101 protein-coding genes, 8 tRNA genes, 1 other RNA gene and 6 pseudogenes (2 of these 116 running past the window's edge) are annotated in these 115,343 nt (G+C 71.4%); 53 read left to right on the plus strand and 63 right to left on the minus strand.

Annotated elements, in window-relative coordinates; translation table 11 throughout:
- The 7 genes from pheA to O7595_RS16990 form a co-directional block, all read right to left on the minus strand.
- On the minus strand, positions 1–642 hold the 5' portion of the coding sequence (pheA, locus tag O7595_RS16960; protein WP_269729513.1) for a prephenate dehydratase. The gene continues 300 nt to the left of window position 1, outside the view; only the first 642 of its 942 coding nucleotides appear in the window; the start codon lies at positions 640–642; its stop codon lies off the left edge, out of view.
- 40 nt (positions 643–682) lie between these two features.
- Entirely contained in the window at positions 683–1,933 is a 1,251-nt protein-coding gene (gene efeB, locus O7595_RS16965; protein WP_269729514.1) for an iron uptake transporter deferrochelatase/peroxidase subunit, read from the minus strand.
- A 33-nt stretch (positions 1,934–1,966) separates the two neighbouring features.
- Positions 1,967–4,015 carry a copper resistance CopC/CopD family protein gene (locus O7595_RS16970; protein ID WP_269729515.1) on the minus strand — a complete coding sequence of 683 codons (2,049 nt, stop codon included), beginning with the start codon at positions 4,013–4,015 and terminating at the stop codon, positions 1,967–1,969.
- A 46-nt stretch (positions 4,016–4,061) separates the two neighbouring features.
- Positions 4,062–4,511, minus strand: coding sequence for a copper chaperone PCu(A)C (locus tag O7595_RS16975; protein WP_269729516.1), 450 nt, complete (start codon positions 4,509–4,511; stop codon positions 4,062–4,064).
- The gene (locus tag O7595_RS16980) at positions 4,508–5,164 is read right to left on the minus strand and encodes an SCO family protein (protein WP_269729517.1); all 657 of its coding nucleotides are present in this window, start codon (positions 5,162–5,164) and stop codon (positions 4,508–4,510) included. Before O7595_RS16980 ends, O7595_RS16975 begins: the two co-directional genes overlap by 4 nt.
- A 36-nt stretch (positions 5,165–5,200) precedes the next feature.
- The gene (locus O7595_RS16985; protein ID WP_269729518.1) at positions 5,201–5,941 is read right to left on the minus strand and encodes a YcnI family copper-binding membrane protein; all 741 of its coding nucleotides are present in this window, start codon (positions 5,939–5,941) and stop codon (positions 5,201–5,203) included.
- Between the two features lie 120 nt (positions 5,942–6,061).
- Positions 6,062–6,907 (minus strand): hypothetical protein, encoded by an 846-nt coding sequence (locus O7595_RS16990; RefSeq protein ID WP_269729519.1) that lies wholly within the window; start codon positions 6,905–6,907, stop codon positions 6,062–6,064.
- Between the two features lie 214 nt (positions 6,908–7,121).
- Between O7595_RS16990 and O7595_RS16995 the strand changes: the two genes are divergently transcribed.
- Positions 7,122–7,565 (plus strand): ATP-binding protein, encoded by a 444-nt coding sequence (locus O7595_RS16995; protein ID WP_093655487.1) that lies wholly within the window; start codon positions 7,122–7,124, stop codon positions 7,563–7,565.
- Positions 7,566–7,639: 74 nt separating this feature from the next.
- On the opposite strand, the gene O7595_RS17000 is transcribed toward O7595_RS16995, so the two are convergent.
- Positions 7,640–9,130 (minus strand): aminopeptidase P family protein, encoded by a 1,491-nt coding sequence (locus tag O7595_RS17000; protein WP_269729520.1) that lies wholly within the window; start codon positions 9,128–9,130, stop codon positions 7,640–7,642.
- A 104-nt stretch (positions 9,131–9,234) separates the two neighbouring features.
- Positions 9,235–10,746, minus strand: a complete 1,512-nt coding sequence (locus O7595_RS17005; RefSeq protein WP_269729521.1) for a PP2C family protein-serine/threonine phosphatase — start codon at positions 10,744–10,746, stop codon at positions 9,235–9,237.
- A 452-nt stretch (positions 10,747–11,198) separates the two neighbouring features.
- Here O7595_RS17005 and O7595_RS17010 point away from each other — a divergent pair, with 452 nt between their 5' ends.
- Positions 11,199–11,909, plus strand: a complete 711-nt coding sequence (locus O7595_RS17010) for a bifunctional DNA primase/polymerase (protein ID WP_269729522.1) — start codon at positions 11,199–11,201, stop codon at positions 11,907–11,909.
- A 155-nt stretch (positions 11,910–12,064) separates the two neighbouring features.
- Positions 12,065–12,619 (plus strand): hypothetical protein, encoded by a 555-nt coding sequence (locus tag O7595_RS17015; protein WP_269729523.1) that lies wholly within the window; start codon positions 12,065–12,067, stop codon positions 12,617–12,619.
- Positions 12,620–12,900: 281 nt separating this feature from the next.
- Here O7595_RS17015 and O7595_RS17020 read toward each other — a convergent pair whose 3' ends face one another.
- From O7595_RS17020 to O7595_RS17030, 3 genes are all read right to left on the minus strand, one after another.
- Positions 12,901–13,872 carry a DUF5926 family protein gene (locus O7595_RS17020; protein ID WP_269729524.1) on the minus strand — a complete coding sequence of 324 codons (972 nt, stop codon included), beginning with the start codon at positions 13,870–13,872 and terminating at the stop codon, positions 12,901–12,903.
- Between the two features lie 252 nt (positions 13,873–14,124).
- Positions 14,125–14,727 carry an ATP-binding protein gene (locus tag O7595_RS17025; protein ID WP_269729525.1) on the minus strand — a complete coding sequence of 201 codons (603 nt, stop codon included), beginning with the start codon at positions 14,725–14,727 and terminating at the stop codon, positions 14,125–14,127.
- Between the two features lie 95 nt (positions 14,728–14,822).
- Positions 14,823–15,614 carry a glycerophosphodiester phosphodiesterase gene (locus O7595_RS17030; RefSeq protein WP_269729526.1) on the minus strand — a complete coding sequence of 264 codons (792 nt, stop codon included), beginning with the start codon at positions 15,612–15,614 and terminating at the stop codon, positions 14,823–14,825.
- Between the two features lie 312 nt (positions 15,615–15,926).
- On the opposite strand from O7595_RS17030, the gene O7595_RS17035 reads away from it, so the two are divergent.
- Positions 15,927–17,339, plus strand: a complete 1,413-nt coding sequence (locus tag O7595_RS17035) for a S1C family serine protease (protein WP_269729527.1) — start codon at positions 15,927–15,929, stop codon at positions 17,337–17,339.
- A gap of 130 nt (positions 17,340–17,469) precedes the next feature.
- Here the strand turns inward: O7595_RS17035 and O7595_RS17040 are convergent, their stop codons facing one another.
- Positions 17,470–18,603, minus strand: a complete 1,134-nt coding sequence (locus O7595_RS17040; RefSeq protein ID WP_269729528.1) for a glutathione-independent formaldehyde dehydrogenase — start codon at positions 18,601–18,603, stop codon at positions 17,470–17,472.
- A gap of 203 nt (positions 18,604–18,806) precedes the next feature.
- On the opposite strand from O7595_RS17040, the gene O7595_RS17045 reads away from it, so the two are divergent.
- Entirely contained in the window at positions 18,807–18,998 is a 192-nt protein-coding gene (locus O7595_RS17045) for a hypothetical protein (RefSeq protein WP_026165024.1), read from the plus strand.
- A 479-nt stretch (positions 18,999–19,477) separates the two neighbouring features.
- On the opposite strand, the gene O7595_RS17050 is transcribed toward O7595_RS17045, so the two are convergent.
- From O7595_RS17050 to O7595_RS17060, 3 genes are all read right to left on the minus strand, one after another.
- Positions 19,478–19,873, minus strand: coding sequence for a hypothetical protein (locus tag O7595_RS17050; RefSeq protein WP_269729529.1), 396 nt, complete (start codon positions 19,871–19,873; stop codon positions 19,478–19,480).
- A 128-nt stretch (positions 19,874–20,001) separates the two neighbouring features.
- Positions 20,002–20,655 carry a hypothetical protein gene (locus O7595_RS17055; protein ID WP_269729530.1) on the minus strand — a complete coding sequence of 218 codons (654 nt, stop codon included), beginning with the start codon at positions 20,653–20,655 and terminating at the stop codon, positions 20,002–20,004.
- Positions 20,656–21,014: 359 nt separating this feature from the next.
- Positions 21,015–21,194: a hypothetical protein gene (locus O7595_RS17060; protein ID WP_332328186.1), complete on the minus strand. Its 180-nt coding sequence runs from the start codon at positions 21,192–21,194 to the stop codon at positions 21,015–21,017.
- A gap of 15 nt (positions 21,195–21,209) precedes the next feature.
- Between O7595_RS17060 and O7595_RS17065 the strand changes: the two genes are divergently transcribed.
- Entirely contained in the window at positions 21,210–21,701 is a 492-nt protein-coding gene (locus tag O7595_RS17065; RefSeq protein ID WP_269729531.1) for a hypothetical protein, read from the plus strand.
- A gap of 153 nt (positions 21,702–21,854) precedes the next feature.
- Positions 21,855–21,944 (plus strand) — tRNA-Ser (locus O7595_RS17070).
- A gap of 543 nt (positions 21,945–22,487) precedes the next feature.
- On the opposite strand, the gene O7595_RS17075 is transcribed toward O7595_RS17070, so the two are convergent.
- From O7595_RS17075 to O7595_RS17085, 3 genes are read right to left on the minus strand one after another with little or no spacing between them, the layout of a single operon-like run.
- Positions 22,488–23,408, minus strand: coding sequence for an IS3 family transposase (locus O7595_RS17075; RefSeq protein ID WP_269729532.1), 921 nt, complete (start codon positions 23,406–23,408; stop codon positions 22,488–22,490).
- Positions 23,396–23,683, minus strand: a complete 288-nt coding sequence (locus tag O7595_RS17080) for a transposase (RefSeq protein ID WP_269726684.1) — start codon at positions 23,681–23,683, stop codon at positions 23,396–23,398. Before O7595_RS17080 ends, O7595_RS17075 begins: the two co-directional genes overlap by 13 nt.
- A gap of 35 nt (positions 23,684–23,718) precedes the next feature.
- Entirely contained in the window at positions 23,719–23,970 is a 252-nt protein-coding gene (locus tag O7595_RS17085; RefSeq protein ID WP_332328187.1) for a hypothetical protein, read from the minus strand.
- A 488-nt stretch (positions 23,971–24,458) separates the two neighbouring features.
- Here O7595_RS17085 and O7595_RS17090 point away from each other — a divergent pair, with 488 nt between their 5' ends.
- The 3 genes from O7595_RS17090 to O7595_RS17100 all read left to right on the plus strand — a co-directional run bounded on the left by O7595_RS17090 (position 24,459) and on the right by O7595_RS17100 (position 26,849).
- Positions 24,459–25,715 (plus strand): helix-turn-helix domain-containing protein, encoded by a 1,257-nt coding sequence (locus tag O7595_RS17090; protein ID WP_269729534.1) that lies wholly within the window; start codon positions 24,459–24,461, stop codon positions 25,713–25,715.
- A gap of 14 nt (positions 25,716–25,729) precedes the next feature.
- Entirely contained in the window at positions 25,730–26,095 is a 366-nt protein-coding gene (locus O7595_RS17095) for a hypothetical protein (RefSeq protein WP_269729535.1), read from the plus strand.
- Positions 26,096–26,519: 424 nt separating this feature from the next.
- Complete coding sequence (locus O7595_RS17100; RefSeq protein ID WP_269729536.1) at positions 26,520–26,849, plus strand: hypothetical protein; 330 nt, start codon at positions 26,520–26,522, stop codon at positions 26,847–26,849.
- Positions 26,850–26,987: 138 nt separating this feature from the next.
- On the opposite strand, the gene O7595_RS17105 is transcribed toward O7595_RS17100, so the two are convergent.
- From O7595_RS17105 to O7595_RS17120, 4 genes are all read right to left on the minus strand, one after another.
- Positions 26,988–27,350, minus strand: a complete 363-nt coding sequence (locus tag O7595_RS17105; RefSeq protein ID WP_269729537.1) for a hypothetical protein — start codon at positions 27,348–27,350, stop codon at positions 26,988–26,990.
- 490 nt (positions 27,351–27,840) lie between these two features.
- Positions 27,841–28,428 (minus strand): hypothetical protein, encoded by a 588-nt coding sequence (locus O7595_RS17110; protein WP_269729538.1) that lies wholly within the window; start codon positions 28,426–28,428, stop codon positions 27,841–27,843.
- Between the two features lie 40 nt (positions 28,429–28,468).
- Positions 28,469–28,828, minus strand: a complete 360-nt coding sequence (locus O7595_RS17115) for a cupin domain-containing protein (RefSeq protein ID WP_269729539.1) — start codon at positions 28,826–28,828, stop codon at positions 28,469–28,471.
- Positions 28,829–29,204: 376 nt separating this feature from the next.
- Positions 29,205–30,137: a LysR family transcriptional regulator gene (locus O7595_RS17120; RefSeq protein ID WP_269729540.1), complete on the minus strand. Its 933-nt coding sequence runs from the start codon at positions 30,135–30,137 to the stop codon at positions 29,205–29,207.
- A gap of 186 nt (positions 30,138–30,323) precedes the next feature.
- Here O7595_RS17120 and O7595_RS17125 point away from each other — a divergent pair.
- The 3 genes and pseudogenes from O7595_RS17125 to O7595_RS17135 form a co-directional block, all read left to right on the plus strand.
- Positions 30,324–30,872: pseudogene (locus O7595_RS17125) on the plus strand (DUF6817 domain-containing protein); the annotation flags it as partial.
- On the plus strand, positions 30,852–31,769 hold the full coding sequence (locus O7595_RS17130; protein ID WP_269732521.1) for a ketopantoate reductase family protein: 918 nt from the start codon (positions 30,852–30,854) through the stop codon (positions 31,767–31,769). The pseudogene O7595_RS17125 and the gene O7595_RS17130, both read left to right, overlap by 21 nt.
- 275 nt (positions 31,770–32,044) lie before the next feature.
- Positions 32,045–32,857, plus strand: coding sequence for a DUF427 domain-containing protein (locus O7595_RS17135; protein WP_269729541.1), 813 nt, complete (start codon positions 32,045–32,047; stop codon positions 32,855–32,857).
- A gap of 76 nt (positions 32,858–32,933) precedes the next feature.
- Here the strand turns inward: O7595_RS17135 and O7595_RS17140 are convergent, their stop codons facing one another.
- Together O7595_RS17140 and O7595_RS17145 are read right to left on the minus strand one after the other, a co-directional pair.
- Entirely contained in the window at positions 32,934–34,268 is a 1,335-nt protein-coding gene (locus O7595_RS17140) for a hypothetical protein (protein ID WP_269729542.1), read from the minus strand.
- Between the two features lie 326 nt (positions 34,269–34,594).
- Positions 34,595–35,464 (minus strand): bifunctional DNA primase/polymerase, encoded by an 870-nt coding sequence (locus tag O7595_RS17145; RefSeq protein ID WP_269729543.1) that lies wholly within the window; start codon positions 35,462–35,464, stop codon positions 34,595–34,597.
- A gap of 340 nt (positions 35,465–35,804) precedes the next feature.
- Here O7595_RS17145 and O7595_RS17150 point away from each other — a divergent pair, with 340 nt between their 5' ends.
- From O7595_RS17150 to O7595_RS17185, 8 genes are all read left to right on the plus strand, one after another.
- The gene (locus tag O7595_RS17150) at positions 35,805–36,116 is read left to right on the plus strand and encodes a hypothetical protein (protein ID WP_269729545.1); all 312 of its coding nucleotides are present in this window, start codon (positions 35,805–35,807) and stop codon (positions 36,114–36,116) included.
- Positions 36,117–36,373: 257 nt separating this feature from the next.
- The gene (locus O7595_RS17155; RefSeq protein ID WP_269729546.1) at positions 36,374–37,537 is read left to right on the plus strand and encodes an acyl-CoA dehydrogenase family protein; all 1,164 of its coding nucleotides are present in this window, start codon (positions 36,374–36,376) and stop codon (positions 37,535–37,537) included.
- Complete coding sequence (locus O7595_RS17160; RefSeq protein WP_269729547.1) at positions 37,534–38,484, plus strand: bifunctional MaoC family dehydratase N-terminal/OB-fold nucleic acid binding domain-containing protein; 951 nt, start codon at positions 37,534–37,536, stop codon at positions 38,482–38,484. The genes O7595_RS17155 and O7595_RS17160 overlap by 4 nt, the downstream gene beginning before the upstream one ends.
- A gap of 1 nt (position 38,485) precedes the next feature.
- The gene (locus O7595_RS17165; RefSeq protein ID WP_269729548.1) at positions 38,486–39,601 is read left to right on the plus strand and encodes an acyl-CoA dehydrogenase family protein; all 1,116 of its coding nucleotides are present in this window, start codon (positions 38,486–38,488) and stop codon (positions 39,599–39,601) included.
- On the plus strand, positions 39,598–40,023 hold the full coding sequence (locus O7595_RS17170; RefSeq protein WP_269729549.1) for a MaoC family dehydratase: 426 nt from the start codon (positions 39,598–39,600) through the stop codon (positions 40,021–40,023). Before O7595_RS17165 ends, O7595_RS17170 begins: the two co-directional genes overlap by 4 nt.
- Positions 40,020–41,186, plus strand: a complete 1,167-nt coding sequence (locus O7595_RS17175) for a lipid-transfer protein (protein WP_269729550.1) — start codon at positions 40,020–40,022, stop codon at positions 41,184–41,186. Before O7595_RS17170 ends, O7595_RS17175 begins: the two co-directional genes overlap by 4 nt.
- Before the next feature lie 148 nt (positions 41,187–41,334).
- Complete coding sequence (locus O7595_RS17180; RefSeq protein ID WP_269729551.1) at positions 41,335–41,880, plus strand: SigE family RNA polymerase sigma factor; 546 nt, start codon at positions 41,335–41,337, stop codon at positions 41,878–41,880.
- Between the two features lie 90 nt (positions 41,881–41,970).
- On the plus strand, positions 41,971–43,623 hold the full coding sequence (locus tag O7595_RS17185) for a long-chain fatty acid--CoA ligase (RefSeq protein ID WP_269732522.1): 1,653 nt from the start codon (positions 41,971–41,973) through the stop codon (positions 43,621–43,623).
- Positions 43,624–44,204: 581 nt separating this feature from the next.
- On the opposite strand, the gene O7595_RS17190 is transcribed toward O7595_RS17185, so the two are convergent.
- On the minus strand, positions 44,205–48,497 hold the full coding sequence (locus O7595_RS17190; RefSeq protein WP_269729552.1) for a PAS domain-containing protein: 4,293 nt from the start codon (positions 48,495–48,497) through the stop codon (positions 44,205–44,207).
- Between the two features lie 326 nt (positions 48,498–48,823).
- Positions 48,824–49,348, minus strand: coding sequence for an SSI family serine proteinase inhibitor (locus O7595_RS17195; protein WP_269729553.1), 525 nt, complete (start codon positions 49,346–49,348; stop codon positions 48,824–48,826).
- A 234-nt stretch (positions 49,349–49,582) separates the two neighbouring features.
- Between O7595_RS17195 and O7595_RS17200 the strand changes: the two genes are divergently transcribed.
- Both O7595_RS17200 and O7595_RS17205 read left to right on the plus strand, forming a co-directional pair.
- A tRNA-Ser gene (locus tag O7595_RS17200) sits at positions 49,583–49,673 on the plus strand.
- A 369-nt stretch (positions 49,674–50,042) separates the two neighbouring features.
- Positions 50,043–50,115: transfer RNA gene (locus O7595_RS17205), tRNA-Arg, on the plus strand.
- Positions 50,116–50,206: 91 nt separating this feature from the next.
- Here O7595_RS17205 and O7595_RS17210 read toward each other — a convergent pair.
- Positions 50,207–50,486, minus strand: a pseudogene (locus tag O7595_RS17210) (site-specific integrase); the annotation flags it as partial.
- A 5-nt stretch (positions 50,487–50,491) separates the two neighbouring features.
- On the opposite strand from O7595_RS17210, the pseudogene O7595_RS17215 reads away from it, so the two are divergent.
- Positions 50,492–51,007: pseudogene (locus O7595_RS17215) on the plus strand (IS110 family transposase); the annotation flags it as partial.
- A gap of 39 nt (positions 51,008–51,046) precedes the next feature.
- Here O7595_RS17215 and O7595_RS17220 read toward each other — a convergent pair.
- Entirely contained in the window at positions 51,047–51,553 is a 507-nt protein-coding gene (locus O7595_RS17220) for a hypothetical protein (protein WP_269729554.1), read from the minus strand.
- Between the two features lie 231 nt (positions 51,554–51,784).
- Here O7595_RS17220 and O7595_RS17225 point away from each other — a divergent pair, with 231 nt between their 5' ends.
- The 6 genes from O7595_RS17225 (at position 51,785) to O7595_RS17250 (ending at position 59,426) form a co-directional block, all read left to right on the plus strand.
- Complete coding sequence (locus O7595_RS17225; RefSeq protein WP_443071642.1) at positions 51,785–52,081, plus strand: hypothetical protein; 297 nt, start codon at positions 51,785–51,787, stop codon at positions 52,079–52,081.
- Between the two features lie 280 nt (positions 52,082–52,361).
- The gene (locus tag O7595_RS17230) at positions 52,362–53,357 is read left to right on the plus strand and encodes an amidohydrolase family protein (RefSeq protein WP_269729555.1); all 996 of its coding nucleotides are present in this window, start codon (positions 52,362–52,364) and stop codon (positions 53,355–53,357) included.
- Positions 53,358–53,633: 276 nt separating this feature from the next.
- Complete coding sequence (locus O7595_RS17235) at positions 53,634–54,374, plus strand: response regulator transcription factor (protein WP_269729556.1); 741 nt, start codon at positions 53,634–53,636, stop codon at positions 54,372–54,374.
- Positions 54,375–54,380: 6 nt separating this feature from the next.
- Positions 54,381–55,910, plus strand: coding sequence for a sensor histidine kinase (locus O7595_RS17240; protein ID WP_269729557.1), 1,530 nt, complete (start codon positions 54,381–54,383; stop codon positions 55,908–55,910).
- Positions 55,911–55,935: 25 nt separating this feature from the next.
- The gene (locus O7595_RS17245) at positions 55,936–57,297 is read left to right on the plus strand and encodes a bifunctional glycosyltransferase family 2/GtrA family protein (RefSeq protein ID WP_269729558.1); all 1,362 of its coding nucleotides are present in this window, start codon (positions 55,936–55,938) and stop codon (positions 57,295–57,297) included.
- Positions 57,294–59,426 carry an ArnT family glycosyltransferase gene (locus tag O7595_RS17250; RefSeq protein ID WP_269729559.1) on the plus strand — a complete coding sequence of 711 codons (2,133 nt, stop codon included), beginning with the start codon at positions 57,294–57,296 and terminating at the stop codon, positions 59,424–59,426. Before O7595_RS17245 ends, O7595_RS17250 begins: the two co-directional genes overlap by 4 nt.
- 370 nt (positions 59,427–59,796) lie before the next feature.
- Here O7595_RS17250 and O7595_RS17255 read toward each other — a convergent pair.
- Positions 59,797–62,197, minus strand: a pseudogene (locus tag O7595_RS17255) (MFS transporter).
- A 34-nt stretch (positions 62,198–62,231) separates the two neighbouring features.
- On the minus strand, positions 62,232–62,681 hold the full coding sequence (locus O7595_RS17260; RefSeq protein WP_269729560.1) for a MarR family winged helix-turn-helix transcriptional regulator: 450 nt from the start codon (positions 62,679–62,681) through the stop codon (positions 62,232–62,234).
- A 224-nt stretch (positions 62,682–62,905) separates the two neighbouring features.
- On the opposite strand from O7595_RS17260, the gene O7595_RS17265 reads away from it, so the two are divergent.
- On the plus strand, positions 62,906–63,121 hold the full coding sequence (locus O7595_RS17265) for a hypothetical protein (protein WP_269729561.1): 216 nt from the start codon (positions 62,906–62,908) through the stop codon (positions 63,119–63,121).
- A 35-nt stretch (positions 63,122–63,156) separates the two neighbouring features.
- Here the strand turns inward: O7595_RS17265 and O7595_RS17270 are convergent, their stop codons facing one another.
- The 8 genes from O7595_RS17270 to O7595_RS17305 all read right to left on the minus strand — a co-directional run bounded on the left by O7595_RS17270 (position 63,157) and on the right by O7595_RS17305 (position 68,456).
- Entirely contained in the window at positions 63,157–63,396 is a 240-nt protein-coding gene (locus tag O7595_RS17270) for a hypothetical protein (RefSeq protein ID WP_269729562.1), read from the minus strand.
- Between the two features lie 624 nt (positions 63,397–64,020).
- Positions 64,021–64,923, minus strand: a complete 903-nt coding sequence (locus O7595_RS17275) for an RNA polymerase sigma factor SigF (protein ID WP_269729563.1) — start codon at positions 64,921–64,923, stop codon at positions 64,021–64,023.
- 234 nt (positions 64,924–65,157) lie between these two features.
- Complete coding sequence (locus tag O7595_RS17280; RefSeq protein WP_269729564.1) at positions 65,158–65,985, minus strand: RNA polymerase sigma factor SigF; 828 nt, start codon at positions 65,983–65,985, stop codon at positions 65,158–65,160.
- A gap of 312 nt (positions 65,986–66,297) precedes the next feature.
- Complete coding sequence (locus O7595_RS17285) at positions 66,298–66,462, minus strand: hypothetical protein (RefSeq protein WP_269729565.1); 165 nt, start codon at positions 66,460–66,462, stop codon at positions 66,298–66,300.
- 447 nt (positions 66,463–66,909) lie between these two features.
- Positions 66,910–66,994: transfer RNA gene (locus O7595_RS17290), tRNA-Ser, on the minus strand.
- Positions 66,995–67,042: 48 nt separating this feature from the next.
- On the minus strand, positions 67,043–67,516 hold the full coding sequence (tadA, locus tag O7595_RS17295) for a tRNA adenosine(34) deaminase TadA (protein ID WP_269729566.1): 474 nt from the start codon (positions 67,514–67,516) through the stop codon (positions 67,043–67,045).
- 35 nt (positions 67,517–67,551) lie between these two features.
- Complete coding sequence (locus tag O7595_RS17300; RefSeq protein WP_269729567.1) at positions 67,552–68,067, minus strand: tRNA adenosine deaminase-associated protein; 516 nt, start codon at positions 68,065–68,067, stop codon at positions 67,552–67,554.
- Positions 68,068–68,249: 182 nt separating this feature from the next.
- On the minus strand, positions 68,250–68,456 hold the full coding sequence (locus O7595_RS17305; RefSeq protein WP_269729568.1) for a hypothetical protein: 207 nt from the start codon (positions 68,454–68,456) through the stop codon (positions 68,250–68,252).
- Between the two features lie 87 nt (positions 68,457–68,543).
- Here O7595_RS17305 and upp point away from each other — a divergent pair, with 87 nt between their 5' ends.
- Positions 68,544–69,179: a uracil phosphoribosyltransferase gene (upp, locus tag O7595_RS17310; RefSeq protein WP_138054321.1), complete on the plus strand. Its 636-nt coding sequence runs from the start codon at positions 68,544–68,546 to the stop codon at positions 69,177–69,179.
- Between the two features lie 108 nt (positions 69,180–69,287).
- Here the strand turns inward: upp and O7595_RS17315 are convergent, their stop codons facing one another.
- From O7595_RS17315 to O7595_RS17345, 7 genes are all read right to left on the minus strand, one after another.
- Positions 69,288–69,911: a LytR C-terminal domain-containing protein gene (locus O7595_RS17315; RefSeq protein ID WP_269729569.1), complete on the minus strand. Its 624-nt coding sequence runs from the start codon at positions 69,909–69,911 to the stop codon at positions 69,288–69,290.
- Between the two features lie 154 nt (positions 69,912–70,065).
- The gene (locus tag O7595_RS17320; RefSeq protein WP_003999914.1) at positions 70,066–70,362 is read right to left on the minus strand and encodes a type II toxin-antitoxin system VapB family antitoxin; all 297 of its coding nucleotides are present in this window, start codon (positions 70,360–70,362) and stop codon (positions 70,066–70,068) included.
- A 599-nt stretch (positions 70,363–70,961) separates the two neighbouring features.
- Positions 70,962–72,503 carry a M28 family metallopeptidase gene (locus O7595_RS17325; RefSeq protein WP_269732523.1) on the minus strand — a complete coding sequence of 514 codons (1,542 nt, stop codon included), beginning with the start codon at positions 72,501–72,503 and terminating at the stop codon, positions 70,962–70,964.
- 160 nt (positions 72,504–72,663) lie between these two features.
- The gene (locus tag O7595_RS17330) at positions 72,664–73,245 is read right to left on the minus strand and encodes an HhH-GPD-type base excision DNA repair protein (RefSeq protein WP_269729570.1); all 582 of its coding nucleotides are present in this window, start codon (positions 73,243–73,245) and stop codon (positions 72,664–72,666) included.
- 95 nt (positions 73,246–73,340) lie between these two features.
- A complete protein-coding gene (locus O7595_RS17335) occupies positions 73,341–73,466 on the minus strand; it encodes a hypothetical protein (RefSeq protein WP_443071643.1) in 126 nt (41 codons plus the stop codon).
- An 82-nt stretch (positions 73,467–73,548) separates the two neighbouring features.
- A complete protein-coding gene (locus O7595_RS17340; RefSeq protein ID WP_269729571.1) occupies positions 73,549–74,832 on the minus strand; it encodes a YncE family protein in 1,284 nt (427 codons plus the stop codon).
- Between the two features lie 225 nt (positions 74,833–75,057).
- Positions 75,058–75,858, minus strand: coding sequence for a CAP domain-containing protein (locus O7595_RS17345; RefSeq protein WP_269729572.1), 801 nt, complete (start codon positions 75,856–75,858; stop codon positions 75,058–75,060).
- Positions 75,859–76,485: 627 nt separating this feature from the next.
- Between O7595_RS17345 and O7595_RS17350 the strand changes: the two genes are divergently transcribed.
- From O7595_RS17350 to O7595_RS17380, 5 genes are all read left to right on the plus strand, one after another.
- Entirely contained in the window at positions 76,486–76,914 is a 429-nt protein-coding gene (locus O7595_RS17350) for a hypothetical protein (protein WP_269729573.1), read from the plus strand.
- Positions 76,911–77,159: a helix-turn-helix transcriptional regulator gene (locus O7595_RS17355; protein WP_269732524.1), complete on the plus strand. Its 249-nt coding sequence runs from the start codon at positions 76,911–76,913 to the stop codon at positions 77,157–77,159. Before O7595_RS17350 ends, O7595_RS17355 begins: the two co-directional genes overlap by 4 nt.
- Before the next feature lie 213 nt (positions 77,160–77,372).
- Positions 77,373–77,672, plus strand: coding sequence for a zinc-binding dehydrogenase (locus O7595_RS17370; protein ID WP_443071644.1), 300 nt, complete (start codon positions 77,373–77,375; stop codon positions 77,670–77,672).
- Positions 77,673–78,278: 606 nt separating this feature from the next.
- The gene (locus tag O7595_RS17375; RefSeq protein WP_269729575.1) at positions 78,279–79,703 is read left to right on the plus strand and encodes a DUF6777 domain-containing protein; all 1,425 of its coding nucleotides are present in this window, start codon (positions 78,279–78,281) and stop codon (positions 79,701–79,703) included.
- A 262-nt stretch (positions 79,704–79,965) separates the two neighbouring features.
- Positions 79,966–80,679: a DUF899 domain-containing protein gene (locus O7595_RS17380; protein WP_269729576.1), complete on the plus strand. Its 714-nt coding sequence runs from the start codon at positions 79,966–79,968 to the stop codon at positions 80,677–80,679.
- A 9-nt stretch (positions 80,680–80,688) separates the two neighbouring features.
- On the opposite strand, the pseudogene O7595_RS17385 reads toward O7595_RS17380, so the two are convergent.
- The 5 genes and pseudogenes from O7595_RS17385 to O7595_RS33885 all read right to left on the minus strand — a co-directional run.
- Positions 80,689–81,298, minus strand: a pseudogene (locus tag O7595_RS17385) (AAA family ATPase); the annotation flags it as partial.
- A 142-nt stretch (positions 81,299–81,440) separates the two neighbouring features.
- Positions 81,441–82,862, minus strand: a complete 1,422-nt coding sequence (locus O7595_RS17390) for an ATP-binding protein (protein WP_269729577.1) — start codon at positions 82,860–82,862, stop codon at positions 81,441–81,443.
- Positions 82,863–82,923: 61 nt separating this feature from the next.
- Positions 82,924–85,359 (minus strand): helicase C-terminal domain-containing protein, encoded by a 2,436-nt coding sequence (locus O7595_RS17395; RefSeq protein WP_269729578.1) that lies wholly within the window; start codon positions 85,357–85,359, stop codon positions 82,924–82,926.
- A gap of 916 nt (positions 85,360–86,275) precedes the next feature.
- Positions 86,276–86,401, minus strand: a pseudogene (locus O7595_RS33880) (phosphorothioated DNA-binding restriction endonuclease); the annotation flags it as partial.
- A 259-nt stretch (positions 86,402–86,660) separates the two neighbouring features.
- Complete coding sequence (locus O7595_RS33885) at positions 86,661–87,113, minus strand: helix-turn-helix domain-containing protein (protein WP_443071645.1); 453 nt, start codon at positions 87,111–87,113, stop codon at positions 86,661–86,663.
- Positions 87,114–87,248: 135 nt separating this feature from the next.
- On the opposite strand from O7595_RS33885, the gene O7595_RS17400 reads away from it, so the two are divergent.
- On the plus strand, positions 87,249–88,502 hold the full coding sequence (locus O7595_RS17400) for a hypothetical protein (protein ID WP_269729579.1): 1,254 nt from the start codon (positions 87,249–87,251) through the stop codon (positions 88,500–88,502).
- 174 nt (positions 88,503–88,676) lie between these two features.
- Complete coding sequence (locus O7595_RS17405) at positions 88,677–89,726, plus strand: hypothetical protein (protein WP_269729580.1); 1,050 nt, start codon at positions 88,677–88,679, stop codon at positions 89,724–89,726.
- Positions 89,727–90,186: 460 nt separating this feature from the next.
- Here O7595_RS17405 and O7595_RS17415 read toward each other — a convergent pair.
- Positions 90,187–90,274 (minus strand) — tRNA-Ser (locus O7595_RS17415).
- Between the two features lie 73 nt (positions 90,275–90,347).
- On the opposite strand from O7595_RS17415, the gene ffs reads away from it, so the two are divergent.
- From ffs to O7595_RS17445, 6 genes are all read left to right on the plus strand, one after another.
- Positions 90,348–90,442: signal recognition particle sRNA small type (gene ffs / locus O7595_RS17420), an RNA gene on the plus strand.
- A gap of 157 nt (positions 90,443–90,599) precedes the next feature.
- Positions 90,600–92,858, plus strand: coding sequence for a DNA polymerase III subunit gamma and tau (locus O7595_RS17425; RefSeq protein WP_269729581.1), 2,259 nt, complete (start codon positions 90,600–90,602; stop codon positions 92,856–92,858).
- Between the two features lie 61 nt (positions 92,859–92,919).
- Entirely contained in the window at positions 92,920–94,173 is a 1,254-nt protein-coding gene (gene purD / locus O7595_RS17430; protein WP_269729582.1) for a phosphoribosylamine--glycine ligase, read from the plus strand.
- 568 nt (positions 94,174–94,741) lie between these two features.
- Positions 94,742–96,469, plus strand: coding sequence for a hypothetical protein (locus O7595_RS17435; RefSeq protein ID WP_269729583.1), 1,728 nt, complete (start codon positions 94,742–94,744; stop codon positions 96,467–96,469).
- A 166-nt stretch (positions 96,470–96,635) separates the two neighbouring features.
- Positions 96,636–98,120, plus strand: coding sequence for a N,N-dimethylformamidase beta subunit family domain-containing protein (locus O7595_RS17440; RefSeq protein WP_269729584.1), 1,485 nt, complete (start codon positions 96,636–96,638; stop codon positions 98,118–98,120).
- Positions 98,121–98,271: 151 nt separating this feature from the next.
- Complete coding sequence (locus O7595_RS17445) at positions 98,272–99,171, plus strand: phosphoribosylaminoimidazolesuccinocarboxamide synthase (protein ID WP_269729585.1); 900 nt, start codon at positions 98,272–98,274, stop codon at positions 99,169–99,171.
- A gap of 41 nt (positions 99,172–99,212) precedes the next feature.
- On the opposite strand, the gene O7595_RS17450 is transcribed toward O7595_RS17445, so the two are convergent.
- From O7595_RS17450 to O7595_RS17485, 8 genes are all read right to left on the minus strand, one after another.
- Positions 99,213–99,288: transfer RNA gene (locus O7595_RS17450), tRNA-Gly, on the minus strand.
- A gap of 22 nt (positions 99,289–99,310) precedes the next feature.
- Positions 99,311–99,928, minus strand: a complete 618-nt coding sequence (locus O7595_RS17455) for a response regulator transcription factor (RefSeq protein ID WP_269729586.1) — start codon at positions 99,926–99,928, stop codon at positions 99,311–99,313.
- Between the two features lie 49 nt (positions 99,929–99,977).
- Entirely contained in the window at positions 99,978–101,372 is a 1,395-nt protein-coding gene (locus tag O7595_RS17460; RefSeq protein ID WP_269729587.1) for a sensor histidine kinase, read from the minus strand.
- Between the two features lie 18 nt (positions 101,373–101,390).
- The gene (locus O7595_RS17465; RefSeq protein WP_269732525.1) at positions 101,391–102,134 is read right to left on the minus strand and encodes an ABC transporter permease; all 744 of its coding nucleotides are present in this window, start codon (positions 102,132–102,134) and stop codon (positions 101,391–101,393) included.
- Between the two features lie 131 nt (positions 102,135–102,265).
- Entirely contained in the window at positions 102,266–103,198 is a 933-nt protein-coding gene (locus O7595_RS17470; protein ID WP_269729588.1) for an ABC transporter ATP-binding protein, read from the minus strand.
- Between the two features lie 157 nt (positions 103,199–103,355).
- A tRNA-Gly gene (locus O7595_RS17475) sits at positions 103,356–103,428 on the minus strand.
- Positions 103,429–103,506: 78 nt separating this feature from the next.
- A tRNA-Gly gene (locus O7595_RS17480) sits at positions 103,507–103,578 on the minus strand.
- A gap of 136 nt (positions 103,579–103,714) precedes the next feature.
- Entirely contained in the window at positions 103,715–104,044 is a 330-nt protein-coding gene (locus tag O7595_RS17485) for a histone-like nucleoid-structuring protein Lsr2 (RefSeq protein ID WP_269729589.1), read from the minus strand.
- A 299-nt stretch (positions 104,045–104,343) separates the two neighbouring features.
- Here O7595_RS17485 and purS point away from each other — a divergent pair, with 299 nt between their 5' ends.
- The 3 genes from purS (at position 104,344) to purL (ending at position 107,690) form a co-directional block, all read left to right on the plus strand.
- Positions 104,344–104,589 (plus strand): phosphoribosylformylglycinamidine synthase subunit PurS, encoded by a 246-nt coding sequence (purS, locus tag O7595_RS17490; protein WP_017946142.1) that lies wholly within the window; start codon positions 104,344–104,346, stop codon positions 104,587–104,589.
- Positions 104,586–105,266 (plus strand): phosphoribosylformylglycinamidine synthase subunit PurQ, encoded by a 681-nt coding sequence (gene purQ / locus O7595_RS17495; protein WP_269729590.1) that lies wholly within the window; start codon positions 104,586–104,588, stop codon positions 105,264–105,266. The genes purS and purQ overlap by 4 nt, the downstream gene beginning before the upstream one ends.
- 174 nt (positions 105,267–105,440) lie before the next feature.
- Positions 105,441–107,690 carry a phosphoribosylformylglycinamidine synthase subunit PurL gene (gene purL / locus O7595_RS17500; protein ID WP_269729591.1) on the plus strand — a complete coding sequence of 750 codons (2,250 nt, stop codon included), beginning with the start codon at positions 105,441–105,443 and terminating at the stop codon, positions 107,688–107,690.
- A gap of 286 nt (positions 107,691–107,976) precedes the next feature.
- On the opposite strand, the gene O7595_RS17510 is transcribed toward purL, so the two are convergent.
- Positions 107,977–108,381, minus strand: coding sequence for a nuclear transport factor 2 family protein (locus O7595_RS17510; RefSeq protein ID WP_269729592.1), 405 nt, complete (start codon positions 108,379–108,381; stop codon positions 107,977–107,979).
- Between the two features lie 121 nt (positions 108,382–108,502).
- Here O7595_RS17510 and O7595_RS17515 point away from each other — a divergent pair, with 121 nt between their 5' ends.
- From O7595_RS17515 to purM, 4 genes are all read left to right on the plus strand, one after another.
- Positions 108,503–109,297 carry a maleylpyruvate isomerase family mycothiol-dependent enzyme gene (locus tag O7595_RS17515; protein ID WP_269729593.1) on the plus strand — a complete coding sequence of 265 codons (795 nt, stop codon included), beginning with the start codon at positions 108,503–108,505 and terminating at the stop codon, positions 109,295–109,297.
- A gap of 44 nt (positions 109,298–109,341) precedes the next feature.
- The gene (locus tag O7595_RS17520) at positions 109,342–110,184 is read left to right on the plus strand and encodes an META domain-containing protein (protein ID WP_269729594.1); all 843 of its coding nucleotides are present in this window, start codon (positions 109,342–109,344) and stop codon (positions 110,182–110,184) included.
- Positions 110,185–110,426: 242 nt separating this feature from the next.
- Complete coding sequence (gene purF / locus O7595_RS17525) at positions 110,427–111,944, plus strand: amidophosphoribosyltransferase (protein ID WP_269729595.1); 1,518 nt, start codon at positions 110,427–110,429, stop codon at positions 111,942–111,944.
- 36 nt (positions 111,945–111,980) lie between these two features.
- Positions 111,981–113,045: a phosphoribosylformylglycinamidine cyclo-ligase gene (purM, locus tag O7595_RS17530; protein ID WP_269729596.1), complete on the plus strand. Its 1,065-nt coding sequence runs from the start codon at positions 111,981–111,983 to the stop codon at positions 113,043–113,045.
- A gap of 63 nt (positions 113,046–113,108) precedes the next feature.
- On the opposite strand, the gene O7595_RS17535 is transcribed toward purM, so the two are convergent.
- Positions 113,109–113,357 (minus strand): DUF3073 domain-containing protein, encoded by a 249-nt coding sequence (locus tag O7595_RS17535; RefSeq protein ID WP_138054382.1) that lies wholly within the window; start codon positions 113,355–113,357, stop codon positions 113,109–113,111.
- A 280-nt stretch (positions 113,358–113,637) separates the two neighbouring features.
- Positions 113,638–114,729: a Leu/Phe/Val dehydrogenase gene (locus O7595_RS17540; protein ID WP_269729597.1), complete on the minus strand. Its 1,092-nt coding sequence runs from the start codon at positions 114,727–114,729 to the stop codon at positions 113,638–113,640.
- 155 nt (positions 114,730–114,884) lie between these two features.
- Here O7595_RS17540 and O7595_RS17545 point away from each other — a divergent pair, with 155 nt between their 5' ends.
- On the plus strand, positions 114,885–115,343 hold the 5' portion of the coding sequence (locus tag O7595_RS17545) for a hypothetical protein (RefSeq protein ID WP_269729598.1). Its footprint extends 387 nt past the window's final position; only the first 459 of its 846 coding nucleotides appear in the window; it begins with the start codon at positions 114,885–114,887; the stop codon falls past the right edge of the window.

Here is a 115,343-nt window from a genome sequence, read left to right on the forward strand (position 1 = left end):
GAGGAGCTCCAGCAGAGCTCCCGGATGGTCGTCCCGCTGCCAGATGACCACCGACGTCTTGTCCGCGCCGGTCGGGGCCGCGGGCCGCGCCGGACGGCCCACCAGGACGAAGCGCGTCTCCGCGTTCTGCGCGTCGTGGATCTCGGTGACCAGAGCCTCGAGCCCGTAGGTCGCCGCCGCGAACTCACCCGCGAAGGCCGCGTCGAAGCGGCCCTCCTGCACCAGCCGTGCACCGTCCGCGTTCGACGCCGCCGACTCCCACACCGCGTCCGGGAGGTGGGCCCGCAGCCAGTTCCGCACCTGCGGCTGGGCGACCGGGTGGCCGGTCACCGTCTTCACGTCCGACAGCTTCGTCCCCGGCCGCACCAGCAGCGCGAAGGAGATCGGCAGCAGCACCTCGCGGTAGATCATCAGCGGCTCGCCGGAGGCCAGCTCGTCGACGGTCGCCGTGACGCCGCCCTCCACCGAGTTCTCGATCGGCACCAGCGCGGCAGCGGCCTCACCGTTGCGCACGGCGTCCAGGGCGGCCGGCACGGACACCATCGGGACGAGTTCGCGGGTGGCGGCCTCCGGGAGGGTGCGCAGGGCGGCCTCGGTGAAGGTGCCCTCGGGGCCGAGGTACGTGTAGCGCGTGGCGGACATACCCGTCACCCTAGTGCGCCCGGCCCCCCTGCGGCTCGCCTCACGACTCCAGCAGCCGGCTGCCGACGTACCCGCCCTCGTCCGCGCCGCCCGGGACGGCGAAGAGGCCGCTCGCCTCGTGCCGGACGAAGGGGGACAGCGCGTCGCCGCGGTCCAGCTTCCGCTGGACCGGCACGAAGCCCCGCAGGGGGTCGGCCTGCCAGCAGACGAAGAGCAGACCCGCGTCGGGAGAGCCGTCCGCCGCCATGCCGTCGTGGTACGAGAACGGCCGGCGCAGCATCGCCGCGCCCGCGTTCTGCTCCGGGGCGGAGATCCGGGCGTGGGCGTCGGCCGGGATGACCAGGGAACCGTCCGGCCCGGTCCGGTCGAGATCGAGCTCGGTCGTCTCGCCGCCGCCGGTCAGAGGGGCGCCGTCGGACTTGCGGCGGCCGATCACCAGCTCCTGGTCCTTCAGGTTCAGCTTCTCCCAGTCGTCGAGCAGCATCCGGATGCGGCGTACGACGGCGTACGAGCCGCCCGCCATCCAGGCCGGCTGATCCGGCGAGCCCGACCCGGACCCGGGCGCCGGGACGAACACACGGCGGTCGAAGTCGGGATCGGACGGCTTGGGGTTGCGGGTGCCGTCGATCTGGCCCATGAGGTTGCGGCTGGTCATCGGCCGGGACGTGATCCCCGGCGAACGGTTGAAGCCGTTCATCTGCCAGCGAGTCCGCGCGGCCCCGCCCGCCGACTTCTGGACGGCGCGCAGCGCGTGGAAGGCGACCAGCGCGTCGTTGGCGCCGATCTGCACCCAGAGGTCGCCCTCCGAACGGCGCGGATCCAGCCGGTCGCCGGAGAACGCCGGCAGCGGGTCGAGCTGGACGGGCCGTTGTGCGGCCAGCCCCGTGCGGTCGAAGAAGGTCCGGCCGAAGCCGAAGGTGACCGTGAGGGAGGAGGGGCCCGCGTCCAGGGCGACACCGGTGTCGTCGTCGGCGGGCTCGCCCGCCGTCAGCCGGGCGGCGGTGGCCGACCAGCGGCGCATCAGCGCGGTCGCCTCCTTCCGGCCCGCCCCCGGCGCCAGGTCGAAGGCGACGAGATGGCCGTGGGACTGCATCGGTGTGGTGATGCCCGCCTGGCGCTCGCCGTGGAACGACTCGACGGTGGAGCCGACGGTCGCCAGGGCGGCAGCGGGGTCCGCGGCGACGGCCGCATACCCGGCGGCGCCGCCCGCCGCGCCGAGGGCCAGTCCGGTCGCTCCGGCGGCGCCGACCGTGCCGAGCAGCCTGCGTCGCGAGATCTCGTTGTCGCTCATGCCTTTCCCACTGTGCCTCGTGGGCCGACCATGTCAGCCGATCCTCACGTTCTTCTCGACGGTCGTCTGGTCGATGTCCGACGTCCGTACGGTGATCCGGACCTGCCATTCGCCCGGCAGCGGGATCTGGATGTTGCTCGCGCTCCACTGGCCGGCCGCGACGCGTTCCGGGACCAGCGGGAGTGGACCGATCTTCTCCGCGGTCAGGGTGAAGGCGACCTTGACCTCGGGAGCGTCCAGGGGCCGTCGGCCCGGACCCTCGGTCCACAGACGCAGTTCGTTGGCGCCCGAGCGGCCGGGGCTGATGGTCAGCCGGACCGTTCCCTTGCCGTTCGCGCCGCCGGTGTCGAAGGGCAGGGTGACGTCGACGGGCTTGGACGCCGCGGTCTCGGAGGTCCCGCCGCCCGCCCGCGCGGCCTGCTCCTCCGTACGGCCGGGCTCGGTGGACGTCAGGACCGTCGTCACGGCGAGCAGGACGACGGCGACGCCGGCCTCCGCGAGGACGGAACGGCGCAGTCCGGACCGCTCCGGGTCGGCGTCCCTGAGGCGCTTGCGGGCGGCCGCGGCCACGGCGGCGTCCTGCCGGGCGAGTTGGGCGGCGCGCAGGGGGTCGTCGGACGCCGCCGGCGCCGTGCCGGCGGCACGGGTCCCGCCGTCCCCCTCGGTGGAGGCGTCCGCCCCCGCGTCCGCCTTCTCCCCGTCCGCCGTCTCGCCGTCCGCGTCCGTCGGCGTACGTTCCGACAGCCGTGCCGTCCAGCGCCGCGAGAACCAGGCGATCCCGACCAGCAGTGCGACCAGCCCGATCTTGACCAGCAGCAGCCGTCCGTACGAGGTGCCGGTCAGGGCCGACCACGAGCCGACCTGCCGCCAGGACTGGTAGAGCCCGGTCGCGGCGAGGACGACGACGGACCAGAACGCCACCCGGGAGAAGCGGAGGACGGCCGCCCGTCCGACGGAGGGCGCCCGGTGGAGCGCCACGAGCAGCGTGGCCAGGCCGCCGAGCCATGCGGCGACGGCCAGCAGGTGCAGCACGTCGACGGGCATCGCGAGACCGGCCTGGACACCGGTCGAGGCGTGCTCGGACAGGGCCCAGGTGGCGGCGATCCCGGCCGCGACGACCGTGCCGCCGACGGCCAGACCGAAGGTGAGGTCCTGCTTCTCCTCGGCCCGTTCCCGGGCCGATTCCGGCTCGCCCCCGGCGGCGTCCGCACCCGGGTCCGCGGTGCCCTCCGCCCCGTCCGGGCGGGGCACGCCGGGTTCCGCGGTGCCCTCCGCCCCGGTGGCGCGCTTCGCGTACGCCCCGAACAGCACCGCGATGAACAGCGCCGCCGCGCCGAGCAGCAGCAGCCGTGAGACGAGCGCCGCCCCGGTCTTGGTCGCGAGGACCGACTGCAGCCCGGTGAGGTCGAAGGCGTCGCCGAGTCCGCCCGAGCCGGTGTAGGGGCTGCGCAGCATCAGCATCGCGAGGGTGGCGGCGGTGAGCGTCACCCAGCCGTACGCCACGAGCCGCTGCACCGGCCGGACGACCGCCCCGCGCGGCCAGCAGGCCAGCACGAACGCGGCAGCGCCGACCATGACGGTGAACCCCGCGTACGACGCGTACCGCGCGACGCCGTAGAGCGAGCCGACGAGCCCGCCGCCCGCCTCCTGCTCCGGGAGTTCGACGGCGGTCTTCGAGGGCGCCCCGATCGAGAAGGTGAACGCGCCGGCGATCGGGTGGCTGTCGGCGGAGACGGCCTGCCAGGCGACCGTGTACGTGCCGTCCGGCAGGCCGGATCGCAGGGCCACCCCGTACCTGACGAGGCCCGCCGTGCCGAGGTTCCTCACCTCGCCGGCGTCGATGCGTTTGCTCCTGGGGTCGAGGACGCGGATCGAGTCGTTCCCCAGGGCGACCTGCTCGGAGAAGGTGAGCGTGACGTCCTTGGGGGCGACGGCCAGCACCGCCCCGTCCTTCGGGTTGCTCCCGGTCAGGGCGGCGTGCGCGTTCGCCGTGCCGGTGAGCACGGTGCCGAGCAGCGCCGCGGTGATCAGCAGCAGCCGCAGGAGAGTCGCCGCGCCGAGGCGCGGGGCGGTGGTGGTCATCGTGTGTCGTCAGTCCCTCGAATGGCCGAGAGCCTCTTCACGGGGCTCAGTGCTGCTTCGGGTTGTGGGTCCGCTCCTCGACGGGGAGCTCGACCCTGATCGGTTCCGACTTCTCGAAGTGCAGCTCGACGTCGATCGTGTCGCCCTGCTGCGGCTGCTCCTTGATGCCCATGAACATGAGGTGGTCGCCACCGCGTTCCAGCCGCAGCTCCCCGTTGGGGGGAACGTCGAGCGACGTCACCTGCCGCATCCTGCTGTCCTTCGTCTCGTGTATCTGGACGTCGTCCGAGAGGCTGCTGGTGACGGAGGTCAGCCTGTCCGCGGTGTCGCCGCTGTTGGTGACGGTGAGGAAGCCGCCCGCCATGTCGCCGACGGGCTGCGGCATGAACGCCCCGTCGACCGTCAGCTCGGGTGCGGACGAGGCACAGCCCGCCAGCACCGGACCGGCGGAGAGGGCCAGTGCCGCGGCGAGGGAGGTCAGCGTGCGGCGGGTCACGGGTTCTCCCCCTCGACGAGCTCGGGGAGGTCCTCGGCGAAGTCCTCGGGGGTGGTGTCCTCGCCGTACAGGACGTAGCCCCGGTCGGTCTTCGGGGAGAACGCCACGACCTGCGTGCCGTGCATGGACACGACCTTGCCGTTCTTGTCCTTCGTGGGGGGCTCGATGCCGATGCCCAGTTGGCGCGCCCCGGCCTGGATGGTCGGGAAGTCGCCGGTGAGTCCGACGAAGGAGGGGTCGCCCGCGGCGGGCAGCCACTTGGCCAGTTCGGCCGCGGTGTCCCGCTCGGGGTCGGTGGTGACGAAGACGACCTGGAGCCTGTCCTGGTCGGCCTTGGGCAGCTGCTTCCTGGCGACGGCGATGTTGCTCATCGTCAGCGGGCAGACGTCGGGGCAGTGGGTGTAGCCGAAGTAGATCAGTGTCGGTTTGCCCTTGGTCCGCTCGCGGAGGTCGTACGGCTTGCCCGTGGTGTCCGTGAGGACGAGGTCCGGCTTCTCGAAGGGCCGGTCGAGGACGGTCGCGGCCTTGCCCTTGGGCTGGGCGGAGACCTCGGCGACGGAGCCGTCCGCCTTGTCGGACCCCCCGTCGCAGGCGGAGAGGGAGAGTGCGGCTGCCACCGCCAGGGCGGCGGCCGTCACGATCTTGTTGCGCATGGAGAGATGTCCCGGAAGTGAATTGTGTGACGTCGGTCAGACGGTGCGACGGCGGCCGGCCAGCACGCCGAAGGCCACGCCACCGGCACCCACGAGGATGCCGACGACGGCGAGGACCCGCGCCGTGGTGTCCGTGGAGCTCGCCGTGGTCCCGCCCTCGCCGTCCGCGTGATCCGCGGCGTGGGCGGCGTTCTTGCCGTCCGCCGCGCTCTTGTCGTCGCCACCGTGGTGGTCACCGGTCGCCGCGGACAGGGCGAGCACGGGCGCGGGGTGCTCCGGCTCGGCCGCGCCCTCCTGCGGCTCCTCGATCCAGCGCACGACCTCCTTGTTGTCGTACGTCTGGAGCGCCTTGAAGACGAGCTTGTCGGCGTCCTCCGGCAACCGGCCGAGGGACACCGGGAACTGCTGGAACTCACCGGGGCCGATCTTGCCGCCGGCCGCGGTCCAGGTGATCTTCGAGACGGCCTCGGTGATCTGCTTGCCGTGCACGCTCAGCGGCTTGGCCAGCTTGGTCTTGGTGACCTCGGCCTTCCAGCCCGGGACGGGCTGCGGCATCACGGACGAGAGCGGGTGGTCGGCGGGGACGGTGACCTCGAGCTTCACCGTCGATGCGTTGTCGCGCTCGTTCGGGACCTTGAAGTTGACCGTGGCGTAGCCGCCCTTCGCGGCCTCGCCCTGGGGCTGCACGCTGACGTGCGCGAGGGCGGGGCCGCAGAGCAGCAGCACGGAGGAGGCGGCGACGCCGCCGGCGACGGCGAGGCGAGAGATCTTGTTCATGGCAGGGACACTCCACGTGAGCAGGGAGGGTGATCGGTCCGCGCGCGGGTGCGCGGGAGCGCCGCGGCACCGACCACCCGGGACACCCGTTTCGGGGTACGTCGTCGGATGGCGCCGCGTTCAGGCTGCGAGAACGCAGTCTGCGGGGACGCGGTGCGCGGGCGGGCCGCGCCTGATCACGATGTGCTGGAGAGCGGCCGCCGCGGGTGGCGCGGAGTCGCCGGGATCCGTCCCGGCGGGTCCGGGACGGGCGTCCGGTGCCGTCGGCAGTCCGGCGAGCAGCTCGCACACGAGGACGAGCGCGGCGCGCAGGGCGCGTACGAGCGCGCCTTCGGCCACCATCTCCCCGGCGCCCTGGGCACCCTGCGCGGAGAGCTCGGCCAGCCGGAACAGTGCGAGGTCGCCGCGGCGCAGCAGCCAGCCGGTGACGAGCGCCGCCAGCAGATGGCCGAGCACCATGGGCAGGCTCGGCAGCAGACCGGCGGACTCGAGGGCGGCGTTCGGCCCGGCGGCGGTGTGCCCGGCGTGGTCGGCCCGCACCGCCGCCGCCGGGTCGATGCCCGCTCCGGCGACGATCCGGTGGGCGTCGGCCGGGCTGAGCGCGTTGCCCCCGGCCCCGCACACGAGTTTGGCCGCCATCCTGATCAGGGCGTCGTCGGCGCTCGGTGACACGGTGAGCGGGCGCTGGCCCAGACCGAAGAGGATGTGCAGGCCGAGCTGCCCGGCCGCCAGGGCGCTGACGACCGCGGGGAGCGAGCGCGCCCGGCCGGCGAACGGCACCACCACCGCGAACACCGTCAGGAAACCGGCGAGGAGCGTCCACCAGGGGACGGTCGCGCAGGCTGCCAGGACATGCCCCAGCGCGGACAGCACGAGGCAGACCGCGGCGAAGACCGCGGCCCTCAGCAGTCGCGGTCCGGTCGCGGCCGGCGCGTCGCCGGGTACGACCGGCGGGTGGGCAGACATGGCCGGGACATCATCGCACTGCGCCTTTCGGACCCGTGCGGCAGGTCCGGAAGATCACGTTTGAGGCCCACTCGCCCGCCTGGCGTGGGCATACACCGGCATGGCCGATCGACGCATCCGCCGAATGAGGGCAATCACGTCAACTCCGCGCTTACGAGCGTGATGACGCGGCAATACGTAACCGTATGTCGAGCCGCAGCCAGGAGGCTGGAGCATGAGCATCTGGTGGTCTCTCCATTTGCGGCGCGAGGCTGCGAGCGTGCCGCTCGCTCGACGTCTTCTGCTCGGTGCCATGGAGACCGCGGGCGTCGATCCCGACATCTCCTTCGACCTCTCCGTCGCGCTGAGCGAGGCGTGCGCGAACGCCGTGGAGCACGGTGGCTCCGGCGCTCCCGGATCCTCGGCGGACGGGTACCGCGTGACGGCGTATCTGGACGGCGAGAAGTGCCGTATCGAAGTGGCCGACGGAGGGCCGGGGTTCCCGGACTGCGCCCATGTCACCGGCGCGGGGCCCGCCGCCGAGAGCGGCCGCGGCCTCTGTCTCATCGAGCAGCTCGCCGACCACGTCCATCTGCGGAACCGGCCCGGCCGGGGCGCGGTGGTGAGCTTCGACAAGGTGCTGAAATGGCGGGACGGCGCCCTGCTCGGAGCGGTCTGAGCGAAGGCGCCGTCCTGGTGCGGCGGCCGGTCCGTCCGTACGGGCCGTCGCGGCCCGCGCGGAGGGTGCGGGGATCAGCCCCTGAGCCGGGCCATCCACGCCTCGACCTCGTCCGCCTGTCGCGGCAGCGCCGCCGAGAGGTTCCGGTTGCCGTCCTCGGTGACGAGGATGTCGTCCTCGATCCGGACGCCGATGCCGCGGTACTCCTCGGGCACGGTCAGGTCGTCGGCCTGGAAGTACAGACCGGGCTCGACGGTCAGGCACATGCCGGGCTCCAGCGTGCCCGCGACGTAGGTCTCGCGGCGCGCGGCCGCGCAGTCGTGGACGTCCATGCCGAGCATGTGGCCGGTGCCGTGCAGCGTCCAGCGGCGCTGGAGACCGAGCTCGAGCACCTTCTCGACGTCGAGGTCGCCGAGCAGACCCCACTCCACGAGCCGGGTGGCCAGGACCCGCTGGGCCGCGTCGTGGAAGTCGCGGTAGGGGGCACCGGGCCGCACGGCGGCGATGCCGGCCTCCTGTGCCTCGTACACGGCGTCGTAGATCCTGCGCTGCAGTTCGGTGAAGCGGCCGTTGATCGGCAGGGTGCGGGTCACGTCGGCGGTGTAGAGCTCGGTGGTCTCCACGCCGGCGTCCAGGAGCAGCAGCTCGCCGGAGCGGACCGCGCCGTCGTTGCGGACCCAGTGCAGGGTGGTGGCGTGCGGGCCGGCCGCGCAGATCGAGCCGTAGCCGACGTCGTTGCCGTCGACCCGGGCGCGCAGGAAGAACGTTCCCTCGATGTAGCGCTCGCTGGTGGCCTCGGCCCGGTCCAGGACCCTGACGACGTCCTCGAAGCCGCGGGCCGTGGCGTCGCAGGCCCGCTGCAGCTCGGCGATCTCGAACTCGTCCTTGACCAGGCGGGCCTCGGAGAGGAAGACGCGCAGTTCCTCGTCGCGCTCGGCGGTGACCTTGTCGGTCAGGGCGGACTCGACGCCGGCGTCGTGGCCGCGGACGACGCGGACCGGGCCGGTCGCCTCGCGCAGCTTCTGCGGCAGCTCGCGCACGTCCTCGGCCGTGATGCCCAGCAGCTGTCCCGCCTCGGTCAGGGAGTGGCGGCGGCCGACCCACAGCTCGCCCTGACCGTCGAGCCAGAACTCGCCGTTCTCCCGGTCGGAGCGCGGCAGCAGGTGCACGGTCGCCTCGTGGCCGTCGGCGGTGGGCTCCAGCACCAGGACACCGTCGTGGCTCTGGTCGCCGGTGAGGTAGGCGTACTCGGTGGAGGCACGGAAGGCGTACTCGGTGTCGTTGGAGCGGGTCCTCAGGTTGCCCGCCGGGATCACGAGCCGCTCGCCCGGGAATCGGGCGGAGAGGGCGGCGCGGCGGCGCTCGGTGTGCGCGGCCTGCGCGATCGGCTCCAGGTCGTGCAGCTCGGTGTCGGCCCAGCCGGACTTCATGTTCTCGGCGAGCTCGTCGGAGACCTCCGGGTACAGGCCGTTCTTGCGCTGCTTGATCGGCTCCTCGGTCCCTTCCGCCTCGACGGTGCGGTCGGACGCGTTCTCCGGGGTCTCCGGGGTGAGCTCCTCTGCCACGGGTCTGCCTCCTAGTCGGTACGACGCTGAACCCCCACCCATCGTACGGTCGTACCGCGACGGTGCCGGAAGCCTTGCGGCCCCCGGCCCGCGTCACCGGAGCGTCACTCGAACCGGGCGGCCAGCATCACCACGTCCTCGCCGTCCGCGCCGGCGTCGAGTCCACCGGGCAGCACCGTGCGCAGCACGTGGTCGGCGACCGCGCCCGGGTCGTGGCGCACGGCCTTGGGCACGCTCGCCGCCGCGGTGTGCAGCCGGGTGAAGGCCCGGTCCATGGGGTCGCCGGTGCGCCGGAGCAGACCGTCGGTGTAGAGCAGCACCGTTTCTCCGGGGGCGGGGGAGAACTCCACGCTGGGCGCCTCCCAGCAGGCGAGCATCCCCAGGGGCGCCGACAGCGACGTCTCGACGAACTCGGTGCGGTGCTGCCCGACGATCAGCGGCGGGGTGTGCCCGGCGCCGGCCAGCACGATCTTGCTGCCCGTGCCCTCGGCATGGGGTGCCGCCGCGGGTTCGCAGTACGCGAAGAGCGCGGTCGCCGAGCGGGCCGGTTCGGTGAGCCTCAGCAGCAGCTCCAGGTCCGAGAGCACGGCGACGGGGTCCTCCCCCTCCATCACCGCGTACGCCCGCAGACTGGCCCGGAGCCTGCCCATGGCGGCCAGCGCGCTCGGTCCCGAACCGGAGACCGAGCCGACGGCGAGGCCCAGGGCGCCCTCGGGCAGCGGCAGCGCGTCGTACCACTCGCCGCCGCCGCGTGGTCCTGTGAGATGGCGGGCCGCGAGCCGTACCCCGGGGATCCGGGGCAGCCTGCTGGGCAGCAGCTCGTCGGCGATGACGGCCATCTGCCGGCGGGCCCGCTCCAGCTCCAGCAGTCGGGCGAGGTGCTCGGTGGCGTACCGCCCGTAGAGGCCGACGAGATGGCGCTGGCGATCCACGGGTTCGGCGGGCTCGTCGTAGAACCAGACGGCGACGCCCAGCCTCCCGGCCTCCTCCGTGGCGAGCGGCAGGGCGTAGCTCGCGGCGTAGCCGAGGCGGGCGGCGACCTCGCGGTGGCGCGGGTCGAGCGCCTCCTCGTGGAAGAGGTCCGCCTGGGCGACGGGGGAGGGGACGCCGCCCGTCCCGCCGTCGAGGATCCGGCCGTACCCGGTGGCGCTGCGGGGGACGGTCTCGATGTGGCCCAGGTCGGCACGGGCGAGGCCGAGTCCGACGGTGCCGGCGGGGCCGCGGCCGTCGGCCGGTTCGAGGACGGCCATGCCGCGGCGGGCGCCGACCAGGGCGGCGCCCGCGCGCAGGAGTTCGTCGAGTGCCGAGTCCAGCGTGCCGGTTCTGGCGAGCCGTTCGGTGAGTTCGTGGAGCGTGGTCAGGTCGGAGACCCAGCTGGCCAGCCGGTCCTGGATCACCGCGCCGGGCGCGGGATCGGGGGCGAGTGGTCCGGCAGTGTGCGCGGGGGCCGGAACCGCTGAGTTGATTCCAGCCACTTTCGGCAGGTGAGGGGCGCTCATGGCAGCCGGCCTTCCGGCTGGTGCGTTCTGCTCAATAGCATCGCAAACCCCCATGTCAATCTGCGCCGCTATCACTGCATCCACATCTACACGCAGACAAAGGGGGATGTCCAGCATTGTCCTGGTGGTATCGCTGGTGTCCGTGGGGTTGCTAACTTGGCTGAAAAATGCCCCCCATGAACGCGATTTGCGGTCGACTGAGGGCGTCCGACATGGGGATCCCACCCAGGGTGAAGTCCGAGGCGAAGCCCGAGGGGGGAGTCATCCCGGGCGTGATGGGTACGTAAACGGTGATGGCCAGGGGCAGTTGGGACCGCCCCGGAACCTGGCGGGGAGCCCGGGCGTCTTAACCGCCGTGGGCCGCCGCCCCGTCCCGAGTGGCGGTACGAGTACAGCGGGAGAGCAAGCGCCATGCGCGCGCCACCCCTCGCCACGCGTTTAATGGACAGAGCCCATGGGGTCGCCCGTGCCTACGGCAAGGGCGACGAGACGCCTCTTTGTACGCACAGTGAAGTGATGCACACATGGTGTGATGGACCTCGGCGTTCAACGGAAAGGAACGAGCGCTCATGCGCGAGATCCTCGGAAGGCGACGCAGGCTCCGGTTCTGGCGCAAGGGGAGGCCTGCTCCTCAGCTCGACGCGGCGCTGACCTGCGCCACCGCGTGGAAATGGCCCGTACTGCCCGGCGTGGGACTCACGACCGCCGGTGGGCGGGCCGATCGCGTGCGCGGCTGCGCCTGCCCCGACCGCGAGTGCGTCGTACCCGGCGCGCATCCCTTCGACCCCGGGCTCCTGGCGGCGACCACCGACGAGCGGATGGTGCGCTGGTGGTGGACCCAGCGGCCCACCGCCCCGATCGTGCTCGCCACGGGCGGCCGCGCGCCGTGCGCCGTGAGTCTGCCGGCGGTCGCCGGGGCCCGGGCGCTCGCCGAGCTCGACCGCACGGGGATGAGGCTCGGCCCGGTGGTCGCCACGCCGACCCGGTGGTCGCTGCTCGTCGCCCCGTACTCGATGGAGCAGCTGGGCGAACTGCTGCACGCCAAGGACCGGGTGCCGAGTTCGCTTCGCTTCCACGGCTCGGGCGGCTATCTGATGCTGCCGCCCTCGGAGACGGGCACGGGCCAGGTCCGCTGGGAACGGGCCCCGCTTCCCGGCTCGGCCGCGCCCTGGCTGCCCGATGTGGAAGCGGTCGTGGACGCCCTCGTCGAGGCGAGCGTCAGCATCCCCTCGGGCGTGACACCCCCCGAGACCGGGGAAGGGTCCCGCCTCGCGTATTGACGCCCGGACTCCCCCGTACCGGCGGTCGCCCCCCTCGCGCGGACGACCGGGGGGCCCGGAGACTCACTCGTTCGGGTAGGGGCCGGGTCCCGTCACAAGGGAATTGGGGCGGACGCGGATCCGGGCGCCGCCGTCCGCCGATATCTTCGGCCCACATGAATCAGCGCCTGACCGGGCTCGCGCTCGCCGTCGTCTGTGCCGCACTGCTGCCGCTCGCCGCCTCCGCGGTGCCGGAAGGTGCCGAAGGGGCGGCGAATGGCAAGAGGGCGGGGCGATCGGCAAGTGTGGCCGGAATACATGCCCCGGACGGTCAGCGGCAGGCGTCCGAGGCGGTTCACGACGTCGCCGGCATCCGACGCACTAGCGAACACTGCGGCCCCGAAGTGATCTCACCGCAGGGCATCGAGGCACAGACATGCGTTCTGACCGACGGTCCGGACGCTTGGGCGCGAACGTACTACCGCAACGCGACGGGCGGAGGGGTCATGCCCGTGCTGAGTCTGATGGGGCCGGGCGGAAGGATCGTACGGGCGCATTGCGCGGCCGAACCGGGAGATGAGCCCGCAGTCTGCGAAACACCGCGTGAGAAGGCCCGGGGCGAAGCCGGCGGCTATTACGCGATCGCGGAGTTCGCGCGTTCCGGGGAAGCCGGAGATGGTCCGCTGCTGCTGCGCGCGGGGAGCAACTTACCCGTCTCCTGGAGCAGTTGACACCGGGCGTGATCCCGGGCCATTGCGGGAAATAGAGACGCCCGGTCGCTGGCGACGGGGGATGCACCAGCGACCGGGCTTCCAGAACGGTAACAAGAGATCTGCTGTTCGCAAATTCGATCTCGGGTATTCGGACAGCGAATTACCGCCCCGTAGGGGCGGTTGTGACGGGGATCACTCTCCCTGGGGCGCAGACGTCGTGCCGCTGCGGGCGGCGGCCTGAGCCGCCGCCCGTCACCGCCGTCGTCGGCCGGACGCGAGGACGGCCCGTGACACCGCGGTCAGCTGAGCGTGACCTGGCGGTTGGTGAGACCGCTGCGGGCCCGGCGCTCCTCGCCCGTGAGCGGGGAGTCCGTCGCGAGCGCCTTGGCGAGCCGCTCGGCGAACTCCGCCGCCGGCTTCTCGCACTCCTCGGCGCCCATGCCGCGGGGCAGGTCCCAGACCGGGACCACCAGGCCGTGCGCACGGAACGACCCGACGAGGCGGGTGCCTTCACCGAGGGTCGACGCGCCCGCCGCGTGCAGCCGGGCGAGCGCGTCCAGCAGGCGCTCCTCGGAGTGCGGCATGACCCAGCGCAGATGGTTCTTCTCCGGGGTCTCGCACCAGTACGCGGCGTCCACGCCGGACAGCTTCGCGGTCGGGATCGCGGCCGCGTTGGCGCGCTCCAGCGAAGCGGTCACCTCGGCGCTCGTGGTCTCCACCGACTCCGGGATCCAGAACTCGAAACCGCTGTGGACGACCGGCTCGAACGGGGCGTCCGCGTCGATCAGGTCCTGCAGCCGTGGGCCGTCGCCGGGAGCGCGCCGCGGGGGCACCGCGTTGCCGGGCTTGGTGGTCAGCGCGCGCTGCAGGGTGTCGGCGAGGTCGCGGCTGAGGTCGCCGGAAGGCGTGTCGTTCTGCAGGGCGAGCATGACGGAGCCGTCCTCGCGGCGCAGCGCGGGCCACGCCATGGGGAGGACGGTCGCGAGCGTCAGTGACGGGACGTCCTCGGGCAGCCCGTCCTTGAGGGTCAGGGCGACGGTGGCGGCGGGCACCAGCTCGCGGAGGGCGACCCAGTCGCCCTCGCCGGGGAGCCCCTCGAAGGGTCGCTGGACCAGCTCGGTCACGGCGTGTGCGGCGGCCCGCCCGTGGCAGGCCTTGTAGCGACGGCCCGAACCGCAGGGGCAGGGCTCGCGGGCGCCGACCACCGGGATCTCACCGTCGGTGACCTGTGGCTTGGCGGCGGCCTTCGTCTGGGGGCGCTTCTTGGCCATGATGTGGCTTTCTCCCGATGACGGCGTGCTTGTCTCTCGCGAGCCTAGCCGTTGCGGCCGTGGCAGCGGTCACAGCGGCACTTCACGTCGCGTGCTCGCCCTCGCCGAACCCGCCGGAACGGCGCTTCGAGGGCTGCTGCGGACGGACCGGGGTGGGCGGCGCCCGGTTCATGACCTCGGGAGAGCGCCTGGATCCGGCCTCGGAGGACATCGTCCGCATCGCCCGGGAGCTCAGTCCACACGTCCGGGAGCTCAGTCCGCGTCGTCGTAGGCGTCCGCGAACTCGAAGCCGGGGCCGGTGACGCGCGTAGCGAAATCGTCACGGCGATGCCCCTCGGTGACGAGGACCCATACGGTGACCTCGCCGGCCGCACTGTCCCTTACCCCCCAGTCGCGGGCGAGCGCGCTGATGATGTTGAGCCCGCGGCCGCCGTGGGCCGTGACCGAGGGGGTCGACGGAACCGGGCGGGTGGGACCGCCCCCGTCCGTGACCTCGACGGTCAGTCCGCCAGACGGGTCGAGACGCCAAGCGGCGCGGATGTCGCCGTCGCCGATCTCCGCGTGCTGCCCGAGCGGTCTGCCGTGTCGGCAGGCATTGCTCAGCAGTTCGGAAAGGATCAGAACGGCATCGTCGACGACCGATTCGGGCACCTCGCTGCGCCGCAGTTGCTCACGCATCCGATGCCTCGCCTCACCCACGCCCGCAGGGCCATGGGGTACGGCCATGCTCGACGACGTGGGCACCTCCTGTGCCACCACCAACGCCACCCCCGAGACCTCCTTCGCCCCACGCCACGGTGTGGATGCCCCAATGGCCTGGACCGGAAACCGGCCAATCCGCGACTGGTGACGCACTCGTCACGTTCGCATACGGATCGAACGCGCCGGAGCACTCCCCGTAGCGGTCCGGTCGCGCTGCGGCAGCTTCCGGTACGGCCCGGTGGGGACGCTCAGAGGCGGCCCAGCTGGGAGAGGACCTGCTTCGGGCGATTGGTGATGATCGCCTCGACCCCGAGTCCGACGCAGAGCTCGACGTCGGCCGGCTCGTTCACGGTCCAGACGTGCACCTGGTGGCCGGCAGCGTGCAGCCGGTCCACATAGGCGGGGTGATTGCGTACGAGCCGGATACCCGGGCCCGCGATCCGGGCGCCGGCCGGCAGGCGTGCCTCGCGCGCACGCAGCGGCAGGAACTGCATCAGGTACACGGTCGGGATGCCCGGGGCCGCGTCCGCGATCCGGTGCAGCGAGCGGGCCGAGAAGCTCATGACGCGCACGGGGGACTCGTCGGGTGCCGCCGGGGCGTCCAGACCGAAGCGCTTCAGCAGGCGGACCAGCCGCTCCTCCACCTGTCCGGCCCAGCGGGTCGGGTGCTTGGTCTCGATGGCGAGCTCGATCCGACGGCCCGCGTCCGTCACCAGTTCGAGCAGTCGCTCCAGGGTCAGCACGGAGGTGAAACCGGGGTCCTTCCAGTCCGGGCTCTCCTCGCTGTCCTTCCAGGAGCCGAAGTCGAGCGCGGCGAGGTCCGCGAGTTCCAGCGCGGAGACCGCGCCCCGGCCGTTGGAGGTGCGGTTCACCCGGCGGTCGTGGACGCAGACCAGATGTCCGTCCGCCGTGAGACGCACATCGCACTCGAGCGCGTCGGCCCCGTCCTCCACGGCTCTCACATAGGCGGCCAGGGTGTGCTCGGGGGCGTCCTCCGAGGCCCCTCGGTGGGCGACGACCTGGATCCGGTGTTGAGTCACCGCGTCATGGTGTCATCCGCCCGAGAGCGTACGTCCCGGCCCCCGTCCGCGATGTCCGGGACGGGACGACCGCGACGGGACGAGGAGAGGCGGAGAGGCGGAGGGGCGGAGGGGCGGAGGAGTGGAGGGGCGGAGAGGCGGAGAGACGAAGGGGGCGGAGGAGCGCACAGACGCACAGGTCCTGCTTACAGTGGCCTGACAGGCTGTGGGAAAAGCTGTCTGCAGCGCATCGGTGCGGTGCCGCGCCACCGCGGACCGCCGAATCGCCGAATCGCCGAATCGTGGAATCGTGGAATCGAGGAAGAGGAAGCTGTGAGCACTGAGAACGAGGGCACCCCGGCACACGCGGGCCCGTCCGTACCTCCTGTGCCGGCGGCTGCTCCCGAAAGCGCTGCCGCGCACGCGCCCACCGGCGCGGACGCCCCGACGCAGCCCGGCCGGACGGTGCCCCCCGAGCCCCCGGTCCCGCCCACCGCCCATGGGTCCTCACCCGGCGACCACTCCCCTGCCGCCACGGCCCCGTACCCGCAGGGTGGCTGGCCCCCGCCCCCGCCGCCCGTCTCGTCCTGGGGCGAGCCCGCGCCCCTTCCGCACGGGCCGCGCAGGCGGTCCGGCGGGATCATCGCGTCCGTCCTCGTCGCCGCGCTCGTCGCCGGTGGTGTGGGCGGCGGGATCGGCTACTGGGCCGCCGAGCGCAACGACAGCGGGGTCTCCACGACCGTGGCCGCCGGCGACGCCCCGGCGGGCTTCAAGCGCGACCCGGGCACGGTCGCCGCCGTGGCGGCCAAGGCGCTGCCCAGCGTCGTCACCATCGAGGCGAAGTCCGGTAGCGGCCAGGGCGAGGCCGGCACGGGCACCGGCTTCGTGTACGACAAGGAAGGCCACATCCTCACGAACAACCACGTGGTGGCCTCGGCGGCCGACGGCGGCACGCTCTTCGCGACCTTCTCCGACGGCAAGAAGTACGACGCCGAGGTCGTCGGCCGGGCCCAGGGTTACGACGTGGCCGTGCTGAAGCTGCGCAACGCACCCGCCGGTCTCGACCCGCTGCCGCTGGGCAACTCCGACCAGGTCGCGGTCGGCGACTCGACCATCGCGATCGGCGCGCCCTTCGGCCTGTCCAACACGGTCACGACGGGCATCATCAGCGCCAAGAACCGGCCGGTGGCCTCGGGCGACGGTTCCGGCGGCAAGAACTCGTACATGAGCGCGCTGCAGACCGACGCCTCGATCAACCCCGGCAACTCCGGCGGTCCGCTCCTCGACGCGCGCGGCGCGGTGATCGGCATCAACTCCGCGATCCAGTCCGCGGGCGGCGGCAACGGCTTCGGCCAGCAGTCCCAGGCCGGCTCCATCGGCCTCGGTTTCGCCATCCCCGTCAACCAGGCGAAGAACGTGGCCGACCAGCTCATCAAGACGGGAAAGCCCGTCTACCCCGTCATCGGGGCGACGGTGAACATGACGGACAGGGGCGGCGCGACGATCGCCCACGAGGGCGCGGGCGGCACGGCGGCCGTCACCCCGAACGGCCCGGCGGCCAAGGCGGGGCTCAGGCCCGGCGACGTCATCACCAAGTTCGACGGCAAGCCGGTGGACAGCGGTCCGACGCTCATCAGCGAGATCTGGACCCACAAGCCCGGCGACCAGGTCCGGATCACCTACGAGCGGGACGGACGGGAGGTCACGGCCACGGTCACGCTGGGCCAGCGCGAGGGCGACGGCTGACCCGGTTGGCTTCCGGCCGGTGAACGCGACGAAGGGACTGCCGATCCACTCGGCAGTCCCTTCGTCGTGCGGGTTCTCCCCCTGGTCGCCCCGGAGCCGTGCGCCGGGGAGCCGCGGCCGGACGGCGGCACTACGGGTGCAGCACCACCTTGGTGTAGCCCTCGACCCTCTTGTCGAACTTCTCGTACGCCGACGGCGCCTGGTCCAGTGGCAGTTCGTGGGAGACGACGAAGCTCGGCGTCGCCCTGCCCTCGATGATCATGTCGCGCAGGTACCGGTTGTAGCGCTTCACATTGCACTGTCCGGTGCCCATCTTCAGGCCCTTCTCGAAGAGCCTGCCGATCGCGACGCTGAGCATGCCGTGCTTGGACTGCTCGTCCGGACCGCCGGGGTCGGAGGGTACGTACAACCCGGGTACGCCGAGCATGCCGGTGGCCCTGACGGTGCCGATGAGCGAGTTCAGCACGGTCGCGGGCTCCTCGCGTCCGGTGTCGCGCACCGTCGCCTGGTAGCCGACCGCGTCCACGCCCTTGTCGGTGCCGATACCCTCGGTCTGCTCCTTGATCTGCTCCACCGGGTCGCCCTCGGCGAAGTTGATCGGCGTCGCGCCGATCTCCCGTGCCTTTTCCAGGCGTTCGGGGACGCGGTCCACGACGAAGACCTTCTTGGCGCCCCGCAGCATGGCCGAGTACGCGGCCATGAGGCCGACCGGACCGCCGCCGTACACGGCGACGCTCTCGCCGGGGCGCACCTGGGCGAGTTCACAGCCGTGGTACCCGGTGGGGAAGATGTCCGCGAGCAGGATGAAGTCGGTCTCGTGCTCGTTCCCCTCGGGCAGCTTCAGGCAGTTGAAGTCCGCGTAGGGAACACGGAGGTACTCGGCCTGGCCGCCGGGCCAGGGGCCCATGGCGACGTAGCCGTAAGCCCCGCCGGCGAACCCGGGATTGACGGTCAGACAGAACCCGGTGTACCCCTCCACGCAGTTCATGCAGAAGCCGCATGCCACGTTGAAGGGCATGACCACCCGGTCGCCCTGCTTCAGCGAGGTGACGCCGTCACCCGTCTCCTCGATGATCCCCATGTTCTCGTGGCCGAAGACGATGCCCGGCTCCGCCGCGGTACGGCCCTCGTACATGTGCAGGTCGGAGCCGCATATCGCGGTGGAGGTGACCCGTACGATCACGTCGTTCGGGTGGTGGATCCGAGGCTTCTCGACGTCCTCGACGGCCACCTCGAACGGTTCCTTGTACACAACGGCTTTCATGGCTGCGACCTCCGCTGGCGATACGTGCGTGACTGCGGCCCCCCGCCCCCGCCCCCTCCTTTCACTTGTGACTCACTTGTGGCACATATCTCATGATTCTCCGGCCCGGAGGATCGGACAAGCCGGTAATCTCAGGAGGAATACCCGCCCCGGGTGGTGCCTTCAGGTGCCGCGCCGAGTCAACCGAATGGGAGGGCGAGAAAGTGGCAGCACAAAGGCTAGGGACCCTGCTCGTCCCCGTACCGGGCCTCTCCGGAGCCACGTACCCGGCCGGTACGACGGTGACGGTCCGCGGTCGTGGCGCCACGGTGGATGCCTTTGTCGACGGCGACTGGCTTCCCCTGTCGTGGTGGGAGTTCTCCGACGGTCTCCGCGAGGACATCGCCGACCGCTGAGCCACTGCCGTGCCGGCGCTCGGCCGCGACCGGACCAAGGCCGCCCCACCGGGTCCGGCCCCTTGGGACGACTCTTCCCGGGCCGCCTCCCGGGAGATCCGCGAGCCGGTAGGCTGTAGCCCGCTCCGCAGCAGGTGAAGCGGGGCGGAGGTGGGTTGCCCGAGCGGCCTAAGGGAACGGTCTTGAAATCCGCGATCAGCTTCGCGGACGGATCCTGGCCACCGCCAGAGACTTTCCGCAGCTGACAAAGCTGCACGTGAGAGGGGCTGCCGAGCAGATCGGCAGTCCCTTCGATGTGTCCGACTGTCCCACCGTGTCCCACCCAGTCCCACTGTGGATCAGTGCGTGTGGTCAACCTGTGGTCAGCCGATTCTTGATCGATAACAGGGCCTGCCGGTGTGCTCGGTTCGGGTTCGACTGAGCCCCCGCTCGGCCCGGGGCGGGGGCTCAGGGCCGTACCTGCCTGCTGACCTACCCGGCTATGGAAGCTGCTTTTTCTCGGCGTAGTAGGCGTAGGCGTAACCGCCGCTCTCGGAACCGGTGAGGGCGGCCGAGAATCCGAGAGAACCTGGCTTGGAGGTGTCGATGCTGCGCTGGAAGATGGAGCCATCGCACACCTGGGTCCCCGCAGCCGACGGCACGTCCTTGTCCGCGGCGGTGAACGTCAGCGCCACCGTGGAGCCACCCGTGCAGGTGAACGCGAACGACACGCTCAGCACGTCGTCCGGCGTGGCGGGATGCGTGTTGCCGAACTGCCGTTGCAGCCCGCCGGACCCGCCGCCGAGGGACTCCATGGCGACAATGCCCCTCTCCAGCACAGACTTTGCGGCTTCGGCGGCGACTGTATCCGGAGTCGTCGGGGTCGACTCCACCACGCTCGGGCTCTTCGAAGGCGATCCGGATTGCTCGCTCGGGCTGCACGCCCCCACACCGAGCAGCGTCGTGACGGACAGGGCGACGGAGATTCGCCGTATGGCCCTGCCAGCCGCACCGCTGACCGGCCTCATGAATTCTGCCGTCCGATCGACATGTCGCCCTTCCGCGGAGCCAGGATGACGATGGTCTTCTTCTTGACATTGCAGGGCGGGGCGATCCAGGTCTTCACAGCCGTGAGCTTCCAGCCGACCTGCCCGAGCACCGCACGGTACCCCTTCGAGGTGGTGTTCGTGTCGGTGACGGTTTGTGTTCCGGTCCACGTCCACGAGTTACTGATCTTGGTATCGACGCTGACCTTGGCCTTGGCCAGGATGGCTCCTGCCTCGGCCTCGGCGCTGGCGCCGATCTCCCATGTGAAGGTGTGGCTGCCGGTCACGGCCCACGACACGGTCTGACGGGGCAGCAGCCATGTCGACTGCGGCTTCTTCTTGTCGGCTATGAAGCGCGGCGATCCCTTGACGGTGTACGTAGGCCGATTGTTCACCTCCGGGCAGGCCGCCGCACCCATGTCCCCCTTGTTCGCCTTGGGCTCTTCACCTTCGAACGTGAAGGTGACCGTGTCGTCGACGCCGACGACACGTCCGTCGTCCAGAACGATCTCCGCGCCCTCGGCCGGAGTCGGCTCGTCCACCGGAGCGGCGGCACTTGCGCCGGCTCCTGCGAGCAGGACTGCGCCGGCGGTTATGAGAGGCAGCGCAGTGCGCATCGCGATGCGGTTCATGTGTCCCCGTTTCGTATGTGAGTTGAGATGGCTCCTGGTCAGGGAGCCGCAACCCGTCACCCTGAGCGATGTGAAGAAGAAGGCTCTGGGTGATCTGCGTGCGCTGTTCCTACCGCGCTCCGGTCGAGAGACGCAATCACTAAGTGATGTGGATCACGCGCGCGGGTCGAATTGGGCCTCATTGGTGGTGAGTTAGCTCAAACGAACCTCAAGTCATGGAGGGCGCAACGACTTTCCATGCCTCGGGAAGCGACGGCTTTCCGTTGCCGTGCGTGATCAGTGGCAAGTCTTCGGTAGAGATGCACGAAGCCCCCGGAGGCCAACCAATGGTGGGCCTCCGGGGGCTTCGTAACCGGGACTCAGTTGTCCAGCGCGACATCAATCAGCTCGTTCGCCTTGTGCTGCTGGCCCCGAAGAATCTTCGCGTAGAAGCGCCACAGGACTGCGATGCTGTGGCCGGCCCGGCGGGCGACTTCGACCGGCTCGACACCGGCCTTGATCCAGACGCCGCGGTTTTCCTGGGCGCGCTCACCACTCACCTCACGACGTACGCCATGGAGCGCCAGCGCAAGAAGCACGGGCTGGTGACCCGATGGGACACCAAGAAGCTCGAAGCCTACGAGGGCTACGTCGACAGTGTCCGCGCCTGCATCTTCCTGGCGGTCCACCTCTACGAGTGCCGTGAGGGCCTGCGGGAGCGCGACAAGCCGGATCAGGAGCTGCTGGCCGAGATGTCGGAGGCCGGCCGGACCCGCGGCCGAGCCTTCGAGCAGATCATGCTCCTCGCCGGAGACGACGTGGTCGAGGCCGCGCACGAGCTGAACGCCGTCGCCCTCCAGGTCGACTGGCAGGCCAACGGCAAGGTCGAGGGGACCCTGGAAGAGTGGCGCGAGCGGAACCGTGCCGTGTTCCGGGCGATCAACGCCTTCCACGAGTCGGCTCGCGTCGACCTCGGCGTGGATGGCAGCGTCTCCGGCGAGCAGCACCCCGAGCGGGACCTCCTGCTGCCCTCCGCGCGTCGCGAGGACGGCGCGCAGGGGTCCTGACCCCGAGGCCCCTCCGGCGGCGTGGCAGACTCGTGGGAGCCGCCCCCGTGGTCAGCTCCGACCGCCCGTGGTCAACCTGTGGTCAGACTTCCATGCACGAGGCGGCCAGCCGGTAGGCTGTAGCCCGCTCCGCAGCAGGTGAAGCGGGGCGGAGGTGGGTTGCCCGAGCGGCCTAAGGGAACGGTCTTGAAAACCGTCGTGGCAGCGATGTCACCGTGGGTTCAAATCCCACACCCACCGCCAGGTCAGCGTGTGTGCTGGTCACAAGGGGTGTTCCGATTGCGGGGCGCCCCTTTCTCATGGGTCCTGTCTCACCTTGATTCGCCTCTGTCACGTCGTTGATCAGTGTCTGTGGACCAGGCGTGGACCAAGATCTAGCCCACGGAGGACGAGAAATCGCAGGTCACGACCGCCGCTGTGGGCCATGCGTGGGCCAGATGCCCGACAACGCGAAGGCGCCACCCCTCCCGTTATCGGTGAGGTGGCGCCTTCGTGGCTGTCACGCCAAGGGCTACTACTCGTCGTCGGCTGCTTCCAAGGCCCGTTCGACCAGACCGGCGACCAGGACCAAGCCGAGCCCCGACCACGCTCCGACCACGACCCCCAGCAATCGGCGTCCACAGGCGCTTGCGGTTCAATCCGCTTCGACTGGGGCGGCCAGCCTACGCGGCTTTACCCACCTGTTCGGCCCGGGGCCCGCGTCGGGCAAGGCCAGGGGGCCACTCGGACACATTGCGGGCAGGGGACAAGCCTGCCTGTCAATCCCCCGGTTTCGTGGAGACCTTCCTATGCAGCCAGCTCCCCGGTGAAGCCGGCCCGGTAGTCGTGTTCGTAGTCGATCGGGCTCTTCCAGCCGCACACGCTGTGTAGTCGTCGAGCGTTGTAGAAGTCGGTGATCCAGGTCGCGATCCGGATCCGGGCCTCGGTGCGGGTGGCGAAGGTCCGGCGATGGACGTACTCGACCTTCAGCACGCTGTTGAACGCCTCGCTGACGGCGTTGTCGAAACATGATCCGACCCGGCCCATGGACTGGGTGACGCCCAGCTTCCGGCAGGCCCGGCGGAACTTCCGCGAGCCGTACTCGCTTCCGCGATCGCTGTGGAAGATCACACCGCGGACGTCCCCGCCGCGGGTGGCGGCGGCCATGTGGAGGGCAGCGACGACCAGGTCGGCATCGTGGCGGGCGCCCATCGCATAGCCGAGCAGGCGGCGGGAGAACAGGTCTATGACCGTGGCCAGATAGAGCTTGCCCTCGCCGGCGTCGATCTCGGTCATGTCTCCGCACCAGACCAGGTCGGGCGCCTCGGCGGTGAAGTCGCGGCGCACGAAGTCCGGGGCGGCCAGCCGTTTCCCCGGCCGGGTCAGCCCCCGCCGTCTTCGTACCTTCCGCGCGACCAGGCCGAACTCCGACATGATCTTCGCGACGGTGTTCACGGAGACCCGCCAGCCCTGCCTCACCAGCCTGATCCAGATCTTCGGCGAGCCGTAGGTGCCGCCGGAGTCGTCGAACTCCTCCTTCACCGCTTCGATCAGACGCTGTCTGCGCAGCTCACGCCGGGTGGGCCGACGGGTGCGGTGCTTGTAGAACCATGCCTCGCTCACGCCCAGAGCGCGGCAGGAGACACGGTGCGAAATGCCGTGCTCGGTCCTGAAGTCGCTGATCACCCCGACGACGGACGCCGGGTCCGCCACGGCTACTTCACCCACAGGACCATGCAGCGTTTGAGGACATCACGCTCCATGACCAGTTCCTTCTTCTCCCGCTTGAGCTGGGCGACCTCACGCCGCAGACGCTCCAGCTCGTCACTCCCGCCGGCCGGTGCGATCCCTGCCCGACGGGCGCGGGAGACCCAACTCGCCAGAGTGGTCTCGTTGATCCCCAGGTCTTCGGCGACCTCGGCGATCGTCTTGCCGGTCTCCGTCACGATCCGTACGGCCCCCTCACGGAACTCCGGATCGAACTTCCGTCGCTTCTCCGCCATGACTCCCAACTTCCCCTGCAGTCACGGTCTTCACGCTACGAGGGGAGGGACAGGGTCTCCTCCACGGCGTCCTGCCAGGTGTGTTGGTCGGCGTGGTCGGCGAACAGGCAGCAGCCCTCTCCGTCAGGCCCCGGGCTGACCACCGGGCAATCCGGGAGCACGATCAGCTCCACCTCGGCCGCTCCTCGCCAGCGGAGCCACAATGCGGTCCCGTACTCGCCGAGGTCATCGAGAAGGCCGGAGTGCTCACCATCGCTGTGTGTGGCCAACTGGCACTGCACAGCCATGTCGACACATTCCGCAGCCCACCTCTCCCGGGCTTCCCGCACCAGGGCCAGCGGCACCCTGCGCCAGCGCGTGCACCGCATCACGACTTCGCCCGAGAGGACGCCCCGGAGCGCTGGGAGTGGCCCGTGCACCGCGGGCACTTGCACGGCGGTAAGCGGCCGGGGTTATCCGGGATCACCGGGTCGTCGCTCGCGCGAACCTCCGCGAGAGGCCCCCATGTCCGGCCGGAGTCACGGGAGACCCTAAGTGACATGAGGACTCTCTGATCAGCGTTCGGGCTCTGCGTCCGTGCACTGCCGTCCGGCTCGCCCGCCAGAGTCTCGTCTCTCGTCACCATGACCGAACTCCTCTGTGATCCCGCTGCTCGTCCGGGGCAACATCCAGGAAAGCGCTGGGAATCGACGGTCTCCACGGCATCCATGCGGCAGGCTTGACGCAGATCCGTGCGCGCGAGCTGAGGGGCCAGAAGGCACGGGTAGGGATCGTCATGGGACTGGCGGAACGGCGCAGGACCCTGGGTTACAGTCAGGAGAAATTGGCCGAGTTACTTGGCGTGGACCGCACAACGGTCGGACGCTGGGAGAGCGGCAAGATCGCACCGCAGCCGCTCCAGAGACCAGGCTTGGCCGCCGCCCTTGAAGTCAGCCTCCACGAGTTGGACGACCTCCTTCGACCGCCAAGCACCGAAGGCCGGGACATCGCAGGGCAGGAGTCCAGCAACCCCCCGAGCGCGGGAGACCCCGACGAGATGATCCGCCGTGAATTCCTCCGCATCCTCAGCGTCAGCGGTGCACTGACCGCGTTACCGATCGAAGAGGCTGAGGCCCTGGCCGAAGGCGTGCGTAGAGGTAGCCCGGCAGACTTCGCCCGGATGAACCGCCACCTGTGGCAGGTCTACCAACTCGCGCGGTCCAAGGGGTCCGTCTACCCGATCGTCCGAGATCAACTGACCGCGCTGAACGAGGCCCTGGCTGGCGGCATCCGGGGCAATTCACTCCCTCTCCTCAATGCGGCAGCCGACCTGTTCCAGCTCGCCGGGGAAGTCGCATACGACGCCAACCGGTACACCGACTCGGCAGCCTCATACGCGCTTGCCGCGTCAGTGAGCAAGGAGGCGGGGGCCTATGACCTGTGGGCATGTGCCCTCGTGCGGCACGCCTACGTGGACATGTCCGATCAGCGGTACCAGCAGGCGGCCGAGAGCCTCGGCGCGGCTCAACGAGTTGCGGCACGAGGGGACAGGAGCCTGTCCACCCGGCAGTGGGTGGCGTCGGTGCAAGCAGAGGTTTGTGCCGGCCTCGGGGACCTGGAGGGGTGCGAGCAAGCTCTCTCCCAGGCCGAGGAGGTCCAGAGCCTGCCGGAAGACAGCGCGAACGGCGGGTGGCTCCGGTTCGACGGCACCCGCCTGGCGGAGGAGCGCGGAGCACGATACGTACAGCTCGGCCGCCTCGATCTGGCGGAGGACGCATTGAAGCAGGCGTTGGACCAGAACTCGCTGGCTCCCGGGTCCTCGTACCGCCGCAGAGGAGCCGTTCTCGCCGATCTTGCCATCGTCGGGGCGAAGCGCCGTGATCCGGAACAAGTGGTCACGTACGCGCGGGAGGCCCTGGACCTGGCCCGCGCATCATCGTCCGGTTATGTCGCCCGTAGACTCCGGAGCCTATGCGACGAGTTCGGCCCCCTGCGTCGGGACCACCGGGTAGCGGAGCTGGGGGCAGAGATCTCTACGCTGAGGACGCCGTGACGAGAGGGGTTGCCATGTCGCAGACCGAAGGCGCACGACTGTTCCGCGAAGCTTGGATCGCGGGAGTGCACCAGCACTTCCCCGGCGAGCCGAAGGCTGGCTACGTGACCCCGTGGGAAGACACACCGCAGTGGGAGCGCGAGGCCGCGGGCGCCGTGTATGAGCAGGTCCGACAGTTCATCGAGATCAGCGACGGCAAGACCTCCCGCTTGTCCCGTGACCAGAAGAGCCGGTTCGTCGCCACCTGCTGGACTGCCCAGATGTTCAAGCACTTCGAGGACCCGAAGCCGGGCTACGTGGCTGACTGGCCCGACCTCCCGTCCTGGCAGCAGGAGACCGATGCGGACATCTTCGAGGCCATCGAGAAGTCGCTGAGCTGACCTCCCCTCAACGTTTAGGGGTGCTTCCGGCGCCAGTGGACCAGGCGTGGACCGCTGGTGTCGACGAGGAGCCCCGAGAGCGGGGAACGAGCAGGTCAGGCACACCAGGAACGCTTCACGCAGCACTCTCTTGAAAACCGTCGTGGCAGCGATGTCACCGTGGGTTCAAATCCCACACCCACCGCACGTGAGCGGCCCCTGATCAGGTGAGACGGTCAGGGGCCGTTGTGCTGCGGGCTCCCTGCTGAGGACCGCCATCTTCCGACGTCCCCGCTTTCCCCGTGGCTCGCCGTCCAGTCGGGCACGCGGGGGCACGCATGATGGTGCCGGGACGCAAGCGGCGGGCCTGGGCGTGTGGGGAGGGGCGATGGGTCGCATCATGTTCGTGCTCCGGTACAGGGATGGGGAGCCGGAGCCTTTGGACATGGATCTGGTGCGGGAGGTCCTGGGGCCGTACGTCGTCGCCGCGGACGAGTATTTCCAGGACGTGCTGATCCGGGCCGCTGACGGTCACGAGGCTGAGGTGGACATCAACGAGGTCTGCCTGGCCGTCAGTCGTTTTCCGCCCGGCCGGTTCTTCGACATCCTGGCCGAGTTGGTGGACCGTCTCGGGGCGAGCGTGACCCTGATGGACCGGCCGGTGATCCTGCGCAAGGAGGAGGACCGTGCCCACCTTCCCGTGGTGGCACGGCAAGGCGCCGTCGTGGTCTCCATGACCGGACGGGCCATCGAGGGCTTCGCCACCGGTTCCTGACCGGCGGCTCGTCGTCGATGAGATTTGGGCGCGGCATTCATCACGTCCGGCATGTTCATCCGGCGACGGTTTCGAGTACGGTCCCGTCCAGGTTGGCTCGTCAGTGGCCGCCCGCTCAGGTCGGGTGTGCCTCGGACGTCAGCAGGGCTCGCCGATCAACACCGCGCCGAAGCGGATGGCCTGACCGTTGGGCGGGAAGCCGGGCAACGGCTCCTGGGTGCAAATCTTCCAATCACGCTCATCGACAACCTCGCGGCCCTGCCCGCTGCTGTCAGTGACTCTCACCTCGGCCTTCGGGTCGAGTTGCATGAGCGCCCCCTTGACGTTCCCGCCAACGAAATCGGCCATGGGCCCGATGCCCGGGTCAGCCGGTTCGGTGGTCTCCGCGCGTGCTGTCGGAGTCGGGGGGACGCTGTCCGTAGCCTCCTCCGATGCCCCACAGGCGGTGAGCCCTGCGAGCAGCGCCAGGGCGAGGACGGACTTCAAGGCATGCACGCGCATGTTCTCCTCAGGAAGTGTGAGTGGTGATCATTCTCCCCGGCACCATAGAGGAGCGGAATACCTCCAGGTCTGTGCGCAGGCTCCGCGTACGGCAGCGGACTTCGTAGTGATCGCTCATTGGCGCACCGTGCACGGCGGCACCGACACCGACCCCGACGTCCGGGTCGGTGCAGCGGCTTCGGGCGGGAGCTGCCACGGGGCGAGAGATCCGGGCCCGTAACGCTGGTCAGTGAGATCGGGCAGTCTGTGGACCTGCCCGGTATCGGCCCGATGTGGGCCCTGATCTTCGAGGCTCGCCCCCATCGTGGCTGCGTAAGGCCGCCGAGCCGGCCGTCCCAGCCGCACCGGGGTTCACCCCATCAGGCTGAGAAGGGGTGCCCGGACCCTCCGACACCTCTTCCGTATTCGAACGGTCTCGCGATTTCTCGCCTGTGCCCGCTTCTGACCATGGCATGTGGCCCAGGTACGGCCCAGAGGCATGGCCTGAGGATCAGAGCGTCAGCACAGGCCGAGTCGAGGAATCCTCGTACATGTCCTCGCCGTCCGGGCCGTACACGAACTCGGCCATGAAGGGGTTGCGGTTCGAGGTGGCCAGGCCAGCAGCGTGCCGTTTCCACCGCACACCGACTCGCCGCCGTCCCCACCGTGGACCGCGGTGACGTCGCTCGTCAGCTCCGAGCGGTAGGTGTCGTAGGCGATGCGCAGGCCGAAGGCGTTCGCTGAGTGCGCGGGCCGGTTCGGTCCCCGTACGGGACGCGGTCCATGGGCAGGTGTCGCCCCACCGGAACAGCGTGTCCGCACCGGCCCCGCAGGCCTGCTCCCACTCGTCGGAGGTCGGCATCCACAGGCCGCGGGCCGAGAGGACGGCCGGAACTTCGGCAGGGGACTCGGTCAGGTTCTCGTCCTCCACGGCCATGAGCACCGCAGCCAGGACGACGCTCCGTGGTGGACTGACCAATTGCGCGAGGTCCACTCGAAGATCGGGTCCGTAGCCGTACCCCTGGTCGAGGCTCTCCTGGTAGTCGGCGGTCTGCTCGGGCGTCGGCCGCCAGGCGTCGAGGTCGAATCCGAGTGTCACGCGCCACCGGGATCAACGGACACGGCCCTTCGGATGGTCCCTACTTCGGCTTCGCGTAGTCCTTCGCCGTCTGACCGGCGAAGTCGTACGCCACGCAAGGCTCGTCGCCGACCGTCCAGGCATCGTGCCCGGGGGAACAGACGAAGACCTCCCCGGGACCGACCTCGGTCTCGGTTCCGTCGTCCATGCGGATGTGCAGCCGCCCCTGCACCACCATCCCGTTGTGATGGAACTGGCAGCTCTCGGTCCCGGCGATCGGTGCGACGTCCCGTGACCACTTCCAGCCGGGCTCGAAGGTCGCCACCGCGAAGTCCAGCCCCGACAGGTGAACGGCTTCGAGGTGGCCATGGGGGAATTCTCGCTTTTCGTCCGGCTTACTGGGGGTCTTGACCTCCAACATGACGATGCCTCCTTGGCTGGGCCACACCTCCATCGTGCGCCGCCCTACGTCTGTCGCGCCACGCAGGCGGTCGCACCCGGTCACTGCCCGCTGCCGATGCCCCGGGCTCGGCGACGGACGGGCAGGTGGAAGGGGTTGCCGCGTTACGCAACCCGGCCCCTGGGCCGCGGACCCCACGCGTTCGGCGCTCATCGGCGACACGCGGCAACCTGCGCCGGGCGGCCGGAGCCGGGCGCTCGGAAGGGGTCAGCCGCCCGACGAGCGCGCGGTGGTCTCCTTGCGCCCGGGGTGCCGCCGAGGAGCCGAGCCGGGCTTCGGGCGCAGATGTCGGCGGGGCTGCTCCGGGGCCCCGGCTTCCGGAGGCCTTGCGCCGTCATTACGACGCCTGCGACGCGTCTCGCGCTCCTGTTGCGATGACGGCCTTCGCGCAGTGGCGGCTGACGGTGTCGGCGAAGGTGCGGGCGACCGGGGTGAGGGCGTCCCAGCGGCGGACGGCCCAGCCCACGGACAGCGGAGGCAGAGCGGGAACGGGCACGAACCGCAGGGTGGCGGCATCGCCGGAGACGTACCGGCCGGGTGGGGCGGGTACGACGGCGTGGCCGAGGCCGAGTTCGGCCAGGAGCACGGCCGTGTCCCAGTCGGCGACACTGGTGTCGGAGCTGACACGGATGCCCAGGTCCGCGAACGCCGCGTCGAGGTGGGCCCGAGAGGCGGAGTTCTCCGGAAGGCGGATGTGCCGGAGGTCCGTGAGTTCGGCCGGCCCGACGCAGTGCCGGTCGGCGAGCGGGTCGTCGGCCCGGACGGCCAGGACCCAGGGCAGATCGACGACGGGGCGCTGCTCGATGCCGCGTACCGGACCGCCGACGGTGATCCAGGCGAGGTCGAGATCGTGGGCCGAGAGGGCCTCGAAGCAACTGCGGCTGGAGTTGGCCGTCTGGAACTCCAGGTCCACGTCGGGGTAGCGGTTCCGGAAAGCGACGACGGCCTCGGACATGAAGTGGCGAACGGTCGTGCCGCCCGTCGTCACCCGGACGGATCCGGCGTCACCGCGCGCCAGCTCGGCGATGCGGCGCAATGCGAGGTCGAGTCCGGCGATGCCGTCCCTCGCGGCTGCCTGGAGCATGCGCCCGGCCGGTGTGGGGACGACGCCGCGCGGATGGCGCTCCAGGAGACTGACGCCGGTCTCCCGCTCCAGCCGCTTCACGTGCTGGCTCACCGCCGACTGCGTACACGTGAGTTCGCGTGCGACGGCACTCAGGCTTCCCGCCCTGCACACCGCCACGAAGACGCGCAGATCATCAAGGGTCACAACTCCCAAGATATTGCTTGGGAGTTGTTAAGGAAACCTGAGGATTGACTTGAATTCCGCCGGTGCTCGAAGATCACTGCAGGGCCCGAAGGCGGCAACCCGCCCCGCGCCTGCGCGACGGTCCGGACTCGTTGCGAATGCGCGGGCGGGTGCCGACCACCCGTCCCCGAGAGGAGAACGAGTCCCTTGTCCGACCTGCCTGCCGCCGAAGCCGTCGCGCTCCTGCGCGCGCTGGGTGCTGAGGGCATGGAGCACCCCGGTGGCACCCTTCTCGCACACCTACGACGTGTGCAGGGCAGACTCGCCGCGTGGGGCGCCCGCCCGGCCCTCCGGCTCGCAGGCCTGTGCCACGCCTGCTACGGCACCGACGGCTTCGCCACGGCCCTGCTGTCCCTTGAGCGCCGGGACGAACTCGCGGCTGTGATCGGCAGCGAGGCCGAAGCCATCGTGTACTTCTACGCCAGTTGTGACCGGGCGGCCTCCTACCCCACCTTCGCCGACTCCGATGCCTCCTTCCGCGACCGGTTCACCGGCCGGACCTTCACTCCGAGCCGGTCGTTGCGGCGCGACTTCGCCGAGCTGTCGGCCGCGAACGAACTCGACATCGCACACGTCGACCCGGACTTCCGCGACCGGTGGGGCCCCGGCCTCCTCACGCTGTTCACCGGCTTCCGCCCACTTCTGAGCCGGCCCGCCCGGCAGGACTGCCACACGGTGCTCGCGAACTCCCCGCCCCCCGGGGCGGTCTCCGCAGAACGATGGACCGTCGCGGTACTCGGCCCGGGGGGTGTCGGTGGCCTGCTGGCCGCCGTGCTGTCCCGGGCCGGACACCGGGTGATCTGTGTGGCCGGGGAAGCGACGACACGGACGCTGCGCCGGGACGGGATCCGGGTGCGCAGTGCGCAGTTCGGGGACTTCACCACGACGGTGGAGGCGGACACCGAACTGCGCGAGCCGGTCGACCTGTGCCTGGTCACCGTCAAGCACACAGCCCTCCACGCCGCGCTGGAGCGCGTTCCGCCCGCGGTGCTGGGCGACGCGCTCGTCGTGCCGTTGCTCAACGGCATCGAGCACCCTGACGTCCTGCGTGGGCGCTACGGCTCGCAGCGGGTCGCGCCGGCCGTCATTCGGGTGGAGTCGACCCGAGTCACCCCCGGTGCCATCGAGCACGGCAGCCCCTTCACCGAGATCGACCTCGCCGGAACCGAGGAACGCCTGGGCCTCCTGGCCGCGATGCTCAACGCCGCCGAGGTACGCACCCGGGTCGTCGAGGACGGGACCGCGGTGCTCTGGGCCAAGCTCGCCTTCCTCGCACCCTTCGCGCTGCTCACCACCCGTTACGGACTCACCATCGGCGACCTGCGAACCGAGCGGCGCGACGAACTGCTGGCGCTGGTCGAGGAGGCCGCCGCGGTCAGCGAGGCCTGCGGAACCACCACCGACCCCGCCGGGACGCTGGCGCTGTACGACTCCTTCCCGTCCGGCACCAAGTCCTCGATGCAACGCGACGCGGAGGCCGGCCGGCCGCTGGAACTCGATGCGGTCGGCGGCGCGCTGCTGAGGGCGGCGGCGCGGCACGGGATCGCCGTGCCGGTGGCGACCGCTCTGGTGGACGAGCTGACGACCGGCTGACGGTTGGGAAGTCGCACGGGAATGACGACGGTCCCGTGCCGACGGACGATCGAGGACGGGCGTCGCGCCGGCGGCGGGGTGCGGGAGGAGCTGCCCGCGGCGCCGGCCGTCCCGCAGTGGCGGCGCTCCGGAAACCGCCGCCACGGGGCTGCGGACGCGGCGTTGCGCCCGGGGTCGCGGAACCCCAAGGTGGAGGGGTCAGGAGGGCGGCGCGGTCCGCGGGCCGGAGGCGCCGTACCGGCCGCAGGACGCGGTACCGACCGGAGGAGGAGGCCATGGCGGCACCCGGGAGCACGTCCGGGACCGCGCCGGTGGTCCGGCGCCGTCCCGACCCGGTCGACAGCCTGGTCTGGGAGCCCAGTGAACGCTGGGTCCGCGGGACGAAGGGCGGCGTCACCGTCGTCGACAGCCGCCGGCCGGTGCTGGTGTGGGAGCCGGGCGTTCCCGTGCCGGTCTACGCGTTCCCGGCCGCGGACGTCCGGATGGACCTGCTGCGGAGGTTCCAGCGGCCCCCCGGGCGGCGCCACGCGGGGGCGACCGACTTCTACGACCTCGTGGTGGGCGACGAGGTCGTACGCTCCGCGGCCTGGGGCTGCCCCGGCGAGGAGCTGGCCGGGTACGTGTGCTTCGCCTGGTTCGGTCGCGAGGTCCTCGACCACTGGTACGAAGAGGAGGAGGAGATCTTCGTGCACCCACGTGATCCCCACAAGCGCGTCGACGCACTGCCCAGCACGCGCCGTGTCCAGGTCGAGATCGAGGGCACGGTCGTCGCGGACACGCGGTCCCCGGTGCTGCTGTTCGAGACGGATCTGCCGGTGCGCTACTACTTCCCGCGCGAGGACGTGCGCCTCGACCTGTTCACCCCGACCGACTCGAGCACCCGCTGCCCGTACAAGGGCGTGGCGACCGAGTACTGGTCGTGGGCGGGACAGGGCGATGTGCCGCCCGACATCGCCTGGAGCTATCCCGATCCGCTGCCGGCGGTGGGCGTCATCAAGGACCGGATCGCCTTCTACAACGAGTACGTCGACGTCATCGTCGACGGCGAGCGGCAGGAGCGGCCGGTCAGCGTCTTCAGCAAGCGCTGACGGCGCGCGCGGAAGGGCGCCCCCTGGAAACCGCCCGGGGGAGCCCTTCCGTCCGTCGTGTTCCGCGTCGCCGCGGTCAGGAAGCGGAGTCCGTCCTCCGGCGGCGGGCCACGAGGATCGCGCCGGCGCCGAGGGCCACGGCCGTGCCGGCGGCGGCGAGCTGCGGCAGGGCGGCGGAGGAGCCGGTGCTGGCGAGGCTGCCGCTCGTGGTGGTGAGCGGTTGCGTGGTCGTGGTCTGGGTCTGCGTGCCCGTGCCGGCGCTGGACGACGGGGAGGCGGACGGCGCGGTCTTGGCGGTGACCTCGAAGTCGTACGGGGTCAGCTCCGGCGAACCGCCGCAGGTGCCGTCCTCGTTGACGTAGTCGGCGGCGATGAAAGCGACGCCCGCGGCGTCGGGCGTGCCGGCGTCGACCGTCAGCCGCAGCTTGATGTCGGCGTGGGTACCGGCCTTCAGCGAGGTGACGGAACCGGCTGTGTAGTCGTCGCCCGCTGCCGTCCAGGTCTGGGTGGGCGTGGACCACTGCAGGTGCATGTGGTCGTCGATGGGCGCGTAGCCGCCCTTCTCGATCCCGTGGACGTAGACGAAGGGCCAGACCTCGTCGAGCGTCCTGTCCGTGCCGTTGGTGATGCGGAGCTCCATCTCGACGGTCGAACCGGCGGTGATCCGGGCGGGCAGGCCGGAGAGGGTCGCGGTGAGCTCGCTCTCGGGCCGGCACGGGACCGGCTCCTGTCCCTCCAGGGCGTCCTCGAGGGCCTTGTCGGCGGCCTTCTTGGCCTCCAGGGCCTTCTTCACTGCTTCCTGGGCCTTGCCCAGCTCCCGTACGGAGGCGACGCGGGCGTCGCCCAGGTCGATGGCGGTCCGCTTCGCCTTCTCGTCGGCCGCGGTCTTGGCGGCCGCGGCGGTCCCGGCCGCGGTGGCGGCGTCCGCGACGGCCTTCTCGGCGGCGGCCTTCTCCTCCGGTCCGGCGGTCTCGGGCAGTGCGGCGAGTGCGGCCTCGGCGTCGGCCAGGGCCTTGTCGGCGTCGGTCTTGGCGGTGGTCGCGTCGGCCGCCGCCTTCGCCGCCGCCTCGGCCACGACGGCGAGCGGGAAGTCGTCGGAGTGCGCGGCCTCCACGGCGGCCAGCGCGGCCTTCTCCGCGGCGACGGCGTCGTCGTACGCCTTCCGGGCCTGTGCGGCGGCCTTCTTGAGCTCCTCGACGGAGGGATCGGCGGCCTGAACCCCGGCCTCGTTCCGGCCGGCGTCGATCTTGCCGGCCGGCGTGCCGCCGCGCAGCACACCGGCGCGCGATGCGGCGTCCTCGGGGGTGACCGGGGCGGCAATGGAGGCGGTCGGCCTGTCGTCGGCGAACGCGGGCGTGGTGCCGAACAGTACGGCGGGCGTGGTCACGGCAGCGGCGACGGCCGTTGCCACGGTGCGGCGGAGTGTCACGAGCACCCTTTTCTGGGGTCCGGTGTCTGGTACGGGAGCACGGGCAGCCGCCGCGGTTTCCCTCACGCAGGGCGACTGGTCGGTGGTGATCGTATGACCGCCGCCGGTGCTGCGGAAGCAAGTTGCGCGGGCTGGAGGGCGGCTGACGCTGCCTCATGCCGCGGGTGAATCACTCAAGCCGGACAGTTGCCCTCGATTGGCGGCATTCCCGTGTGAGGCATATCACGAAGGATCGAGGGTCGGGACATCGGTCCGGTGCCGACGGACGCCCGGATCACGGCGCACGGACGGCCGCGGTGTGCCGGGGCTCAACGGCTCGTCAGCCGTGCGGCCGACGCGATCGTCGCGCGGGCCTCACGCTCGGTCAGCCCGGCGCGCACGGCTGCTTCGGTCAGCGCGTCGGCGAGGCTCTCGCCGATGCCGTTCTCGTACGCCCGGCAGGCGGCCCAGAACAGCCGGGTGTTGCGTTGCCCCTCGTGGGCGGCGAGCACGAAGTGGATCAGGCCCTGGCCGTGCGGGGCCCGGGCGGGCGCGGGGCGGTGGGTGGCCGCGGGGGGTGCGATCAGCTTCAGCAGGGCGTCGGGGCACGGGGCGGGCGGCAGCTCGGCCGAGCCCGGTGCGAGCCGGTACGCGCCGTGCGCCGACACCGATCCCGGGCCGACGAGGTAGCCGCCGGCGCCGCGGATGTCGATCCCGGGGGCGAGGCGGCTCGCCGAGTTCGGCACCACCACGTCGGACGGGCCGGTCAGCCACAGGTGGCGGCCGCCGCTCGGGGTGATGACGGTGACCGTCTCCGGGATCGTGAACAGATGCCGGAGCGCCAGCTGCCGCAGGGCCGCTGCCGAGTCCGTGGCGCCGGTGGCGGCCGTCCTGGTGTCCAGGTCGACACCGATCAGGTGGTGCGGCGGGCGTCCGCAGGCGATGCCGTACCCGGTGGCCCAGGGCGCGGCGGAGAAGAGGGCGCGGACGGCGGCGGGGTCGGCCGTCGCGTCGTGCACGCCGTGCCCGGGCAGGCCGCACTCGCCCCGGCAGTGGGCCGGCTCCGGGTCCAGGCGGTGCGGTGACGGCAGGGCGGGGAGCTTCGTGGGGGACAGGGGGATCACGGGGAGCCCGCGCTCGGCGGCGGAGAGGGCGTGGGCGAGGGCCAGGGTGGCGGTGTGCCGGTCGGTGGTGGCCATGGCTCCATGTTCGTACGAATGTTCGAGTAAGGGAAGGGGAGGGGATTGGCCGAAAATGTGCCGTAACGCTTCTCCCCCCGGCATCGGCGGACCTGGCCCTGCTCGGGCGGCTGAGCTGCGAGGTCCGCGGCCGGGTGGGGGTTTATCGACATGTCCTCACGCTTGAGGGCGAATCACCGCCTCCGGGGTGGTTCGCCGGAGGCCCGCTGGGCAACTCTGGATGCGCGACGTCGTGAAGATCGACCGGTGCGGTCGGCCAACCGCTCCGTTTCCAGCCGTAGTTCCGCACGTTTCGGTGCGCCGCTGTCCGGTGCACTTCCAATGCTTCGGAGGAATCGACATGGCAAGCATCCGTACCGTCCGCACCCTGGCCGCCGTCGCCGCGCTGCCCTTGGCCGCCGCCCTCTTCGCCGGTGTGGCGCACGCCGACAACGGGGCCTTCGCGGGCGACGGATCGAACGCCGCCGTGGCCACCGTCAGTGGCAGTGGCGTGGGGGGCCACAACCTCGGCAACTCGACGACCACCCAGCAGGTGGCCACCGGTGCCGGTGCGTCCAACCAGAACAACACGGCCTCCGTGAACGGCTCGGCCTTCACCGCGATCGACCAGTCGAACGAGAACATCGCGATCACCTTCCTGCCGCTCTGGTAGGAGCGCCGCCCGGGGAGGGGTGAGCGGGGGCGGACGACGGTCTGCGCGGCGGTGCTCCGGTACCGGCGTGCGGACCGTTCGCCGTTGCGGGGTGGGACGGGGTCGTGTTGCCGCGTGTGCGCCCGAGGGTCGCGACGGGTGGTCCGGGACGGCTGAGGCGGTGCTCGTCTCCTTGACAGGACAAGCAATCTGACGGACAGTCAGAAACCTTGCGCCTGCGCCGTACTCCACCCCGTGCCACCCGGGAGGCCGCCGTCGTGCATCTCGCCCCGACAGAGCGCCAGCAGCGGCTGCGCGCCGAACTCCGCTCGTACTTCCGTGCCCTCATGCCGGACGGTCCCCCGGCCGCGGACGACCACGCCGAGCAGCGCAGGCTGCTCGGACGTATCGGTACCGACGGACTCCTCGGCCTCGGGTGGCCCGTCGAGTACGGAGGGCAGGGCCGGGGTGCGGACGAGCAGTTCGTCTTCTTCGACGAGGCGTACCGCGCGGGCGCGCCCGTCTCCATGGTCACGCTGAACACGGTCGGCCCGACGCTGATGACGTACGGGACGGACGAACAGAAGGCGTCCTTCCTGCCCGGGATCCTGCGCGGTCGACTCGTCTTCGCCATCGGCTACAGCGAGCCCGGGGCCGGTACCGACCTCGCGGCGCTGCGCACCAAGGCTGTGCGCGACGGCGGCGACTGGGTCGTCGGCGGTCAGAAGGTCTTCACCTCCAACGCCCAGAACGCCGACTGGATCTGGCTCGCCTGCCGCACCGATTCCGAGGCACCCCGGCACCGGGGCATCTCGGTCGTCATGGTGCCCACCGACGCGCCGGGCTTCTCCTGGACCCCGATCAGGACGGTCGGCGGGCTCACGACGACGGCGACGTACTACGACGGCGTCCGGGTGCCCGCGACGAACCTCGTCGGCGAGGAGAACGGCGGCTGGGGACTGATCACCAGCCAGCTCAACCACGAGCGGGTGGCACTCGCCGCGATCGGCATGCAGGCGGAGGACTTCGCGGCGGCGGCCCTGGAGCGGGCCCGCACGCCCGACCCGGTGACGGGCGTGCGCGCCGTCGACGAGCCCTGGGTGCGTTCGAGGCTGGCCGAAGTGCATGCCCGGCTCGCGGCGACGCGTCTGCTCAGCTGGCGGCTGGTGGGGGACGTGGGGACCGGCCGGCTCGCCCCCGGGGACGCGAGCGGTGTGAAGTTCATGGGCACCGAGTCGGCCGTCGAGGTGTACCGGATGTGCCAGGAGATCACGGGCGAGGCGGGGCTGGTGAGGGCCGGTTCACCGGGCGCCGTGGGGGACGGGGAGCTGGAGCGGATGAACCGTGCGGCACAGATCAACACGTTCGGGGGCGGGGTGAGCGAGGTGCAGCGGGAGATCGTCGCGACGATGCGGCTCGGCATGCGGAGGGGGAAGCGGTGAGCGAGGACGAGCTGTATCCGCTGCTGAAGGCGTACGAGGGGCGCGGCGCCTCGGCCCCCGGCGTCGGCAAGGACCCGGTGAACGCGCCGATGATCAGGCACTGGTGCGAGGCGATGGGCGACCGCAACCCGGCGTACGAGGGACCGGACGCGATCGCTCCGCCGACGATGCTCCAGGCGTGGACGATGGGCGGGCTGTCCGGGCACACCGGCCGCACCGGAGCGCACGACGAGTTGTTCGCACTGCTCGACGGCGCCGGGTTCGCCGCGGTGGTGGCGACCGACTGCGAGCAGGAGTATCTGCGCCCGCTGCGGCCCGGGCACCGGATCACCTACGACTCCGTGATCGAGGCGGTCTCGCCGCGCAAGACGACCAGGCTGGGCGCCGGCTACTTCATCACGACCAGGATGGACGTCCGGGCGGACGGGGAGCTCGCCGGGACGCACCGCTTCCGCATCCTCAAGTATGCGCCGGGGGCCGGGCGGGGAACCCGGCCCCGGCGGCCCCGCCCGGTGGTCAACCGGGACAACGCGGGGTTCTGGGAAGGCGTCGCCCGGCACAGGCTGCTGATCCAGCGCTGCGCCTCGTGCGCGAGGCCGCGCTTCCCGTGGCTGCCGGGTTGCGGGGTGTGCGGCTCCGCGGAGTGGGACGCGGTCGAGGCAGACGGCGCGGGGACGGTCTACTCGTACGTGGTGATGCACCACCCGCGCTTTCCCGCCTTCGGCGGCCCCGACGGCGTGTCCCGGGAGGGACCGGACCCGGACGGGCCCGGTCCGTACGCGGTGGGACTGATCGAACTGGCCGAGGGCGTGCGCATGGTCAGCAATGTGATCGGGGTGCCGTACGACAAGGTGCGCATCGGGATGCCCGTCCGGCTGGAGTTCATGCGGGCCGACGAGGAACTGCAGCTGCCGGTGTTCCGGGCCCTCTCGGAAGGGGCGGGGTGACATGGACTTCACCCCGACCGACGGGCAGGCGGCGGCCCGTGATCTGGCCGCGCGGATCTTCGGAGACCTCTCCACCCCGGAACGGCTCGCCGCGGCCGGGGCGGGGACGGACGCCGAGCTGTGGAAGGCCCTGGGCGAGGCCGGGCTCGTCGCGGCGGTGGAGGACGTCGGACTGCTCGGTCTGGTCCTGCTGCTGGAGGAGCAGGGCCGCACGACCGCGCAGGTGCCGTTCGCGGTGAGCTGTGTCTACGGCCAGCTGGCCCTGGGCCGGCACGGCACGGAGGAGCAGCGGGCACGCCTGCTGCCGGCGTTCGGGGACGGCTCGGCCGTGGCGACCGGCGCCTTTCCTGGTGGAGGCGCGATACGGGCCGACGCCCTGCTCGACGGGGGGGCGGTGCGGTCCGGTGGCGACGGCCGGCTGACCGGGACGACGGGGTGGGTGCCGTGGCTGCGGGACGCCACGCACGTCCTGGTGCCGGACGCGGACCGCAGCCTCTGGCTGGTGCGGGTGGCGGACGCGGCGACCGTCCCGGTGGAGACGACCGCCCCCTGGGCCGCGGCCGTGCTCCGGCTGGACGGCACACCCGCCGAACGGATCGGGAGCGGCGGGGCGTACCGGGATGTGCTCGCCGCCGCCAGAGTCGCCTTCGCCGGTCTCCAGGCCGGGGTGTGCGCGGGTTCGCTCGCCCGGGCCGTCGCCCACACCTCCGTGCGGGAGCAGTTCGGGCGCCCGCTCTCCACCCGGCAGGCGGTCCAGCTCCGGGCGGCCGACGCCCATATGGACACGGAGGCGATCCGGGTCACCGCGTACGAGGCGGCATGGCGGTTCGACGAAGGACTGTCCTGCGCCACCCAGGCGCTCACGGCGGGGTGGTGGGCGTCCGAGGCCGGACGACGGGTCGTCCACACCGGTCAGCATCTGCACGGCGGTGTCGGCGCCGATCTGGGCCACCCCGTCCACCGGCACTTCCTCTGGGGTCGCCAGATCGACGCCCATCTGGGCTGCGGCGCCCGGCTGCTGGACGAGCTCGGCGCGTTGCTGGCCGGTCGGGAGCGGGTGGAGCGCGAGGCGCGCGAGCAACCGGCGGCACACGAGGAGAAGGAGGCGACGGCATGAGCGCGAGCGGTACCGCGGCCCGCGGCCCGCGTGCGGGCGACGAACTGCCCCCGCTGGCCGTTCCGATCACCCGCACGCTGATCGTCGCGGGGGCCATCGCCTCCCGGGACTACCAGGACGTGCACCATGACGCGGAGCTCGCCCGGGAGAAGGGCGCGCCGGACATCTTCATGAACATCCTGACGACCAACGGCCTCGTCGGGCGGTACATCACGGACCGCTTCGGACCGGAGGCCGTGCTGCGGAAAGTGGTGATACGCCTCGGTGCGCCCAACCACCCGGGCGACACGATGACGTTGACCGGGACGGTCACCGAGGTCGACGGGGACACGGCCGTGGTGCGGGTGGTCGGCTCGAACGGCCTCGGCCATCACGTCACCGGCACGGTGACCGTCGGCCTGCCCGGGGAGGAGGCGGAATGAGCCTGCACAGGGCCGACTCGCTCGGCGGCCGTGCCGCCGTCGCCGGTATCGGCGCGACGGAATTCTCCAAGGACTCCGGGCGCAGTGAGCTGAGGCTGGCCGCCGAGGCGGTGCGAGCCGCGCTCGACGACGCCGGCCTCTCCCCCTCCGACGTCGACGGCATGGTCACGTTCACCATGGACACCAGCCCCGAGATCACCGTCGCCCAGGCGGCCGGGATCGGCGAGCTGTCGTTCTTCTCCCGCGTCCACTACGGCGGCGGCGCGGCGTGTGCGACCGTGCAGCAGGCGGCCCTGGCGGTGGCCGCCGGGGTCGCCGAAGTCGTCGTCTGCTACCGGGCCTTCAACGAGCGGTCGGGCCGCAGATTCGGATCGGGGGTGCAGTGGCGCGAGCCCTCGGCGGAGGGGGCGGCCCTCGGCTGGAACCTCCCGTTCGGGCTGCTGACGCCTGCGTCCTGGGTGGCCATGGCGGCCCGGCGCTACCTCCACGCCCACGGGCTGACGCCGGAGGCGTTCGGGCCGGTGGCCGTGACCGGCCGGCGGTACGCGGCCCGCAACCCGGCGGCGTACTTCCACGGAAGGCCCATCACCCTCGACGACCACGCGGCCTCGCGCTGGATCGTCGAGCCGCTGCGGCTGCTGGACTGCTGCCAGGAGACCGACGGCGGCCAGGCTCTCGTCGTGACCTCCGTCGAGCGGGCCAGGGACCTTCCGCACCCTCCGGCGGTGGTGGTCGCCGCGGCCCAGGGCGCGGGCCGCGCCCAGGAGCAGATGACCAGCTACTACCGCGACGATCTCACCGGACTCCCCGAGATGGGCGTCGTGGCCCGGCAGCTCTGGCGGACCTCGGGGATGGGTCCCGCCGACATCGACGTCGCCATCCTCTATGACCATTTCACCCCTTATGTACTGATGCAGTTGGAGGAGTTCGGCTTCTGCGGGCGGGGTGAGGCGGCTGCGTTCGTCGCGGCGGACACGCTCCCCCTGAACACGCACGGGGGCCAGTTGGGCGAGGCGTATCTGCACGGCATGAACGGCATCGCGGAGGCCGTCAGACAGCTGCGGGGCACCTCCGTGAACCAGGCCGCCGGGGCGGCCCGCGCCCTGGTCACGGCCGGTACGGGCGTCCCGACCTCGGCACTGGTACTCGGGACGGACGGTTGAGCCGGTGACGCACGGGACCCTGAGCCGGAGCAGAGGCCTCCTCCACCCACAGGAGGTGGGGCCCGCTTCACCGCTACAACCTGAGGCGGATCCTGGTTCGGGACCTGGGGCCGATCCGGCTGGGAGGCCCCGCTCCTAGCGTGGAGCCATGACCACGCCAGTCTGCACGACCGCTTCCAGCGCCGCCGTGCCGCCGACCTCCTACACGTCGTTCTCGTCGTACGTACGGGCGCGGGGGCCCGTGCTGCTGCGGACCGCCCGCTCCCTCACGGCCAATCCGAGCGACGCCGAGGACCTGCTGCAGACCGCGCTCGCCAAGACCTATGTCGCCTGGGAGCGCATCGAGGACCACCGCGCCCTCGACGGATACGTCCGCCGCGCGCTGCTCAACACCCGCACGTCTCAGTGGCGCAAGCGCAAGGTGGACGAGTTCCCGTGCGACGAGCTGCCCGAGCCCTCCGGGGCCTCCCCGGGCGACCCGGCCGAGCGGCAGGTGCTGCACGACGCGATGTGGCGTGCGGTGATGCGGCTCCCGGACCGGCAGCGCGCGATGGTCGTCCTCAGGTACTACGAGGATCTCAGCGAGGCCCAGACCGCCGAGGTGCTGGGTGTCTCCGTGGGCACGGTCAAGAGCGCGGTCTCCCGTGCGCTCGGCAAGCTCCGTGAGGACCCGGAGCTGTCCCCGGTCCGCTGAGCTTTCTTACCCGGGGGTAGTGACATACCGATTGGTATGTGCGCAGAATCTGCACACACCTTGGAGCTGTGCGCCCACCGGGAGGACGCCGTGCTGAGCACCATGCAGGACGTACCACTGACCGTTACCCGCATCCTGAAGCACGGGATGACGATCCACGGAAGTTCACAGGTCACCACATGGACGGGCGAGAGCGAGCCGCAACGCCGCAGCTACCGTGAGATCGGCGAGCGCTCGGCCCAACTGGCCCACGCCCTGCGCGACGACCTGGGCGTCACCGGTGACGAGCGGGTCGCGACCCTCATGTGGAACAACGCCGAGCACGTCGAGGCCTACTACGCGATCCCCTGTATGGGCGCGGTCCTCCACACGCTCAACCTGCGACTGCCCGTCGAGCAGCTGGTGTTCATCGTCAACCACGCCGCCGACCGGGTAGTGATCGTCAACGGTTCGCTGCTTCCCCTGCTCGCGCCCCTGCTGCCGCACCTGCCGACCGTCGAGCACGTCGTGGTCTCGGGCCCCGGCGACCGCTCGGTGCTGGACGGCGCCGCCGCCCGGGTCCACGAGTACGAGGAACTCCTCGCCGGGAAGCCGACCACGTACGACTGGCCGGAGCTGGACGAGCGCTCGGCTGCCGCCATGTGCTACACCTCCGGCACCACCGGCGACCCCAAGGGCGTGGTGTACTCGCACCGCTCGATCTATCTGCACTCCATGCAGGTCAACATGGCCGAGTCGATGGGCGTGACGGACGCCGACACCAGCCTCGTCGTCGTGCCCCAGTTCCATGTGAACGCATGGGGTCTGCCGCACGCGGTGCTGATGACCGGTGTGAACATGCTGATGCCGGACCGCTTCCTGCAGCCCGGCCCGCTCGCGGAGATGATCGAGACCGAGCGCCCGACCCACGCCGCGGCCGTACCCACCATCTGGCAGGGCCTCCTCGCAGAGCTCACCGCCAAGCCGCGCGACGTGAGCTCCCTCACCCAGGTCACCATCGGCGGCTCGGCCTGCCCGCCGTCGCTGATGGAGGCGTTCGACGCGCTCGGTATGCGCGTCTGCCACGCCTGGGGCATGACCGAGACCTCGCCGCTGGGCACCGTCGCCCGGCCGCCTGCCCACGCGGTCGGCACCGAGGCCGAGTTCGGCTACCGGCTCACCCAGGGCCGATTCCCGGCGGGCGTCGAGGCGCGGCTGCGCGGGCCGGGCGGGGAGTTCCTGCCGTGGGACGGCGAGTCCGCGGGCGAGCTGGAGGTGCGCGGTCCGTGGATCGCGGGCGCGTACTACGGCGGCGCGGCCGGCGAGCCGCTCCGGCCGGCCGACAAGTTCAGCGAGGACGGCTGGCTGAAGACCGGTGACGTCGGTGTCATCGGCCCGGACGGCTTCCTCACCCTCACCGACCGGGCCAAGGACGTCATCAAGTCGGGCGGCGAGTGGATCTCGTCCGTCGAGCTGGAGAACGCGCTGATGGCGCACCCGGAGGTGGCGGAGGCCGCCGTCGTGGCCGTACCGGACGAGAAGTGGGGCGAGCGCCCGCTGGCGACGGTGGTGCTGAAGGACGGCTCGACCGCCGACTACGCCTCGCTGAAGGAGTTCCTGGCCGGGCGCATCGCCAAGTGGCAGTTGCCGGAGCGCTGGGCGATCATCCCGTCCGTGCCGAAGACCAGCGTCGGCAAGTTCGACAAGAAGGTCATCCGCCGGCAGTACGCGGACGGCGAGCTGCAGGTCACCGAAGTGCGCTGACGACCGTCCCGCAGTCCCCGGCGGGCGCACGAGGACAGCTGCGGCGCCTCGCCGTCGTTGTCGAATCGCCCCGGTACATCCGGTACGAGGACGACTCTCCGCCGTGCGATGCACCGCCTCCGACGCCGCGCGCCGACCTCCCAGGGACCGCGGGACGGCTCTTGGGCGGTCACGTTGTTCGGGCACGGCCCGGTACGCGACGCGTACCGGGCCGTGCTGCGGCTGCGGCTGCGCTGCTCCGTGCTGCTCGTGCTGCCTCTGTCCCGTGTGGCGTCCGCTCCGTGTGACGTCCGCGGCATGCCGTGTCCGTTCGGCGCGCCGTCGGGTCCGCGCGAGCTCGTCGTTGCGGAACCCGGGCGTCTCCGGTTTCCGGCGGCGGACCGGTGCCCAGGGGTGCCCGATCCGCGGACCGGAGCTCCTCGCGTTCCAGCGGCCCGCCGTCGAGCGCGGAGGGCAACCGGAAGCCGTGCTCCACGAGGATGCGCCCCGGTCCGCCGGGGCGCATCCTCGTGGAGCCCCGGCCCCGGGCGACGAGACCGGCGACCGCCGCGCCCGCGTCGGCCGGTGGTCCGGTCACCGCCCTAGTTGGTCCCGATCTTCGCCAGCAGGTCCACGATCCGGCCCTGGACCTCGGCGTTCGTGGAACGCTCGGCCAGGAAGAGGACGGTCTCGCCCGAGGAGAGCTTCGGCAGCTCCGCCTGGTCGAGCCCGGCCGAGGTGTAGACGACGAGCGGGGTGCGGTTCAACTGCCCGTTCGCGCGCAGCCAGTCGATGATCCCGGCGCGGCGGCGGCGCACCTGCATCAGGTCCATCACCACCAGGTTCGGCCGCGTCTGCTGGGCGAGCGCCACCGCGTCCGCGTCGGTCGCGGCCCGCGCGACCTGCATCCCACGCCGCTCCAGCGTGGCCGTCAGGGCGGCCGCGATGTCGGCGTGCTGTTCGATCAGCAGTACGCGGGACGGATGCTGTTCGCTGTCACGCGGCGCCAGGGCCTTCAGCAGCACGGCGGGGTCCGCTCCGTACGCGGCCTCGCGCGTGGCCTGGCCCAGTCCGGCGGCCAGCAGCACGGGGACCTCGGCGGCCACCGCGGCCTGGCGGAGCGACTGCAGCGCGGTACGGGTGATCGGCCCGGTCAGCGGATCGACGAAGAGCGCGGCCGGGAAGGCGGCGATCTGCGCGTCCACCTCCTCGCGGGAGTACACGATCACCGGCCGGTAGCCGCGGTCGCTCAGCGCCTGCTGCGTGGCGACGTCGGGCGCCGGCCACACCAGCAGCCGGCGCGGGTTGTCCAGCGGCTCGGGGGGAAGCTCGTCGTCCTGGGGCAGCGGTGCCGGCCGGTTGGCGACCTCGACCGCGCCACCAGGTCCGTCCAGCGGCTCCGGGCCCTCCGCGCCCTCGTCCGGAGCGCCGATCGCGTACGCCCGCCCCTCGGTGGGCGCACCGAGCCGCTGCGACGGGCCCGGGGCGGTGGCGGGTCCCGGCTGCGGCTGCTGCGGAAGGAGTCGCGCGCCCGTCTCGGACACTTGGCGCTCGGCCTCCTGCCGGGTGGCCAGCTTGCGGCGGCGGCCCGAGCCCGCCGTCTGGTTCTGGGCCGCGATCTGCGGCAGCGCCGCTGCCTGCGTGGCCTGCCGGTTCTGCTGCTGCGCGATCTGCTGGGCGAACGGCACTCCCTGGCCGAGCGTGCGCACGCTGAACGCCCTGCCCTGCGAGGCGTCGGGGTCGACCGGCTCGACAGCGGGCACCGGTGCGGCGGTCCCCCGCGCCGGTGTCGCCGTCCCGGCCGCCGGAGCCGGCGCCTCGGCGGGCAGCGGCTGGGCCGCCCGACGGGCCCGGGCGGGCGGCCCAGCCGACACCGGGGCGGCTGGAGGCAGCGGTACGGAACCGGTGTCACCGGAGGCGACCGGGGCGGCTGGAGGCAGCGGTACGGAACCGGTGTCACCGGAGGGCGCGGCGTTCGCGGCGGGATCCTGGGCGAGCGGCTCGGCCGGTGCCGGGCCGGGTGCGGTGGGCGGTACCGGGCCGGTGGGTGCCATCAGGCCGGCGGGCGGGGTCGCGGGACCGGCGGCGGGTACCGGGCCGGGTGCGGCGGGTGTTGCCGGACCGGCGGGCGGGGGCGTGGGCGTGGGGGTCGCGGGACCGGCGGGCGGTACCGGGCCGGTGGGTGCCATCAGGCCGGCGGGCGGGGTCGCGGGACCGGCGGCGGGTACCGGGCCGGGTGCGGCGGGTGTTGCCGGACCGGCGGGCGTGGGCGTGGGCGTGGGGGTCGCGGGACCGGCGGGCGGTACCGGGCCGGTGGGTGCCACCAGGCCGGCGGGCGGGGTCGAGGGACCGGCCTGTGCGGGGACGCCCCGCCCGGCCGTCCCGCCCTCGGCCGGGCGCGCACGCCGACGTCCGGTCGGCACGGGGTGCGGCTGCGGGGGGGTGTGATCGCCGTCCGGCTCGGGACGCCCCTGGTCATGGCGGCCCTCGTCCACGGGTGCGACGGCGGGGGTGCGGTCAGCCTCGGCGGGCGGCAGCGCGAACGGGCCGCGCGGCTCCTCGGCGGGGGCCGGCCGGTCGTTGCCGGTCGCGAGCGCCCGCCGCGCCCGCCGGCCGCCCTGCTGCGCTCCGGACGCGGTTCCCGTGGTGGCGGGCTCCAGTGCGGCGACGCCCTGACCGGCGGACTGTCCACCGTGTGGGTCCGCGGTCCGCCCCGTGGCCGCCGGGCCGTCCGGGGCCGTGCCGCTCGAGGGCGGCGCGGGAAGCGCCGCCTGGGCACGCCGGGCCCGCCGCCCGGTGCCCTGCGGGGCCGCGGCTTCGGGGCTCACACCCTGGGGCGGCACGGTGTCGCCCAGCGCGGGGCGGCCCGCAACGGCCTCCGCCGCGGTCACGACGGAGCCGCCCTGCGCGGCCGGGAGGGCGGCCGGCTCGACCTCGGCCGGGCTCGGCCGGCCACGACGACGGCCCGTGCCGCCGCTCGCCGCCGCAGGCTCGCCGCCGGTGCCACCGGCCTTGTCACCTTCCGTACGTGCCCGGCGCCGCCCGGAGGGCTCGGCGGAGACGGGTGCGCCGTCGGGGCCCACCGGGCTCTCCAGGAAAGCGTCCGTCGAGGCCCGGCGCGCGCGCCGCCGCCCGCCACCGGACGTGGCCTGCGCCGGGAGGACGGACGGCGCCTGCTCCGGGGCCGCCGCGGAGGCCACCGTTCCGGCCCCGTTGCCGAGCGGCACCTCCAGGACGTAGGCGCTGCCGTTCATACCCGGCACCTCGTGCGTCTGCAGCACGCCGCCGTGCGCGGTCACGATGCCGCGGACGATGGGCTCGTGCACCGGATCGCCGCCGGAGTAGGGACCGCGCACTTCGAGTCGTACGACGTCGCCGCGCTGCGCCGCCGCGACCACGATGGTCGAGTCGACGTACCCGGCGCCCGGCACCACCCTGGCCTTGCCCGTCGAGTCGATGCCCGCGACGTCGGCGACCAGATGCGCCAGCGCCGTCGCCAGTCGTGCGCCGTCCACCTCGGCCTCGATCGGCGGGGCGTGGACCGCGAACTGCGCCCGCCCGGGGCCGATCAGTTCGACCGCGCCCTCGACACCGGCCGCCACGACCGCGTCGAGCAGGACGACGGCCTTGTCCAGCTGCTCCGCACCGGCGTCCAGCCGCTGGAAGCCCAGGACGTTGTCGACCAGGGTCGTCATCCGGGCGTAGCCCGCGGACAGGTGGTGCAGGATCTGGTTGGCTTCCGGCCACAGCTGCCCGGCCGGGTCGGCGGCCAGCTTCCCGAGCTCGCCGCGCAGTTCCTCCAGGGGACCGCGCAGTGCCTCGCCGAGGACCGCGGCCAGCTGGGCGTGCCGGGCGGCCAGGGCGGCCTCCCGCTCGTCCCGGCTCTCGATCTCCGCGGCGTACTGCTCGGTCCTGTCCGCGATCTCCGCGGTGTGCTTCTCGGTCAGCTCCGCCAGTTCGGCCGCGTGCCGCGCGTCCCGCTCGGCCATGTCGGTCGCGTACTTCTCGTCGCGCTCCGCGATGTCCGTGCTGTACTTCTCGTCCCGTTCGGCGAGCTCCGCGGCGTGCCGCTCCGCCTGCTCCTCGTAGGGCCGCCGGTCGGTGAAGGTCATGACCGCGCCGACCAGCTGCTCCCCGTCGCGCACCGGCGCGGTGGTCAGGTCGACGGGGACGCGCTTGCCGTCCTTGGCCCACAGCATCTGGCCGCGGACCCGGTGCTTGCGCCCGGACTTGAGCGTGTCGGCGAGCGGGGACTCCTCGTACGGGAACGGCTCGCCGTCCGGGCGCGAGTGCAGGATCAGCGGGTGCAGTTCCTTGCCGCCGAGGTCGCTGGCGCGGAAGCCGAGGATCTGGGCGGCGGCCGGGTTGACGAGGACGACACGGCCGTCGGTGTCCGTGCCGACGACCCCCTCGGCGGCGGCGCGCAGGATCATCTCGGTCTGCCGCTGGGAGCGCGCGAGTTCGGCCTCGGTGTCGACCGTGCCGGACAGGTCGCGCACGACGAGCATCAGCAGTTCGTCGCCGGTGTAGCCACCTCCGACGCCGGGCGAGTCGTATGCCTCACGGCCGTCCTCGAGGCTGGCGCTGGTCACCTCCACCGGGAACTCGCTGCCGTCCGTGCGGCGTGCGACCATCCGGGTCGGCTTCGTGCGGCCGCGCTCGTCGGCGGAGTCGGGGCGGCGCATCGAGCCGGGGATGAGCTTGGAGTCGAACGCCGGCAGCAGGTCGAGGAGCCCGCGACCGACGAGCGCGGTGCCGGGGGCCTCGAACATCTCGAGGGCGATGGTGTTGGCGTTGACGACCGTGCCGTTGCAGTTGACGAGGACGAGCCCGTCCGGGAGGGCGTCGAGTATGGCGGCGAGGCGAGCAGCGCCTCGGGATGGCCTGCTGCTCACGACGACGCTTCCTCCCTGACCTACAGCATCCTGCGGCGGACGGCCGGGGCCATCTTGCCCTCGCGGCCGCAGCCTGTCACTGGAGGGAGTCTAAGGGCTGGGGATGCGGCCGCGGCGGTGGATGAGGGGGAGCTCTCACCAAGGTTCTGTGTACACACAGTCTGCCCGGGCCCTCGGAGACGCCCCCTGACCTGCGCATGACCGTACCGCCGGGAGCGCTGGGCGCCATCGTGGGGCGTCAAGCGGGCGTGGGCGGGGGCGTTGGCCGAAACCCCGGGACGGGTTACGCCGGTCCTCGGGACGGGGCCGTCCGGGTGGGCGGGGTGTCATACCGGGGTGGTACGGGCGTCGTCCTGGCGGGCGGTCGGCAGAACCGGTTCGAGGGTCTCCCAGCGGCGGATCTCGCAGCCGTTGGTGCGGTCGAAGGTGGCGTCGACGTCGTGCCCGCGCCAGGTGCCGGTGATCCGCGCGGTGGCGGGGCCGCCGTGCTGCATCGTGCACATGGTGTCCGCGCCGACCGGACTGAAAGGGTCCTGCCGATCCGTGGCGAACTCGGCCAGCCGGTCGCAGGCCGCCTCCGCCTCGGGGTGCGAGCCGCCCGCCGGACCGCCCGCCGCGCCGCACGTCAGCTCGTACGTGCCGTCGGCCTGGGGGTTCCCGGTCTCCGAGGTGGTCACGACGAGCCGGTCACCGGGCGCGGACCGGTCCGACGGCTCCGGCTGACCGGGTTCGAGCAACGGCAGCGGGATCGGCGTGTGCGGGGAGGCACCCGCGGTGGGCACGGCGGCGGTCAGCGCGGCGAGGGAGGCTGTGGCCGTCGCGGCGACGGTGAGGACGAGGCGGCGCAGCATGCGTACTCCTGGAAGCGAAGGTTCGGGGGCGGGGCCCCGCTTCGGGGGACGGCGTCCCGGCATCTCTAACGCTCCGCGCGCCGGGGCGTTGCGCAACCCCGGCTGGGCCGATCGGGGTGTGAGCGCGTCTTTGCCCAGGAGCCCGCGCGCCTAGTACCGTGGGGAGCGATTGGTGACACCCCACCCGGCTGTGTCATCATCTGCACGCACCACCCGCGACCGCGCGGGTGTGCTGGAGGCGTCGCCTAGTCCGGTCTATGGCGCCGCACTGCTAATGCGGTTTGGGTCTTAAAGCCCATCGAGGGTTCAAATCCCTCCGCCTCCGCATCATCACCGAAGCCCCGGCCCGACGGCCGGGGCTTCGGTCGTTCCCGGTGTGGGTCCGACGGCTCCGACAGCCGCCGGCCGTGGTGGCGTCCGGTGTCCCCCGCTCCTTCGTCGGTGTCGCACCGGCCCGCGCGATCTCCCTCTCTCGGCGCCCGGGGTCCGTCTCCGATATTCCGGGTCGGCACACGGGTGATCCGCTCGCTTCCGCATCCCCCCGGACGGCGGTCCCCAGCGTCGGGCGCCCATACGGCCGTCCGGGTGTTTGTGCAGGTCAGGCGGGGTGCGGTTAATGGATTTCGCCTGACGGCGCAGGTCATGTAATGTTGTTCCCGCAACGCCGACCGGGCCGAAAAGCCCGGGAAGACAAGCACTCGTAGCTTAACGGATAGAGCATCTGACTACGGATCAGAAGGTTGCAGGTTCGAATCCTGCCGAGTGCACACGGATCAAAGCCCCCTCGGGATCGTCCCGGAGGGGGCTTTGTCGTGCCGTACAGCCCGAGGTACAGCAACCGTACGGATCGCTGTCAGCGGTGCCGCCCATCGCGGCGGACAGCTTGCCGATCGCAGCGCGTACCTCTTCTTCGCTCGCCTCGGCATAGACCTCCATCGTCACGGCGATCCGTGAGAGCCGGAGAATGCGCTGCGCCACCTTCGGGTGAACCCTGAGAGCGATCAGGAGCGAGCTGCAGGTGTGTGCGGGTGTTACGGAGCGGGATGGATCGGAGACCGGCCCGGCGGGCCCGCAGCGCGAACATGCGGGTGAGGTTCCTCGGCTCGATCGGCGTGCCGTACTTCGTGGTGAAGATCAGATCTTGCCGTCTGCGTGCCCGGTCGGACGGTCAACCGTATGTCGGGCGCCTACCGAGGCGAGGCGAGAACCGATCCCGCGATGCCTATGTCATCGCCGGGACTGCGCGTCATCGCCGGGGCTTCGCGGCCATTGACGTGCCCGCCCAGCCGGTCGCCGACCTCGCGCTGCTGACTGCCCACCGCACCGACCTCGTGGCCGACCGGGCGTGGGTGATCAACCGCTTGCGGGACGTGCTGGCCGGTGTCCTCCCCGTGCTGGAACGAGCCTCGATTGCAGCGCGCAGAAGGCTGCACTCGTGCTGTTGACCGGTACCGGACGCCGGCCCCGATTCGCCGCCGCGGCCGGGTCCGACTGACGGCCTGGCCGGCCAATCGCGATGGCCGAAGCGCCGCCGCGGTCACCGCTACCGCGCCGGAGGCTGTGCAGGCTCAGCGGACCGCGCTGCCGGGGGAGGACGTCGCCGCGCAGGTCGTCGCCGACCTCGCGGCGCAGATCCCTGTCCTGGACGACCGGTTGAAACCTATGCCGCCCAGGTGAGCGCGGAAAAGCAGTCGGGCATCAGACCCCGTGCCGCCTGGCGACGCCACGTATCTCCTGAGCGGCGCCCGGCTGCTCCAGCAGCATCGTCCCGGCCTCACGCCCTTCATGGTGGATGCGCAGTCGCGGGCCGTCGGTGATCAGCCGCAACTCGGGCCATGGGTGTCGCCACAGCAAGGCAGAGCGTTCCCACATCTCCATGCAGCGGGTGGTCACGCGAAGTTGATACTGCGGCCCTTCGTGAGCCGCGGGCGGGGTGTGCTCGGTGTACGGGGGACGAACGGTGTAGGTACCGAGCACCGTCTCCCCGGGCTCCAGGACCTCGTTACGGATACCGCGCTGACGGCCGATCTGCGCCCCGGTCCAGCCGGCAAGCCCCGCCGTCAGCAATGCCACGGTCGCCACCGCCCACCAGGGCAGGGCGGCCCTGATTCCGTAGCCGACCATTGCCACTGCTGCGAGGACTGCCATCGCGACAGCGCCGAACAGCCTCGCGCGCCGGATGCGCTGATCCCGTCCTTGATCCACGCCGTGTCCCCCCAGTGCTGGTAGCGATGTGCCGCCACGATATGTGAGGCGGTCGTGCGGACCAGCCCAGCCCGGTGCATGGATCGGTAGGCCATGGTGATCGCGGACAGTCGGCACCGTGAGTCCCGAAGGGGCGTCATGCTCACGGCGACTCATGACCCGCTCCGGGCTCGGTCGTTGCAGCCGGGGCCACGGCTCGGGTCGACGCAGGTGTTGATTCCGGATCCGCCGTTGTTGCTCGACCACGCCGGCGAGTTCGGGTTGGCGCCCACGGTGCAGCCCGGCGCGGCGGTCGGGGGTCCGGCGGCCCTGCGGGTGGTGCGGGAGTTGGTGGACGGCGGGGGCGTGGCCGGGCGGCTCGTCGCGGCCGCGGGCCCCGATCTGCACCTGGGCACCGGCGACGGCCGCGTGACGGTCCTCGACACCCGCTTGATGTCCGGCTGGGAGCTCGTCGCGGCCGATCCCCGATCCGCGGCGTCCGTGCCGGTGGACGAACTGCCGACGGGTGTCCAGGACGGGCTCTTCTGAGCCGTCCGGGTCCGGATCCGGCCCGGAGCGGATCCGATGGGGGATCCGCACCGGAGCCGACGGGGAATCCGCTCCGGCCCCGGCCCCGCACGTCCGGCCTCCGTGGCCGCGATGGCCCGCCCCGGCTCCTGGAGCACGTGGCACGGGCGGCTTCCCGCACCCAGCGTGAGTGCGCCCCGGTGCGGACCCGGTACGCGCCGTCCGCCCGCGCCCGCGCCCGCGTCCGGGGCCGGGGGGCGGGGCCTGGACAGTGCCTCGGTGCACGTCGGAGGGTGTGGGCATGAGCGATCACCCCGTGACGGCACGGAACCACCCCGCCTCCCCCTGCTGTTCGCCGGATGCGGAGGGAGCGGCCCGGGGTGCGGCGGCCGGACCCTCCGGCGGTCCGGGCCCGGACGGGACCGAGGCCCTGGCGGTACGGACGTTCTGGCAGCGGCTGGGGCTGCCGGGACTCATCGACGTGCACACCCACTTCATGCCCGAGCGGGTCCTGGACAAGGTGTGGGCGTACTTCGACTCCGCCGGACCGCTGACGGGCACGGCGTGGCCGATCACCTACCGCGCGGAGGAAGGCCGACGGATCGCGCTGCTCCGTGAGTTCGGAGCGAGGCACTTCACGTCCATGCTGTACCCCCACAAGCCGGACATGGCGGAGTGGCTGAACGGATGGGCCGCCGACTTCGCCGCCCGGACGCCCGACTGTCTGCGGACGGCGACGCTGTACCCCGAGGAGGGCGTCGAGCGCTATGTCCGCGCGGCCGTGGAGGGTGGGGCCCGGGTGTTCAAGGCGCACGTCCAGGTCGGAGCGTACGACCCCAACGACGCCCTCCTCGACCCGGTGTGGGGTCTGCTCGCCGAGTCGCGCGTGCCGGTGGTGATGCACTGCGGGTCCGGGCCGGCGCCCGGCAAGTACACCGGGCCCGAGCCGGTGGCACGCCTCCTCTCGCGCCATCCCCGACTGCGGTTGATCGTCGCCCACATGGGGATGCCGGAGTACAGGGACTTCCTGGACCTCGCCGATCGCCACCGGGAGGTGCGCCTGGACACGACGATGGCCTTCACCGACTTCAGCGAGCGCTTCAGCCCGTTCCCGGCGGCCGAGCGGGCGCGGCTCGCGGACCTGGGGGACCGCGTGCTGTTCGGGACGGACTTCCCCAACATCCCGTACCCCTACCTCCACCAGCTCCGGGCCCTGGAGCGGCTGGAGCTCGGCGACGACTGGCTGCGCGCGGTCTGCCACGGGAACGCTGCCGCGCTGTTCTCGGTCGGGCCGTGACGCCCGGCCGTCCACGGCCGTCTGCGGCGGTCCTCGGCCGTTCCCGCCCGTCCCGCCCGTCCACGGCAGTCCGTGGTGGTCCCCGCCCGTCCCGCCCGTCCACGGCAGTCCGTGGCGGTCCCCGCCCGTCCGCCGCGGTCCGTGGCGGTCTTCGGCGTCGCCCGCCCGTGACGCCGTGCATCGGTGCCGATCGCCCACGTCTGCCCGTGACGGTTCTCAGGGGATTCACAGGGAAGCGCAAGGTCGCTCTCACCGCGGCGCCCCAGAGTGGGCGGCATGACGACGACCACGGCCCGGGGACGCTCCGGACTGCGCAGGACCGACGGCGGCCCCGTACGGGTCCTCGTCGTGGACGACGAGTCCTCCCTCACCGAGCTGCTCTCGATGGCCCTGCGCTACGAGGGGTGGGAGGTGCGCAGCGCGGGCGACGGGGCGGGTGCCGTGCGCGCGGCCCGCGCCTTCCGGCCCGACGCCGTCGTCCTCGACGTGATGCTGCCCGACATGGACGGGCTGGCCGTCCTCGGCAGGCTCCGGCGCGAACTCCCCGACGTACCGGTGCTGTTCCTGACGGCCAGGGACGCCGTCGAGGACCGGATCGCCGGCCTCACGGCGGGCGGTGACGACTACGTGACCAAGCCGTTCAGTCTGGAGGAGGTCGTGGCACGGCTGCGCGGGCTGATACGGCGTTCCGCGACGGCGGTCGCAGCGCGGGACGAGTCGCTGCTCGTCGTCGGTGACCTGACGCTCGACGAGGACAGCCACGAGGTGACACGCGGCGGTACGTCGATCCACCTCACGGCGACGGAGTTCGAGCTGCTGCGCTATCTGATGCGCAACCCCCGGCGGGTGCTCAGCAAGGCGCAGATCCTGGACCGGGTCTGGTCGTACGACTTCGGCGGCCAGGCCAATGTGGTCGAGCTCTACATCTCCTATCTGCGGCGCAAGATCGACGCGGGGCGCACCCCGATGATCCACACCCGGCGCGGTGCCGGATATCTGATCAAGCCCGGTGACTAGGGCGTGATGAGCGTGGCCTCGCGCGGCGGATGGTCGCTGCGGACCCGGCTCGTGGTGTCCGCGGTGGTGCTCATCGCGGTGGTCGCGGCGGTCATCGGCTCCGTGACGACGCTCGCGCTGCGCACGTACCTGTACGGGCAGAAGGACGAGCAGCTCCGCGGCGTCGCGCTGCGGGCGGCCGGCCCTCCTCCGGGCGCCCGGGGCGGCGGCCCGCGGGCGCCGGAGCCGCTGCGGTTCGTCACGGGCGGCGGCGCGCCGCTCGGGACGGTCGGCGCGCAGGTCGCGGCGGACGGTGCCCTCGGCGGCGGGGTCGTCTCCACCCAGCAGGACTCGGACGAGCTGGGCCCACGGGTCACGGACCGGGTCCTGACCGGGGCGGAGAAGGCCGCGCTCACGGCCGTGCCGCGGGACGGACGGCCGCACACCGTGGAACTGCCGGGTCTCGGCGGCTACCGCGTCGAGTACCGTGCGGGCGGCAACGGCGCGTTCCTCGTCGGCGTTCCCCTGGCCGAGGTCCACAGCACCCTGGCCACGCTCGTCGTCGTCGAGATCTGTGTGACCGCCGCCGGACTGGTTGCCGCCGGACTGGCGGGCGGCGCCCTCGTCGGGGTCGCGCTGCGCCCGCTGCGGAGGGTCGCGGCGACCGCCACCCGGGTCTCCGAACTTCCCCTGCACAGCGGCGAGGTTGCGCTGTACGAGCGGGTGCCCGAGGCGGAGGCCGACCCCGGCACCGAGGTCGGCAGGGTCGGCGCCGCGCTCAACCGGATGCTCGACCACGTCCATTCCGCCCTGCACGCGCGGCAGGAGAGCGAGACGCGGGTGCGGCAGTTCGTGGCGGACGCCGGCCATGAGCTGCGCACGCCCCTCGCGTCCATCCGCGGTTACGCCGAGCTGACCCGGCGCGGACGGGAGCGGCCCGGGCCGGACACCCGGCACGCGCTCGCCCGGATCGAGTCGGAGGCCACCCGGATGACGGGGCTGGTGGAGGATCTCCTGCTGCTGGCGCGGCTCGACGCGGGGCGGCCCCTGGCGTACCGGAGCACCGATCTGTCGCCGCTCGTCGTCGACGCGGTGAGCGACGCCCGGGCCGCGGGACCGGAGCACATCTGGCGTCTGGAACTGCCGGACGACCCCGCCGTGGTAAGGGCCGATCCGGAGCGGCTGCAGCAGGTGCTGGTCAATCTGCTGGCCAACGCCCGTACGCACACTCCGCCGGGCACCACCGTCACCGCGGCCGTGCGGCCGCTGCAGTGCCGGACGGCGGTCGCGCTGGAGGTCCGGGACGACGGTCCGGGCATTCCCCCCGCCCTGCTTCCGCACGTCTTCGAACGCTTCGCGCGCGGTGACGCCTCGCGTTCCCGGCACGCGGGCAGCACCGGCCTCGGGCTCGCGATCGTGCACGCCGTGGTCGCGGCGCACGGCGGAACGGTCGACGCGGCGAGCGCGCCGGGCCGCACCGTCCTCACCGTGCGGCTGCCGCTCGTACGGCAACCCGGCAACTCACAGACGGCGCACAGTCTCGGCACACGGGGGTGACAGCGGCCCCGTCGAGAGTCGGTCCATGCGAACCGACACCCCGGCGGGCACCACCGCCACGGGCACCCTGCCGGCACGGGAGCATCTGCCCGTGGGCACGGCGGGCCCGCCCGTGCTCGATGTGGTCATCCCCGTCTTCAACGAGGAGAAGGACCTGGAGCCGTGCGTGCGCCGGCTCCACGACCATCTCGCCGCCACCTTCCCGTACGGCTTCCGGATCACCGTCGCGGACAACGCCAGTACCGACCGCACACCCCGGGTGGCGGCGGCGCTCGCGGCCTCGGTCCCGCAAGTCCGGGCTCTCCGTCTGGAGCAGAAGGGGCGCGGTCGTGCGCTGCGGGCGGTGTGGGCGGCGTCCGACGCGCCCGTGCTGGCGTACATGGACGTCGACCTGTCCACCGACCTCAACGCGCTGCTGCCCCTGGTCGCCCCGCTGATCTCCGGCCACTCGGACCTGGCCGTAGGCTCGCGGCTCACGCGTTCGTCGCGGGTGGTGCGCGGGGCGAAGCGGGAGTTCGTCTCCCGTACGTACAACCTGATCCTGCGCGGTTCGCTGGCCGCGCGGTTCTCGGACGCGCAGTGCGGGTTCAAGGCGATACGGCGCGAGGTTGCCGAGCGCCTGCTGCCGATGGTCGAGGACACCGGCTGGTTCTTCGACACGGAGCTGCTGGTGCTGGCCGAGCGGGCGGGCCTGCGGATCCACGAGGTTCCCGTGGACTGGGTCGACGACCCGGACTCCACCGTGCGCATCGTGCGCACGGCCGTCGACGACCTGAAGGGCGTGCTGCGGGTCGGACGGGCGCTGGCGGTCGGGGCGCTCCCCCTGGACCGGCTCGCACGGCCGTTCGGCGACGACCCGAGGGACGGCCGGATCGGCGGAGTCCCCGGCGGGCTGGCCCGTCAGCTGGTCGGCTTCTGCGCGGTCGGTGTGCTCTCGACGCTCTGCTACCTGCTGCTGTACTCGGTGTTCCGTGCCGGGGCGGGGCCGCAGACGGCGAACGCCGCCGCGCTGCTGCTCTCGGCGATCGGGAACACGGCGGCGAACCGGCGCCTGACCTTCGGTGTGCGCGGGCGCGAGCGGGCGGTGCGCCACCAGGCCCAGGGGCTGCTGGTCCTCGGTATCGGTCTCGCCCTCACCAGCGGTTCCCTCGCCGCGCTGGACGCCGCGGCCGGCAGTCCCTCCCACGGCACCGAGCTGGCCGTCCTGGTCGTGGCGAACCTCGCGGCCACCGTGCTGCGCTTCCTGCTCTTCCGCGCCTGGGTCTTTCCCGTGCGCCGCTCCCTGACGCGCCCGCGCCCCACGGGCATGACGGTTCCCGACGCCGGTACGGACGGCACGGTTCCCGAGGCTCGTACGAACGGCACGACCACGGGAGGCCGACGATGACGACCGCACCGCACGACGCGTACGCGGCCACCGCGAGCGCGGCCGCGGGACCGCCGCGCACGCCGCCGCGACCCGGCCGGGCCGCCCGCCTGTGGCGGGGCCGTGCCGAGGACCCGGTCTGGGCGCGGCCCGCCCTGGTCGCCCTGCTGACGCTGACCGGCGCGCTGTACCTGTACAACCTGAGCGCCTCCGGCTACGCCAACTCCTTCTACTCCGCAGCCGTCCAGGCGGGCGGCGAGAGCTGGAAGGCGTTCTTCTTCGGCTCGTCCGACGCCGCGAACTCCATCACCGTCGACAAACCGCCCGCCGCGCTCTGGCCGATGGCGCTGTCGGTCCGGCTGTTCGGGCTCGGGTCGTGGCAGATCCTGGTGCCCGAGGTGCTGATGGGCGTGGCGGCGGTGGCCGTCGTCCATGCGGCCGTCCGTCGGCGCTTCAGCGCGGCGGCGGGGCTGATCGCGGGCGCGGTGCTGGCCATGACGCCGGTCGCCGCGCTGATGTTCCGCTTCAACAACCCGGACGCGCTGCTGGCACTGCTGACGACCGTGGCCGTGTACTGCGTGCTGCGCGCACTGGAGGCCGCCCGTACCGGATGGCTGGTGTGGGCGGGCGTCGTGGTCGGGTTCGCGTTCCTCACCAAGACCCTGCAGGCGTTCCTCGTCCTGCCGCCGCTCGCGCTCGTGTACGCGGTGTGCGCGCCCGCTCCCGTACGGCGCAGGATCGGCCAACTCGCCCTCGCGGGAGCGGCGCTGATCGTCTCCGGAGGGTGGTGGGTGGCGGTCGTCGAGCTGTGGCCGACGGCCTCGCGCCCGTACATCGGCGGTTCCCAGAACAACAGCTTCCTCGAACTCACCTTCGGCTACAACGGCCTCGGCCGCATCAGCGGCAACGAGATCGGCAGCGTCGGCGGCGGCCGACGGGGCGGCGGCTGGGGGGAGACCGGCATCGGCCGGATGTTCGGCGACGGCGTAGGAGGCCAGATCTCCTGGCTGCTGCCCGCCGCACTCGTCCTGCTCGTCGCGGGCCTCGTCGTGACCCGGCGAGGCGGCAGGACCGACACCGCGAGGGCGGCCTTCCTCGCCTGGGGCGGGGCGCTGCTGACGACGCTCTTCGTCTTCAGCTTCATGGCCGGGATCTTCCACGAGTACTACACGGTGGCGCTCGCCCCGTACATCGCGGCGCTCGTCGGAATGGGCACCACCGTGCTGTGGGAGGAGCGCGGTCATCCCGCGGCCCGTGCGGCGCTGGCCGGCGCGGTGGCGGTGACGGCGGTCTGGGCCTGGGTCCTGCTCGGCCGCACCGCGGACTTCGTGCCGTGGCTGCGCACGGCGGTGCTGGTGGGTGGGCTCGTGGCCGCGGCGGGACTGCTGTTCGCCGGGCGGCTCGGGCGTGCGCTCGCGCTGGGCGCGGCGGGTCTCGGGCTCGCGGCGTCGCTGGCCGGGCCGGTGGCGTACACCCTGTCCACACTGGGCAGCGGCCACCAGGGCTCGATCGTGACGGCGGGACCGGCGTCCGCGCGTGGCGGGCCTGGGGGCGGCCCCGGCGCCCGAGGTGACGGCGGTCCCGCGGCGGACGGCGGCGGGATGCCGCCGGGTGCGGGGGACGGAGGGGGCCGGGGTCAGGGCCCGGGACAGGGTCTCGGCCAAGGCCAAGGACCGGGTCAGGGCGTACCGCCCGGCCCCGGCCAGAACCAGGGCCAGGGCCAGGGCCAGGGCCGCCAGGCGTGGGGCGAAGGGCCCGCCGGTGCCGGCAGGGCGGGCGGTCTGCTCGACGGTCCGGACGTCGGTTCCGCCGTCGTCGCCCAGTTGACGGAGAACGCCTCCGCCCACACCTGGGTGGCCGCCGCGGTCGGTTCCCAGAACGCGGCCGCGTACCAACTCGCCACCGAGGAGCCGGTCATGGCGATCGGCGGCTTCAACGGCAGCGACCCGTCGCCGACGCTCGCCCGGTTCCAGCAGTACGTGGCCGCCGGCAGCGTCCACTGGTTCATCGACGGCGCCGCCGGCGGGGGCGCCCGGGGAGGGGGCCCGGGCGGCGAAAGCAGCGCCGAGATCCAGGAGTGGGTCCGGGCGAACTTCACGCAGGTCACCGCGGGGGGCACCACCCTGTACGACCTCACCTCGGCGCGCTAGCGACAAGCGGCACGGGGGACAGCCTCGAACGGTGCACGGGAAGCCGTCTCGTGCGCCGTACGAGGAGCAGGCGCGACCGCCACGACCACGGAACCACCGACGGGTCCGCAGGCCGGCCGCGCAGCGCGGACGCATTGGCGTCGAGCCTGCAGACCAGCCGGCTCGTCGGAGCGCCGGCCGTGCCGGCGGACTGCCTGCTCGCCGCGCGGCTGCCCCGCCGGGCCGAACGGGCACCCGGGCCGGGGCCGAGGGAGCGCGTCCGGCCCGCGGTCGGGCATCGGAAAGAAGTCGCCGGGGCGGCCGGCCGTCCCCTGCCTGCCGCCCCGGCCCCGGGCGCCGCCTCCGCTGGGAGCGCCGCCCGGGGGTCCGGTCACTCGCCCGCGTGGGCGAGTGCGATGTCGTGGCCGTCCACACCGCCGCCGGTCACGCTGAGCGTGCCCGCCACCGGCGGGTAGCCGGTCGCGACGACCGTGTACTCGCCCGGGTCGAGGTCGGCGAAGGCGTACGCGCCGTCGTCGCCGGTGGTCGCGGTCGCGACCACGTTCCCCGCCGCGTCGACGAGCGTCACCCGGGCGCCGGCCAACGGGTTCCCGGCGTGCCCGGCCCGGACGGTGCCGCGGACCACGGCGCCCGCGCGCAGGGCCACCTCGAGCCGGGAGACGCCCTGGCCGCCGATCTCCACGGGGAGGGCCAACGGCCGGAAGCCGGGGGCGCTCACGGCGACGGTCATCCCGCCCGGCACCAGTTCGGTGAAGGCGAAGCCGCCGCCCGGGCCGGAGGTGCCGGTGGCCAGCACGTCTCCCCGAACATCGGTGACGACGACCACGGCGCCCTCGACGGCCGCGCCGCCCTCGGCCGTGACCACGGTGCCGGTCAGCCCGCTCGTGCCGGTGAGGAGGATGTCGTGGGTCAAGGGCTCGTCCCCGACGACCACCGTGGACGCCTGCGGATGGAAACCGTCGGCCGAGGCGATCAGGACGTACGGGCCGGAGCCCGGCGCGTCCAGGGCGTACGCGCCGTTCGCCCGGGCCACCGCGCGGCCCAGTCGGCGGCCCGCAGGCGAGATCAGCGTGACGGCGGCCCGCCCGACGGGTGCGCCCTCCGAGGCGCGCACCACACCGTGCACGGTGACGGGCATCTGCACGGGGGCGGTGGCACCGGTGTCCCGCGAGGTCGCGTCCGGGGTGGCCGAGGCGCCCTTGAGCGCCACCTCCTTGATGAACAGGGTCACCAGGAACGCCAGCAGCGCGAACGGGGCCGAGTACAGGAACACGTCAGCGACTCCGTGCCCGTACGCACTCTCGATCACGGTGCGGACCGGGGCGGGCAGCGCGTCCAGGTCGGGGATGCCCCCGCCGCCGGTGCCGCCGTGGCCCGTCGACGCGCCGCGCGGGCCGAGTTCGGCGAGGCCGTCCTCGGCGTAGTGGGTGACGCGGTTGGCGAGCACCGCGCCCAGTGCGGAGACACCGACGGCACCGCCCAGCGACCGGAAGAAGGTGACGACCGACGAGGCCGCGCCCAGGTCCTGCGGGGCCACCTGGTTCTGCGTGCACAGCACCAGGTTCTGCATCATCATGCCGAGGCCGAGGCCCATGACGGCCATGAAGACGGCGATGCGCCAGTACTCGGTGTCGTAGCGGATCATGCCCAGCAGGCCGAGGCCGCCGGTGACCAGGACACCGCCGCTGACCAGCCATGCCTTCCACCTGCCGGTCCTGGTGATGATCAGGCCGCTGACCGTCGAGGAGACGAACAGACCCGCGATCATCGGGATGGTCATGACGCCGGACATCGTGGGCGACTCGCCCCGGGCCAGCTGGAAGTACTGGCTGAAGAAGACCGTGCCGGCGAACATCGCGACACCCACGAACAGCGACGCCAGGGAGGCCAGCGTGATGGTCCGGTTGCGGAACAGCCGCAGTGGGACGATCGGGTCGCCCGCCCGGGACTCTGCGGCCAGGAAGACCAGGCCCAGGGCCAGCGCGCCGCCGGTCATGGCGTACGTCTGCCAGGACAGCCACGCGTACTTGTCACCCGCGAAAGTGACCCAGATCAGCAGCAGCGAGACCGCGGCACTGATGAGGAGGGCGCCCGCCCAGTCGACCTCGACCTCCCGCTTCACCACGGGAAGCTTGAGGGTCTTCTGCAGCACGAGCAGCGCGAGGAGCGCGAACGGCACACCGACGTAGAAGCACCACCGCCAGCCCAGCCACTCGGTGTCGGTGATGACGCCGCCGAGCAGCGGGCCGCTGACCGTTGCGACGGCGAACGTCGCGCCGAGGTAGCCGCTGTAGCGGCCGCGCTCCCGCGGGGAGATCATCGCGGCCATGATCACCTGCGCCAGGGCGGTGAGGCCGCCGACGCCGACGCCCTGCACCACGCGGCAGGCGATGAGCGTGCCGGTGTTCTGCGCGAGTCCGGCCACCACCGAGCCCGCCACATAGATGATCAGGGCTGTCTGGACGAGCAGCTTCTTGCTGAAGAGGTCGGCGAGCTTGCCCCAGAGCGGGGTGGTCGCGGTCATCGCCAGCAGGGGCCGCCGTGACCACCCATGTGTAGGCGGACTGGCCGCCGCCCAGGTCCTTGATGATCGCGGGCAGGGCGTTGGAGACGATGGTCGAGGACAGGATGGCGACGAACATGCCGAGCAGCAGCCCGGACAGCGCCTCCATGATCTGCCGGTGCGTCATCGGCGCGCCGCCCTCGGAGGCATGGGTCCCCCCGTCTCCGGCGTGGCCGCCCCGCACACCGGTCGGTGTGGTCGTAGCCATGAACTTCCTAGTCTCGTGCGTGGTGTGCGGTCTCTTACGTGGGTGTACGGGCGGTCCGGCAGTCCCCGAGGGATTCGCGGAGGCGGGCCAGCAGCGCGTTGAGCCGTCCGACGTCGTCGTCGGACCAGTCCTCAAGGTGGTGGGCGAACAGATCGGTGGTGCGTCGGCCGAGGTCGCCGAGCCGCTCCACCCCCGCGGGGGTGAGCCGCAGGATGCGCGAGCGCCCGTCGTCCGGGTCGGGTGACCGCTCTATCCAGCCGCGTCCGGCGACGTGCGCCACATGACGGCTGGTGACGGACATGTCGACGGCGAGGAGCTCCGCGAGCCGGCTGATCCGCATCTCCCCGTACCGGTCGAGGAGGGCCAGCACGGCGGCGGAGCCGGACGGGCACTCCGCGGGCAGCAGGCGCTCGACGCTCCTCTTCACGGCGCCCATGGCGCCGATCTGGCGGGCCAGCTCCTGGTACTGACTCCGTTCGGCCACGGACGCACCCCCATATTGTTGCTTAGGGCAACCATAGAAGCGGTTGGTTGCTGCAGGCAAACGAAATGGGGCCCTTCGGGGTAAAGGAACCCCAAAACCTTTGCATGTGCGAGGTCACGGTCCGGCCGCATTGGCGGGGAAACGTGCGGACGACGTGCGGGTGTGTCGCGGGGCGGCCGACCGGGGGTTGGGCGGGTCACCCGTGTTCGCTAGGGTCCTGACCCATGGCACACAACCCCCAAGCGCCCCAGGGCCCCGAGGGCTACGATCCCGCGGGCAGCACGCAGATGTTCCGCGCCTTCGTCGACGAGGGCGGTCCGCGGCAGGGCGGCCGCACCGCGGCGGCGCCCGCGCCGGCCGGTCCGCGGGTCGGGCTGATCGTCGGGATCGTGGCGGCCGTCGCGATCGTCGGCGCGGTCGTCTGGCTCGCGCTCGGCTGATTCCGTCGTAACGGACCTCCGTCAGGTCCGGCCGCTCAGGACGGACGCTCCGCGCGTACGTCCTGCGTCTCCACGCGCATGCCCAGCGGCACGCGCCAGGAGTCCACGCACACCCGGTACGTCGTCGTCCTGGCCGTTCCCGCGGCGATGGGCGCCGGCAGCGCCCGGACCGATTCGATCGTCGCCCAGTCGACGCCGAGCGCTCCGATGATGTGCGTGCCGAACACGACGGTGCCCGAACGCACCGCTGAGCCACCGGTGTTGCGGAACTCCACGGTGACGTCCTCGCACCACCGCCTGTCCGTGGGCGCCCTCCGCACCTCCGCGACGACCAGTACGGCCGGCCCTGGCGGCGAAGGCGGCGGTTCCGGCGGCGGGGGAGCCGGCGCGCTCGGGCCCGGGGCCGGGGGAGAGTCCCCCGGTTCCGCCGTGCCCGGCCCGGAGCCGTCGCCCGATCCTCCTCCCGCAGGCCGTTCTCTCGGGGCCCCGGGCACGGCGGGGCGGTCCGAGGCACCCGGTGTCGCACCCGGAAGCGGCGCGCCCGCGCCCGTGTCCGTCCTCCCGGCGGATCCGCCACCGGTTCCCGGTGCCGCCCCGGGAGGCCGGGCGGGGGAACTGGTGTCGAGGGGGACGAGCACGACGTCCCCGGACGGCGGCACGGCGTCCTCCGGCCCGTTCCCGCCGGCTCCGACAGCCGCGTACCCGTCGTGCCGGCCGTCGGCCCCGGAGGCGGCGAGCACCCCGCCGAGGCAGAGTGCGACCCCCGCCAGCCCGTATCCGACCCGTCGCCGTCGCATCGGCCCAGTTTGTCTGACGAACCGTCAAACAGGAACCCCGCACCGGTAAGTGATGACCGGCCGGGCTGCGGGCCGTGGAAGCACGCGCCCGGCCGGGCGGTGTCAGTCGGCGATCAGGCCCTCGCGCAGCTGTGCCAACGTCCTTGTGAGCAGGCGGGAGACGTGCATCTGGGAGATGCCGACCTCCTCGCCGATCTGCGACTGCGTCATGTTGGCGAAGAAGCGCAGCATGATGATCTGCCGTTCGCGCGGCGGGAGTTTGGCCAGCAGCGGCTTCAGGGACTCGCGGTACTCGACGCCCTCCAACGCGCCGTCCTCGTAGCCGAGCCGGTCCGCCAGGGAGCCCTCGCCGCCGTCGTCCTCCGGCGACGGGGAGTCCAGCGAGGACGCCGTGTACGCGTTGCCCACGGCGAGGCCGTCGACCACGTCCTCCTCCGACACGCCCAGTACCGCGGCGAGTTCGGGCACCGTCGGGGAGCGGTCCAGCTTCTGGGCCAGCTCGTCGCTCGCCTTCGTCAGCGCGAGGCGCAGTTCCTGGAGCCGGCGCGGAACCCGTACCGACCAACTCGTGTCCCGGAAGAAGCGCTTGATCTCGCCGACCACGGTCGGCATGGCGAACGTCGGGAACTCCACGCCCCGTTCGCAGTCGAAGCGGTCGATCGCCTTGATGAGGCCGATGGTGCCGACCTGGACGATGTCCTCCATCGGCTCGTTGCGGCTGCGGAAGCGGGCCGCCGCGTAGCGCACCAGCGGCAGGTTGAGCTCGATGAGGGTGTCGCGCACATACGTGCGTTCGGGGCTGTCCTGGTCGAGCGCGGCCAGCCGCAGGAAGAGCGAGCGCGAGAGCGTGCGGGTGTCGAGGGCTTCGGGGGCCTCGGGCGGCAGATCCACGGCCACGTCCACGGACATGGGCGCGGACACCGGTTCGGGCGCCGGGAGCGCGTCGGGCGAGGGAGCGCTCTGCGTGAGCGTGAGCACCTTCGAGCTGCCCTGTTCTGCGGACATGCCACCCCCTGGAGGTCGCGGACGGTCGCGTCGGCCACGACCATCGGAGGAACGCAGCCTCCACCTGAATACCGGAGGCGGGGCCGCGGCAAACGCGGTTTCCGCAGAATGTCACATGTCGGCAACACGCTGTAGTGACATGTCGACAACGGAGCGTCAAATCAGCGCAGGAAAAGGGGGGTATGCGGCTTTCGCTCCACTCGAAATGGTCTGAAAGGGGTCTACCCGTTTCGGTTACGCCTCGATCCTGTTTGCGGATCTCAATCGTGCGAAGCTGCGGGCGAGGAGCCTTGACACATGCATCTGCGAGACCCCCAGTTCGGCGCTGATCTGGGACTGCGTCAGATTGCTGTAGTAGCGCAGCAGCAGGATCCGCTGTTCGCGCTCGGGCAGTTGTACGAGGAGATGGCGTACGAGGTCGCGGTGCTCGACCCCGGCGAGCGCGGGGTCCTCGTAGCCCAGCCGGTCCAGCAGCCCCGGCAGTCCGTCGCCCTCCTGTGCGGCCTCCAGTGACGTCGCGTGGTACGACCGGCCCGCCTCGATGCAGGCGAGGACCTCGTCCTCGGAGATCTTCAGCCGTTCCGCGATCTCGGCCGTCGTCGGGGACCGCCCGTGCGTCGTCGTCAGGTCCTCCGTCGCGCCGTTGACCTGCACCCAGAGCTCGTGCAACCGGCGGGGCACGTGCACGGTCCGCACGTTGTCGCGGAAGTATCGTTTGATCTCGCCGACCACGGTGGGCATCGCGAACGTCGGGAACTGCACGCCCCGCTCGGGGTCGAAGCGGTCGATCGCGTTGATCAGGCCGATCGTGCCGACCTGGACCACGTCCTCCATCGGCTCGTTGCGGCTGCGGAAACGTGCCGCCGCATAACGGACCAGGGGCAGGTTCGCCTCGATGAGCGCGGCCCGGACGCGGGTGTGCTCGGGTGTGCCGGGCTCCAGGTCCTTCAGCTGGGCGAAGAGCACCTGGGTCAGCGCCCTGGTGTCCGCGCCCCGGCTCTGCTTGGTCCGGCCCTCGGTCTCGTTCTGGGGCGGCACTTGAGGCGCTGTACTGGCCGGCACGGTCACGCCACCCCTTCACGGGTCGAACGGCGTCAACCCCAGGCGTCAACCCCAGAGGTCAACGTCGGGTCAACTCATCCATCAAAAGCGGTCATAGCATCACAACACAGATCCACCGCGTTCAAGCACCCCATGACGCCGTGTTGAGGGCAAGTTGGTGCATAAGTGAAGAAAGCCCCGCACCTCTACGGTGGGGGCTGAAGGGTCCGGGAGGGCGGGCGGCTCGGTGGTCGCCATCGGCGATCACCCGCGTGGTGACACCTCGCACCGCCGACCGGCTGCGTCCGGGTGGGGCACCACGTCCGGGGAGACCTAGTTGACGAGCTGTGACATGAACTCGCCGACGCCCTGCGCGGCACTCGATATGCCCTCGAAGCCCACCTGGACGAGCTCGGCCGCCCGGGCCGGGGAATTGATGATCGTGTACAGCACGAAGACGACGACCACATAGAGAGCGATCTTCTTCGTTTGCACCACTGGTCCCTGCCTCCCCTGCGGCCCCTGTGCGGACGCGTGAGTCTAACCGAGCGTTCAGGGACCGAGGACCCTGCCGCCGGTGACCTTCCTCCGCCCGCGGAGGGCGTCCCCACCAGCGGAATCGGGGGTGAACCCGGAGGATCCGGCAGGAATCCGATGGGTGGGGGAACCGTGCCCCGCCACGCGGGCCACAGCTGCCTGCTCCTCCCGAGCGGCGGTGCCGGACCGGCGGGCGCGTCGCCTCGGGGGAAGCGGTGGGTCCCCCGACCCCGCCTCCCCCGACCGGACGGAAGCCCCGGCCCGATCCCCCGAACGGCCGGGGCCTCCCCGTGCGTGCGCCGTGCCCGCGCCGCGAGGCCGCCCGCGTCCGGGCGCCCGTGCGCGGGGCGCACGCGTACATGATGAAGGGCCCCGGGCTGGAACTAGCGACGGGGCCCTTCACAGGAGCGGTAGCGGAGGGATTTGAACCCTCGGTGACTTGCGCCACACTCGCTTTCGAGGCGAGCTCCTTCGGCCGCTCGGACACGCTACCGGGAGAGAGCTTAGCCCAAGGTGGGCCGTGCTCTGAAATCGATATCGATCAGCAGTCGGGAAGGCCGTCCCGCAGCCCCTCCCCGGCATCACCGCGAGGGCCCCGGAAGAACGCCGTGAGCTGCTGTGCGCACTCGGCCTCCAGCACTCCGTGGATCACCTCCGGGCGGTGGTTGAGCCGCCGGTCCCGTACGACGTCCCAGAGCGAGCCCGCCGCGCCCGCCTTCTCGTCGCGGGCGCCGTAGACCACCCGGTCCACCCTGGACAGCACCAGGGCGCCCGCGCACATCGTGCACGGCTCCAGCGTGACGACGAGCGTGCAGCCGGTCAGCCGCCAGCTCCCGCGCACCACGGCCGCCCGCCGGAGCGCGAGGACCTCGGCGTGCCCGGTGGGGTCGCCGGTCAGCTCGCGCTCGTTGTGGCCGGCCGCCAGGACCGTGCCGTCCTCGGCCAGCACGACGGCGCCGACCGGGACGTCCCCGGCCAGCGGCGCACGTGCGGCCTCGTCCAGCGCGAGCCGCATGGGCGCCTCCCACGGTGCCCTGACCGGGTCCGTCACTAGCGGACGGCCTCCAGCATCTCGGAAGCGCCGAGGGTGTCGGCGATCTCGGTCAGTGCGTCCGAGCTGAGCGCGTAGAGCTCCTTGGCGGACATCCCGAGGTCGGCGAGCAGCTCGGAGTCGCCGAGCGGCCCGACCGGGACCGCGTCGGAGTCGTCGGCCGAGTCCTCCTCGGCCTCCGGTTCGCCGTCCTCCGTGCCGTCGAGGTCGAGCGAGTCCAGCTCGTCATCCTCCTCGTCCTTGCCGAGCAGCTCGTCCGTGAGCATCGCCCCGTAGGAGGAGCGTGCCGCCGAGGCAGCGTCCGAGACGAAGACACGAGGATCGTCCTCGCCGTCCACCCGGACGATGCCGAACCATGTGTCTTCCTGCTCGATGAAGGCGAGCACCGTGTCCTCGTTCACCGAGGCATCGCGGGCCAGGTCGGCCAGATCCGACAGGGTCTCCACATCGTCGAGCTCTGTGTCGCTCGCTACCCACCCGTCTTCGGTGCGCGCGAGCAGTGCGGCGAAGTACACCGTGACTCTCCCACTGATCAGAGTTGTGACGACCGGCGGAGCGCTGCTCGTGCCCCGCCCACTCGGAATCGTGGCAGAAACAGCGGCTTCGCGAGAGGTCTTCCGGCGTTGCGTCGTGCACGCGTTCAGCGAGAGGGCCCGCCGAACGGCGGCGCAGGGGTCCGTCCAGGGGACACCGAGGCTCACCAGCGGAAGGAGCGCATGCGCATCGCCTGGCGCATCCGCGCCGTGCGGGCGCGTCGGGGCTGGACGCGGTCACGCAAGGCCTTCGCCTCGTGCAGTTCGCGGAGGAACTGGGCGCGCCGGCGCCTGCGCTCGGCGTCGATCTCCTCCTGTTCCTGCCGCGGTTCCCGCCGCTGCTCCCGGTCCTGCTGATCCCGCTCCGGCATCGGCCACACCACCTCGGTGCTGGAAGGCTATGTCCCACCTTCCCGCCGGAGGCCGCGTCCACGCCAGCCCCGGCTACTGTTGGGTCCATGCGGATCCACGTCGTCGACCACCCCTTGGTGGCGCACAAACTCACCACCCTGCGCGACCGGCGCACGGACTCCCCCACCTTCCGGCGCCTCGCCGACGAGCTGGTGACCCTGCTCGCGTACGAGGCCACGCGTGATGTGCGCACCGAGCAGATCGACATCGAGACGCCGGTGTCGGCGACCACGGGAGTGAAGCTCTCCCGTCCGCGGCCCCTGGTGGTGCCGATCCTGCGGGCCGGTCTCGGCATGCTCGACGGCATGGTGCGGCTGCTGCCGACCGCCGAGGTGGGCTTCCTCGGCATGATCCGCAATGAGGAGACCCTGGAGGCGTCGACGTATGCGACGCGCATGCCGGAGGACCTCTCGGGCCGCCAGGTGTACGTCCTCGACCCCATGCTGGCCACGGGCGGCACGCTGGTCGCGGCGATCCAGGAGCTGATCAAGCGCGGTGCCGACGATGTGACGGCGGTCGTGCTGCTGGCTGCGCCGGAGGGTGTCGAGGTGATGGAGCGCGAGCTCGCGGGCACGCCGGTGACGGTCGTGACGGCCTCCGTCGACGAGCGGCTCAACGAGCACGGCTACATCGTTCCGGGTCTGGGCGACGCGGGCGACCGGATGTACGGCGCGGCCGAGTAGGACTCGCCGCCCGGACGCCGGGACCGGCCTCCCGGCGCCGGTCCTCGCACACCCCGGAGCGGGCGTGCGAGGTGTGCGCGGGCCGTACGGCCGCGGGGAGCGAGGCGTTCAGCCGCACTCGCCCGGCGCGGGCTCGGGCTCGGCCAGTGCGGCCAGCGCCTTGTCCGCGACGGGTTTGGTGTTCAGCGTCTTGAAGGCCGTGCCGATGATCAGGTCGACGTCCGCGGAGGTGCGGGCGTCGGCCTTCACCTGGGCGCCGGCGAGCTGGGTGCCCAGCACGCCGAACGACCCCTCGTAGGCGCCCGGCGCGCCCAGCAGAATTCCGGGGCCGGGCACCTTCTTGTCGTACTCCGCCGGGGCGTTGCCCACCTTGCCGATGTTGAAGCCGCGCTTCTGCAACTCGTCGGCGGTGGCCTTGGCCAGTCCGCTGCGCGGGGTGGCGTTGTAGACGTTGACGGTGATCTGGGCGGGCCTCGGCGGTGGCGGCGCGGTCGACGGTGCGGACCGCGGCTTGCACGCCGCGGCCCGGCTCTTGGCGCCGGCCTTCTTGGCATCGTCCGAGAAGGCGTCGATGAGCTGCAGCGTTCCCCACCCGCCGAGGCCGATGACGGCCACGGCTGCGACGACTGCGAGCACGACCTTGCGGCGGCGACGGGGGCGGCGCATACGTGGATAGGCGTTGCCCGTAATGCGGTACTTTCCGCCCATGCCTGGGGGAGTGAGCATGCTCATGGGCGCAGCGTAGTGCGGTCCGCTGGCTATGCCTACTTAACGATCATCCGCTTGCGTCCGTATGGACGCGAAGCTGCGCCTTACGGGTCGCGAGGCTGCGCCCGACGGGGGCGCGGGGAGGGCCGAACGGGTCGCCCGCGGCGGGCGGTCCGGGTCAGTCCAGTTCGAGCACCCGGGCGTGCAGCACCTGGCGCTGCTGGAGTGCAGCGCGCACGGCGCGGTGCAGCCCGTCCTCGAGGTAGAGGTCACCCTGCCACTTCACGACATGGGCGAACAGGTCCCCGTAGAAGGTCGAGTCCTCGGCGAGGAGGGTCTCGAGGTCCAGCTGGCCCTTGGTGGTCACGAGCTGATCGAGGCGGACCGGGCGCGGCGCGACATCCGCCCACTGCCGGGTGCTTTCCCGGCCGTGGTCGGGATACGGCCGCCCGTTTCCGATGCGCTTGAAGATCACACGGAAAGCCTACCGGGCAAGCGGCGGTCGGCGCAGCCAGGCAGCGCCGGTGGGATGCTGAACAAAACCCCGCAAAAGCCTCGCAAACCCGGAAGATGGGGGCCGTGTCATGACTGAGCCCGAGCAACCGACCTCGTCCGCGGGCCCGTCCGGGGCGGCCGACCCTCCGCCGAGGCGCGAGGGATCGCCTCCGGCGACGCCTTTGAGGGGCCCGACCGCGAACCGGGTGCCCTGGCTCCACGACGGCCGGTGCCTGCCCAGGGCGCCCGTTCGGATCCCCTCGGCATGGCCGGGGAGGGAAGAAGCTCGTGGAGCGAGCCGCGCAGGTGGGCCAGGAGTGGCAGGCCGAGGGATTCCCCGCGGGGTCTGTGCACGTCCCTGGCCCGTTCGGTCGGCACCCGGCTGGGCCGGGAGATCTCCCGCTCCCTCTCCGGCACGGCCCGCAGGCGTCGACGGTAGGGCGGCGCGGCGGGGCGGCGGGGCGGCGGACCCGACGGGCGGACGCCGGCGGGGCTTCGGGGAAGCGCCGCCGGCGTCGGGAGCGAGGAACCCGTCCCGCGGTTCGTGCGGGACGGGTCCGGGGAGCGCGGCTCCCGCCGCTACTCGGTGACCTCGTGGTCGTGGCCGTCGTGCAGACCGCCGCCGCTGCCCGTGTCGCCGTCCGTCGGGACGGTGACGACCGGCTTGCGCAGCGAGCTCAGGTCGTGCGCGTACGTGCCGGCGGCGTTGGCGATGACGTCGATGTTGACGTCGAACGCCTTCATGTTGACGTTCTTGATGTCGTCGCACTTGGCGTGGTAGCACGCGTCGTACGCGACGCCCGCCGTGCCGCCGAACTTCTCGGCCTGAGCGGCTGACTTGATGCCCTCGGCGCCGGTGAAGGTGCCGCCGGACGGGATGCCGGCCTCGACGAACGGGCCGTAGTCGGAGCGGCCCGTGAAGTCCGTGCCCTCGTGGGGCGCGCCCACGCGGTCCATGAACTCGTTGATGTCGCGCTCCAGCTGGGCCGAGCCCGCCGGACCGGCCGGTGCGCCGACGCCGTCGGAGTTGTCGCCGTCGTACACGAACAGGCCGTAGTTCGGGGACGCGATCATGTCGAAGTTCAGGTAGAGCTTGATCTCCTTCTTGCCCAGGTCGCTCAGGTTCGCGACGTAGTGCTCGGAGCCCAGCAGACCGTTCTCCTCGGCGCCCCACCAGGCGAACCGCAGCTTGTTGGCGGGCCGCTTCTCCGCCTTGGCGAGCTCCAGTGCGACCTCGAGCAGTCCGGCCGAGCCGGAGCCGTTGTCGTTGATGCCGGGGCCGGCGGTCACGGAGTCGAGGTGGGCGCCCAGCATCACGGTGTTGGCGGCGTTCCCGTGCCGCGTCTCCGCGATGACGTTGCGAGTGGTCCGCTTCTCCTGGAGCTGGCGGATCTCGAAGTCGATGCTCACAGGGCCCTTGGCCAGGTCCTCGGCGAGCTTGGCGCCCTCGGCCTGGGTGATGCCGCCGGTCGGTATCTTCCCCGACTCGGGGGCGCCGAGGGTGCCGGCGAGGGATCCCTCGGTGTTGTTGTAGATGACCGCGCCGATCGCGCCGGCGGCGGCCGCGTTCTCCTGCTTGGCGGCGAAGGTGCAGCCGCCGCGCTTGATCAGCGCCACCTTGCCGGTGAAGGTCCCGGAGGCGAAGTCAGCGGGCTCGCAGCCCGTGGTGCCGTCGGCGTCGACGGGGACGGCGGCCAGATCGGCCTTCACGCCGCCCACGGGGGTCGACTTGGTGTACGTCATCGCCGATATCGCGATGTCGCGCGGCGCGGGGGAGACCACCGACAGCCTCTCGGCCTGGGTCTCGGTGTAGATGAAGTCGAAGTTCTGGTACGAGACGTCGTACCCGGCCTTCTTCAGCTGCTGGTAGACGTACGCGGCGGAGGCGTCGTAACCCAGCGAACCGGCGGCGCGGTGACCGCCGGTGCTGTCGGCTATCTGCTGGAACTTCTGCAGGTGCTTGAAAGCGTCCTTGGCGGACGACTTGTGGACCAGCTTCTTGGAGAGCTTGGCCGCTTCCTTCGCCGCTCTCTCGGCGGGGTCGTGCCGGTGAGCGGTTGCGGGCGAGGCGGATGCCAGCAGGAGCGGGGTCGCAAGTGCGGCTGCGGCCACGGTGGCCACTGCTCTGCGATGGGTTGCGTTCACAGAGGTCCTTCCCGGTGCGAACGAGGTTGAGGGGAAGCTAGCGATCTCTGAGTGTTCTGTGAACACATGTGCCGCAACTCACGCGTTATTTAGCGACATTGACATCAACTAGTACGTCTTCGGGCGTACTTATGAGTCATTTGGCCGCCTTCGCCGCGCGCTTCAGCTCCTGCTTGTGCGCACGGACCTTGGCCAGCGACTCCGGACCGGTGATGTCCGCGGCCGAGCGGTAGGCACGCTCCTCGCCGTACGGTCCCGCGGCCTCCCGCCAGCCCTCCGGCGCCACCCCGTACTGCTTGCCCAGCAGGGCGAGGAAGATCTGGGCTTTCTGCTTGCCGAAGCCGGGCAGGGCGAGCAGCCGGCCGAGCACCTCCTTGCCCGGGGGAGCGTCCTTCCACAGCGCCGTCGGGTCGCCGTCGTACTCGTCCACCAGGTACTGGCACAGCTGGTGGATCCGCTTCGCCATCGACCCCGGATAGCGGTGTACCGCGGGCTTCCGCGACAGCAGCGCGGCGAACGCCTCGGGGTCCTGGGCGGCGATGTCATGGGCGTCGAGATCGTCCTTTCCGAGGCGCTCGGCGATCGTGAAGGGGCCCGTGAAGGCCCATTCCATCGGGACCTGCTGGTCCAGCAACATGCCGATCATGAGGGCGAGCGGGCTGCGCCCGAGCAGCTCGTCGGCCTCGGGCTGCTGGGCGAGATGGATCTCGGGACTCATCCCCCGATGATCCCTCCCGTGGGAGCGTGCCGCACCTCCGCCGCGGCCCTTCGAGGGCCCCGCGGGGGCCTGGCGGGGGTGCGCGGCGGGCGGGGTCAGCCGGTCTTGCGGGCCTTGATCAGAAAGCGTGTCGTCCGGGCGACGAAGAGGCCCTCCGTCCCGATCCTTTCGTGCAGCTCGCGGAGCCGGTCGCGGTGGCGGGCCACGGTGAGGCCCGGCACCGTCCACACCACCTCTTGCCCGGTGCGGCGGTGCCGCGGCCCTGGATCCCGCCGTACCGCGCCGTGGCGGCCGGGGCGCGGACTACCCGCGCGCGGCCGCGGGGCCCGTCCAGTCCGCCGCCACCTTGCCGAGTCGTACGCGCTGGGGGTGGTCCCCGACCGGCACGCTCGCCACCTTCCGGCCGGTGGCGAAGTCGATCGCGGTGACCGAGTCCGATCCGCTCTCGGAGACCACACAGGACTTCCCGTCCCCGCTCACCGTGGCCCAGTACGGCTTCGAGGCCGTGATCAGCGGACCCTCCTCGAGGGTGGCCCGGTCGACGACCGTGGCGTAGTCGTCCATCGTCCCGGCGACGCAGATCTTGTCGCCCGCGGGGCTCATCGAGATCCCGTGGTGGCGGGAGTCGTTGACCCAGGTCGTGCGGTCCTCGCTCGTCGCCGGATTCTTCGGGAGGGTCTTCTCGCGAGTGATGCGGTCGGTGGCGACGTCGTACTCCAGGAAGCCGTTGAAGAACGACACCTGGAAGTAGAGCTTCGACTCGTCGGGGGTGAAGGTCACGGGCCGGACCGCGTCAGAGAGGTCCTTGCGGCCGAAGTCGTCCAGCCGCTGCCGCATGTCGACGACCTTCACCGTGCGGTACGTCTCCGCGTCGACGACGGTGATCTTGCGGTCGCCCTTGGTGAAGTCCCAGAAGGGGTCGTCCAACGCGGTGTTGACCTCGCCGATCGCGCTGTTCCAGATCCGCTTGCCGCCGTCCGTGAAGACGTTCTCGTGCGGCTTGTCCCCGGTGGTGAACGAGCCCGTCTCCCGGCCGCTCCGGATGTCGAGGACGTGCACCGTGTTGGACGTCGACGCGGAGACCGCGACACGGGTTCCGTCCGGGGAGACGGCCATGTGGTCGGAGCGGTAACCCGACACCGGGAAGCGCCAGTTGAGTTTGCCGGTGGCCACGTCGACGGAGACGACGTCGGCGAAGCTCGGGCGGGACACCACGACCGCCGATCCGTCCGGTGTCGAGTACATGTCGTCGACGAACTGGTCGTGCCCCTCGCCCACGGACATCCGGATGCCGAGGAAGTACGCGAGCTTCACCGGGTTGAGGTAGATCTCCAGCATCCGCCGGTCCTTGTCCGGGATCACGTTGATCCGGCCGATCCTGGCGAGGGAACCGGAGGGTTCGAGGACATCGGCGGTGCCGTCCCAGTTGTTGCCTACGAACAGCACCTCGCGCAGGGCGCCGGTGCCGGAGGCGCCGGTCGCCGCGGTCGGCACCGGAGCCGCGGATGCCGGGGCGTGGGCGGCGGTGACCGCGAGGGCGACGGCGACGGCGACACCGGTCAGGGTCGGGGGAAGTGCTGTCTTCACGGCGCGCTCCTGGGGTGTGGGACAGGAGGGAGACAGGGGATTACCGCCGGTAAGGTACTGGTGGGTCACATGAAAGGCCAGAGGTCCGGCAGGACTTCCCGCGGCGACCGCCCTCCGCCGGCCGGTGGCCGGGCACGGCGAAGGCCCCGACCGAGACGGTCGGGGCCCTTTCGCAGGCCGCGGTGGGGGTCCGTTCGCGTGGGCGGCGAACGGCCGCGGTCATGGTCAGCGGGCGGTGCCGAAGTCCTGGGTCCAGTAGTTCCCGGGCTGTGCGAGGCCGACGCCGATCTCCTTGAACTCGCAGTTCAGGATGTTCTTCTTGTGGCCCGGGCTGGACATCCAGCCCGCCATGACCTTCTCGGGGGTCTCGTAGCCGTAGGCGACGTTCTCGCCGTACGTGCTCCAGTTGTACCCGGCACGGGTGATCCGGGCGCCCGGGTCGGAGCCGTCGGAGCCCGTGTGGGACATGTTGCGGTGAGCGGCCATGTCCTTGCTGTGGTCCTGGGCGGCCTTGGTCAGCTGCGCGTTGACCTTCACCGGGGAGCATCCGGCCTTGCTGCGCTCGCTGTTGACGAGCTGCACGACGCGCGCCACGGCGCCGGAGGCGGGAGCGGAGGACGGCGGCGTGCTCGGGGAGGCGGAGGGCTTGGGGGCGGTGGGCTTGGGGGCGGCGGGCTCGGCGGGCTTCGGTGCCGCGGGCTCGGCGGGTGCGGGGGTCTGCGGTGCCGGCTCGGCAGGGGCGGGACCACCGGGCTCGGCCGCACCCGGCTCCGAACCGGGCTGCTCGGCGTCGCCGGGCTCACCGCCGCGCTTCTTCTTCCAGTCCCAGCCGCCCTGCTGCCAGGGATTCCCGGACGAGGCGTTCTTCCAGTCCCCCCAGGACCGGCTGTCACGGCTTGCCTGGCGGTTCTGACCGTCCGGCTGGTCCATACAGGCCATGGCGACGGAAGGCACAGCCACGGCGCCCAGGGCGACGGCGGCGATCGTTATCTTCCGGTAGTGCGTCTTCCTGCGGTGCTTCCTCATGCATGACCTCACTCGGTTTTCGCGGAGCGCCCCCGGGGAACGGTCGACCCGGCACTGGTCCTGTGCTGAGCTGCGGAGACGCCTTTGCGGGCCGCCATTCTTAGAAGCGCCGCGCGGCGGGAGCAATGAGCGTCGTTACTACCTCGGCTCGTAGGGCGGGGTGCCTCTTGAAATGGGCCCCCGGGCGTGCTGGCCCTGATTCCGGACCGGGCCCGCACTTCTGCTGACCCGTCAGAAACCCCTGGCCTTCCCACAAACGGGCGGAACCGGCGAGCCGGTCGAATACCCCCACGACGACCGCGGGACATGTCTCTCTCAAAGCGGACAAGTCTCATTTGTCCAGCCCCCGGCTTTCTACTATTCGGCCGTCCTAGTGCCGGATCCGGCGTGACGGATGTCACGGAATGACCGGAGAGTTCATGGAACCGCGACGATCCGAGCGGGGACGGGTGCGGGGTCGGTGTGCTCGGTGCGGCCGGTACTGGCATCGGTGGATGGTGGTGGCGGCGGGTGGGTCGGCGGGCCGGTCGCGGCGATCGGTCCGTCGACTGGATGTAAAGAATGTTTCACTTGATGTGGGGACGGCTTCACTTTCGCCATGTCGAGTTTCTTTTACAGGGAGAGGCCATGGCCTTCGAGGAGAAACGTGCCTGGACCATGGGGATGGTCGCGATCGCCGCATGTGCGACCTACCTCGCCGTGGTTCTCGGACGGGCCGTCGGGGTCGCGCTCGCCGAGGCGCCCTACGCGTCCGCGCTGCTCTGGAGCGTGGGCACGGCCATCGCGGTGACCATCGCGCTCCACATCGCGATCGCGCTGGCCTCGCCCGGGGAGGCCAGCCCGAAGGACGAGCGCGACCGGGAGATCGCCCGGTTCGGCGAGCCCACCGGCCAGTTGCTCGTCGTCCTGGGCGGGGTCGCCGCCCTCGTCCTGGCCATGGCCGAGGCGGACCACTTCTGGATCGCCAACACCGTCTGCCTGGCCCTCGTCCTGTCCGCGGTCCTCGGCTCCGTGGCGAGGATCAGTGCCTACCGGTGGGGCTTCCAGCCGTGGTGAAACCGACCCGGGTCACGAACTCGATCCGCTCCCTCCGCTTCGCGCACGGAGAAATGACCCAGGCGGAGCTGGCCGACCGGATCGGGGTGACCCGGCAGACCGTCATCGCCATCGAGAGGGGCCGCTACTCGCCCTCGCTCGAAATGGCGTTCCGGATCTCCCGCGTCTTCGGAGTTCCGCTCGAACAGGTCTTCCAGTACCCGGCCGGCGAACCGGCCAGCGGGAGTGGAGGGGGAACCGCATGAAGGCCGTCGCACACGACACGTACGGCTCCGCCGCCGTACCGGAGCTGAGGGACGTCCCCGAGCCCGTGGCGGGGGACGGTGAGGTGCTCGTACGAGTACGCGCAGCCGGCGTGGACGCGGGCGTAGCGGGTCACGCCGGCACCGACCGCCTCCACCCCGCCCACCACCTCCCGGCCGCGGACGGGAACCTTGGGCGCGCGCAGGCCGTAGCCCATGAGGCGCAGGAGGCACGGCAGCCCCCAATCTCACGGTCGAGCAGGGGGCGGGGGACGCTGGCTCGGCGGCACCGACCGGGTGCTGCGGGCGATGCTGCTGTCCCCGTTCGTACGGCAGCGGCTGTGCGGGCTGTTCTCGGCGGAGCGGGTCGAGGACCTGGAATCGCTGAAGGAGCTGATCGAGGCCGGCAGCGTCACTCCGGTCTTCGACAGGACCTATCGGCTGAGTGAGCTGCCCGAAGCCATCCGGTACCTCAGGGAGAGCGGGGCGCGCGGCAAGGTCGTGATCACGATGTGACGCGACATCCCGCCGTTTCCCTCCCCCTCCCCGTCCCCGTCTCCCTTCCATTCCCTTCTCGACCTCGTCCTCGGCCTCCGCCCCGTTCAGGGCGGAGGCCGAGGACATGTGCACACGCATTACTCGGGCGCACCGACCTGTCAAGTCCCGAAATGCAGCGGCATGACGCGCATGCGACGACCGGGCTTTCCTGGGATCGGGGTCGGCGGAGAACGCCGCCCTTCCACATCGAAGGCGCCGCTGCGCACTGCCGGACGGCGGGGCGCAGCGGGAACTCTCCAAGATCCACAATTCCCGGACCAGAAGCCCATAATGACGATAGGGAGGGCAAATGAGGTCCACCATCATTTCCCCGACGTCCCCGATTCTGGGGAGAGTGCCGTGACGTCAGAGCTTCCTCCGTCCGAGCGCCCCACCCGCCCCACGGGCCCCCCGTCCGGTCCGCTGACCGGCCGGTCCTCCGACGAGCGGGAACAGCCCTCGCCCCCGCCCGGACCCCCTCCACCGCCCGATCCTCCGCAGGAGCCGCCCCCGGCGGGCGGACCCGGCGAGCCGGACCCGGGCCATGGAAAGCCGCCGTTCTGGCGGCGGAGTCGGCTCACACTGGTGAGTGCCGGCACGGCCGTCGTGGTGGCGTTGGCGGTGATCCTCGCGTTCTCCATCATGGGAGGGGGATCCCGGCCGGGTGGAGAGATCTTCCTGCAGACCGCCTCGGCGGCCGGCCGTGACCCGTTCACCCCGTCCGTCGCCACGGACACCAGGGACGCCGAGGCCCCTTCCGGTCCGAACACGTCGAGGATCGGCTCCCGCACCGTCGCCGTCAGCGGCGCGCATCCCGGTCTGTACGGAGGTACGCAGAACGTCGCGAGCTGCGATGTGGAGAAACAGATCGCGTATCTCGTGGAGAACGAGAGCAAGGGCAGCGCCTTCGCCGGCGCCCTGCGTATCCCGAAGGCCGAAGTGCCCGCCTATCTGCGGTCGCTGACGCCGGTTCGGCTGACCTGGGACACCCGGGTCACCAATCACGGATACCGGGACGGCAGGGCCACCGAGTACCAGGCGGTCCTTCAGGCCGGCACGGCAGTGCTCGTCGACGACCGCGGCGTCCCGCGCGTGCGTTGTGCGTGCGGCAACCCGCTGGCCCCTGCCGTCGCGGTCCAGGGCGAGCAGGAGTACTCGGGCGAAAAGTGGGCCTCCTTCCGCTCGTCCACCATCGTCGCGGTCGTTCCGGCGCCCAAGCCGATGAAGGCCGTCACGATGTTCGACCCGGATGCCAAGGCGTGGTTCGAGCGCCCGAACGGCGACGCCCAGGGCCGGAGCGACCACCGGATTCCCGCTCCGAAGGGTCAGCCGCCGGACGCGGCGTACCCGGTCCTGCCCGAGCCTTCCGAGGACTCCTCGGACGTGTTCCCGGAGGGCGAGCCCGAAGGGGAGGACAAGGGTACGCAGGACGGCGGGACGGACGAGGACAAGGAGAAGGGCAAGGACGAGAAGAAGGAAAAGGAAGACGATCAGCAGAAGGACGATGAGCCGTCGCGCAAGGACGAGGAGACGGGCAAGCCGTCGGACGAGGAGGAGAAGAAGGACGAGGAACGGAAGAAGGGCGAGGAGACGGGCAAGCCGTCGGACGAGGAGGAGAAGAAGGACGAGGAACGGAAGAAGGGCGAGGAGACGGGCAAGCCGTCGGACGAGGAGGAGAAGAAGGACGAGGAACGGAAGAAGGATGAAAAGAAGAAGGAGCAGCCCGTGGCACCGGACTCGGAAGAGCCGCCATCGCCGGATCAGCCGGAGAAGCCGGTGGCGCCCGAGACGGAACGGGAGCAGCCTCCGCAGGAGCAGGACCAGCCGGTCCCGCCCGAGCAGCCACAGCCCCCCGCACCCGAGGAGCCGGCCGAGCCGCAGCAGCCGGAACAGTCGGAGCAGCAGCTCCCCGAGTCACCCCCGGCGGAGCAGCCGAAGCAGCCCGACCAGCAGGAGCAACCACAGCAGCCCGCCGAGGAACAGCCTCAGCAGGAGCCGCAGCACTCGTAGCGCCGTGCTCCCGAGCCCGCGGTCCCAGGGCTCGGGAGGATTGCCGTCGCCCGTCGCCCGTCGCCCGTCGATGCGCGGATTGTGCGCGCCCATGTCGTTCACACGTTCGCATCTTGTGCATCGGCGTGCGCCCTCGGCGCCGGCGACCGACCCTGGAGGAAGGAGCAAGGCGCGGCGGGGCGGCGGGGCGGCGGCGGCATCCGTCCGCACCCCGGTGCCCACCCCGAGCGGTCCGGGACCCAACTGGAAGGTGGACGTCGCCATGGAGAAACCCCCGATGGTCTCCCCGCAGGAGTGGGAGTCCGCGCGGCAGGAATTGCTCGTCGAGGAGAAGCGGTTGACCCGCGCTCGTGACGAACTCGCCGCCAAGCGGCGCCGGATGCCCTGGCTGGCGGTGACGAAGGACTACGCGTTCGAGGGTCCCGAGGGCAAGGCGAGCCTGCCAGACCTGTTCGAGGGTCGCCGGCAGCTGATCGTGTACCGCGCCTTCTTCGAGCCCGGTGTCTTCGGCTGGCCCGCCCACGCCTGCCGCGGCTGCTCCATGGTGGCCGACCACGTCGGCGACCTCGCCCATCTGAACGCTCGCGACACGACTCTCGTCTTCGTCTCGCGTGCGCCGCAGCCGGACATCGAGCGGGTGAAGGCTCGGATGGGTTGGACGATGCCCTGGTACACGATCGCCGGTGACTTCGACGCCGACTTCGGGGTGGACGAGTGGCACGGCACGAACGCTTTCATCCGCGACGGCGACAGCGTGTTCCGCACCTACTTCATCAACAACCGCGGCGACGAGGCGCTGGGGAGCACCTGGAGCTACCTCGACATGACCGCTCTCGGGCGGCAGGAGACGTGGGAGGACTCGCCCGAGGGCTATCCCCAGACCCCGCCGTACGAATGGTGGAACTGGCACGACGAGTACGGCGACGACGCCGAACCCGCACCGGAGTGGCTGGCCAAGACCCGCGGTGCCGACTGACCCCTCCTCGCGGCGGCGGCCGGCCTGCCAGACCCGGGCAGCGCTGCCGGGGCGCTCCAACTGGTCCCATACCGGGCGCATGATGGCGTGGTAGCAGCCGATCAGTGGTTCGGCGATGCGGTGGGTGGGGCGGTTGTCACGGAAGACGTCGGCGTCCCGGTACAGGAGACCGGCGTCCTCGAGGACGCTGATGGGGGTGTGCGATGTCGGTGGCCCTGCGCTCCAGATACCCGGCCATGCCTCCACGCGTGGCGTTGCTGTCGGCCACAGCCGCCAGGACGGACAGGTACAGGGCGGTGTCACGCAGGTCTGGTTCCTCGGGCAGCAGGTAGCGAGCCTTGGGGGAGAGGGGTGCCTCGGGTTGAGGACCGTACGTACGACCCGGTCGTCGAAGTCCTCCGGCCCGGCTGGACTGTCGCCTCGGGCGAACTCACGCCGATAGGCGGGAGTACCGCCGACGATCGAGTTGACCTGCAGTGCAAGCCGGGGATCCGTGATGTTCCAGAACTCGGCGGTGAGACGGTGGTCGAGGCGGCGTACGAGTTCCAGTCCCGCCCGGCCGCGCAGAGGGCGCGTTGCCTGACATCAGCCGACCCATGAAGGGCAAGGCCGACCCGCACTCCTCCGCAGCCGCCTGAACAGGCGAAACGAAGGCCCTTGACCGCTCAGCGGCCGGGGCTTTCGGGTGTGCCCTGGTCTCCGGACGGGTCAGGACGGGGGTGAATGCAACCAGAACTGCAACTACAGGAGTCAAGCCCTGGTCATGTCCTGCGCCAGGCGCTGAGCAACTCTTCGGGTCCGTACGCCGCCTGGAGCCCGGAACAGGTGGTCCCGTTGCGCGAGACCGCCACGAGCGGCGTGGGCTCGTCGGTGATCGCGGCCCGGTGCTTCTGCAGCGCGGCCAGGTCGTGGCTGTCGAACGCGGAGTTCTCCAGCCATTTGACCGAACCGAGGAAGAGCAGTTCCTTGGCCACTGGCTGCCGGTCTGCGCCCACCAGGTCGATTTCGACGTCGTTGCTGCGGGTCCAGTAACCGCCGATCGCCGGGGCGGCGGGCAGGAGCTCGTCCGGCAGGAGGCGGGCGAGGGATTCCCGGACGAGGGGTTCGACCGCGCGCCCCCGCCAGCTCGTCCACTGCTCCTTGATCCGGCTCAGCGTGAGATCCCCCCGCATCCGCTCGATCTCTGCCATGTGCGGGTCCAGGAACGCGAGCCAGAACCGGAGGTGGGGATCGGCCACGCGGTAGCGGCGCTCCTTGGATGATCTCAGCGAGAGGGGCAGTTCGGCCGCCACCACCCGTTTCTCGGTCAGGACACCAGTGGCTCGGGTGAGAGTGGTGTGAGAGATGCCGCCCGCCGCACGTGCGATGTTGGTGAAGGTTCTCTCCCCACTTCCGATGGCCCGTAGGACTTCCCTGCTCATCGTCTGCGGTGGAAACTCCGCGGCCAGTGACCGCTCGGCGGAGACCAGTAGCGCCGAGATCGGGTCGTCCAGCGAGTGGCGGAGGAACTCCCAGACGTCGGCTCCGGGCCGCCACTCCGCACAGATCAGCGGAAGACCGCCCGTGATCAGGGCGGCGTCGAAGGCGGCGGCCGGCTCAAGACCGAGCACCTCGCCGATGTCGGCCGGGCTCAGCGGCCCCACGACCATTTCCCGGCCCCGCTGGTGGAAGGGGCGGTCGTAGCTGTTCAGCGCCTCCATCATCGACAGGTCGGAGCCGACCAGGAGAAGAAGTACGGGTTTGCGGCTCAGCAGACGGTCCCACGCCCGTTGGAGCATGCCCTCGAAGGCGTCGATGCGGTCCATCAGGTACGGAATCTCGTCCATGACGACCACGCTCGGACTGTCGTCGGGAAGGATCTCCGCGAGCAGCCTGAACGCCGCATTCCACTGCTCTGGAGTCTCCTCCGAGAACAGTTCCCGCTCCGGCAGGGTGGATCTGGCGACGGCGTCGAGCAACTCCACCAGCTCGTCCTCCGCCGTGCCGCCCGCCGCTGTGAAGAACAGGTACGGCACCTCGGTGCGGCGGAGGAATTCTTCGACGAGGCCGGACTTGCCGACCCGCCGGCGCCCACGGACGAGGATGCACTGCCCCGGCTTCGCCGAGCCGACGGCACCGTGGACCGACCGCAGGGCACTGCCGAGCACGGTCAGCTCGCGGTCCCGTCCGATGAAACGCCGCATACAAGCCTCCCGCGAGCAATGGTATCGGCAGAGTTACTATTGCTGCCGATACCATTTCTGCTCAGTCAGGCGTGACGCTCATGACACTGTGGATGCGGGAGAGGGTGAAAACGCGCTCGGCGTCCCGAAGGTGGCACCAGGCTTCGAGGTAGGGCGGATCGAGGCCCAGGCGGCTGAGGGTGCGCACGGTGCGGTTGCCCGAGGTGGCGACGTACTCGACGGTGATGGCCCGACCGGCGTCGATGGCGTGGGCGAGCTGGCGGATATCGCTGTACGGCAGGCGCTTCGCCCATCCCGCGACGATCTCCTCCGTGTCAGTGGCGAAGGGCCCCCCGCCCTCGTGTGGTGCCGGTTCGGGAGTCGTGGCCGGGGCGGCCAGCAGCCGGGTCGCCAACGTGCTCGGGTCGAGGGTGGCGGATTCCTTCGCCGTGCTCGTGGCAGCGGTCCGGCCGCCACCCCTCGCCCCGGAGCCGCGCGGAGCCGGAACGGCAGCGGCGGCCCTGCGAGGTTGGGCCTTTTCGATGCGCACTGTGCCTTCGGCGGTCTCGGCGACGGGGGCGTATCCCTCGGCCCGGAGTGCGGCGAGGGTCGTGTCGAGCGGGCTGCGGCTGATCAGCACCGTCGGCGCCAACTGTCGTAGTCCGAGCCGCGCGAGCCTGCGGTGGGCGGCGAGTTCGGCCAGGAGGGCGGGCTCGTCGCCGTGGAGGACGCAGGCGGCGAGGGCGACTCGTACACGCCCATGGGCTCGTGCGGTGTCGGCGATCAGGTATGACAGCGGCTGTGGCAGCGGCCCGGTGGCGACGGCCTCCAGGTCGGCAGTGATGTCCTCGGGGGTGCGCCCGGCGTCCAGGGCCCGGCGGATGCTGCCGGCGCTGAACCGCCACACCGATGCTGTGCCGCTGGTCTCCCGGTCGGCGACGGACTCCAGCAGCGAGGCCAGCTGCGTGGACGGGGTGCCGGTGACGACGGCGGTGAGGTCGGCGCCGATCCGGGCCGTCGCGGTGGCCGAGGGCAGCAGCCGCCGACACTCGATGCCCAGCCTCTCTGTGTCGCCGGTCCGCAGGTGGATGCCGATGGCGGACAGAGCACCGCGTGCGAGCACGCCGAGGAGTTCGGCCTCACGGATCACGGCGGCGAACGGCGCTCCGTCCGGCGACGAGTCGGCGAAGGGGCGGTACCAGGCGATCAGCAGCCCCAGATCCGACGCGCCCTGCACGCCCTGCCCTGCCGGGAGCCGCTCGGCTGCGGCCAGCAGGCCGTGGCGGGCCTGCACACAGCCGTTGCACGGCGGTGCGGCGGCGAGGGCGGGGAGCGCTTTGTCGTCCTCGTCGCGCGCCTGGGTGGGGGTGAGCGGCAGGTTCCGCCATGCCTGGAGCAGTACGGCGAACTGCTCCGGGGGTTCCTGTGCCGCCCAGGCGTCGTATGCCTCGGTGGGTGCCACGCGATCGCCGTCGCGGGCCAGCAGGCCGGCGGCGTACGCGACCTCCAGGGTGAGGCGTACGACGGCGTCGTCGGCCTGGGCGGCCTTGCCGATCCGTGCCAGTTCACGCGCACCGATCCCGCCGGACTTCAGCCGGGCCGGTGCGGTCGCCGAGCAGGCGGACAGGACCGAGGTGGCCCCGGCGGTGAACGCCGAGGCGGCGGCCGACGCCTCGTGGTCGACATCCTTCGGGGCAACGGGCGCCAAGCCCACGGAAGGCGGCACGGGCTGGAACGGGGCGTGCCAGCCGGGCCCCCGCAGCGCGAGCGCCACCTCGGCGGCCATACGGGCCGGGCCGTACCGGTGACGGTCCTGGACCAGCAACCCCCGTTCCAGTGCCCATCGAGCGCCCGGTTCGGGATCGGGGCCCGGACTCCCGAACATGACGAACCGCGCGGGCCTCGCGGGCCCGGCCCCCGCTCGGCCTTCGAGCAGCTTCCGAGTCGCCGCAGGGGCCTCGGCGACCACGGAGAGGATCCGTTCCGGGTCGCTGTGGTGTTCCACCAGCGCGGCCAGCCGCTGCGACTTGCTGCTCGGCGGCTTGACGCCCAGTGCAGCCAGCATTCCGCGCAGCTCGTCCGAGGTCGAGCCGACGAGTAGTTCCTCCAGCTGGGCATCCAGACCCAGGGGCGCGTCCCACGCCTTCCGCAGCGGCCCGGCCATGCGGAGCTTCCCCGCGCCGTCCGGCCAGACCAGAGCATGATCGGCCAGGGCCTCCAGTACGGCCTCCAGTTCGTGGATGGTGTCGTCGTCGGCCGCTCCCAGCAGCTTCGCCAGGGCATCGCGCGACGCGGGCGCACGCAGCGCCGCCAGCGCTTCGGCAGCCTGGAGATGCGGCAGTGCGAGCCGCGGCAGGGCAAGCGCCACCGATCCCGGACGCTGAAGACGGTCGGCGAGTTCCCCTATCGAGCGCGGCTCCGGAGTGGCCGCCGCGTCCCTCCGCGTCTCGAGCACGCGTGCCAGACGAGAGCCGGCGAGGCTGCCCAGCCAAGTCGCCAGCGTAGATCGGGACTTCATGCCGGGGCACCTCGCGAGATCTGGTCCATGGCAGCGGGGAGACCCGCCGCGGGGACTCAAGGATGTCGTACGCCTGCGATCCGCAGATGCCGTACGGGACAGGACTCCTTCGTTGGTGGGCGCCGGCAACCGCGAGGCGGCGGGAGCGGGGCTACCCGATCATCCGGAAAACCTGAATTGGGTGCATGCAAAGGCAACCAGAGCACGACGAGAAGCCGAGCCGCGATCTGCGGCTCGGCTTCTCGTCGTGCCTGTTCAGGCACTGGCGGAGGATACGAGATTCGAACTCGTGAGGGGTTGCCCCCAACACGCTTTCCAAATGTTCGTACACCCGTACGGCTGGGGTCGTGGGTGTCCTGACCTGCGGCGGAGCGGTTGAGTCGGCCCCGTCCGGACAGCTCCGGACGGGGGCGAATGAGACCGGAACTGAGACCAGGCAGCCTGGGTTCGGCGGGATCCAGCTTGCGGGGCGGCCGACCAGCCTAGGCTTGTCCTCAGGTATGGGCCCGCGGACCGCTTCGTGGAGGAGTCGCTCATGAGTACTGCCCCGAACCTCCCACTGCCGCCCCGTCGACCTGAAGATCCGTATCAGCTCCGGACGATTCGGGAGATCCGGGAGTCCTTGCCCGAGCGACAGCTCGGTCACTTCGACTCCGAACTCGCCGACACCGACGTCGACGCCCTTCCGGAGATGCTTCACCGCTGGGCCACCCTCGGCAGTGACGGATTTCTTGCTCGGCTTGAGTCGGCCCCATTCGAGGGCCTGGAGTTCGGACAGCGTTCCTACGACGATGCGGCGAGTGATCTATCTGCTCGACACCAACGTGGTCTGCGAGATCACCACTCGGCCGAAGCCCGGCCCCGGCTGTCGTGGCCTGGGCCCGTTCGGTCCCGTCTACCGACCTCTACCTGAGTGTCATGGAGTACGAGGGCTGACCTGCGGGCGGATGCGCGAGCCCTCGCGAGATCGACTTCGCGGAAGATCTGCGCCGGGGCGCGGGGTGCCGTGGAAAGCCTGGCCGGTGTGCCAAGGCACGTCGTGAGGCTGAGCCTGTACTTCCGTCCGGTGTGGCCGTAGCCGTTCGGGTTGCCCTGCGCTCGGGTTGGATTCCGACGGCTCCGGGTTCCACCTCCCACTTGGATCAGTCCGCCGGCTTCACGCCTTCGCCTTGAACACGGCTGGGAATCAGGGTGCTTGTGCCTCAGCCGACGACAGTCCGCCACGATGGCGGGTTCGCCGACCGATCAGGCGCGCGTGTGCCTCGCTGCACCCCCACCGGCCTCAGCCACGCTGCTGACCGTCAGCCAGAGAAGCCGCGGCGGCCAGTCTGTGTGCACGCCACCTGAGCCATCAGCTTGGGAAGTCTGAGTTTTCCGTTGGCAGGTACGTCACTTACCTGCGGTGGAGTGCTATGGGGGATCTGACCGGCGGCGCCCTGCTCCAACGCGGCCCGGACCATCTCGACCTTGGTGTCGTCCAGCTTGGGTGGGCGTCCGGTGGCTGCCCGCCTCCGCAGGCCCGAAGCACCATCTTGCTCCCACACCCGCCGCCAACGCCGCACACTCTCGGCACACACCCCCACCGCCCTCGCGATCTCCGCATTCGAGACGCCGCCCTCGAACAACTCGACTGCCCGAACACGACGCGCCTCCGCCAACTGAGGCCGCGACAAAGGAGGAAGGGAGGAGCCGGCAACCGAAGGGGGAGGTTGATATGCCACCCCGGCAACCTCCCACCCACACAGCCACCACACCCACCGAACTTACAAAAAGATCAGTAGAGTCGCTTCTTGAGCCAGTATCGGTCAGGTATCGTTTCAAAATGATACGAGTCGATCAGATAGCGAGAAGGACGGCCAGGCTAACGCACCCTAGGTAAAGTCAACCGCATGACTGAGCAGTCTCAAGAGATGCCGACATGCTTCGTGATTTCTCCCATTGGGGGCGAAGACTCCGACGTGCGGATGGCTGCGGATGACTTCCTAGAGTTGCTTCTTGAACCGGTATTTTCCAGCTATCGCTTCAGAGTGGTACGCGCCGATCGGATGGCGACACCGACTGCCATTACGACGGACATTGTTCGCCTTGTCCAGGAGGCGGAGCTTTGCATCATCGATCTGACTGGCCATAATGCGAATGTATTCTACGAGTGCGGTCGCAGGCATGAGACTGGTCGGCCGTTCATTCAAATGGTGTCGAAGAATTGGGAAGAGAGACTCCCTTTCGATGTCGCCGGAATTCGCACGCTGACCTACGATCTAAGTAACCCGCGGGCCGTTCTAGCATCTCAGACTGCGCTTCGTGCATTCATTGACGCTATTGCGAGTGGGGAGGTTGATCAGAGGTCTACGGGGGCGTCCATGTCCACGGTCGCGCAGAGCCTTCAGAGAATCGAGCGGAAACTCGATACGCTAACTTCGGCTCGTAGTCGATTCTCTGCCTCAGAACACTCCAGGGACAATTTGGACCTGCTGGTCATGTCGCCCCGAGAAGCTTGGTATACCTGTATGCGAGCGGGCGACCTCGTTGGCGCGACGGCGCAGTTGGACCGACTCAAGCGGGCGGGTGACTCGAAAGAATATCTAGCGGCCGTCGGCCTTCTGCTTGCCGCTGGCCACGAAGAGGCCTTTCCCCGCATGGAAAGCGAGATTAACACATTAGTGGATCGCGCCGATGCTGGTGAGCTCGATGACCAAGGCTGGGCTGCATTCGCTGCCGCATTGGCTGGTCTTCGGGGCTTTTTCGCAAATTATGGTCGCGCGCGAGAAGGTGTCACCTACGTCAGGAGGCTAATCTCGCGACTCCCTGACGATGGTGAACATTCTGAGGAACTCGCAAGAATGTATAACATCGTTGGCATGCTGGCATGGGTTTGCAAGGATTTCGATACTGTTATCGAATACACGTCGCGAGCCTTCAGTAAATTTGACGGAGAGCCAGCATACGTCTACAACTTGCTTTTGGCGTACAAGGAGACGCGCGGGCAGGATGACCCCGCATTTCAACAGTGGCTTGACCGACTCGCCGCGTACGATCGACTGCCTCCCGAACACCAGGAATACCTTGCGGAACATGGACGGGCCTACTCTGGCGGAACAATCAAGGAATCTCCGGAAGGTGTGAAAGGTGACCACTCAACTTGAACTCTTGAAGCTGTTAGCGTGGGGGACAGGCCGGTCCCTGTGGGGAATCCGTCATCGATATCCGGTGGAGGCGGAGACGGTCGCCCCGATTAGTCGACCGCCATCCATCGGTAAAGGGCCACTCATGCACCGGTGCTGGCCGACTTTTGATAGACACAGTTACAAGGTGACACCTTGACGACTTATCTACTGGTGGGCGCAGCAATAATGCTGATTGCGGGGGTAGTCCTGCAAGTATGGACCTTGTGTCCCGCCCGGGCTGGGTCGCAATATGCGCTACAACTCCCAGTTGTGTTGCTGTATGCCCTGTCAGGCGCCTCACTGCTTTTTACGCTCTTTCCTGATTCGGTTTCTGAAGGGCGCGCGATTGGTTTCAGGCTGGGTGGAGCTGCTGGCTTTGTCGGCTTTTTTGTTATCTGCTCGTTTGTATGGCTCGCTAAGACGCGAAGGATTGACTCCCTAGCTAAGAAGGTGACTGAGCTCGAAAAGGAAAATAAAGACATGTCCAGGCGACTTAGTGTCGCCGATAAGGGGCAAACTAAAGATGTGCTACCAGTTGCCCATGAGCGCGTTCTGCGTCAACTGCGCGAGGTGAAAAAATTCAAGGTTGGCTTCATGACTGGTGGCCTTTCTAGCGTTAATGGCATCGACGTGTGGGTGAACTCTGAGAACACTCGCATGGAAATGTCTCGGGTCACTGAACCAACAATTTCTGCCACGATTCGTTACTTGGGTTCGGTGAAAGACGAGGTCGGGCACGTGATTAGAGACATAGTCGCCGATGAGCTTAACGATCTTATGCGCGGTGCAACGCACGTGCCTGCTGGCCATGTCTTTACGACTACGGCGGGATGCATTGAGTACTCAAACGGCGCAAAGCGTGTGCTTCACGTAGCTACTGTGGAGGGTGAGGCAGGACAGGGGTATAGGCCGGTCCGAGATATCGGTAACTGTGTAAGAAGCGTCCTGTCCGAGGTTGACCGTTTGAACCAAAGTGGTGAGGAACTGCGATCGGCGGTGATTCCGCTATTTGGCACTGGTGGCGGCAACAGCGACTTGCCTCGCACCGCACTCGTTATGATCAAATCCTGTGTTGACTACCTACTAAACCACCGAGACTCAGAACTGCGGACTGTTTACCTGCTCGCCCACACAGGTGCTCACGTGGCTGCCTGTGAGGGCGCTCTTGAGGCAGAGACCCGCCTAGTCCCGCGGCGGGGCTAAGGGCACTTGTGTGAGCGGACGACTACTGAGAGCGCCGCGCGCGGGGAGCGGAGCGAGCCGCCTTGACTGGGAGGACAAGGGATACGCCTTCGCCTCGCCGACCGGCGGGCCGCTCAGTCCGAACACCGACTTCCACGTCTGGAAGCGACTGCTGCGGGACGCGGGAGTGCGAGACGGCCGGCTCCGTGACGCTCGCCACACAGCCGCGACCGTCCTGCTGATCCTCGGCGTCCGGACGTCGTGGTCGACGCGATCATGGGCTGGGAGCCCGGCGGAGCGGCACGTATGCGCGCTCGGTACATGCACGTCACCGGAACGATGCTGCTGAAGGTCGCCCAGCAAGTCGGCGATGCGCTCTGGGAGCTGCCGAAGACCAACTGAGACGGAAACTGAGACGGGCAACGTCGAAGGGCCCCACCGCGAACGGTGGGGCCCTTCGACAAAGTGCCCGGTGAGGCACTGGCGGAGGATACGAGATTCGAACTCGTGAGGGGTTGCCCCCAACACGCTTTCCAAGCGTGCGCCCTAGGCCTCTAGGCGAATCCTCCGCCGGAAACATTACATGACGCGGAGGAGTGCTCGCGAACTCGTTCCCCGCCCCCACCATCGGGTAGTCTGTGCGCAGCCCCTCACGTGGCGCTATCTGACTGAACTCCCCCAGGGCCGGAAGGCAGCAAGGGTAGGTCGGCTCTGGCGGGTGCGTGGGGGGCCCTTGCGTTCTGCGGGTCGGGGTCGGCTCGGCGTCCGGATCCCGGTCCGGCGGTGCGGTCGCGGATCCTACGAGCCCGGCCGACCCCAGCGTCCCGCTGACCCGGAGGCCCGGTTCCCCAGCGGCCGCCGTGATTGTCGGTGCGCCCCGATAACCTCGTATGCGTGTCGTCCCTTGCGCTGTACCGCCGCTACCGACCCGAGTCCTTCGCCGAGGTCATCGGGCAGGAGCATGTCACCGACCCGCTGCAGCAGGCGCTGCGGAACAACCGGGTCAATCACGCGTACCTGTTCAGCGGGCCGCGCGGATGCGGAAAAACGACCAGTGCCCGCATCCTCGCGCGGTGTCTGAACTGTGAGCAGGGCCCCACCCCCGCCCCCTGCGGCGAGTGCCAGTCCTGCCGGGACCTCGCGCGCAACGGGCCCGGGTCGATCGACGTCATCGAGATCGACGCCGCGTCGCACGGTGGTGTGGACGACGCCCGCGAGCTGCGGGAGAAGGCCTTCTTCGGGCCCGCGTCCAGCCGGTACAAGATCTACATCATCGACGAGGCCCACATGGTCACCTCGGCGGGCTTCAACGCCCTGCTGAAGGTGGTCGAGGAGCCGCCGGAGCACCTCAAGTTCATCTTCGCGACGACCGAGCCCGAAAAGGTCATCGGGACGATCCGGTCGCGCACCCACCACTATCCGTTCCGCCTCGTGCCGCCCGGGACCCTCAGGGAGTATCTGGGCGAGGTGTGCGGCAGGGAGCGGATCCCCGTCGAGGACGGGGTCCTCCCCCTGGTCGTGCGGGCCGGGGCTGGTTCGGTGCGCGACTCGATGTCGGTCATGGACCAGCTGCTGGCCGGAGCCGCGGACGACGGTGTGACGTACGCCATGGCGACGTCCCTCCTGGGGTACACCGACGGATCGCTGCTGGACTCGGTCGTGGACGCCTTCGCGTCGGGCGACGGCGCCGCGGCGTTCGAGGTCGTTGACCGGGTGATCGAGGGCGGCAACGACCCGCGCCGTTTCGTCGCGGATCTGCTGGAGCGGTTGCGGGACCTGGTGATCCTCGCCGCGGTGCCGGACGCGGCCGAGAAGGGGCTCGTCGATGGCCCGGCGGACGTGGTCGAACGGATGCAGGCGCAGGCCCAGGTGTTCGGGTCCGCCGAGCTCAGCCGAGCCGCCGACCTGGTCAACACCGGGCTGACGGAGATGCGGGGAGCCACCTCGCCCCGGCTGCAGCTGGAGCTGATCTGCGCCCGGGTGCTGCTGCCTGCGGCCTTCGACGACGAGCGGTCCCTGCAGGCCAGGCTCGACCGGCTGGAGCGCGGCGCCACCGCGTTTACGGCGCAGGGATCCGGGCCGGCGATGGGCTACGTACCGGGTCCGGAGGCGCACGCGCCGATGGTTCCGGGTGGTGGTCCCGCCGCCGCGCGTGCGGCGGTACGGGGCGGAGGAGCGGCATCCGACCAGGCCCAGCCGCAAGCGGCCCCGCCGCAGCCCGAGCCGGCCCCGCCGCAGCCCGCCCGGCAGCCCGTGGAGACGGAGCCCGCCGGGTCCGCGGTCCCGCAGTCCCGGACGGATCCGTCCCCGGCCCCCGCCGAGGAGTCCACCGCGCCGCGCCCCGGCGCGTGGCCGGGTGCCGCGGCGCCCGGCTCCGGTGGTGGTGCCGCACGTCCGGGCGCCTGGCCCTCGGCCGCCGCGCCCGGCCATGGCGCCCGTCCTCCGGCGGCCCCCGCCCCCGCGTCTGCTGCTCCCGCGCAGTCGCAACCGGTCGCGCCCGCCGCGGCCCAGGGAGCCGCCCAGGTGCGCAGCATGTGGCCGGACATCCTGGAGGTGGTGAAGACCCGCCGCCGCTTCACCTGGATCCTTCTCAGCCAGAACGCCCAGGTGGCAGGCTTCGACGGCACCACCCTCCAACTCGGTTTCATCAACGCCGGAGCACGTGACAACTTCGCGAGCAGCGGCAGCGAGGACGTGCTGAGGCAGGCGCTGGCCGAACGGTTCAACGTCCAGTGGAAGATCGAGGCGATCATCGACCCGTCGGGCGGTGCGGGGCAGCCCCCGCCCGGCCCGGGCGGATCGTCCGGCGGCGGTTACGGGGGGTACGGCGGCCGGCCCGCCCAGTCCCCGCCCGCCTCCGCCGCGCCCGCACCTCAGCCTTCGCAGGCGCCGAGGCCGCCCCAGCAGCCTGCGGCGCCCTCCCCACGGCCGCCGGGCGGGGGAGGCGGTCCTGCCCCGCAGCAGGGCCCGTCCGCTGCGGAGTCGGCAGGGGCCGGGGCTCCGCAGGCCCCGCCGCCGCAGCAGCCCGTCGCGATCGAGGACGACATCCCGGAAGAGGACGATCCGGATCTCGTGGACTCGGCCCTGTCCGGTCACGACCTCATCGTGCGGGAGCTCGGCGCCACCGTTGTGGAGGAATACACAAACGAATAGGCGGGGCCGCTTCGGTGGCCCGCACAAGGTCAGCGGTGGCGGGCGGGCTACCCTGGCTGCCGTGAAGGTCCTCGTCATCGGCGGCGGCGCCCGCGAACACGCCCTGTGCCGCGCTCTCTCCCTCGACCCCGACGTGTCCGCTCTGCACTGCGCGCCCGGCAATGCCGGCATCGCGGACGTCGCCGAGCTGCACGCGGTGGACGCCCTCGACGGCGACGCCGTCGCCGCACTCGCCGGCCGTCTCGAGGCCGATCTGGTCGTCGTCGGCCCCGAGGCGCCGCTCGTCGCCGGTGTCGCCGACGCCGTAAGAGCCGCGGGCATCCCCTGCTTCGGCCCCTCCCGTGAGGCGGCCCGGCTCGAGGGCTCCAAGGCCTTCGCCAAGGAAGTGATGGCCGCGGCGAACGTCCCCACGGCGCGCAGCTACGTCTGCACCACCCCGGATGAGGTCGACGAGGCCCTGGACGCCTTCGGCGCGCCGTACGTCGTCAAGGACGACGGGCTCGCCGCGGGCAAGGGCGTGGTCGTGACCGCCGATCTGGAGCGGGCCCGGGAGCACGCGCTGGCCTGCGGCCGCGTGGTCATCGAGGAGTACCTGGACGGACCCGAGGTCTCGCTCTTCGCCGTCACCGACGGCGAGACGGTTCTCCCGCTCCAGCCGGCGCAGGACTTCAAGCGCGCGCTGGACGGTGACGAGGGGCCGAACACGGGCGGCATGGGCGCGTACTCGCCACTTCCGTGGGCCGATCCGAAGCTGGTCGACGAGGTCATGGAGACCGTGCTCCAGCCCACCGTGGACGAGCTCCGCCGCCGTGGCACACCGTTCGCCGGCCTGCTGTACGCGGGTCTCGCGATCACCAGCCGCGGCGTGCGCGTGATCGAGTTCAACGCCCGCTTCGGCGACCCCGAGACCCAGGTGGTGCTCGCCAGGCTCAAGACCCCGCTCGCGGGCGTCCTCCTGCACGCGGCCCGCGGCACCCTCGCCGACGAGGCGCCGCTGACCTGGCGCGGCGACGCCGCCGTGACCGTCGTCATCGCCTCCCACAACTACCCGGCAACGCCCCGCACCGGCGACCCGATCGGCGGGCTCGACGAGGTCGCGGTGCAGGACGCGCCGCACGCGTACGTCCTGCACGCCGGGACCAGGCGGGAGGGCGACGCGATCGTCAGCGCCGGCGGCCGGGTGCTGTCGGTGACCGCGACCGGCGGGGACCTGACCGAGGCCCGCGAGCGCGCGTACGCCGCGGTGGAGCGCATCCACCTGGACGGTTCGCACCATCGCAGGGACATCGCCGAGAAGGCGGCGTCCCGCCCCTGAGGCCCGTCGGGTTCCACCGCTCACCGGGCCCATCCGCCCACCGCCCGTCCGGCGCCCACCCGTCGGGTTCCACCGCCCACCGCGCGGCCCCGCCCACCGGGCTCCACCGCAGACGGGCGGGGGCGAGTCGCTTCTGCCGCGGCGGCCGCTCCCCGGTCCGGTGGCGCTTCCCCCGCCCGCTCTTCCTCAGGAGGCCCGGGAGCGGGTCACGCCGGCCCGCTCGTGGCGGGTCCGGACCCGTCCGGCCCACCGCCCCTGCCGGCCTGTTCGTCCGACCGCCGCGCGGCCGTCCCCCAGGGGGCGGTGCCCGGACCCGGGTACGGCGGCAGCCCGCCCGTTCGGCGAGGTCCGGGGGTCTGCAAGGCCCTGGTCACAATGTCAGCAGCTTTGCCCAAAGGCATTCCATCGAGTGACCGCTGCCCCATCCGGATGACGGCCGGGAAAGGCCCAACTAGGGTGCGGCGCAAGCGTTCCGGCACTTGGCCCACCGACATTGCGATGTCCGTGACGGGTGCCACAGTGGGGGAGTGAGCAACGCCGCCGAAGGGCAGAGGGGGTGAGTCCGGCCGTGTCCGGAACCGTCGTCGGTGAGGAGGCGGGCGCGCTGACCGCGCGTTCCCGTGCCCTCGCCGTGCTGCGGGTGCGCAGCAGGGCGCTGGCCCTGGTGCTGCTGCCCGCCGCCGTCGCCGTCGTGCTGTTCGTCGGCGGGGTCACCGGCCGGATCGGCGGTGGCCGCTGGGACCTCGCGCGCTGGGTGGTCACCTCCGCCGCCGTCCTCGTTCTGCTGGCCGCCGCCGTGGTCGCCGCCGTCATAGCGCGGGCCAGGCCCGCCGTCAGCCCGACGGTGCCGCTGGCCCCGGCCGCGGCCCCCGATCTGTACCGGCTGGTGGAGGACCTGGCCGAACGGATGGACGTGCCCGCGCCGTCGGCCGTGGCCCTCACCCCCGACTGCGACAGCTGGCTGGAGGACCGTACGCACCGGGCGCACGGCCCTCGCCGCGCGCCCCGGACCACGTCCCGGGACGGCGCACCCGTCCTGGTCATCGGCTCCCCGTTCCTGTGGTGGATGCGGGTCGCGGAGCTCCGCGCCGTGCTCGCGCCGGTCGTCGCCGGCACGGGCCCGTCGGCGCATCCCGACATAGCCGCTGCCCGTCGGTTCGTGCGCGGCCTGGACGCCGCGGCCGGGCTCGCGGCCCGTCCCGGGCTCGGGCCGGTGCGAAGGCTCGCCTGCGGGGCCGTGGGGCGGGTCGCCCGGGTTCTGCTGCGCGGCTGCCGCGGTCATGCCGCGGAGATGGAGCGCGGAGTCGCCGCGGCCGCCTCCGAGCGTGCCCAGGCCGTGGACTACGGGCTGAGGATCGTGGCGCAGGAACAGGTCGGCCTCGCGTACGCGGGATGGGACCGTCTGCTGACCCGCGTGGCGCTGCCCGCCTGGCGGATGGGGCGGTGGCCGAGCCGCCTCGACGCGGGAGTCGTCTCGGCGCTCACCGAGCTCTCCCGCCGCGACCGGCTGGCGGAGGGCTTCGCCTCCCGGCTCGGGGAGCGCCCCGCCTGCGATCTGCTGGAGGAGCCGGGGGCGGTCGACGAGGCCGCGTCCCTGTTGGCCGCCAGGCTTTTCCACGGCGGGCCCTCCGAGATCGGGCCGGACTGGTCGCCGGTGGACTGGCAGCAGTATCCGGAAGAGGTCGTCGACCGGAAGTGGCGCACGGAGGCCGCCCGGCTGCACCGGGTCCTCGACGCGATGGGCGTGCGGCCGTCCGCGGGTGTTCCCGCGGGCCCCACGCTGGCCCGCGTGATGGAGCACCTCGCCGGCCGCTCCGGGGCGGCGCCCGAGCCGCCGGCCGACGCCCCGGCCCAGGTCCCGCCCGTGCCCGGGGCGCCGGGCACCGACGGGCCCGGCGCGGTGCTCGCCGCCGGGATCAGCGCCGACGTGGCCCGTGAGGAGGCCGCGCGCGAGCGTTCGACCGCACCGCCGCGGGCCGCGGACCGCACGGGCGACGCCCCGGATCCCTGGGGCAACGACCCGCTGCCCCTCGTCCCCCTCCAACCGCCGCGCACCCCGCGGGAGCTGCTCGCCGACCATGTGACGGCCATGGTGTGCTGCGCGGCCGTGGACACCGCCGGCGCCGCCCCGGGCATGGACTGGCTGGACGGACCGGCCCTGCTCATCAACGGTGAGCGCCGTGCGGACCTGGGTACCCGGGTGCTCAGTCTGGTCGAGGACGGGGACCCGGAGCCGCTGCGTTCCTGGCTGGCGACGGCGGGCGTGCGTGCTGAGAAGCCGGTCCGTCTGGTGTGAGGGGAGCCCCGGACGGTTTCCGCCACCCCAGGCCGGAATGTTGCGTTCCGTTCACGTCAATTCACGACGAACGGTGACGGTGTGCGTGCGTTATGTGATGTGCTGGGACCGGCGCTGACGGTCAGCGCGCCGGGACCGGTCTCAGGGGACGAGGGAGGGGCGCACGATGGGGGCGGAGGACATCCGTGGGGCCGAGCCGATCCGGCGCTGGGAATCGGGTGCCCTCGCCCATGCCGTCACGGATCCGTTCGGGCAGGGCCCGCTGCCCTGGCTGCGCGGCAGCGAGCACTACTTCGACGACACCGGCCAGGTCGTGCCCTGGTACGCGGACCCGGACGCGGCCGCGGGCCGCGGGCGCTCACGCGGCCTGCGCACCGCCGACGACGTGCACCGCCAGATCAAGGGCTTCGCGTCCAACGGCGCGGTCGCCCCCGGCGAGGCGATCGACTTCCACATCACGGTCGACCCGCCCCAGCGCTTCTCGGTCGACGTGTACCGCATCGGCCACTACGGCGGTGACGGCGCCTCCAAGATCATCACCAGCCCCCGTCTCGCCGGGATCGTCCAGCCGCCGCCGCTCGCCGCCGACCGCACGGTCTCCTGCCACCACTGGTGGCTCTCCTGGCGGCTGCAGGTGCCGTCGTTCTGGTCCGTCGGCGCCCACGTCGCCGTCCTCACCACCGAGGACGGCTACCGCTCGCACATCCCCTTCACGGTCCGCGACAGCCGCCCCGCGGATCTGCTGCTGCTCATGCCCGACATCACATGGCAGGCGTACAACCTCTACCCGGAGGACGGGCGGACCGGAGCCAGCCTCTACCACGCCTGGGACGAGCACGGCCGGCTGCTCGGGGAGAACGACGCCGCGGTCACGGTCTCCTTCGACCGCCCCTACGCCGGGGCCGGCCTCCCGCTGCACGTCGGGCATGCGTACGACTTCATCCGGTGGGCCGAGCGGTACGGCTACGACCTCGCGTACGCCGACACCCGTGATCTGCACGCCGGGCGGATCGACCCGACCCGCTACCGCGGACTGGTCTTCCCCGGCCACGACGAGTACTGGTCGGCGCCCATGCGCCGGACCGCCGAGCTGGCCCGCGAGCACGGCACGTCCCTCGTGTTCCTGTCGGCCAACACCATGTACTGGCAGGTGGAGCTCGGCCCCTCCCCGTCCGGCGTCGCCGACCGGCTGCTGACCTGCCGCAAGCGACGCGGCCCCGGTCGCTCCGCCCTCTGGCGCGAGATCGACCGCGCCGAGCAGCAACTGCTCGGCATCCAGTACGCGGGTCGGGTGCCCGAGCCCCACCCGATGGTGGTGCGCAACGCCGGCCACTGGCTGTGGGAGGCGACGGGCGCCGGGGACGGCGACGAGATCCCCGGACTGGTCGCGGGGGAGGCCGACCGCTACTTCCCCCGGGCACCGCTCCCCGAGCACGAGGGCCGGATCCTGCTGGCCCACTCCCCGTACACCGACGGCGACGGCGCCATCCGCCATCACGAGACCTCGCTCTACAGGGCCCCGTCCGGCGCGCTCGTCTTCGCCTCCGGCACCTTCGCCTGGTCGCCGGCCCTGGACCGGCCGGGCCACGTGGACGAGCGGATCCAGCGCGCCACCGCCAACCTCCTCGACCGGATCTGCAAACGCGACTGAGTCCCCGGCCGCGCCCCGGGCCGCGTCCCTCCGGAACCGCCGGGGAGGGGGGAGTCCCCCACGGAGTGGACGGACGGACCCTCCGGCCCGCCGCGGTCCCCGGGTGGGGGAGAATCGGAAGCGCTCCTGGATCAACCTACGCGGAGGAACCGTGTCCGGATTCGTAGAAAAGCCCGAGCCGATTCAGGTCCCGGGCCTCACCCACCTCCACACGGGCAAGGTGCGCGATCTCTACGAGAACGAGGCCGGGGACCTCGTGATGGTGGCGAGCGACCGCATCTCCGCGTACGACTGGGTGCTGCCCACCGAGATCCCCGACAAGGGGCGGGTGCTCACCCGGCTCTCCCTCTGGTGGTTCGACCGTCTGTCGGACCTCGTGCCCAACCACGTGATCTCCACCGACCTCCCGGCCGGCGCCCCCGCCGACTGGGCCGGCCGCACTCTCGTCTGCAAGGCCCTCGACATGGTCCCGGTCGAGTGCGTCGCCCGCGGCTACCTCACCGGCTCCGGCCTCGCCGAGTACGACGAGAGCCGTACGGTCTGCGGGCTGGCCCTGCCCGAGGGGCTGGTGGACGGTTCGGAGCTGCCCGCCCCGATCTTCACCCCCGCCACCAAGGCCGCGGTCGGCGACCACGACGAGAACGTGCCGTTCGAGGAGGTCGCCCGTCAGGTCGGCGCGGAGACGGCCGCGCTGCTGCGCCGGACGACGCTCGACGTCTACGCCCGCGCCCGGGACATCGCCCGTGAGCGCGGCATCATCCTCGCCGACACCAAGTTCGAGTTCGGCTTCGACGGCGAGCGGCTGATCATCGCGGACGAGGTGCTGACCCCGGACTCCTCGCGTTTCTGGCCCGCCGACCAGTGGCGGCCGGGCCGCGCCCAGCCGTCGTACGACAAGCAGTACGTGCGCGACTGGCTGACGTCGCCGGCCTCCGGTTGGGACCGCAGGAGCGAGCAGCCCCCGCCGGCCCTTCCGCGGGACGTCGTGGAGGCGACCCGTGCCCGCTACCTGGAGGCGTACGAGCTGCTGACCGGCACCGCCTGGTCGTGACGCGAAGAAGCCCCCGGCCGCGGGGCCGGGGGCTTCTCGACTGGAGCGGACGACGAGGCTCGAACTCGCGACCTCAACCTTGGCAAGGTTGCGCTCTACCAACTGAGCTACGTCCGCATGCGCCGTGGCGCGGAGCCCACTATACCCAACCTCGCTCGCGTGCGAGGCGCACCGCGGTGTGCCGGTTCTCCGCGCCCAGTTTCGCCGCCGCCGACGACAGGTAGTTGCGGACCGTGCCCGGTGAGAGCGAGGCCCGCTCGGCGATCTCCGCGACCGGTGCTCCGTCCCCGGCCAGTTCCAGCACCTCCGCCTCCCGCGCGGTGAGCGGGGAGTCCCCGGCGGAGATGGCGTCGGCGGCCAACTCGGGGTCGACATAACGGCTTCCCTCGTGCACCGTACGGATGATCTCGGCGAGCCGCCGGGCGCTGACCGTCTTCGGCACGAATCCGCGCACCCCGGCCGCGAGCGCGCGCTTGAGATGGCCGGGGCGGCCGTGACTGGTCACGATCATCGTCCGGCAGCCGGGCAGCTCCGCCATCAGCGATGTGGCGACCTTCACACCGTCGCCGCCGGGCATCTGGAGATCCAGTACGGCCACGTCCGGCCGGTGCGAGCGGGCCATCGCCAGAGCCTCCGTACCGGATGCGGCCTCCGCGACGACGAGCAGATCGTCCTCGAGCGCGAGCAGCGCGGCGAGCGCGCCACGGATCAGATGCTCGTCGTCGGCCAGCAGCACCCGCACGCGATCCTGCGTCACGCCCAGTCCCTCCTCGCGTTCTCGCTCTCCGTTCCGCCTGTCCCGTACGTCACACCACGGCGTCCCGTTCCGTTCCGCCGGGTTCCCCGCCAGGCGCGCGTTCGTCCGTCGTGCTCCCGCCCGTCGCGGGTTCGTCCGCCGCGCCTCCGGCCTCCGCGGGTTCGTCCGTCCCGCCGGGCGGCGCGGGGGGCTCCTGCCTCGGCACGTCGGGCGTGCCCCCCGCCGGGACCGGCACTCGTGCGGTGAGGCGGAAGCGGGCGCCCGGGGCGGGGCCCGCGTTCAGCGTGCCGCCCAGCGCGGCCAGACGCTCCCGCAGCCCGGTGAGACCGGTCCCGGGGGCGCCGGGGGCGGCCGGAGCCCGGACACCGTCGTTCTCCACGGTCAGGACCGCGGCGCCGACCGTCGTCGTGAGCCCGATGGCGCACTGCGCGGCGTCCCCGTGGCGCAGTACGTTCGTCGTGGCCTCGCGGACGACCCAGGCGAGCGCGGACTGGATCTCCACCGGAAGGCCGTCGGCCGTCCGCCCGTCCTCCGGCGATCCGATCGTGCAGCTGATTCCCGCGGCACCCAACACCCCTCGGGCCCCGTCCAGTTCGGTCCGCAGATCCGCGCCCCGGTAGCCGCGTACGACGTCCCGGACCTCGCGCTGGGAATCCCGGGCGATGCGCTGCACTTCGGTCATCTGCTCCAGCGCCCGGTGCTCGCCCCCGCGTTGCGCGAGCTGTACGGCGAGTTCGCTCTTCAGCGCGATCACCGCGAGGTTGCGGCCCAGCACGTCGTGCAGGTCCCGGCCGAACCGCAGCCGCTCCTCCGCGACCGCGAGTCGCGCCTGCACGTCCCGGGCCTCACGCAGTTCCCACATCACCGCGAGGACCCACATCGAGACACGAGCGGTGAAGGCGAGCCAGCCGATGGTGAAGGCGACCGTCCCGAGGGTGAACAGGGTCTCCGCGGTGCCCCGGCCGGTCAGTGGCACCAGCACGCCCAGCAGAGCCAGCACGCCCCCGTGGACCAGTACCGTCGTTCGTCGCCGCACGATCAGGCAGTGCGCCGTCGCGAAGGGGACGAGGGCGGTCGACAGTGCCATGGGCAGCGTCCCCTCCATGCCGACCGTCGCGGCCAGCCACAGTGCCGTGCCGGTTGCCAGGGCCGCCACGAACGCGGCCCCGCCGACCAGCCTCCGGGGGACCGGGCCCTGCCCCAGATAGGCGCCCATCGCGTGCCGGGCCAGCAGGGTGGAGACCACGCCGTTCGCCACCGCGAGCAGCGGGGCGCCGACGGCCACGGCGGGGTGTGCGCCGAGGCGCACGGGCCGGGTCAGCATGAGCAGCGTCAGCGCGAGCAGCGCCACCCAGACGAGCAGGTACACGGTGCCGCGTGTGTAGAGGTCCACCTTGGCGAGCCCGCTGCGCCCGCTCCAGCCCCGTACCCGCACCCGGGACACCCCCGATCCCTCCGGTCCTCAGCGCCGCGGCTCCCAGCGGAACCACCGTCGCACAGCAAACACCGAGATCACGGTCCAGGCCAGCGCGTTGATTGCCGCGCCGGTGAGTCGTGCGGTGTCCGCGCCGCCGCCCACGCCGGCCTCCACGAGGCGCATCACGCCGGTCATCGGCAGCAGTTCGCACACCGAGACGACCCGGTCCGGCAGCACGTCGAGCGGGATGAACAGCCCGGAGCCGCCCGCCGAGACCATGAACAGCGGAAGGGTGGTGATCTGCGCGCTCTCCACGGTCCGGGTGATCGCGGAGGTCGCGGCGGCCAGGGCCGTCATCACGACGGTGCCCAGCAGCGCTCCGGCGGAGAGGAGTTCGGGCCGCCGGGGGGCGTCCGCGCCGAGGAGCACGACCCCGGCGGCGACCACCAGGGCGCTCTGCGCGAGTGCGAGCGCGGCCGCGGGCAGCGCCGTTCCGGCCAGGATCTCCGTGTCGGACACCTCGCCGGTCCGCAGCCGCTTGAGCACCAGCTCCTCGCGCCGGGCGACGAAGGCCGAGGTGAGATTGAGGTACACGACCAGGATCAGCACCATGCCGACTCCCCCGGTCATGAGGGCTTCCGCGATGCTCAGGCCGGCTCCCGCGAGATCCATCCCGCCGAGCGTCCCGCGCAGGGCGCCCACCATCGCGACCGGCATCAGCAGCGCGACGAACAGCGCGGTCCGGTTCCTCACGAGGAGGGTCAGCTCGGCCCGGCCCAGGGCGCCCAGCCGTCCGGCGGCCGTGGTCCCGGCTCCGGACCCGGCCGGGGCCCCCGTCGCCCGGCTCGCCCCGCTCTGGCCCGCCGTCTCGGTCCGTGCGGTGCTCGCATGCGTGGTGTTCGTGTGCGTGGTGTTCGTGTTCACAGGGCACCTGCCAGTTCCGTGTCCGTGCCCGGCCGGGCGATCTCCAGGAACGCCTCCTCGAGCGAGGCGGAGCGGGCGTCGAGGCGGTCGAGCCGTACGCCGGCCTCGTCCGCCCAGCGCAGCAGTTCGCCGAGCGAGCGCTGCAGTTCACGGGTGCGGATCTCGACGCGCTGTCCGTCCGCGGCGGCCCGCAGTGTGAGCGGCAGCCGGGAGGCGGGTACCTCCCCCGGCAGGAGGAAGCGGATGCGCGACGGCCGCGAGGCGGTCACCTCGTCCGGGGTGCCGGTGGCGACGATCCGCCCGGCGTGCATGATCGCCAGCCGGTCGGCCAGGCTTTCCGCCTCCTCCAGGTAGTGCGTGGTCAGCACCACGGTCGTGCCGGCGTCCCGCAGTTCCCGTACCAACTGCCAGGTGTCGCGGCGCCCTTCGGCGTCGAGGCCGGTCGTCGGCTCGTCGAGGAAGAGGACCTCGGGCCGGCCGAGCAGGGCCAGCGCGAGGTCGAGCCTGCGCCGTTCGCCGCCGGACAGCTGCTTGACCCGGACGCCGGACCGCCGCCCGAGACCCACGAGATCCAGCGCCTCCCCCGCGGGGCGGGCGCCGCTGGTGCAGCCGGCCCACATCCGCACCGTCTCGGCGGCCGTCAGGTCGGAGGGGAATCCACCCTCCTGGAGCATGACCCCGATCCGGGGCCGTACGGCGGCCCGTTCGCGGTACGGATCGCGGCCGAGGACGCGCACGGTGCCGGCGCTCGGGAGGGCGAGTCCCTCCAGCAGTTCGACGGTGGAGGTCTTGCCGGCGCCGTTCGTCCCGAGCAGCGCGAAGAGTTCACCGCGCCCCACTGAGAAGGTGATTCCGCTCACAGCCTCGAACCCGCCGTGGTAACCGCGGCGCAGTCCGGCTGCCTCGATCACGTGCCCATCGCTGTTCATGGATCCAGCGTTCCGCCGGACCCCGGCCGTCGGCAGTGCGCGCTGTCATCGGCGCGCATGACAAATGTCAGAACCAGTGGGCGGAACGGGGAAGGAAAGGAGGCGGAGGGGGACACGACGAAGGCCCCGGTCGAGATGACCGGGGCCTTCGTACCCGAGCGGACGACGAGATTCGAACTCGCGACCCTCACCTTGGCAAGGTGATGCTCTACCAACTGAGCCACGTCCGCATTGCTCCCGCTCAGCTCTCACTGGCGGTGCGTCCACCACTGTACCCGATCCACCGAGGTGGTCGGTACGTGGTGCGGAGCGGGTGACAGGAATTGCACACTGCGCCTTCCCTCTGGAAGAGGGCTGTTCTACTACTGAACTACACCCGCACGCTCCGTGAGGTCCGGCCCTCCGGCCTCGCCCCTCGGCGTGATCCAGACTTTAGCCCACCTGCGGGGGTGCAGCGCAACTCGGTTCTCGCCGGAGCCGGGCCTGCGGGTCTTCTCCCGCCGTGCGGGCGGGTGTTCAGCTCGCCTCCCGGAAGGCCTCGTAGACGCGCTTGGGGATCCGGCCGCGCGCCGGCACGTCCATCTTGTTGGACTGCGCCCAGGCCCGGACGGCGGCCGGGTCCGGGGCGAGGTCGGTACGCCGGTACTCCTTGCGCGGCCGGCCGGCGTGCCGGGCCGCCTTGCGTCCCGCTGCCATGTAGGGCGCGAGGGCGGTGCGCAGTTTCTTTGCATTGGCGGGATTGAGGTCGATCTCGTACGACTTCCCGTCCAGCCCGAACGAAACCGTTTCCGCCGCCGTTCCGCCGTCGATGTCGTCGAAGAGCGTCACCACTACGCGCTGCGCCACGGATATCGGTCCTTTCCTGCGGTCCGCCGTGCGGGTCGGTACAGGTCAGTGCTGACCCGGGGCGTATCCGGTATTCCGGCTGTTGCGGGGGCAATGCTGCTTTCCGCTGTATTCCTTTGTACAGCGGGCGGCATCGTATTGGGAAGCCCAGTCAATTGTGTCCGCGTGTCCTCGGCAATGGGTCGGCTCGGTTTTTCCCTGGATTTCCCCTTCGCGTTCTCCGTATATCTATGCGCGTAGATTTTTCGGGCGGGTACGCTGAGGGAACCGCCTTCAGCACCACACCATCGGGAGTGCCAGTGGCACGCGTCGTAGTCGACGTCATGCTCAAGCCGGAGATCCTCGACCCGCAGGGCCAGGCGGTGCAGCGCGCACTGCCCCGCCTGGGCTTCGAGGGGATCGCGGACGTACGTCAGGGAAAGCGCTTCGAACTCGAGGTCGACGGGCCGGTCGACGAGGCCGCCCTCGCCCGTATCCACGAGATGGCGGAAACGTTCCTCGCGAACACCGTCATCGAGGACTTCGTCGTCAAGGTGGAGTCGTGACGGCTCGTATCGGTGTCGTCACGTTTCCTGGGACGCTCGACGACCAGGACGCACTGCGCGCCGTCCGTCTCGCGGGCGCCGAGCCCGTTTCGCTGTGGCACCGCGACAAGGACCTCAAGCAGGTCGACGCGGTCGTCCTCGCGGGAGGCTTCTCCTACGGCGACTATCTCCGGGCGGGCGCCATCTCCCGCTTCTCGCCGGTGATGGAAACGATCATCGACCGGGCGAAGTCCGGGATGCCGGTCCTCGGGATCTGCAACGGCTTCCAGATCCTCACCGAGGCCCATCTGCTGCCGGGCGCGATGCTCCGCAACAACCATCTGCACTTCATCTGCCGCGACCAGAAGCTGCGGGTGGACAACGCGGAGACGGCCTGGACCGCCGACTACGAGCAGGGTCAGGAGATCTCCGTTCCGCTGAAGAACATGGACGGTCGCTACGTCGCCGACGAGCGCGTCCTCGACGAGCTCGAGGCCGAGGGCCGGGTCGCCTTCCGCTACCTGGACCTGAACCCGAACGGCTCGCTGCGCGACATCGCCGGAATCACCAACGCCGCGGGCAATGTCGTCGGGCTGATGCCCCACCCCGAGCACGCCGTGGAGCCCCTCGTCGGCACAGGCGGCACGGACGGCCTCGGGTTCTTCACCTCGATCATCAAGAGGCTGGTCGCCGCATGAAACTCGACACCGGAGCAGCCGAGGGAGCGAGTGAGCGCCCCGCCCGCGTCCGCAGCACCATCCGCACGCGAAGGAGCGACCGAGCGTGACCCTCGACACCGGAGCAGCCGAGGGAGCGAGTGAGCGCCCCGCCCGCGTCCGCAGCACCATCCGCACGCGAAGGAGCGACCGAGCGTGACCCTCGACACCGTCAAGCACGCCACCGAGACGCCCGAGACCGAGCAGCCCTGGAAGGACCTCGGCCTCAAGGAGGACGAGTACGCGCGCATCCGCGAGATCCTCGGCCGCCGCCCGACCGGCGCCGAGCTCGCCATGTACTCCGTCATGTGGTCCGAGCACTGCTCGTACAAGAGCAGCAAGGTCCATCTGAAGCAGTTCGGCGAGAAGGCCCCCGAGAACGACGCGCTGCTCGTCGGCATCGGCGAGAACGCGGGCGTCGTCGACGTCGGCCAGGGCTACGCGGTCACCTTCAAGGTCGAGTCGCACAACCACCCCAGCTACATCGAGCCCTACCAGGGCGCGGCCACCGGTGTCGGCGGCATCGTCCGGGACATCCTCGCGATGGGCGCCCGGCCGGTGGCGGTCATGGACCCGCTGCGCTTCGGCGCCGCGGACCACCCCGACACCAAGCGCGTGCTGCCCGGTGTCGTGGCGGGCATCGGCGGCTACGGCAACTGCCTGGGCCTGCCCAACATCGGAGGCGAGGTCGTCTTCGACTCCTGCTATCAGGGCAACCCGCTGGTCAACGCGCTGTGCGTGGGCGTCATGAAGCACGAGGACATCCACCTGGCCAAGGCGTCCGGCGCGGGCAACAAGGTCATCCTGTACGGCGCCCGTACCGGCGGTGACGGCATCGGCGGCGTCTCCGTGCTCGCCTCCGAGACCTTCGACGACACGAAGCCCGCCAAGCGGCCCGCGGTCCAGGTCGGCGACCCGTTCCAGGAGAAGCTCCTCATCGAGTGCACCCTGGAGGTCTTCCAGGAGAAGCTGGTCGCCGGCATCCAGGACCTCGGTGGCGCCGGTCTCTCCTGTGCCACCTCCGAACTGGCCTCCGCGGGCTCCGGCGGTATGCGCGTCGAGCTCGACACCGTGCCGCTGCGCGACGCGACCCTCTCGCCCGAGGAGATCCTCATGAGCGAGTCGCAGGAGCGCATGTGCGCGATCGTCGAGCCGCGGCACGTCGACCGCTTCATGGAGATCTGCGAGAAGTGGGACGTCATCGCCACCGTGATCGGTGAGGTGACGGAGGGCGAGCGGCTGGAGATCTTCTGGCACGGCGAGCAGATCGTCGACGTGCCGCCGGGCACCGTCGCCCACGAGGGCCCGACGTACCACCGCCCGTACGCCCGTCCCGAGTGGCAGGACGCGCTCCAGGCGGACGACGCGGGCAGGCTGCCCCGTCCGGCCTCGTCCGAGGAACTGCGCGAGCAGGTCCTGAAGCTGGTCGCGTCGCCGAACCAGGCCGCCAAGTCCTGGATCACGGACCAGTACGACCGCTTCGTGCAGGGCAACACCGTGCTCGCCCAGCCCGAGGACGCCGGCATGGTCCGCATCGACCCGGACACCAACCTCGGTGTGGCGGTCGCGACGGACGGCAACGGCCGTTACGCGAAGCTCGACCCGTACACGGGCGCGCAGCTCGCCCTGGCCGAGGCGTACCGCAACGTCGCCGCGTCGGGTGCCAAGCCGCTCGCCGTCTCCGACTGCCTGAACTTCGGTTCGCCCGAGGACCCGGCCGTCATGTGGCAGTTCGCCGAGGCCACCCGTGGTCTTGCGGACGGCTGCCAGCGGCTCGGCACCCCCGTGACCGGCGGCAACGTCTCGCTCTACAACCAGACGGGCGAGACGGCGATCCACCCGACACCGGTCGTGGCCGTGCTCGGTGTGATCGACGACGTGACGCGCCGTACGCCGATCGCGTTCGCCGAGGAGGGCCTGCTGCTCTACCTGCTGGGCGACACGCGCGAGGAGTTCGGCGGGTCGGCCTGGTCCCAGGTGGTCCACGACCACCTCGGCGGTCTGCCGCCGAAGGTCGACCTGGACCGGGAGAGGCTGCTCGCGGAGATCCTGATCGCGGGCTCCCGCGACGGGATGATCGACGCGGCGCACGACCTGAGCGACGGCGGTCTGATCCAGGCGGTCACCGAGTCCTGCCTGCGCGGCGGGCGGGGCGTCCGGCTGGTCGTGCCGGACGGTCTCGACGCCTTCACGTTCCTCTTCTCCGAGTCCGCGGGCCGGGCCGTCGTCGCGGTGCCCCGCAGCGAGGAGCTCCGTTTCACCGACATGTGCGGTGCGCGGGGGCTCCCGGCCCACCGCGTCGGCGTGGTCGACGGGGACGCGGTGGAGGTGCAGGGCGAGTTCACCGTCCCGCTGAGCGAGCTGCGCGCCGCGCACGAGGTGACGGTGCCGGCGCTGTTCGCCTGAGTCGCCGACACGGCGGAGTCCCCGCCCGGGCACGGTCCGGGCGGGGACTCCGTCGTGTGCGGGCACGAATCGCGTCGCCTCGGATCGGCAACGCTCACCGAGGAGCCGCTGGACGACGACCGGTCGGAGTTCGCCGACGCCTTCGCGGCCCTGGGGCATCCGATGCGGCTGCGCCTGCTGCGCGAGACCGTCGACGGCCGCCGCGAGGCGGCCGAGCTCTCCGGGCCGGCGTCCCGTGCACCTGGCACGGGGTGGGTGTGCCGCGCGACGCGGAGACGTCCACCGCTCAGCCTGCGGCGCCCCAGAAAGCGTCCGCCTCGTCGATGTCCTGAACGCACTCGTCGATGTCGGAGATCTTGCCGCCGACGATCGTGAACCAGAGTCCGCCGGGCATCTCGATCCCGCGGTCGCCACGGTCGGCGTAGTACGTGTGGACGGCCATCACATGCCCGCGGCCGTCGGGGAAGGCGCCCCTGAGCTCGACCCGCAGGGTGCCGCCAGTGAGCTCACCGAGCTCCCGGTACAGATCAAGGATGTTGTCCTGGCCCTTGTAGTGCCCCGAGATCCGGCTGCCGCCGGGCACGTGGTGCACGCAGTCCGCCGTCAGCAGGGAGCGGAGGGTCTCCATGTCACCCCTGCCGAACGCCTCGTAGCCCCGGCGGACCAGGGCGGTGTGCGGGTGCTCGGACATGTCCGCCACACTCCTTCCTCGCCGTTACGGCCCCCCTTCATCGTCCGCCGGGCACGGGCCGGTCGCCAGGCAGCCGCCTCGGCCCGGGTCGGTGTCCGAGGGGCGGGTTAGTCTCGGCCCCATGCCACCGGCCAGGAAGCGCGCCCGCAGATACGACCCCGTCAGGCTCCGCACCGCCGTCCTCGCGCAGTTCGGACATGTCCGGGAAGCCGTGGGGGGTCTGACGACCGAGCAGCTGGCACTGCCGACCCGGCTCGGGGACTGGACCGTCCGCGAACTGGCGGCGCACATCGCGCAGACGTTCGGCGCCGTCGCCGGGGCCCTCGACCTCCCGGAGCCGGCGAGGGCCGATGTGACGCTCCTGGACCGGCCCCTCCCGACCGCCGAGTGGGCCGGCGCCGTCGGCGGGGGCACGGGCACGGCGGTGGCAGCCTCCGAGGACCTCCCGGCCCTGTACGCGCGGACTGCGGGGGAGGTCGAATCCGCGCTGGCGGGCGTGTCCGGCGAGCGGCTCGTCCAGACCGGGGCCGGTGCCGTGCGGCTCGCCGACCACCTCGTCACCCGTGCCGTGGAACTGGTCGTCCACACCGACGACCTGGCGGACGCCACCGGCCTGGACCTCCCGTACGACCGCCAGGCGCTCGCCGCCTGTGTGCGGCTGCTCGCCGACGCGCTCGCCGCGAAGGCCCCCGGCGGCTCGGTGGAGCTGAGGATTCCGCCGTACGCCGTGGTGCAGTGCGTCGAGGGGCCCCGGCACACCCGCGGCACACCCCCGAACGTCGTCGAGACCGACCCGCTGACCTGGGTCCGGCTCGCCACGGGACGCGAGGACTGGGCGGCGGCGCGGGAGGCGGCGAGGGTGAGCGCGAGCGGCGAGCGTTCCGACCTGTCGGCGCTGCTTCCCGTGACGGCCTGACTGCTCCCGGGGAACCTCAGCCCCGCCCGTCCCGTCCGAACGACATGCGTACTCAACTGATCGTTCCCACGGTGGCCGCGCTGACGGCCGCGATCACGCTGACGGCCTGCGGCTCCCAGAAGGGCCCGGGCCAGGGTGCGGGGGACGACGCGGGCGGCTCCGTGCGGCCCGCGGCGCCCGTCACCGGCGTGCACTGGACCGTCCAGCACGTGACCGTCGACGGCAAGAGGTCCGAGGCCCCGACCGGGGCCCATGTGGAGTTCACGACCGGGGAAGCGGGCAAGGACGGCGCGAAGGGCCGCGCCGAGGGCAACTACGGCTGCAACCACTTCGGGGCCGATGTGACGATCGAGGGCGACACCATCACCGTCGGGCGCGGTCAGATGACGGAGATGGGCTGCCCTCAGGGCGTCGCGGGCTTCGAGGAGGCCCTGCGCACGGCCTTCTCCGGTGAGCTGAAGGCGAAGGTGTCGGGGAGGAACCTGACCCTGGCCGCCGCCGGGGGCGACTCCATCGCGCTGAGCGCGCAGCCCGCCGCCCCGCTCGCGGGCACCAAGTGGACCGTCACCTCTCTGCTCAAGGAGGAGACGACCGCCTCGCTGCCGCCCGGCACCGAGGGCAGGGCCCACTTCGTCATCGGCAAGGACGGCTCGCTGAGCGGCAATCTCGGCTGCAACGACTTCCGCGCCGAGGCTAAGACGTCCGGGTCGACGCTCACCGTCGGCCGGCTGTCCAGCACTCGCAAGATGTGCGCGGGTACCGCCGGGATGCTCGAGAAGGCCGTGACCGAGGCCCTCACGGGCAAGGTGTCGTACGAGCTGGACCACCGCAGTCTGACCCTCACCTCCGCGGACACCGGCAGGGGAGTGGCGGCGACGGCCGGGTGACGCGGACGGAGGACCGGGTCGCAGGGACGGCCCCGCACGGTGGCTGCCCCCGGCCCGGCCCGGCCCCGCTCGGGCGTGCGGAGAGTGATGTGCGGCACGCCCTTCCGCCCCACCTACTCGCCCGTAGGACCCCCCAAAGGCTTTATTACGCGGCTTTTGTGTGAACCTCCGACCCGGTGGGGGCGGTTCTGTGCCGCGTCCCCAATTCGGACCAGTGGTCGATCTCGCCTACACTCGGTGCCGTGCCACGTGGTGACGGACGACTCAACCACGACCTGCTCCCCGGCGAGAAGGGCCCCCAGGACGCTTGCGGCGTCTTCGGTGTCTGGGCTCCGGGTGAAGAGGTCGCCAAGCTCACGTACTTCGGGCTCTACGCCCTCCAACACCGGGGCCAGGAATCCGCGGGCATCGCGGTCAGCAACGGCTCCCAGATCCTCGTCTTCAAGGACATGGGCCTCGTGTCCCAGGTCTTCGACGAGACCTCACTCGGTTCCCTCCAGGGTCATATCGCGGTCGGTCACGCCCGCTACTCGACCACGGGTGCCTCCGTGTGGGAGAACGCGCAGCCGACCTTCCGGGCGACCGCCCACGGCTCCATCGCGCTCGGCCACAACGGCAACCTGGTGAACACGGCCCGGCTCGCCGAGATGGTCGCCGACCTGCCCCGCCAGGACGGCCGCGCCACCCAGGTCGCCGCCACCAACGACACCGACCTCGTGACCGCGCTGCTCGCCGGGCAGACCGACGAAGACGGCAAGCCCCTCACCGTCGAGCAGGCGGCCGCCAAGGTCCTCCCCGACGTCCGCGGCGCCTTCTCCCTCGTCTTCATGGACGAGGACACGCTGTACGCCGCGCGCGACCCGCAGGGCATCCGCCCGTTGGTCCTCGGTCGGCTCGAGCGCGGCTGGGTGGTCGCCTCCGAGTCCGCCGCCCTGGACATCTGCGGCGCGAGCTTCGTCCGCGAGATCGAGCCGGGCGAGCTCATCGCGATCGACGAGAACGGCATCCGCACCTCCCGCTTCGCAGAAGCGAAGCCCAAGGGCTGTGTCTTCGAGTACGTCTACCTCGCCCGCCCCGACACCGACATCGCCGGCCGCAACGTCTACCTCTCCCGCGTGGAGATGGGCCGCCGCCTGGCGAAGGAGGCGCCCGTCGAGGCCGATCTCGTCATAGCGACCCCGGAGTCCGGCACCCCCGCCGCCATCGGCTACGCGGAGGCATCGGGCATCCCCTACGGCTCGGGCCTGGTCAAGAACGCCTACGTGGGCCGGACCTTCATCCAGCCCTCCCAGACGATCCGGCAGCTGGGCATCCGCCTCAAGCTGAACCCGCTCAAGGAAGTCATCAAGGGCAAGCGGCTCGTGGTGGTCGACGACTCGATCGTCCGCGGCAACACCCAGCGCGCCCTGGTGAGGATGCTCCGCGAGGCCGGCGCCGCCGAGGTGCACATCCGGATCTCGTCCCCGCCCGTCAAGTGGCCGTGCTTCTTCGGCATCGATTTCGCGACCCGTGCCGAGCTGATCGCCAACGGCATGACGATCGACGAGATCGGCACCTCGCTGGGCGCCGACTCGCTCGCGTACATCTCCATCGACGGCATGATCGAGGCCACGACCATCGACAAGCCGAACCTGTGCCGCGCCTGCTTCGACGGCGAGTACCCGATGGAACTGCCCGACCCCGAGCTGCTCGGCAAGCAGCTTCTGGAGACCGAGCTTGCGGGCGGCGCGGACGCCGCCGACGCGCTCCGTCGTCCGTGACAAGGTCCCGTCATTCCAACCGAAAGATCCCAGGCAATGTCTGAGACAGGTGCTTCCTACGCTGCCGCGGGCGTCGACATCGAGGCGGGCGACCGCGCCGTCGAGCTGATGAAGGAGTGGGTGAGGAAGACCCGCCGCCCCGAGGTCCTCGGCGGCATCGGCGGCTTCGCCGGCCTCTTCGACGCCTCCGCCCTCAAGCGCTACGAGCGCCCGCTGCTCGCCTCCGCCACCGACGGCGTCGGCACCAAGGTCGACCTCGCGCGCCAGATGGGCGTGTACGACTCGATCGGCCACGACCTCGTCGCGATGGTCATGGACGACATCGTCGTGTGCGGCGCCGAGCCGCTCTTCATGACCGACTACATCTGCGTCGGCAAGGTCCACCCGGAGCGCGTGGCCGCCATCGTCAAGGGCATCGCCGAGGGCTGTGTCCTCGCCGGCTGCGCCCTGGTCGGCGGCGAGACCGCCGAACACCCGGGTCTGCTGGGGCCGGACGACTTCGACGTCGCCGGCGCCGGTACGGGCGTCGTGGAGGCCGACCGGCTGCTGGGCGCCGATCGCATCCGTACGGGGGATGCGGTGATCGCGATGGCGTCATCGGGCCTTCACTCGAACGGGTACTCGCTCGTGCGGCACGTGGTCTTCGACCGGGCGGGCTGGACGCTCGACCGGGAGATCCCGGAGTTCGGCCGCACCCTCGGCGAGGAACTGCTCGAGCCCACCAGGATCTACTCGCTGGACTGCCTGGCTCTGACCCGGACCACCGAGGTGCACGCCTTCAGCCACATCACCGGCGGCGGGCTCGCCGCCAACCTGGCGCGCGTGCTGCCGGACGGCCTGCACGCGGTCGTCGACCGGTCGACGTGGACGCCGGGCGCGGTCTTCGACCTCGTCGGCGGCGCCGGCCGGGTGGAGCGCGCGGAGCTGGAGAAGACCCTCAACATGGGCGTGGGGATGATGGCGGTCGTTCCGCAGGAGTCGGTCGACGCCGCCCTGACGACCCTCGCCGACCGCGGTGTCGACGCGTGGGTCGCCGGTGAGGTCACCGAGCGCGGGGAGCACACCACCGGCGCCGGGATGGTCGGCGACTACGCGAGCTGAACAGCACAGAACCCGGTCCGGGGCTGGGCCTCGGACCGGGTCTGAAGAATGCAGGTGCAGGCGTCAAGCACCGCGACGCTGTGACGACGGACCGGACTCCTCGTCCTCGTCCTCGTCGTCGTTGTACATATCCGCGTAGCGGGCGTACGGGTCGTCGTCCTCGTCGTCCTCGAACGGCTCCGCGTTCGGCGGTTGACTCGAAGTCGATGCGCCCAGCTCGCTGGCCAGACGTGAGAGATCCGTCCCACCGCTGTTGTACTTCAGCTGGCGGGCGACCTTCGTCTGCTTGGCCTTGGCCCGGCCGCGCCCCATGGCTCGACCCCCTCGGTGACGGGGCTCGACGGCCCCAGAGTCTTGACACGCGTTCATGGTTCGGAGCGGGCTCTCCGTGGAGAGACCGGTCCGTAGGGCTTCAACGGTACCTGCTTCCGCGGCCATACGGTACGCCGCCCGCATCACGTGCCACCCCGCAGGACCCGCGAGGCGCCCCGTCCTCGCTGGTCAACCGCGATTTTAACCTCTTCTCGGCGGGCGGCTCGCCGACCGGCGTGAGTCTTGTCTCCCCCGGTCGGCGAGGAGCACCCGCGGGATGCTATCGGCGACGCGCCTCCGCCATCCGCTGCTCCGCGATGCGGTCCGCGGCCGCGGCCGGCGGAATGCCGTCCTCATTCGCACGTGCGAATATCGCCAGCGTGGTGTCGAAGATCTTCGACGCCTTCGCCTTGCACCGGTCGAAGTCGAAGCCGTGCAGCTCGTCGGCGACCTGGATGACCCCGCCCGCGTTCACGACGTAGTCGGGTGCGTAGAGGATGCGGCGGTCGGCGAGGTCCTTCTCGACGCCGGGGTGCGCGAGCTGGTTGTTGGCGGCGCCGCACACGATCCGGGCGGTCAGCACGGGAACCGTCTCGTCGTTCAGCGCGCCCCCGAGGGCGCAGGGGGCGTAGATGTCGAGGCCCCCCATGGACTCCGCACGGATCAGCTCGTCCGTGTCCCGGGCCACCCGCACCTGCGGGAACTTGTCCGTGATCCGGCGCACCGACTCCTCGCGAACATCGGTGACGACGACCTCGGCCCCGTCCTCCAGCAGGTGCTCGACCAGGTAGTGGCCGACCTTGCCGACGCCGGCCACGCCCACCTTGCGGCCGCGCAGCGTGGGGTCGCCCCACTCTGCTTGCGCGGAGGCGCGCATGCCCTGGAAGACGCCGTAGGCGGTGAGGACGGACGAGTCGCCGGCGCCGCCGTTCTCGGGGGAGCGGCCCGTGGTCCAGCGGCACTCGCGGGCCACCACGTCCATGTCGGCCACGTAGGTGCCGACGTCGCAGGCCGTGACGTAACGGCCGCCGAGGGACGCGACGAACCGGCCGTAGGCCAGCAGCAGCTCCTCGGTCTTGATCCGCTCCGGGTCTCCGATGATCACGGCCTTGCCGCCGCCGTGGTCGAGGCCGGCCATGGCGTTCTTGTACGACATCCCCCGGGAGAGGTTCAGCGCGTCGGCGACGGCGGCTTCCTCGGAGGCGTACGGGTAGAAGCGGGTGCCGCCGAGGGCAGGGCCCAGGGCGGTGGAGTGGATGGCGATGACGGCCTTCAAACCACTGGCGCGGTCCTGGCAGAGCACGACTTGCTCATGTCCGCCCTGGTCCGAGTGGAACAGGGTGTGCAGGACGCCGTCGGTCACATCGGTCACGGTGGTGACTCCCAAGTACGAAGCGGCGATTGCGGGCCCTCCTGCGGGTGGGGAGGGACCCGATGGGCAAGAGAGTAAGTCCTACGGAGGGGTAGATCGGTCCCAGTGCTCAGGATCACCCTCTCCCGGAGTACGTGCGTGGAAGGATCTGTGACATGACGGCCGCCACTTCTGTGCTCGTCCCGTACGCGTCCTACCTGCGGGTGTACGAGCCCCTGGCGGCGTTCCCGGAGCCCGAGCGGAGCCACTGGTCCCGTTATGCCCGCTCCGGCCGGACCCCCACCGCCCAGGACGAGCTCAGGCGGTCGCTGGCGGACCTGCTGCCGACCCCTCCCGTGCCGGTGCCGGTCCACGAGAGTGCCGACGCCTTCGTCACGGAGGACGACGGCGTCGTCCGGATCTGTCCCTGGCGGACCAGACTGCGCGGCTGGCTGGCCCTGGAGGAGCTGACCGGGCTCTTCCCTCCCCTGGTGCTCGACGCGGTGCTGCCCCCGGTGGTGCGCGGCCAGGCCGCCGCCGACTACGAGGCGTGGCGGGAGCGCAACCCGGACGCCCGTCCCTGGATCAGGACGGCGGTCTGGCAGGTGCCGGTGCGCTGGTTCGTCCTGTTCGCG

Source organism: Streptomyces sp. WMMC940, assembly GCF_027460265.1.
GTDB lineage: Bacteria > Actinomycetota > Actinomycetes > Streptomycetales > Streptomycetaceae > Streptomyces.

Coding starts and splice junctions, on each gene's coding strand:
- O7595_RS17055 (WP_269729530.1), bottom strand. CDS start 20,655: ATGAACCGCATCGCGATGCGCACTGCGCTGCCTCTCATAACCGCCGGC.
- O7595_RS17170 (WP_269729549.1), top strand. CDS start 39,598: ATGAGCGCGAGCGGTACCGCGGCCCGCGGCCCGCGTGCGGGCGACGAA.
- efeB (WP_269729514.1), bottom strand. CDS start 1,933: ATGAGCGACAACGAGATCTCGCGACGCAGGCTGCTCGGCACGGTCGGC.
- O7595_RS17115 (WP_269729539.1), bottom strand. CDS start 28,828: ATGTTGGAGGTCAAGACCCCCAGTAAGCCGGACGAAAAGCGAGAATTC.
- O7595_RS17150 (WP_269729545.1), top strand. CDS start 35,805: ATGGCAAGCATCCGTACCGTCCGCACCCTGGCCGCCGTCGCCGCGCTG.
- O7595_RS17165 (WP_269729548.1), top strand. CDS start 38,486: ATGGACTTCACCCCGACCGACGGGCAGGCGGCGGCCCGTGATCTGGCC.
- O7595_RS17305 (WP_269729568.1), bottom strand. CDS start 68,456: ATGCCGGAGCGGGATCAGCAGGACCGGGAGCAGCGGCGGGAACCGCGG.
- O7595_RS17250 (WP_269729559.1), top strand. CDS start 57,294: ATGACGACCGCACCGCACGACGCGTACGCGGCCACCGCGAGCGCGGCC.
- O7595_RS17535 (WP_138054382.1), bottom strand. CDS start 113,357: ATGGGGCGCGGCCGGGCCAAGGCCAAGCAGACGAAGGTCGCCCGCCAG.
- O7595_RS17090 (WP_269729534.1), top strand. CDS start 24,459: ATGGGACTGGCGGAACGGCGCAGGACCCTGGGTTACAGTCAGGAGAAA.
- O7595_RS17040 (WP_269729528.1), bottom strand. CDS start 18,603: ATGAAAGCCGTTGTGTACAAGGAACCGTTCGAGGTGGCCGTCGAGGAC.
- O7595_RS17395 (WP_269729578.1), bottom strand. CDS start 85,359: ATGAAGTCCCGATCTACGCTGGCGACTTGGCTGGGCAGCCTCGCCGGC.
- O7595_RS17145 (WP_269729543.1), bottom strand. CDS start 35,464: ATGGCCACCACCGACCGGCACACCGCCACCCTGGCCCTCGCCCACGCC.
- O7595_RS17520 (WP_269729594.1), top strand. CDS start 109,342: ATGCGTACTCAACTGATCGTTCCCACGGTGGCCGCGCTGACGGCCGCG.
- O7595_RS16990 (WP_269729519.1), bottom strand. CDS start 6,907: ATGTCTGCCCACCCGCCGGTCGTACCCGGCGACGCGCCGGCCGCGACC.
- O7595_RS17315 (WP_269729569.1), bottom strand. CDS start 69,911: ATGAGCATGCTCACTCCCCCAGGCATGGGCGGAAAGTACCGCATTACG.
- O7595_RS17015 (WP_269729523.1), top strand. CDS start 12,065: ATGAATCAGCGCCTGACCGGGCTCGCGCTCGCCGTCGTCTGTGCCGCA.
- O7595_RS17230 (WP_269729555.1), top strand. CDS start 52,362: ATGAGCGATCACCCCGTGACGGCACGGAACCACCCCGCCTCCCCCTGC.
- purM (WP_269729596.1), top strand. CDS start 111,981: ATGTCTGAGACAGGTGCTTCCTACGCTGCCGCGGGCGTCGACATCGAG.
- O7595_RS17180 (WP_269729551.1), top strand. CDS start 41,335: ATGACCACGCCAGTCTGCACGACCGCTTCCAGCGCCGCCGTGCCGCCG.
- O7595_RS17020 (WP_269729524.1), bottom strand. CDS start 13,872: ATGGCCAAGAAGCGCCCCCAGACGAAGGCCGCCGCCAAGCCACAGGTC.
- O7595_RS17005 (WP_269729521.1), bottom strand. CDS start 10,746: ATGCTGGACATCCCCCTTTGTCTGCGTGTAGATGTGGATGCAGTGATA.
- O7595_RS17510 (WP_269729592.1), bottom strand. CDS start 108,381: ATGTCCGAGCACCCGCACACCGCCCTGGTCCGCCGGGGCTACGAGGCG.
- O7595_RS17085 (WP_332328187.1), bottom strand. CDS start 23,970: ATGGCTGTGCAGTGCCAGTTGGCCACACACAGCGATGGTGAGCACTCC.
- O7595_RS17235 (WP_269729556.1), top strand. CDS start 53,634: ATGACGACGACCACGGCCCGGGGACGCTCCGGACTGCGCAGGACCGAC.
- O7595_RS17380 (WP_269729576.1), top strand. CDS start 79,966: ATGGAGAAACCCCCGATGGTCTCCCCGCAGGAGTGGGAGTCCGCGCGG.
- O7595_RS17440 (WP_269729584.1), top strand. CDS start 96,636: ATGGGGGCGGAGGACATCCGTGGGGCCGAGCCGATCCGGCGCTGGGAA.
- O7595_RS17240 (WP_269729557.1), top strand. CDS start 54,381: ATGAGCGTGGCCTCGCGCGGCGGATGGTCGCTGCGGACCCGGCTCGTG.
- O7595_RS17265 (WP_269729561.1), top strand. CDS start 62,906: ATGGCACACAACCCCCAAGCGCCCCAGGGCCCCGAGGGCTACGATCCC.
- tadA (WP_269729566.1), bottom strand. CDS start 67,516: ATGCGGCTCGCGCTGGACGAGGCCGCACGTGCGCCGCTGGCCGGGGAC.
- O7595_RS17245 (WP_269729558.1), top strand. CDS start 55,936: ATGCGAACCGACACCCCGGCGGGCACCACCGCCACGGGCACCCTGCCG.
- O7595_RS17390 (WP_269729577.1), bottom strand. CDS start 82,862: ATGCGGCGTTTCATCGGACGGGACCGCGAGCTGACCGTGCTCGGCAGT.
- O7595_RS17105 (WP_269729537.1), bottom strand. CDS start 27,350: ATGCGCGTGCATGCCTTGAAGTCCGTCCTCGCCCTGGCGCTGCTCGCA.
- O7595_RS17370 (WP_443071644.1), top strand. CDS start 77,373: ATGAGGCGCAGGAGGCACGGCAGCCCCCAATCTCACGGTCGAGCAGGG.
- O7595_RS17275 (WP_269729563.1), bottom strand. CDS start 64,923: ATGTCCGCAGAACAGGGCAGCTCGAAGGTGCTCACGCTCACGCAGAGC.
- O7595_RS17175 (WP_269729550.1), top strand. CDS start 40,020: ATGAGCCTGCACAGGGCCGACTCGCTCGGCGGCCGTGCCGCCGTCGCC.
- O7595_RS17095 (WP_269729535.1), top strand. CDS start 25,730: ATGTCGCAGACCGAAGGCGCACGACTGTTCCGCGAAGCTTGGATCGCG.
- O7595_RS17400 (WP_269729579.1), top strand. CDS start 87,249: ATGACTGAGCAGTCTCAAGAGATGCCGACATGCTTCGTGATTTCTCCC.
- O7595_RS17100 (WP_269729536.1), top strand. CDS start 26,520: ATGGATCTGGTGCGGGAGGTCCTGGGGCCGTACGTCGTCGCCGCGGAC.
- O7595_RS17345 (WP_269729572.1), bottom strand. CDS start 75,858: ATGAGGAAGCACCGCAGGAAGACGCACTACCGGAAGATAACGATCGCC.
- O7595_RS17330 (WP_269729570.1), bottom strand. CDS start 73,245: ATGAGTCCCGAGATCCATCTCGCCCAGCAGCCCGAGGCCGACGAGCTG.
- O7595_RS17010 (WP_269729522.1), top strand. CDS start 11,199: ATGCGCGAGATCCTCGGAAGGCGACGCAGGCTCCGGTTCTGGCGCAAG.
- O7595_RS17515 (WP_269729593.1), top strand. CDS start 108,503: ATGCCACCGGCCAGGAAGCGCGCCCGCAGATACGACCCCGTCAGGCTC.
- O7595_RS17195 (WP_269729553.1), bottom strand. CDS start 49,348: ATGCTGCGCCGCCTCGTCCTCACCGTCGCCGCGACGGCCACAGCCTCC.
- O7595_RS16985 (WP_269729518.1), bottom strand. CDS start 5,941: ATGAACAAGATCTCTCGCCTCGCCGTCGCCGGCGGCGTCGCCGCCTCC.
- O7595_RS17080 (WP_269726684.1), bottom strand. CDS start 23,683: ATGGCGGAGAAGCGACGGAAGTTCGATCCGGAGTTCCGTGAGGGGGCC.
- upp (WP_138054321.1), top strand. CDS start 68,544: ATGCGGATCCACGTCGTCGACCACCCCTTGGTGGCGCACAAACTCACC.
- O7595_RS17350 (WP_269729573.1), top strand. CDS start 76,486: ATGGCCTTCGAGGAGAAACGTGCCTGGACCATGGGGATGGTCGCGATC.
- O7595_RS16995 (WP_093655487.1), top strand. CDS start 7,122: ATGAGCATCTGGTGGTCTCTCCATTTGCGGCGCGAGGCTGCGAGCGTG.
- O7595_RS16970 (WP_269729515.1), bottom strand. CDS start 4,015: ATGACCACCACCGCCCCGCGCCTCGGCGCGGCGACTCTCCTGCGGCTG.
- O7595_RS17135 (WP_269729541.1), top strand. CDS start 32,045: ATGGCGGCACCCGGGAGCACGTCCGGGACCGCGCCGGTGGTCCGGCGC.
- O7595_RS16980 (WP_269729517.1), bottom strand. CDS start 5,164: ATGCGCAACAAGATCGTGACGGCCGCCGCCCTGGCGGTGGCAGCCGCA.
- O7595_RS17470 (WP_269729588.1), bottom strand. CDS start 103,198: ATGAACAGCGATGGGCACGTGATCGAGGCAGCCGGACTGCGCCGCGGT.
- O7595_RS17065 (WP_269729531.1), top strand. CDS start 21,210: ATGGAGCGCCAGCGCAAGAAGCACGGGCTGGTGACCCGATGGGACACC.